A 113,345-nucleotide genomic window follows, 5' to 3' on the forward strand; every position below is an offset into this window, starting at 1 on the left:
CACAGCGGCCAACCGGACGCCATATTGCGCCGGCGCCCTTACCTCGGGTGGAAACGATCCTGTCGTGACCGCGCCACAGCCGCTGCATTTGCAACGATGGAGCTGATGCTCCGTGACGAGCAGCGGCGCCGGCGCCGGCAGATCGAACACCTGACGGCTGCCGACAAGTTCCAGCAGTTCACCCTCCAGCGCCATTCGGCAGCGCCCGCATCTGACAGGGCGATGCATGATCGTATGATCGACCCGTTCGGACCGCTTCAAGTGTTTGCCTGCATGGCCGGGCTGGCCGCCGGGCTTCTTCAACCCTCGCTCACGCAGGCTCTGTGTCCGGCGAGAAGCCTGGCCCGGTCCATCGCTCGAAGGCGGCTTGCTGCTATTGGAGCTATCCAGACCAAGCCGACGCTCCAGATCGGCCACACGCACCGTCAGCAATGCGTTCTGCTGCTCCAACATCAGGTTGCGCTCCTGCAACTCCCCAATCAGGGCCAGCAGGGCATCCACAGACAATGAGGAATTTGGCGGCGTCACCCATACCTTGACTCACAAACACATGTGGTCAGTCAAGAGAATACAAACGGCCACCTGGGCAGTTACGCGCAGCGAAGCAATCCAGACTGTCTCTGCGGAAAAGATTCTGGATTGCTTCGCTTCGCTCGCAATGACGGAAATTATGCTGGCGGTCGGAGCATCACTATCCGGGCCACGGAAAAGTCTACGCCGGCGTCAGCTCGTCATACACCGGATAGTCCGTATACCCCTTCTCCTCGCCGCCATAGAACGTCGCACGGTTATACGGCGTGACGGGGTAATCGTGCCGCAGGCGGCGCGGCAGGTCGGGGTTGGAGATGAAGATGCGACCGAAGGCGATGATGTCGGCATGTCCCTCCGCGATCGCGGCGTTCGCCGTCTCGCCTGTGAAGCCGCCGGCGGTCATCAGCACACCACTGTAGAGCGGACGGAACAGCAGCATCGCCGACGGCACGTTCTGCCAGTTGACTTCGGCTCGCCCCGAACCGCTGGAGCGCGGTTCGATGAAATGCAAATAGGCGAGACCGAGCTTGTCGATCGCCTTCACCACATGCGTGTAGAGCGGCATCGGATCGGGCTCGCCGGAATCATTGGCAATGCCGTGGGGCGACAGCCGCACGCCGACGCGGCCCGCGCCCCAGACGTCGATCGCGGCCTGCGTCACTTCGAGCAGAAGCCGCGCGCGGTTCTCGATCGAACCGCCGTACTGATCGGTGCGCTGGTTGCTGCGCGACTGCAAAAACTGTTCGAGCAGATAGCCGTTGGCGCCATGAATCTCGACGCCGTCGAAGCCCGCAGCCAGCGCGTTCTTCGCGCCCTGCCTGAAGGCCTCGACGATGCCCTTGACCTCATCGGTCTCCAGTGCGCGCGGCGTCTCGTAGTCGGAGATCTTGCCGTCGGCGGTCATCGCCTTCACGCCTTCGGCCTTGATCGGGATCGCCGAGGCCGAGACCGGCAGCTCACCACCGTGAAAAGAGGAATGAGAGACGCGGCCGACATGCCAGAGCTGGAGAAAGATGATGCCGCCCGTGGCATGCACGGCGTCGACCACCTTGCGCCAGCCGGCGATCTGCGTCTCCGAATAGATGCCGGGCGTCGCCGGGTTACCGCGGCCGTGCGAGAGCACGGGCGAGGCCTCGGCGATGAGCAGGCCGCCTCGGGTGGCGCGCTGACCGTAATATTCGGCGTTGAGCGGCCGCGGCGAAAAGCTCTCGCGCTCGGCCCGCATGCGCGTCAACGGCGCCATCGCGACGCGATGCGCGAGCTTGTACGGACCGACCTGCAACGGTTTGAACAACGCCTCGAATTTCATGTGGGCCCCAATGGCTAAGAAAGGATGCGGATCATATAGCGAGGGGCGGCCACCGGAAAAGGCGCCGCCCCTACAAAAACAGATATTCCCTCTCGCGGAACGCAGGAGAGAACGGGTGTTACGCCGTCTTGATCCAGACGGCTTTCACGTTGAGATATTCCTCGACATGCTGCTTGCCAGACTCGCGGCCGTAACCGCTCATCTTGTAGCCGCCGAAGGGCACTGCCGGGTCCATCGCCTGGTAGCAATTCACCCACACCGAGCCGGCGCGGAGCCTCTTCGCAACCGCATGTGCCTTGCTAACGTCGCGCGTCCATAGGCCCGAGCCCAGGCCGAACGTGGTGGTGTTGGCGCGCTTGACCAGCTCGTCCATGTCCTTGAATGCGATGGCGGAGATGACCGGTCCAAAGATCTCCTCCTGCGCGATCCGCATGTTGTCCTGAACGCCCGCGAACACGGTGGGCGAAACGAAGAAGCCCTTTGACAGCGCGCCTTCGGTGACCCGGCCGCCGCCGGCGAGCGCTTTGGCGCCTTCCTTCTGGCCGATGTCGAGATAGCTGGTGACGCGTTCGAGCTGCTGCTCGGAGACCAGCGGCCCGATCTGGGTGTTGGGATCGAGGCCGTTGCCCACTTGCAGCTTCTTGCCGAACTCGGCGACACGTCCGACGAATTCCTCGTAGATCGACTGCTCGACGAACAGCCGCGTGCCTGCACTGCAGATCTGCCCCGAATTGGCGAACACCGCCATCGCCGCACCAGGCACGGCCGCATCGAGATCGGCATCCGCGAACACGATGTCCGGCGACTTGCCGCCGAGTTCGAGCGAGACACGCTTGAGGTTGCCGGCCGAGGCACGGATGATCGACTGGCCCGTGACATGCGAGCCGGTGAAGGCGACCTTGTCGACGTCTTGGTGAGAGGCAAGCGCCGCGCCCGCGGTCTCGCCATAGCCCGGCACGACGTTGATGACGCCGGGCGGCACGCCCGCTTCCATCGCGAGCTCGGCGATGCGCAGCGAGGTCAGCGGCGCTTCTTCGGCGGGCTTGAGCACGACGGTGCAGCCGGTCGCGATCGCCGGACCGATCTTCCAGATCGTTGCGGTCAGCGGGCCGTTCCAGGGAATGATGGCGCCGACGACGCCGATCGGCTCCTTCAGCGTGTAGGAGAATATCTCGCCGGGCAGCGAGTTCTCGATGGTTTCGCCGTGGATCGCGGTGGTCTGGCCGGCATAGTAGCGCAGCATGCCGACGGCGCGCAGGCGATAGGCGCGGGTACGGCTGAGCGGGGCGCCCATGTCGAGCGTGTCGAGCTGCGACAATTCGTCGAAATTCTTCTCGACGAGGTCGGCGAGCTTCAGGAGCAGGTTCTGCCGCTCGAATGGCTTGACCTTGCTCCAGGACCCTTCGAAGGCGCGGCGGGCGGCAGCAACTGCACGGTCGATATCTTCCTTGTCGCCCTCGGCGACGGTTGCGAGCAGTTCGCCGGTGGCGGGGTTGTGGGTCTCGAAGCGCTTGCCGGAGGCAGCATCGACCCACTTCCCGTCGATCAGCATCTGCTTGTAGGACCCGTTGGCGAATGGATGGCGCGTGATCGGAATTGCCTGCGACACAGCCATGGCTGAACTCCCTGTCAAATGATTGATTGGTTCGATCTGGGCGGGATCGTTAGGTCGATAGAATACTGCGATGCCGGATAGGCGTAAAGTCGGTGCGGAACGAAGACCTCCCATGCCGACTTGTGCAGGGTCGCGCGAGCGCCATGTTATAGCCCGACCGAGCCCCTCTCCCGGAGACGATCCATGCCGCACCCCGCCATCGTCAAAGACAATGTTGCCGTGATCACCGGCGGAGCGTCCGGCATCGGATTCGCCGCCGCCGCAGCGTTCGCGCGCGGCGGCATGAAGGTGTGTATCGCCGATGTGGATCAGGCGCGGCTGGCGGAGGCCGCCGCAAAACTGTCATCCATCACTTCTGCCACACATGTGATGACCTTCGCGGTCGATGTCAGCAAGGCCGAGAGCGTGACGCAACTGGAGCGCGCCGTGCACGAGCGCTTCGGCGGCACCGACATTCTCATGAACAACGCGGGCATCCAGCCCGGCAGCACGCTGTTCGGCGAACCCGACAACTGGCAGCGCGTCATCGGCGTCAACATGTGGGGCATCATCAACGGCTCGCGCATCTTCGCGCCCAACATGATCGCGCGCGGCAGGGCCGGCCTCATCATCAACACCGGCTCGAAGCAGGGCATCACCACGCCGCCTGGCGATCCCGCCTACAACGTCTCCAAGGCCGGGGTGAAGGCTTTTACGGAAGCGCTCCAGCACGAACTGCGCAGCACCAGGGATTGCCGCATCACCGCGCATCTGCTGATTCCGGGCTTCGTCTTTACGGGCCTCACCGCGAAGGGCCGCACTGAAAAGCCGGCGGGCGCCTGGACGGCCGAGCAGACCGTGGATTTCATGCTGGCGCGGCTGGAGGCCGGCGATTTCTACATCCTGTGCCCGGACAACGACGTCCCGCGCGTGCTCGACGAAAAGCGCATGCTGTGGGCCGCCGGCGACATCGTGGAGAACCGCCCGCCGCTGTCACGCTGGCACCCGGATTATGCGGATGCGTTCAAGAGATTTGTCGAGGGGGATTAGATGAGCCGTGAGCCCCTCATGGTGAGGAGCGCGGAACGCGCGTCTCGAACCATGCAGGCCCAGCTGGGGCCTCGATCCCTCGAGACGCCCGCTTCCAGCGGGCTCCTCATGATGAGGGTTAGAGCGTCTCTTGCTGATGCCCGCAATTCTTGCAGACGAATTTGATGCGGGACTGGCCCTTTGGCGCCTGCACCCGGTTCGGGGCGCCGCATTTGCCGCAGACGGCCTCGATGCGGGTATCGCCCTGCTTGACGACGACGGTCTTCTTTTCCATCGATTCGCGGATCAGGCGCTCGGCCTCCTCACGCAGGGACTGTTTGGACAAAGCTCGTCTCCGCCATAAATGCGGGCGAGGCTTATCCCACCTGCGGCGAAATCACAATCCGAAACGGCTGCTCAGACTTCGACAATCACGTAGCTGTCCTCGACATGCACCGCAAACGTCTCGGCAACATACGGGCCCTTCTGGAGTTCCTCGCCTCGCTCCACCGCGACGGGATATGACCTTATCTTGACGCGCTTCGGGTCGAACCACGACTGGCCGTTGCGCATGTCGAACTCCCAGCCATGCCAGGGACAGCGCAGCATCTCGCCGACGCGCGAGCGCTGATAGATGCCAGGCTCGGGCGAGGTCAGCCGCGCCACGCACGCCGCTTTCTCCAGCGGCGCGCCTTCGTGCGGGCAGCGGTTCAGCAGCGCGAAGAACTCGCCATTGACGTGGAACACGACGATGTCGCGGCCCTCGACGTCGACGACCTTGTTGCCGCCGGGCGGGATCTCCGAGGTGGACGCAACGATGTGACGGGCCATATTCGCTCACACCGCTCTCAGAATTTATAGACCGCGCGGGCATTGGTGCTGAAGATCTTTGTCCGCTCGGCTTCTGTCAGCGGCGTCTTGAAAGCGAAGCGCGGATCGTCAAAGTCCCAGTGCGGATAGTCCGATGAGAACAATAGACGGTCGATGCCGACCCATTCGATCAGCGAGCGCAGATGCCGGGCTTCGTCAGGCTCGTCGATCGGTTGCGTCGTGAACCAGAAATGCTCGCGCACATATTCCGACGGCTTGCGCTTGAGATGCGGCACCTCGCTGCGGAAGCGCGCAAAGTGCTGGTCCATCCGCCACATCGCAGATGGGATCCAGCCGAAGCCGCCCTCGATGAAGACGAACTTCAATCTTGGAAAGCGCTCCGGCACGCCCTCGATCACGAGACTGGCAAGCTGCGCCGCAATGGTGTGTGCGTTGGACTGGTGCTCCTCGACATAATAGGACGGCCAGCCGCCGCCGGTCGGCGCATGCCCGCCATAGCCGCCGACATGGATGCCGAGCGGCAGATCCAGTTCTTGGGCACGTTCGTAGATCGGCCAGTAGCGGCGGCGGCCCAGCGGCTCGTTGGCGCGCGGCGAGACGTTGATCTGGATGTATTCGCCGATTTTCGCGCAACGTTCGATTTCGGCAATCGCAAGGTCGACGCCATCCTGGCCGACCAGAATCGAAGCCTTCAGGCGCGGGTCGCGATGCGACCAGAACGCCAGTTGCCAGTCGTTGATGGCACGCTGAATCGCGGCGCCAAATTCGAGGTTCTGCTGCGAGAAGATGAAGAGATCGAGCACCTGCAAAATCCCGAACTCGACATCGAGCGGATCGAGATGCTGCTTCTGCATGAAGGCGAGATCAGAGCCGGGTGGCCCCCCGGTCGGCGGCCAGGCGTCGCGCCGGGCGATCAAAGGCGAGGAGCGCGGATATGGCGTGGTGAACAGATAGGGCGTGCGCAGATGGCTGCCATATTCCTTCAGATGCTGCTGCCAGCGCTTGGGCAGGAACTCGTTGAGATCGTCGAACGAATGCAGGCTCGGATGCACGTCGCAATCGACGATGCGCAGCCGGGTCGCCATCGGCTTCTCGTCTTCACGCAGCGGACGGTCGATGACTTCACTCATGCGAACCTCCAAAGTCAGTTGGCGAGCGACAGCCGCGGAAACGTCTCCAGCGGGTTGTCGACGCACATCTTCGAGATGATGCTCTTCGGTAGGTTCGGCGGGATCGGATCGTCGCCGTCGAACTGCCAGTGCGGATAGTCGGACGCGAACAGGAACATCTTTTCGGAGCCGATCTGGTCGATGATCTCCTCGACGCTTTTGGCGTCGGCCGGCGCGTCGAACGGCTGCATGGTGACGCGAAAATTGTCGCGGATGATCGCAGCCGGCTCGCGCTCGACCCAGGGCACCTCGACGCGCACCCCGCGCCAGGTCTTGTTGGCGCGCCACATGAAGGTCGGCAGCCAGCTCACACCGGATTCCATCAGCACGACCTTGAGGTTCGGAAACTTGCCGAACACGCCCTCATAGATCAGGCTCAAGATCTGCGCCTGAAACGCCTGCGCCTCGACGAAGTAATATTCGTAGCGGTGCGACGGCCAGCCGGCTGAGCTCGGCGCCTGCCGATATTGCGTGCCGGCGTGGATCGCGAGCGGCAGCTTGTATTTCTCCGCGAGCCGATAGACCGGCCAAAAATGCCGCCGCCCCAGCAGCGTCTCGCCCTGAGCCAGCACCAGGATGGAGACGAAGCGATTGTCGCCGGCGCGGCGCTCGATCTCCTCGATCGCCAGATCCGGATCCTGCATCGGCACCACGATCGAAGCCCGCAGGCGCGGATCGCGCGACAGCCACTCAGTGGCGATCCAGTCGTTGATCGCCTTGCAGAAATCGGCCCCCATGTAGGGGTCGAACACGGCCTGTGCGCCATAGAGCACGTTGAGGATCGCGTGGCTGGCACCGAGCTGCTCGAACGCGCCCTTCTGCACCATCGCGAGATCGGAACCAGGCTTCGTGCCATTGGCCGGCCGCCAGTCGGCGCGGCCCGCCAGCGGCATGCTCGGTGGATAGGAGGTGAGATCGAGTCCGTCGATGGCGCGGCTCACGACCTGCTCTTTCCAGTGATCGCTGAGATAGGGCAGCAGCGTCGTGCGCGTGCCACCAACAGCCGGGTGGACGTCGCAGTCGATCCGCGTCACCGCCATGAGCTTCCTCGCCGATATCTTGTAAGCACATCTTATTGGCGGCGTGCCGCCCGCGAAGACTGCCCCTGCCCGTACGTTTGCGCAAGGTCGCGCGACCGCGCGATCCGTCATGGCTCGGTTGCATTTCCCAAGCGCGATATGAAGTTTGGCGGAATGTGCTCCGCCGCCGAAGCAGCGGAGCGCATTGGTCCGCCGCCTTCTTGCGTATTGTCTATGCCCATCAAGCCTCGATCAAGAGCGCGGCCCGAAGCGATGGCGCAGCGGCTGCGCGGCTCGATCAGGCTGAAGCCGACCGACGAGGGCGCGGCCTTCGAGCTGCCGTTTCCAATAGCCTAGATCGCGAACACCCAGGCGGCGACGATGGTGCCGATGGTGACCAGACCGGCGATGGTCCAGCCGGCGGCGTATTCCAGCTCAGGATGACCGGTTGCCCGCATGATCTCTGCCGGATCGGCGGTATGCTTCTGTGCCATGACAGCCTCGCACATTACTTCCTGCGTCATATGTAAGTCGCATCAGCAGCCATTAGGTTCCATCACGGAAATGCGAGGAATGACGCAGCTTGGTTTGTTCGCCGATCCGCAAGAAGGCCCCGTCGGCCTTCGCTACACGGACAATTTTATCGAGGCCGCCGCCGAGCAGGCGCTGATCGGCCGCATCGCGGCATTGCCGCTCCAGCGCTTCCAGTTCGGCGCCTTCGAGGGCAACCGCCGGGTGGCGTCCTTCGGCTATCGCTATGACTACGCCCTGCAGCGGCTGGCGGAGGCCGAGCCGATCCCGGACTGGGTGCTGCCCCTCGCGCATCAGGTCGAGAGATGGGCGGGCCTCGTTGGCGGCAGCGTCCAGCAGGTGCTCTGCACCGAATACGACGCGGGCGTCGGGATCGGCTGGCATCGCGACAAGCCGCATTTCAAAGAGATCCTCGGCCTGTCGCTTGGCTCGTCCTGCAAATTCCGCTTCCGCCGCCGTAGCGGCGACAAATGGGAGCGCCACACGCTCGAAGCCCTGCCGCGCTCGCTTTACATGATGGACGGCGAGGCGCGGTCGCAATGGGAGCACAGCATCCCGCCGGTCGAGGCGCGCCGCTACTCCATCACCTTCCGGACGATGAAGCAGGCCTGACGGGCCGGCCAAGACAAAAAACGCGAAAACAACCCCATGCACAGTAGAACGGCGTTCTCGGCGCGAGGCTCGGCCCTGCGGCGTAACCGTTTGACACCTCGATGCAAAACAGCCGCGCCGCGCACAGGCGCAAGGCCTGGCGAACTTGCCTTCCAATTCGCGTTTACATGCTAAACTGGTTCCACGCGCCGCCCAGGAAGGAAGCCGCGATTGCGGGTCCAGGGAGCCACGAATGAGACCCGTTCGATTGATCTTCGCCCTCGCTGTCGCAACCGCGTCCGGCGTCGCCGGTGCCTCCGGCGCGACGCCGGCAAAGGTCTCCGGCTCGACGGCGCTGGCGCTCGCGGGGGTGATCGCGCCGCTGTCACCGGTTCTGTCCGGCGCCGAGAAGAAGGCAATGGCGATGCTGTTCGCCGCCAACAGCGACATTCCCTACAAGAAGCCGATCGTGGTGACGGCCGATAGAATCGTCTGTCGCACCGGCAACGTCGACATCACCGTCCGGAACTGCGCGGTCGCCTTCGGCAAGAAGACCAGGACGGTGAATGGCTCCACGGCCAACGAGATATTCGCCACCGAAGCGCTGGCCGGCATTCCGCCCGACGGCGCGGCGGGATCGAATTTCGAGAGCCTGACGAACCTGAGCTGCACGATCGACCCCAATGCCATCAGGCGGAAGGACGGCGGCGGGGCGGATTGCACGTTCCGGCCGGGGAATTGAACCGGGCCGGGAGGACGAAACCGGGGTGCCGTGAAATCGCCTCAAGGCCAACTAACTAATAAGGCGAATTGAAAAGACAGGCCAAACGCGCGAGCCCATATCGGGCACGCGGGGCCGACACCGACATGAAGAATTATCTCGCATTTTTTCTAATTCTGGGCGTGACGGCAGCCTCCGCGCACGCTCCGTTGCCGATGCTTCCGGCCGCGCCGTCCGATCTCGTCCGGGTGGGCCTCACCGACAACGACACGAGCGCCGGTGGCACCGCGCGGCTGTGCGAGCAGGTCACCTTCTCGCGCGGCCTGCGCTACGGCGAGAGCGAAGCCAATGTGCTCGATATCGCCACCAGCACGGCCAAGGCGGATACCCCGCGGCCGGTGCTGCTGTTCGTGGCCGGCGACACCTTCACCGGCGACCACGCCGCGCCGGAGCTGTCGCGGCAGATCCAGGACCAGGCCATGTGCTTTGCCGCGCGTAACGACATGATCGGCGTGCGCGTCAGCTACCGGCTGGCGCCCTCGGCGACCTGGCCCACCGGGGCGACCGACGTGGCGGCGGCGCTGTCCTGGATCCACGGCAATATCGACCTGTTCAATGGCGATGCCCGCGAAATCGTCGCGGTTGGCTACGGCGCTGGCGCCTTCCATGTCGCCACCCTGCTGGCCCATCCCGAGTTCCAGACCGACCGCGCCGATGTCGCGGCGGTCGTGCTGGTGTCCGGGGTCTATCGCGCGGGCAAAGACGCGAGCGACAGCGAGAAGGCGTATCTCGGCAGCGACGCCCGCCAGTATGACAAGCGCTCGGTCTTCCCCGGCATCCTCAATGTCGAGGTGCCGATCGTGCTGGCCTGGGCCGCGGACGATTCCGCCGGGCTCGTGGCACAGGGCGAGACCCTGAAGAAGACGCTCTGCGGCGCCGGCCATTGTCCGCGCGCCACACTGCTGCGCAGCCGCGACGGCATCGCGAGCGCCTTCGGCCTCGATGGCTCCGGCGACAGCCTCGCCGAGCCGACGCTGCTGCTGGTGCATCAACTCGAGGCGCGCGGGTTGCCGTAGCGGCACCCCGCTATCAGCGTCAGCGAGGCTGCCGTGTGGCTCCGAGCGCGCCGCGCACGGTCGAACGGAGCCATCAGGCCACACGATCGACAAGCGCTTGACCTAGATCAAGCGGCCCTGGTGCAAATTGTGCCGACCTCGATCAGGGCCAACGTCAAGGTATCGAGCATGCGCGTCTCCGGCAGGATGCTGTTCGTGTTGATGGTTGCCCTGGCATCGCTCGGGGCGATGTCCCAGGAGCGCGCCGATCAATCCTCCGTCGACAACGAAATCCGCATCGGCAACGTCATGCCGTATTCAGGACCGCTCTCCGAATTCGGCGCCATCGGCCAGGCGGAAGCCGCCTATTTCGACATGGTCAACGCGCGTGGCGGCATCAACGGCCGCAAGATCCGCTTCATCACCCGCGACGACAATTCCGACCCGGCGACCGCGCTGGAGCTGACCCGCAATCTGGTCGAGACGGACGACGTGCACCTGATGTTCGGCTCGTTCGGCACGCCCGGCAATCTCGCCACGCGCTGGTATCTGAACGAGAAGAAGATCCCGCAGCTGTTCGTCGCATCCGGCGACGAGGAGCTGAGCCAGGCCAAGGCGTTTCCCTGGACCATGGGCTGGCAGCCGCCGTTCCGGTCGGAGGGGCGCATCTACGCCAACTACATCCAAGCCTATTATCCGCGGAAGAAGATCGTAGTGCTCTGGCAGAACGACCAGTTCGGGCGTTCGCTCCTCAAGGGCATCGAGGAAGGTCTTGGCGATCTGAACCGTCTCATCCTCGTCGACATCGCCTTCGACATTGCCGACGAGCATCTCGACGGACACGTCTCGATCCTCAAACGCGCCGGCGCCGATGTTTTCGTCTTTCTCGGTGTGCCGTCGACGGCGTCCAAGGTGATCAAGCTGGCGGCGTCACTGAAATGGCGCCCGGTCTTCATCGTCAACGACGCCTCCGCCTCGATCGCCAACGCGATGGCGCCCGCAGGCCTGGAGAATTCGGCCGGTGTGATCTCGGCAGCCTTTCTGAAAGATCCAAGCGATCCCGCGTGGAAAGACGATCCTGCCATGAAGGACTGGTTCGCCTTTATGGACAAGTACCATCACGTCGAAAGCACCAACAACAGCGCGGCGCTCTATGGCTACGCCGCGGCCGAGACACTGACGCAGGTGCTGAAGCAATGCGGCGGCGACTTCTCGCGCGAGAACATTATGCGTCAGGCAGCTTCGCTCAAGAGTTATCAGCCTTCCGTCGCGCTGCCCAACATCAGGATGAACACCTCGCCGAACAGCTACCTGCCGATCAGGCAGATGCGGCTGGTCCAGTTCGACGGCCGGTCCTGGCAACCCTTCGGCGAGGTGATCGAAACCGCATTCACCGAAGGTGCTGCGCGATAGGCGCAACGTCAGTCTATGGTGGTTGCGGCAAATGCCTTTTCGTTTCATGACGAATGCTTAAAATCGACCCAGATCTGCATTCACTCCGCCGGGAGCTCCTCCAAATGACCGAGACCATCCGCATCAAGCGCTTCAATGCGCGCCCCGTGATCGTGCCGATGAACCTGCCGCTCAAGACCTCGACCGGGGCTGTCGCAAAGGCGCCGCTGGTGCTGATCGACTGCGAGACCGACCAGGGCGTGCGCGGGCACGCCTATCTGTTCTCGATCACGCCCTCGGCCTTGAAGCCGCTGACGGCGATGGTCACGGAAATGTCGGACCTCGTCGCCGGCGACGAGCTGCTGCCGTTCGAGATCGAGCGCAAGCTGACCCAGCGTTTCACGCTGCTGGGGCTCGCCGGCCTGCAGCGGATGGCACAATCCGGCATCGACATGGCCGCATGGGACGCGCTGGCGCGCGCACGCGGCCTGCCGCTGGCGCGGCTGCTCGGCGGGACGCCGAAACCGGTCAGAGCCTACAATTCGAAGGGCCTCGGCATCATGCCGGCGGGTGCCGCGGTGGAGGAAGCTCACAAGCTGCTGGCCGAGGGCTTTCAGGCCGCAAAGATCCGCGTCGGCCGCCCCGATGCGCGGGAAGACCTGAAGGTGGTGCGCGCGGTGCGCAAGGCCGTCGGCGACGACGTGACGCTGATGTGCGACTACAACCAGGCGCTGACGGTGACTGAAGCCATCCGCCGCGGCGAGATGCTCGACGATGAGGGGCTGACCTGGATCGAGGAGCCGATCCGTCACGACGACTATTCCGGCTGCGCCCGTATCGCGGATGCGCTGCGCACCCCGGTCCAGATCGGCGAGAACTTTGACAGCGCGTTCGCGATGCAGTCCGCGCTGTCGGCGGAAGCCTGCGACTACGTGATGCCCGACGTGCAGCGCATCGGCGGCGTCACCGGCTGGCTGCGCGCCGCGGCGCTCGCGCATGCCGCCGGCAGCGAGATGTCGACGCATCTGTTCTCGGAAGTCAGCGCGCATTTGCTTTGCGTGACGCCGACCGCGCATTGGCTGGAATATGTCGACTGGGCCGACGCGGTGCTGGCGACGCGGTTGCAGATCAAGGACGGCTTTGCGCTGCCGTGCGAGGAGCCCGGCAACGGCATTGCGTGGGACGAGGCGGCGGTGAGGAAGTATCTGATTGATTGATCGACACTGTTTCCTTGTGGCCATCCTTCGAGACGCCCGCTTTTAGCGGGCTCCTCAGGATGAGGTCCTGTTGCGCGGCGAGACCGTAGACCCTCCGGCAAGACTGTAGACCCTCATGGTGAGGAGCGCCGCTTACGGCGCGTCTCGAACTATGAAGGCCGAGCACTCTCGCAGCCTCGCCATATGCGTTAGGCCTGCCGGGACCGGGCGAGGGAGCGCCGTCAACGCACCGCCGCGTTCAAATCCATCGTCTCCAGCAGGCTGTTCTGGCGCCAGTCGATAAAAGCATCCTTGAGACGGCTGATGATTCCGGCATGCTCAGGCATACCCCAGAGATTGCGCTGTTCAAGCGGATCGCGCTCGAGATCGAACAACTGCCCGTCCTCGGCGCCGTGGATGAACACGACCTTCCAGCGGTCATCGCGCACCATCGTGATCAGCCGCGCGCCGGTCATGGCGACGTCGCCGGCTTGCTCGCTGAACACGAACTCGCGGCCACTCCATTCCTCGCCCTTCAGCGCCGGCAGCAAGCTGCGGGCCTGGAACGGCTTTGGATGCTGCGCGCCGGCAAGATCGAGGATGGTCGGGCCCAGATCGAACAGCTGGCACTTTTCGCGGATTCGCCGCCCGCCGCTGAACAGTCCTGGTGACCAGAACAGCAGCGGGATGCGGGTGACGGGCTCGTACATCGACCATTTCTGGCTGAGACCGTGTTCGCCGAGATTGTCACCGTGGTCCGACATGAAGACAACGACGCAATTGTCAAGGTAGCCCTTGTTTTCCAGCACCTCGATCAGGCGGCCGATCTGCTCGTCGATCATGGTGACGTTGGCATAGTAATGCGCGCGCAGGCGCCGCATCTCTTCGTGCGTCGGCGCCAGCTTCCATGACACCGCGTCGTGGTCGACCTCGGTGTCATGGCGCCGCTTCTCCTTCAGATACGCCGGAAGCCCCTCGATCTCGGCCTCGGTCGGCTGCGGCACCGGAAGGTCGTTGCGCGCGAGATAATGCTCCAGATATTCCGGCAAGGGGTCATAGGGCGGGTGCGGTCCGGGCAGGCCGATCTGCATGAACAGCGCTTCCGGCTTGGGGCGGGTCTCCAGCCACCACATCGCGGTCTCGGCGACAAAAATGTCCGGATGCAGCGACTTCGGCATCTCCCAGGTGAACGCGCCCATCCGGTCGCCATAATCCGGCAGGCTGCGATAGCCGGCGCGCGACGGCTTTGTCAGCTTGTGCGTGGCGAAGGCCTTGTCGAGCTCGTCGGCGAACCAGCGTCCCTCGAAAAAGCGATCCTTGTTCTCGACCACGAAGCGTTCGTGAAAGCCAGCCTTGGCGTCATAGGGGATCGTGTGCATCTTGCCGACATTGACGCAGTGATAGCCGGCTTCCGCCAGATTGCTGACCCAGGTCCTCTGCCAGTGCTGCCCGTTCTTCAGGACGCCCGAGGCGTGCGGATAGAGACCGGAGAACAATGCCGCGCGCGAGGGAACGCAGCTTGGCGCATTGATGAAGCAATTATCGAAATAGATGCCTTCACGCACCAGACGATCGAGGTTCGGCGTCTTCATGTAGGGATGGCCCGTCGCCGCGATCGTGTCGAAGCGTTGCTGGTCGGTCATGACCAGGACGATGTGGGGCTTTGTCACGATTGTTTTGTCCTACGCGGCATTGGGAGAGGAGAAAATATGTCTGACATAATAATTCTTGTCAAACTGCCATTGGCTGGATTATCGTTCAGAACGGCCGCGTTTATGGCCGGTCATTTCTTCGCAGCCGCAATATATCAGACATTAAACCCAGCAGAGCCGGATCAACGTGGCAAAGGCCGACAGCAAGGACAGTCAGCAATCAAGCGGTCACGTCGCCCGCGAGGTGGCGCGGCTGATCCTCACCGGCGTGTGGCGCGAAGGCGCGACCCTGCCGCGCGAGATCGAGCTTGCGTCACGCTTCGGCGTCAGCCGCGCATCGATGCGCGAATCGCTTTCGCTCCTGAAGGCGAAGGGGCTGATCGCCTCGAAGCAGAAGGCCGGCACGCATGTGCGCGCGCGCTTCGACTGGAACATGCTCGACGCGGAACTGCTGAACTGGACCTTGACGGCGTTGCCGACGCAGGAGTTTGCCAAGCAGATCATGGAGATCCGCAGGATCGTCGAGCCCGAGGCCTGCGCGATTTGCGCGACGCGCGGCACGGACGAAGACTTTGCCAGGATCGAGCGGGCCTATCGCGGCATGGACGCTGCCGGAATGGACCGCGTCGCCTATGCCGAGCCCGACTTGCAGTTTCACCGCGGCATTCTCATCGCCACGGGCAATGATTTTCTGATTGCTTTTGGCGCCACGGTCGCAGCCGCACTGCGGATGTCGTTCAACTTGTCGAGCACCAATCCGGGCGCGCCGCGCAAGAGCCTGCCCTATCATCGCGCGGTGCTTGAGGAAATCTGGGCGCGCAATCCCGACGGCGCGCGCCAGGCCATGCACAAGCTGATGGATCTCACCGAACAGAACATCGTCTCGGCCATGTCGCGCCAGAAGAAAAAGGACACCGAGGACGAGAAGGCCCGCACCAGACGGGCGCGTTGAAACCGGCATACAATATTGAGGGAGATCAAGATGAAGAACGCATCGCGCGCGAGTTCGCTCACCCGCCGTAAACTGCTCAAGGCCAGTGCCGCGACCGCGGCGCTAGCCGCGTTCCCCGCGCCGCTGATCGCGCAGACAAAACCATTTGCCGGCGTGACGCTGCACGGCGCCTCGTTCCAGCACCGCTTCTTCACGCTGCTGCAAAAGTACATTCCCGAGTTCGAGGAACAAACCGGCATAAAGGTCGACCTGCAGCTCTCGGCCTTCCCGGTCTACAACCAGCAGGCCAATCTCGAACTGTCCTCGGGTGGCTCGGCCTACGACTTCGTCAACGTCACCTTCATCCTCGCTGCGCGCTGGGTCGCTGCGGGGCTGCTCGCCGATCTCAATGAATTCACCGGCGATCCCAATTTGACGCCCGCCGAGTGGAATCCCAAGGACTTCGTCGAAGGCGCGCAGGTGCCCTATCGCGACGCCAAGGGCGGCACCTATGGCTATTCCTGGGAAGGCGGCGCGATGCTGATGGGGCTGTCGCGCATGGACCTGATGGAAAAGAAGGGGCTGAAGATCCCCAAGACGTTCGCCGAGCTCCAGCAGGTCTGCGCCGAGATCAACGGCACCGATGGCGTGAGCGGCATCACATCCTTCCAGCTTCATCACTGGAACCTGCCGCCTTACATCCAGGGCTTTGGCGGCGACATCTTCCGCAAGCCGCCGGGCGACATCATGCCGGCGCTGAACACGCCGGAGACCATCCAGGGCATCGAGTTCTACGCGAATCTGTTGAAGAACGCGCCGAAGGGCGTGCTCACCTATACCGAGGACCAGGCGCGGCAGTCGCTGCTCACGGGACGTTCCAACATCTTCATCCATTCCAGCTCCTGGGTGACGCCGATCCTGCTCTCCGACGAGAGCAAGGTGAAGGAGACTTCGCGCGTGGTGCGCTCGCCCGCCGGTCCCGTGCATGATTATCCGGCGTCGAACAGCCAGGGGCTCGGCATTCCCAAGAACGCCAAGAACAAGAAAGCCGCGTGGGAATTCATCAAATGGGCGCTCTCGCCCGACATCTCGATGCGGCTGGTGAAGGAGCACGGTCATTCCTCGGTGTGTCGGCGCTCGATCATCACCAGCGAGGCCTATCGCAAGCTCAACACGGTGAACGGCCAGGACCTCGGCGCGCTCTATCTCGAAGTGCTGGAGCTGCCGGCCAAGGGCGAGAACTACATGGCCTATCGCACCGTGAAGGAATTCCCGATCGTGGGCGACGTCCTCAACAAGGCGTTCGAGCAGGTCGCAACCGGCCAGCTGCCGGCAAAGGACGCGATGAACGCGGCGCAGGACCAGGCTATCGCCGCACTGCGCCGTTCCGGGACGCAGCTTTGAGCGAGAGTGGAATTGACGGAGAGCGCCGCAGGTTCATCGCCTTCGCGCTCACGCCGAGCCTGATCGTGCTGTTCGCGATCGCCGTGCTGCCGGCGATCTATCTCGTCGTGACGAGCCTCACGCCATTCCAGCTGACGATGCCGGGCTCGGCCACCGATTTCAGCGCGCCGCTCCGCAACTACGGCCTGCTACCCGGCGATCCCCGTTTCGTCAATTCGCTGTGGGTGCAGGCCAAGCTGTCTTGCTGGGGCGTGCTGTTCCAGGTGTTGTTCGGCATGCTGCTCGCGCTGCTGCTGAACGTGCCGTCGCGCCTTGTCGAGTTCGCCCGCACCTTCTTCCTGATTCCGATGGTGCTGCCGCCGATCGTGGTCGCGGTGATCTGGAAGCTGATCTACACGCCCGACATCAGCCCGCTCTATTACGCGGCACAAGCCCTGCATTTCACCATGCCGGCACTGACATCGAGCGTCGATTTCGCGCTGACCGCGATCATCATCGCCGACACCTGGGAATGGCTGCCCTTCACCTTCCTGATGGTTCTCGCGGCGCTGCAGACCATCCCGGATGAATATTCGGAAGCAGCCCTCGTCGACGGCGCCAGCACGCTGCAGATCTTCTGGTACGTCACGCTGCCCTTCATCATGCCGATCCTGGTCATATCGGGCATGTTCCGGCTGATCGACAGCGTGAAGGCGTTCCCGCTGATCTTTTTGCTGACCAGCGGCGGCCCCGGCACAGTCACTGAAGTCACCAATTACTATGCATATCTGCTCGCCTTCGACACTAACGAGATCGGCTATTCCAGCGCGGTCACGGTCGTGATGCTGCTGCTGGTCGCCGGCGTCAGCCTTGGCCTGGTCTGGATGGGACGGCGCCGGGAGGCGATGGCATGAACGCGCCCACCTCACGCAAGGCGACGCCCGGCCGGCTGGCCGCGATCATGGTGACCCTGCTCATCCTGCTCTCGCCGTTCCTCTGGTTGTTGCAGATGAGCTTCAAATCGAACGACCAGATCCTGCAATTCCCGCCACCGCTGATCTTCACGCCGACACTGGAGCACTACAGCGCACTCTGGCACAGCGCGTTCTCGGCTTCCTTCGTCAACAGTCTGCTCAGCGCCTCGTTTTCGACCGCACTCGCGCTGCTGCTCGGCGTGCCCGCCGCCTACGCGTTGTCGCGCTGGGCCGGACGCGGCAAGCACGCGCTCTCCTTTGCGATCCTGGTCACGCGCATGGCGCCCCCGATTGCGTTCACGATCCCATTCTTCCTGTTCTACCGCTGGATCGGCCTGCTCGACACTATCACCGGCCTGGTGCTGGTTTATACCAGCTTCAACCTGCCGCTGGTCATCTGGATGATGCAGCCGTTCTTCGACACCATCCCGGTCTCTCTGGAGGAAGCAGCGCTCGTCGACGGCGCAAGGACCCGGACGATTTTCACCAAGATCGTGCTGCCGATGGTGACACCGGGGATCGCGGCGACCGCGATCCTGTGCTTCCTCTACGCTTGGAACGATTTCTTCTTCGCGCTGATCCTGACCCGGACCAATGCGCGCACGGCCCCCGTCGCCGTCGTCAACTTCATGAACTACGAAGGCTGGGAATGGGGCAAGATCGCCGCCGGCGGCTCGCTGGTGATGGCGCCGGTGCTGATCTTCTCGCTTGCCGTGCGCCGCTATCTCGTCAGCGGGCTCACGGCCGGCGCGGTCAAGGGATGAGGTCATGAAGCTTCCGACCGGCGCATCGCGCACCGTCTTCATCTTCGCCCATCCCGCCGGTCATGTTGGCGCGCCGCGCCATTACACGCCCTATTTCGAGCAGCAGGGCCTCGACTGGCACATGATGCCGATGGACGTCGAGCCGAAGCATCTCGCCGAGACGATCCGCGCGCTGGCAAAGTCGCCGAGCACCGCCGGCTTCACTTTGACCATGCCGCACAAGCCGGCCGCGTTCGAGCTCTGCGACGAGGTCGGGCCTGCCGCGACATTCGAGGGCGTGGTCAACACCATCCGGATCGAAGCCGATGGAAAGCTCGTCGGAGAATCCTTCGACGGCGGCGGATTTCTGAACGCCGCGCGCGAGGCCGGCATCTTCGATCCCGACCGCGGCACCGTCGTGATCGGCGCCGGCGGCGCCGGCCGCGCGATCTGCCATGCGCTCGCGGCGGCAGGTGTGAGGCGCCTGCGCATCCTCAACGAGGTGCCCGGCCCGGTCGAGACGCTGGCGGCAAAGCTGCGCGGACAATTCCCTGATCTCGACATCAGTGTCGAGGAGCGCTTCGACGATTTAGGCCTGTGCGTCAATGCCACCTCGCTCGGCCTGCACGCGACCGACGCGTTGCCGATGGATCCGGCCAAGCTGCCGAAGGATTGCGCCGTGTTCGACATCATCGCTGCCCGCCGCACTGGATTCATGGAAGCCTGCGCGGCCCGTGGCCTCAAGGTCATCGACGGTGTCGCCATGATCCGGCATCAGTTGCCGCTGCAAACGGCGTTCTGGCGGGGAGCAACTGCTCCTTCAGCTCCGACATCCTGAGGCGCAAGCAACGGGTAGTGCACCTGCAGATGTCTCTACCAAACCTCCGCGCCGGGGATTTTCTTGCGCACCGCCATGCGCTGGATCCAGATGCAGCGACGGACCGATCTATTGGAGCGGCCGACCGCGGATATTCCTTCGCCGGCCTGCAGCAGTGGCGCCACGTTTTCACGCAACGCCCGGCAGCGCTGGAGCTCGGCCTGCCAGTCGATGATTGCTGCGTCGGCCCGCGACGCAATCAGCGACAGTACCGCCACGGCAAGACAGCTCGCTCGCATGGTCCGCATTCCCTTCACCGAGGTCCGGCCGGATGGCGCCGGTAGCGGAAATCGCAATGAGGCGCGCCTTGCATGATGGTCTGCGTCCGCGTCAGCGCGACGTCGGGACCGAACCCTTCTGCGGTCGCAAAATCGGCGGTGCAGACCAGGAGAAAGCCGAGCTCCGGCTCGTCCAGCGCCTTGTAGAACTCGGCATAGGCGCACCGCGTCACGTCGAACGCGAAGACGTCCTCGGTCTGCTCGATGACGTCATAGGCGAGCGCGTCGTCACGGGCATAGGCCCTGAACGCCGATGATACGGCCTTGCCGAGATCGGTCTCGTTCCTGGCTTTCCAGAATTCCTCGCCGTAGCCGCGATAGAGATTGCCGAGCGTGGTGCGCACCAGCGCGTTGGCGCGCGCCTCGCCGAGTTCGGCCTGGAGCGCCTTCACCAGCGGCACCAGGACTTGCGCCTGAATCTTCGCCTGTTCGATGACGGAAACGCTCATGGGCGGCCTCGTATCTGAGGCCACATCGTAGCCCGGATCGGACGAAGCGTAATCAGGGTTTCGTGCCGGATGACGAGATTTCCGGATCTCGTGAAGCGTAGTCCGGGCTGCGCGGGCCGCACACGTTCGGTTGTTTGGACTTGGCCGATGCCTGCTGGGCTTCGGCAAGGCATCCTTCACTCGGTACCGCGAGCGAAGGATGGTGGGCGCGACAGGGATCGAACCTGTGACCCCTACCATGTCAAGGTAGTGCTCTCCCGCTGAGCTACGCGCCCTAGATGTCGTCTAGATCGGGTCGGGACCCTATAACGGCTCAGGAGAGCCGGTGCAAGGACGGAAGGGGGCCGATTTAGGCCGCCAGCATCTTGTTCACTTCGCTGACCAATTCGCGCAAATGCACGGGCTTGGACAGCACCTTCGCGTTCTTGGGGGCGTCCGAATCCGAGTTCAGGGCGACCGCTGCGAAGCCAGTGATGAACATGATCTTGATGTCGGGGTCGAGTTCCGAAGCCCGGCGGGCGAGCTCGATGCCGTCCATCTCCGGCATCACGATGTCGGTGAGCAGCATCTCGAACGGCTCTTCCCGGAGCCGCTGATAGGCGGCCATGCCGTTGTCGTGGGACGAGACCTGAAAACCGGCGTTTTCCAGCGCCTTGACCAGGAAACGGCGCATGTCGTTGTCGTCTTCGGCGAGCAGGATTTTTGGCATGGCTGGAACGTCGAATCCCCAAGACAATTACAAGGCATCAGCAGAGGTCACTAAGCCCGACAGAGGGTAAATTTCGGGTGAAAATCTTTACCTTGGCCCGACCGGCGCGGCTCCCTTGTGAACCCGAATGCGGCTCGAAGCAATGAAGTCGCGTTGGTCGATCCCCATCTCGATGCCCGCAGGGTTAAGACATGTTCCAGCGCAGATCACATCTTTTCGCTTGGCAGGATGGTTGCGATTCCGGACAATGACGACACATAACAGCCGCTCGATCGGCCGAATCAATTCGATCTGGCCCCTTTTCCGGATCCTGCGGCGCCAAGGGACGAAGCCTGAGAACAAGGGACGAAGCCTAAGAAGATGACCCGGTTTGACGGCGACATGTCGCCAGCGTTCGAGATCGTGGAGCCCGCGCAATGGCGCGCGCCTGTCATCTTCAACTCGCCCCATTCCGGCTCGACCTATCCGGACGAATTCCTCGCGGCATCGCGGATCGACCTGCCGCAGCTGCGGCGGTCCGAAGACTCTTTCATGGACGAGCTGATCGCCCAGCTGAGCGAGCGCGGCTTTCCGACCGTGCGGGTCAACTTTCCGCGCTCCTATGTCGACGTCAATCGCGAGCCCTATGAGCTCGATCCCCGGATGTTCACCGGGCGCCTGCCGAGCTTCGCCAATACCCGCTCGATGCGGGTTGCCGGAGGGCTCGGCACCATTCCGCGCGTGGTCGGCGACGGCCAGGAGATCTATCGCGACCGCATCCTGGTTGAAGATGCGCTGGCGCGGATCGAGACGCTCTACAAGCCCTACCATCGCGCGCTGCGCCGGCTGATCAACAAGGTGCACCAGATGTTCGGCACCGTGGTGCTGGTCGACTGCCACTCGATGCCCTCTGTCGGCGTCTCCCGCGACGAGCCACGTCGGCCCGACATCGTGATCGGCGACCGCTACGGCACGAGCTGCACGCCGCTCCTGCCTGACAGGGTCGAGGAGACCATGACCGGACTCGGCTATTCGATCGGCCGCAACAAGCCCTATGCGGGCGGCTTCATCACCGAGCATTACGGCAACCCGGCCAGCGGCCTCCACGCCGTCCAGCTCGAACTCAACCGTGCGATCTACATGGACGAGCGGCGGCGCGAGCGCAGTCCGCGTTTTGCGCAAGTGGCGTCGGACTTCGGCGTGCTCGCCGACGTGCTGGCGACCACGATCCCGTTCGGCGATCTCGGCCCGTTCCAGGCCGCGGCCGAATAGGCGCGACGTTTTCTTCGAACGATTGTGTTGGGTGCGATCAAGCGCGAACGCGTTTCGCGGCGCGCATTGAAATGAAAGCCAAGGGCTGAAAGAAATTAGAGGCTGAAAGAAAAAAGGGCCGCTTCTGATGAAGAAGCGGCCCAAGTCTAGGGAGGAAACGCCCAAGGAGGGCAGCAGTAACGCGAGAAGCGCTACCGCACCGCAACAATATGCGGCCGCGACGCACAAAGTGCAAGGGCTTTCGAGCGGTTTCCCATGCAATGAGGACATAGCTCGGTTGCTTCTAGAGAAACCCAGATTCAGTTCCTTTGATAAGGAAATTCAATGGGTTGATAGTCATTTGCATACGAACGAGGCAGATCCGGAACTAAGGTTTCAACTCAATGATCGATATTTGCCCAGTGAGTGGTCTTTGACGAGGCGAACGCTTCCGGCATCCAAAATACCAGGGTGCGAAAGCAAGACAGCGCTGCACGATCCCTCCGATTTGAGCTAGGCAGGAGTGAGCTTCACCCGACTTTCGTTTTGAGGATGCGCCGTGACGGTGATCGACTTCTCCGCCTTCATCGAACGGCTCGCCACCGTCTCCGGCGAAACCATCCTGCCGTTCTTCCGCACTTCCCTATCGATCGACGACAAGAGCAAGACCAAGGATTTCGACCCCGTGACAGAGGCCGACCGCGCCGCGGAGGCGGTGATGCGGCGGCTGATCAAGGCCAGCTTCCCCCAGCACGGCATCGTCGGCGAGGAGTTCGGCAACGAGCGCGAGGACTCCGACTATGTCTGGGTGCTCGACCCTATCGACGGCACCAAATCCTTCATTGGCGGCTTTCCGATCTGGGGCACGCTGATCGCGTTGCTGCACAAGGGCACGCCGGTATACGGCATGATGCACCAGCCCTTCATCGGCGAACGCTTTTCCGGCGACAGCGGCTCGGCTCATTACAAGGGCCCCTCCGGCGAGCGCCGGCTCCAGGTCCGGCGCTGTGCTTCGCTGTCGGAAGCGACGACCTACACCACCAGCCCGCTGCTGATGAACGAGCGCGACCGCGCCATCTTCGGCCGCATCGAGAAGGGCGCACGTCTCTCGCGCTATGGCGGTGACTGCTACTCCTATTGCATGCTGGCCGCAGGCCACGTCGATCTCGTGGTCGAAACCGAGTTGAAGCCTTACGATATCGCGGCCCTGATCCCGATCGTGACCGGCGCCGGCGGCGTCGTCACCACCTGGGAAGGCAAGCCGGCGCAGGGCGGCGGCCGCATCATCGCGGCCGGCGACGCCAGGGTTCATGAAGAAGCACTGAAACTGCTCAACGGATAGGCCGCACAAGGAGCCTGCATGACGAACCGGCGTACGCTCCTTCTCGCAACCCTGCTTCTGTTTCCGACGCTCGCCTCCGCGCAGAATTTCCCGGCCAAGCCGATCAAGCTGATCGTGCCGTTCCCGGCCGGCGGCCCCAACGACATCATCGCGCGGGTGATCGGTCAGCGCATGTCGGAGCTGTCGGGCCAGCCGGTGCTGATCGACAATCGCGGCGGCCAGGGCGGCGTGCTCGGCACCGATGCCGTCTCCAAGGCTGCGCCTGACGGTTACACCATCGCGATCTCCAGCGCCGGCGCGCTGGCGATTAGCCCGAGCATGGAGCGGGTCGCATACGATACGCTCCACGACCTCACGCCGGTGACGTTGGTCGCAACCGTTCCGGAAATGCTCGTGGTCGCCACCAATGTAGAGGCCAAAAACATCGGCGAGCTGATCGCGCTCGCCAAGGCGCAGCCCGGAAAGCTCAACTTCGCCTCCTCCGGCCCCGGCAGCCTGCCGCATCTGGCCGGTGAATTGTTCAAGCTGACGGCCAAGATCGACATCGTGCACGTGCCTTATCGCGGCGCGGCGCCGGCCGTGAACGATCTGCTGGGCCAACAGGTGCAGATGACGTTCCTGGATCTCCCCGTGCTGCTGCCGCAGGTCAAGGCCGGCGCCCTGCGGCCGATCGCGGTCGGCTCGGCCGAGCGCTCCGCCACCGCGCCTGACGTCCCGACCACCGCGGAAGCGGGCTTTGCGGACCTGCGTATCGAGAACTGGTACGGCATGGTCGCGCCGAAGGGCACGCCGAAGGAGATCGTCGCAGCACTGCATGGCTTAGCGACAAAGGCGATGGCGGATCCCGCGGTGAAGGAGAAGCTCGCCGCCCAAGGCGCAACGCTGGTCGGCGACGAGCCGGAGCATTTTCGGCAGTTCATCGCGGACGAGACGAAGAAATGGGCGAAGGTGATCAAGGACGCCGGGGTGGAGACGGCAAAGTAGCGCAGAGTTCACACCGCCGCCGTCGCCCTCAAATGCTCCACCAGCATCTTCGCCGGCCGTGACAATGTCTTGAAGCTGCGCGCGCAGATCACGAGCCTTCGGTTGGCGAAGGCGTCGCGCAGGCGGACCATGGCGAGCGGCATCAGTTTTGCGCAGCGGCGGGCGGCGGCTTCGGGCATCAGCGCGACGCCGACATCGGCGGCGACCATCTGGCAGATCGCGTCGAAATCGCGCAGCCGCGCGCGGAAATGCGGACGCATGCCGAGCCGCGCAGCGTGCTTCGAAATATGCACTTGAAGCGCAGTGGCGCCGGTTAGCCCGACGAACTCGCAATCCCCTGCCTCATGAAAATCGATCTGGCGGCGGCCAGCGAACGGGCCGCGCTTGGAAGTCACCAGCGTCAGGCGGTCCTCGCTGAAGACGAAGCGCTCGATATGGTCGGGCAGCGCATGCTCGGCGGCGAAGCCGAGATCGGCGGCACCGGCGGTGATCGCAGCCGCAATGTCGGTGCTCTCGCGCTCCTCGATGTCGATGGCGACGTCGCGATGCTCGCGCAGGAAGCCGGCGAGAGCCTTGGGCAGATGCTCCGACAGACCCGAGGTGTTGGCGAGGAAATGCACGCTCGCCCGGGCGCCGCTGGCAAAGCCGGCGAGATCGCCGCGCATGGCGTCGATCTGGTGCATGACGAGCCTCGCATGATCGAGCAGGCTCTCGCCCGCCGCGGTCAACTCGACACCGCGGCGCCCGCGCTTGAGCAGCGCGACGCCGAGCGCGTCCTCGAGCCTCTTGATGCGCGCGCTGGCCGAGGCCAGCGCCAAATGCGACCGCTCGGCGCCACGGGTGATGCTGCGCTCGTCGGCGACCGCGATGAACAGCTGGAGGTCGATGAGGTCGAAGCGCATGGCAGGTTTCTCCCCTCAGCCTTCGTCATGAACGAAGGCACTCTCCGTAACCTCCAGATTGTGCCCGGGCGCGGCTTCGGTCAATGTGCAGATATGATCGACCCGCTCCTCATTCTCATCGCCGCCGTCTTCCTGATCGCCGGATTCGTCAAGGGCGTGGTCGGGCTCGGACTGCCGACCGTATCCATGGGCCTGCTCGCCGTGAGCATGGCGCCGAGCCGCGCGATCGCCATCGTGATCGTGCCCGCGATCGTCACCAACATCTGGCAGACCTTCGTCGGCCCCCATCTGCGTGACATCCTGAGGCGGCTGTGGCCGCTGATGATCGGCACCGTGATCGGCTGCTGGCTCAATGCCGGCGCGCTGACCGGTCCCCATGCACGCTACGGCACGATCGTGCTCGGTGTCCTCCTGGTCATCTACGCGATCATCGGGCTGAACAAATTCCAGTTCCGGGTCGCGCCGAAGAACGAGAAATGGGTCGGCGGCGTAGTCGGAGTGATCACCGGCGTGATCTCGGCCTCGACGGGCGTGCAGGTGATCCCCTCGATGCCGTTCATGCAGGCGATTGGCATGGAGAAGGACGAGCTGGTGCAGGCGCTCGGCGTGTTCTTCACGACAGCCACTCTGGCGCTCGCCTTCAACCTCACGGCCGGAGGATTGCTGACGCCGGCCAATGCCGTGCCGGGCGCGGTGGGCATGGCCATGGCCTTTGCCGGCATGTACATCGGCCAGTCGGTGCGGGCGCGGATGCCGGCCGAAGCGTTTCGCCGCTGGTTCCTGATCGCGATGATCCTGCTCGGCCTCTATCTCGCCGGCAGCGCGCTGCTGAAAGAGTTCGGGTAGAAAAGTTACCGCGTCTCCAGCATGGCGACGCGGATGCCGAGATAGATGAAGAGGCCGCCGAGCGCGCGGTTGACCCAGGCGATCGCGCCCTCGGAGGTCCGCAAGCGGTGGGCGGCCTTGGCCGCGAACGCCGCCAGCACCAGGCACCACAGCGTTCCCGTGCAGATGAAGATCAGGCCGAGCGTCAGGAAGGCGAGCGGCTTGTGCGGCGCGTCGGCTGCGACGAATTGCGGCAGGAAGGCCAGGAAGAACAGCGCGACCTTGGGATTGAGCGCGTTGGTGAAGACGCCCTGGAGGAAAACCCGCCGCAGCGAGCTCCGCACCGGCTCGTCGATGGCCGATGCCAGTACCGGGCGCGACCACAGCATCTGGAGCCCGGTCACGACGAGATAGGCCGCACCGACCAGCTTCAGGATCGAGAACGCGGTCGACGAGGCCATCAGCAGGGCCGAAAGGCCGATCGCCGCGCCCGCGACATGGAAAAAACAGCCGCAACTGATGCCGAGCGCGGCGGCGCCGCCGCCTCGCCACCCCATCTGCATGCTGCGGCCGATCACATAGACCGTATCAGGCCCCGGCGTGATGTTGAGCAGCACGCCCGACAGGACGAAAAGCCAGATTTCGTGAATGCCCAGCATCTGTGAGGTGCCTCCGCCGCCGAGCCGTCGCCTCAGGGGCCGGCTTAGTCGGTTCGCTCGTCCCCGTCCATCGCCGGGATTGCGGAGCATTTAGCTCGAATTTGCAATGCGGATCATACTTTCGCTCGGCCTCATCTGCTCTATAAAGGCAGGTTCTTGAATGCGGGATTCGAGGCGACTGCCACGGCGTGGCCAGTCCTCGATCTCTTCCAAGTCTCTTGCAAGTCTCTTGGAGCTCCGGAATATGGAAAGACGTCTGGCTGCCATCATCTGCGCCGATGTCGCCGGCTATTCGCGTATGATGGGCAGCGACGAGGCCGGCACCCATGCCGCCTTCAAGGCCCATCGCAGCGCGATCCACCCCATCATCCTCAATCACGGCGGCCGCGTCGTGAAGAACACCGGCGACGGCTTCCTGCTGGAGTTCCCGAGCATCGTCGGCGCCACCGAAGCCGCAATCGCGATGCAGACGCTGATGGCGGAGCGTAACCATCATCTGCCAGCCGATCGTGCGATGCAGTTCCGGCTCGGCATCCATATGGGCGACGTCATCGCCGACGAGGACGAGGTCTTCGGTGACGATGTCAACATTGCCGTCCGCCTCGAGTCCGTGGCCAGCCCCGGCGGCTTCGCGATATCGGCCAAAGCCTACAAGGAGGCAGGCAAGCATCTCGCCGTGCCGATGGCCGATGCCGGCAACCACCGCTTCAAGAACATCAAGGATCCGGTCGGCGTCTGGACCTGGACGCACGAGGGCGCATCGGCGCTTGCGCCCGCGCTGAAGGAGACATCCGCCCTCTCGCAGCAGTACCGGACCGCCATCGTCGGCGTGCTGCCCTTCGCCAATCTCAGCGACGCCCAGGACGAATATTTCTCCGACGGCCTGACCGAGGACTTGATCCACGCGCTGTCGCTGCAATCCTTCTATCGCGTGCTGAGCCGTAACTCGACCTTTGCGTTCAAGGGCAACAATGTCAGCACTCGCCTGATCGCGCGGGAGATCGACGCGACCTATTTGATCCAGGGTTCGGTGCGGCGCGCCGGAGCCAAGATCCGCGTCACCGCAGAGTTGATCGCGCCGGAGACCGGCGAGCAGCTCTGGACCGGCCGCTACGACCGCGACATCGGCGATCTCTTCGCGATGCAGGACGAAATTACGACGAACCTGTCCGCCGCCATCGCCACCGAGATCGTCCGGGCCGAAGCCTCGGCGCCGGCACGGCTCTCGACCGACGTGACCGCCTGGGACCGCTTCCTCAAGGGGCTGTCGCACTACTACCGGCAGACCAAGGAGGATTTGAACCTCGCCGTCGCCCTGTTCAGGGAGGCGATCGCGGTCGATCCGAAGCTGTCGATCGCGCACGCCTATCTCGCCACGATCCAGATCCAGAGCATCCAGTTCGGCTGGGTCAAGGGCACGCGCGAGATGTGGGCCGAGGCGATGAAGCTTGCCGAAACCAGCGTCCGGCTCGATCCACGCTCGTCATTTGCATTCTCGATCCTGTCCTGGGCCCACGCGCTGGAGGGGCATTACGAGGCCGCGATGGACGCCGCCAAGCGCGCGGTCGCGCTCAACCCCTACGACAACGGCGCGCGCGGCGTGCTCGGCATCTGCCATTTCGTCATCGGCGAGCACCGCGAGGCGATCGAACTGTTCTCGATGGCAGCGCAGCGCGACAACAGCGATCCGCGCTACCAATGGGCCGCGCTGAATGCCTTCAGCCACTATCTGCTGGGCCAATATGACGCGACCCTGTCATGGGCCCGCGAACAACTCTACATCAACCCGAACCACATGCAGGCGCTGGCGATCCGCGCCGCGGCGTTGGCGCAATTGGGGCGGGCGGGCGAGGCGAACGAGGCAACCCGCGTGCTCATGGGTAACTACCCGTCTCTGAATGTTGACCGTCATTTGCGCAATTTCCACTGGAAGCGTCCCGAGGACCTCGCCCATTACCGCGACGGACTCTTGAATGCGGGCGTGCCGCTCGGCAAGCTGACCCTGGTCCAGAGCGACCTCAAACGCGTCGCCGAATCCTGAGGGCCAGCCGCGGCCACGCGGCAATTTCCGTCCACCTTGATTGATGCGACAGTGAATTCAACCACACTTCCTTACACGCTGAAGTAGTATAATGTACTGTCGGTTTGTTAGGACTTTCCCCGCTCTATCGCCGCGCCTGTATTTTACGATTCGCTGTTTTCAGGATTCTGGGCCATGCATGATTCCGCTTCGAAGCCCCCCTTCGACCCCTCGATCCAGGTCTCGCCGAACAATCCCTGTCCATTCCTGCGCGGCCTCGTCGGCGAAGGCTTTGTTGACGGCGGGACGGTCCCGCTCGGGACGCTGTCGCAGACGGTTGCAAATGCAACCGGCGAGACCGGGCTGACGAAGGGCTTCGCCCGCATCCAGGTCCGCGGGGTCGCGCTCATCGCAAACGGTCTCGGTCACATCCTGAAGAGCGCATTTTCGGGCGCTCAGCTCGACGCGCTGCGTGGTGGCCCCCTCGACAAGCGCGGTGCCGGCTCGCGCGTCCTCGGCGTCGACGGCAAGGTCGACGAGGACGAGCTCGCGCGATTTGCCAGCTTCGGCCGGAATTACCAGAATCCGAACGGCGGCGGCTCCGAGCCAGGTCTCAACGCCTCGGAAATCGACGTCTTCATGCGCGACAACCTTAAGCGCGCCGGCAGCGCCGCGCGCTGGTACTACCCCCTGCTGATGAAGTTCGAATGGCCGATCCTCCTGAAGATCGTGGGCAAGGGCGAGGGGGAGGACCGCTATCTCAGCGTGGCCGACGTGCGCACGCTGTTCAACGAGCGCCAATTCCCTGCTCGCATCAACCGGCGGCTCGTATCGCAGCCTGCGCTGTCGACCTGCCAGCGCGTGGTGCGGGGCGCCCTCAAGTTTGCGGCCCTGCTCGTCGCCCTCGGCCTCGTCTTGCTCGTTGCCGTCGCCGAATTCCCCGACCAGGTCCGCGCCATGCTGCCGCAAAAGGGGATTTTCGTGAATCTGCTGCCGCCGCCCCTGCCCACGGTCCCCGAGACGAAAGCGGCCTATTGGCTCGAGCAAAACTGGTCGCTGAAGGACAGGCACTGGTTTCACCACGCCAGCCAGGGCACGGCGACCTTTCCGGTACCCTATGAATGGTTCATGGCGCTGGAGCAGCCGCGCCTGCACCTGTTCTCGCGGCCAGGCATGATGACGGACAGCGCCTATCTCGAGCGCTTCGGCTTCATCCCAAGCCCGCAGTCGATCCAGACCGACGCGGCGTCACTGCGCCGCTTCGGCTACGCCAATGTCTACGAGACGACGCAAGCGCCGGACTGGTCGACCAGATGGACGCCGGCGGAGAACGTCGACGGCCTGCCGGTCGGCTTCGCGCGGATGACCGGGGTCAGCGATCCCGCGACCGGCCGACGCGAAGAGGACAAGATCGGGCTGACCTGCGCGGCCTGCCATACCGGCCAGATCCATTACCAGGGCATCGACATCCGGTTCGACGGCGGCCCGGCCATGACCGACCTGAAGAAGCTCGAGCTCTCCACCGGCCTGTCGATCGCCTACACGCTTTACGTGCCGTTCCGCTTCCAGCGCTTCGCCGATCGCGTGCTCGGCCCCGACGCCAGCAAGACGGACCGCGACGCGCTCAAGCAGAAGCTCAGCGCGATCGGCAATTTCCTGATCGACTGGGCGAAAATCCAGCAAAAGACGATTGAAGGCAAGAAGACCTGGAACGGCAGGCAGCAGAGTGACACCGAGGAGGGATTCGGCCGCCTCGACGCTCTCAATCGCATCGGCAATCAGGTCTTTTCGCAGGACCTGGCGCTGAGCGGGATCAAGGGATTCGAGAAGAACCTGCACGCCCAGGACGCGCCGGTCAGCTACCCTCCGATCTGGACGGTGCCCTGGTTCAAGTTCGCCCAGTACGACGCCTCGATCGAGCAGCCGCTGATCCGCAACGCCGGCGAGGCACTCGGCGTGACGGCGCTGCTCAACCTGTCCGACGCCTATCCGGAGGACAGGATTTGGCGGTCCTCCGTTCACATCAACACGCTCGGCTGGATCGAGGACATGCTCAGAGGGCCCGATCCGTTCAAGACGGCTGATCCCTCCACCGGTCCGAAGTTCGGAGGCCTGCTGGCGCCGAAATGGCCGTCGCAGATCCTCGGCGACAATTGGAGGCTTGATCAAAAGAAGGTCGACAATGGTCGCAAGATCTACGCCGAGATGTGTTCCGGATGCCATTTGCCCGCCATCGACACTCCGGCTTTCTGGTCCTCCGGACATTGGGAGCCGAGCGGCGACGGCAAGGTCCTGAACGCGGTGACGATCCCCCTCGACGAGATCAAGACGGACCCCGAACAGTCGCTCGTGCTCAGCAACAGGATTGTCGATGTGCCCGGCTTCCTGAAGGTGAATACGGCCGACCTCCAGAAATGGTGGCAATGCGACGTCTCGACTGCGAGCTCGCCGACCGAGATGGTGTATGCGCTCGGGCTCATGACGGTGGTGGACCTGGTCGCCCGCAAATGGATGGACGACGAGAAGACTCCGGACGCCGAGCGGGCGAAATTGTGGAACCTCGCGCGCAAGAACTGCCTCAATCCGGTGGGGGGAGCACGCTATCGCGCGCGGCCGCTCAACGGCATCTGGGCCACCGCGCCCTATCTGCACAACGGTTCGGTGCCGTCTCTCTACTGGTTGCTGAAGCCTGCAAGCGAGCGTCCGCAAAAATTCTGCATGGGCCGCCGCGACTATGATCCCGTGACCGTCGGCTTTGCGGTCACCGCCGACGAGAAGTGCAAGACGGGTGAAACCGAGTTCTCGGCGGGGTCGGACAAGGATCCGATCCAGGGCAACAGCGTGCTCGGCCATTCGTTCGAGCGCAAACCGGGTGAGGAAAAACGTCCCGGCGTTATCGGCCGCGTGTTCAAGGACGACAACGAGCGCTACGATCTGATCGAGTATCTGAAGACGCTGTAGCCGAGCTCTGTCCCGAGCACGCCGCCCTCATCCTGAGGAGCCCGCACAAAGCGGGCGTCTCGAAGGATGGCCGAGGGCGAGAGCCGGGCCTTCATGTTTCGCCCGGCGATGCGAAGCATCGTCCGGAGACGCGCGTTCCGCGCTCCTCACCATGAGGGTCTTGCGACCAAGCGGGCCGAGGCAGCGCACCGCCGTCGCTCCCCCCTCACTTGAACAGCGGCGTGCCCGGCACGAAGGCGTCGAAGGCTGCCCAGAATTGGGAACGGTAGCGGTCCTGCTCCTGGAGGATCTCGTGCTTGGCGCCGGCGATCACGAGATGGGAGCCGGCGCGCAGATGATAGGCGAACTCCTCGATCGCCGCGGTCGAGACCACGGTGTCGCTGGAAGCCGCCAGCATCAGGATCGGCTGACGGATCTTCGACGGGTAGTTTTTGCCTCTGAAGGTGTTCATCGCGCGGAAGGCGGTATCGGCCCAGGCGACCGTCGGTGAGGCCAACCCCAGCGTCGGATCCTCCTCAAGGATCGCGGCATTGCGCGCGTAGCGCACGGGATCGCTGGTCAGCGGATTGTTGATGAAGGGATTGAGCCCGGTGATGTGGTCGCTACCGCCGGGGACGTAGCGGCCGCCCATCCCCAACACGCGCATCGTCTTCAAAAGCGTCCGCGCCGGAAACGAGGTGGCGCGGCCGGGCAGGTCGATCATCGGCGCCGACAGCACCATGCGGTCGAACCAGCGCTTGCCCGCATGCGCGACCCGCAGCAACACCGTGCCACCCATGGAGTGAGCGAGCGCGAAGAAGGGCGGCGGGCAATCCGGCAGCACCACCTGCTGCACGAAGGTCTCGACGTCGATCTCGAAATCGGCGAAGTCGCGGACATAGCCCTTGCGCGGATCCCGCAGGCGGCGCGAGGAGTGGCCCTGCCCGCGCCAGTCGATCATCGCCACAGCAAAGCCGCGGTCGCGCAGGTCGCGCACGGTCTCGAAATATTTCTCAATCTGCTCGCTGCGTCCGGTGAAGACGCAAACCGTGCCCTTGCGGTTTGCCGGCGGTGCCCAGCGCGCAAAGCGCAGCTCGGCGCCATCAGGGGTCTTGATGGTGCCGCTGACGACGTCTTCGGGAACAGGATTGGACGGAATCGAGACCAGCGTCATGGGCGGAGGTTTTGAAAATCAGGGGGCGGGAGCGCCGAAAAGGCGCAGATAGCCGCCCTCTTGAACGCAGTTTCCCAAAACCCATATCACCATGGTGCAGGCCGCTACCAGTGTTTCGGAACCGGAACATCAGGCTGCACACAGACGAAAGCCCGGCCCGATTGGCGGGCGGGTTTCCAACAGTCGCTCAATGGAGGACTTGACCATGCGTACCTACGATCTGACCCCCTTTTATCGTTCCACCGTCGGCTTTGACCGCCTCTTCAACCTGCTCGACCAGACGAGCTCGGACGGCAGCCCCGGTTATCCCCCCTATAACATCGAGCGCACCGGCGAGAACGACTATCGCATCACCGTTGCGGTTTCGGGCTTTGCCAAGGATGAGCTCTCCATCGTCGCGAAGGAAAACACGCTGACGATCAAGGGCGAGAAAGTCGCCAACGAGAACTCGAAGTCCGAAGTGCTCTACCGCGGCATCGCCGCGCGTGCCTTCGAGCGCGCCTTCCAGCTTGCCGACTTTGTACAGGTGAAGGACGCCTCGCTCGAGAACGGCCTGCTTCACGTCGACCTTGTGCGCGAAATTCCCGAGGCCAAGAAGCCCCGCCAAATCTCGATCAGCAGCAGCACGCCAAAGGCGCAGGTGATCGAAAACTCGGCCGCGCAAGCCGCCGCATAAATCACTCACGCCACTTCCAGGTTGCGAAAACGCCCCGGTGCCCCGGGGCGTTTTTTGCTTGTCCAGTCGTTGGCTCGCGAAAAGCCGCAAGTAGCCCCGTGGCTACTCCTCCATCGATATATTTCATACGGGTCCAACTGTCTCGTCAGCGCGGCAAGATCCAGCGGCAGTCAGCTGGTTTTCGGTTGAGATCGAAATACAGGTTTGGGTCCGTTGTTCTACGTTGCCCCCACACCTCGCGGGCTCGCTTGCGAGTCTCGTACGCGCCCGACACTTGTCACAGGTGAGTGACCACGCGTAACGCCGCCGCTCCGCACACCGTCCTTTGGATATCGAACACAAAATGAGACGGAAAACGATCATGACACTTTGGCGCAGCCTTTTCGTCGCCGCGAGCCTGCTGGCGGCCCCCATCAGCCTTGCTCACGCACAGACCGCGCAGACGGTGAAGCCCAGGAATGTCGTGCTGGTGCACGGCGCCTGGGCCGACGGTTCAAGCTGGTCGGAGGTGATCCCGATCCTCCAGGCCGCAGGCCTCAACGTAACTGCCGTGCAGAATCCGCTATCGTCGCTGTCGGACTCCGTCGAGGCGACCAAGCGCGCGCTGGCCGAACAGGATGGTCCAACCGTGCTGGTTGCGCATTCCTGGGGCGGCACCGTGATCAGCCAGGTCGGCAACGACCCGAAGGTCACCGGCCTCGTCTATGTCGCCGCCCGCGCACCCGATGCCAACGAGGATTTCGTCGCTCTGTCGAAGCAATTCCCCGCGGGACCGGTGCGCGCCGGCGTCGTCGAGCGCGACGGTTACACCAAGCTTTCGGAAGACGCCTTCCTGAAGTACTTCGCCAATGGCGTTAAGCCGGAGCAGGCCAAGGCGCTCTACGCCGTGCAATGGCCAACGGCCGCCTCGATCTTCGCCGGCCGCACCACGGAGGCGGCATGGCATTCCAAGCCGAGCTGGTACGCGGTGTCGAAGAACGACTACACCATCAATCCCGATTTCGAACGCTTCCTCGCCAAGCGCATGAACGCCACCACGGTCGAACTCGACGCCGGCCACCTCTCGCTGGTGTCGCACCCGAAAGAAGTGGCGAACCTGATCCTGGAAGCGGCGGGGTACGGGCGGAGCTGACCGGCGACCGCCTCAATGAGAAAGCGCCCGAGGTTTTCGGGCGCTTTTGTTTTGCTCAGGTCTAATCCAGTCCCTGTGCGGCCGGCATCTCCTGCGTCGGCATGATCGTGGGAGCCGGCTTGGCCTGAACGACGGTTGCTGCCGCGGCTTGCGGTGCGGCTTCGATGGGCTTGGCCTGCACGGCCACCGTCTGCTGAGCAGGCTGCGGCGCCTGGGCCTGCTGCGTCGTGGGTTCGGCCGGCTTGGCGGCGACCGGCGCCTCGCCACGCGGCGGGGCGGCCTTCGGCACCGGTACGGCGCGGCTGGCGACATGCGGAATCGGGGCCGGCGGGCGTGGCGGGCCGCTGCGGACCATGGTCGGTGGCGGCAGCGCGCTTTGCGGGCGGTAGGGCGCAACCGCGGGCTGCTCGTAGGCCGGCGCCATGCCGTAGGCGTCAGCGGCCGGCATGAAGCGCAAAATTCTTCCGTCGCGGGCATCGATCACCAGCCGGCCGTCCTCGCCGCGGCGGTCGATCACCGCGATGGTGTAGACGCTGCCGCGCAGGCGCGGGATGCCCAGCGGCGAGAAGCCGTTATCGCGCAGCACCGCGTAGACCTCGGTCGACGGCAGCAGCACCGGGGCCGGGCCGCGGTCTTCGTAGCCGTAGCCGTAGCCTTGGCCGTAACGCGGCGGCGGTGGCGGCGCGGCGTCCGATGGCGCATAGGGGCCGTCGAAATCCGACACCGCAATAGCGGCCCTGCTCCCGATACCGTTCGCCGGAAATTGCGCAAAAACCTGCGCTTGAGCCGCGGTCGCAGCCAGCACCAGCGTGGCAGCGGCCACACATCCTGTGAAAAACTTCATGGTCGACACGCTCCTGTCAGCCCCCGAACGTCTCGCGCTCTTTCGCTTCTTGCGGCGTGGCGCGCCTTTCGAAGGGTCGATCCGAAGCATCCTTGGGGATTTCGGCGTCGGCAGGGCCGGATAAGGGCGCGTTTGCTTCAAAACCGGGGCCGCACGGCTTGCGGAAAGCGGTGATTGACACCTCGGGAATCGGGACTTGCACGCGCTTGTGTGATAGACAAAAATTTGGCAAGGTGATGGTTAGGACAGGAAGACTGTCTCAATTTTGCTTGCGGTTCCGGCATAGGGATTGCAACGAAAGTCGGTGCTTTCGAGCGCCAGTAAGGCAACAGGCAAAGCCGTTCTCGGGGACGAAGAACGCCTTGGCCTGAATTTAAGAAAATGCGGCTCGCGAGCGGACGAGCGGTGACCCAGAAGCGGGTGCCGCGGGACGCCCAAGGTGCGCCGAAGATGGCGGTGAGGCAGCTTGCCGCATGGAGAGGACGAGGACATGAACGGGTCGCAAGTCGAGCGCGGAAACATCGTGGCAGAACAACTGTCGGCGACGCTCGCCTCGAAAACGAGCGACCCGATTCAGGAACACAACTCACGCCCGCCGGCGGTAGGTCTGTACGATCCGAGCCTGGAAAAGGATTCCTGCGGCGTCGGCTTCATCGCCAACATCAAGGGCCAGAAGTCCCACGAGATCGTCGCGGACGCACTCAGCATCCTCTGCAACCTCGAGCACCGCGGCGCCGTCGGCGCCGATCCGCGCGCTGGCGACGGCGCCGGCATTCTGGTGCAGATCCCGCACGCCTTCTTCACTCGCAAGGCCAAGGAGCTGGGCTTCGCGCTGCCCAATCCGGGCGAATACGCCATCGGCGCGCTGTTCATGCCGCGCGACACCGCCTGGCGCAACGTCATCAAGAGCATCATCGCCGACCAGATCAAGGAAGAGGGCCTGACGCTGCTCGGCTGGCGCGACGTGCCGACCGACAACTCCTCGCTCGGCGTCACCGTGAAGCCGACCGAGCCCGCCTGCATGCAGGTGTTCATCGGCCGCAACGGCACCGCCAAAACCGAGGACGATTTCGAACGCCGGCTCTACATCCTGCGCAAGTCGATCTCGCAGGCGATCTACCAGCGCCGCGACCGCGGCCTCGCCGGCTATTATCCCTGCTCGATGTCGTGCCGCACCGTGATCTACAAGGGCATGTTCCTCGCCGACCAGCTCGGCAAGTACTATCCCGATCTGCACGAAACGGATTTCGAGAGCGCGCTCGCACTCGTTCACCAGCGCTTCTCGACCAACACTTTCCCGGCCTGGTCGCTGGCGCATCCCTACCGCATGATCGCGCATAACGGCGAGATCAACACGCTGCGCGGCAACACCAACTGGATGGCGGCGCGCCAGGCGTCCGTCAGCTCGGACCTTTACGGCAAGGACATCAACCGGCTCTGGCCGATCTCCTACGAAGGACAGTCGGACACCGCCTGCTTCGACAACGCGCTCGAATTCCTGGTACAGGGCGGCTACTCGCTGCCGCACGCCGTCATGATGATGATTCCGGAGGCGTGGGCCGGCAATCCCTTGATGGATGAAAAGCGCCGCGCTTTCTACGAGTATCATGCCGCCCTGATGGAGCCGTGGGACGGCCCGGCCGCGATCGCCTTCACCGACGGCCGCCAGATCGGCGCCACACTCGACCGCAACGGCCTGCGGCCAGCGCGCTATCTCGTCACCAAGGACGACCGCATCGTGATGGCGTCCGAGATGGGCGTGCTGACAATTCCCGAGGACCGGATCATCACCAAGTGGCGCTTGCAGCCCGGCAAGATGCTGCTGGTCGACCTCGAGCAGGGCCGCCTTATCCCCGACGACGAGATCAAGGCCGAGCTCGCGAGGAGCCATCCCTACACGGAGTGGCTGGAGCGGACCCAGATCGTGCTGGAAGAGCTGCCGAAGGCGCCGACCACCGGCGTGCGCTCCAACCTGTCGCTGCTCGATCGCCAGCAGGCGTTTGGCTACAGCCAGGAAGACATCACCATCCTGATGACGCCGATGGCCTCCATTGGCGAGGAAGCCGCGGGCTCGATGGGCAACGACACGCCGATCTCGGCGCTGTCGGACAAGGCCAAGCCGCTGTTCACCTACTTCAAGCAGAACTTTGCGCAGGTCACCAATCCGCCGATCGACCCGATCCGCGAGGAGCTGGTGATGAGCCTCGTCTCCATCATTGGACCGCGGCCGAACCTGTTCGACCTGCAAGGCATGGCCACCACCAAGCGCCTCGAAGCGCGCCAGCCGATCCTGACCGACGCGGACCTCGAAAAGATCCGCTCGATCTCTGACGTCGCCGAGTCGCACTTCAAGTCGCGCACGCTGGACACCACCTTCCACGCCGGCCTCGGCGCGGCCGGCATGGACCAGGTGCTGGACGAGCTCTGCGCGCGCGCCGAAAGCGCGGTGCGCGAGGGCGTCAACATCATCATCCTGTCCGACCGCATGGTCGGCACCGACCGCGTGCCGATCCCGTCGCTGCTGGCTTGTGCGTCCGTGCATCATCATCTGATCCGCACGGGTCTGCGCACGTCGGTCGGCCTCGTCGTCGAATCCGGTGAGCCGCGCGAAGTGCATCACTTCGCCTGTCTCGCGGGCTACGGCGCGGAAGCAATCAATCCTTATCTGGCGTTCGAAACCATCATCGCGATGAAGGACCGCCTGCCCGGCTCGCTCGACGACTACGAGATCGTCAAGCGCTACATCAAGTCGATCGGCAAGGGCCTGCTGAAGGTGATGTCCAAGATGGGCATCTCGACCTACCAGTCCTATTGCGGCGCGCAGATCTTTGACGCTATCGGCCTGAAGGCGGAATTCGTCGGAAAATTCTTCGCCGGTACGCACACCCGCGTCGAGGGCGTCGGTCTCGCCGAGATCGCGGAAGAGGCCGTGCGCCGCCATGCCGACGCGTTCGGCGATGCTCTGGTCTACAAGACCGCGCTCGACGTCGGCGGCGAATATGCCTATCGCAGCCGTGGCGAGGACCATGCCTGGACCGCCGAGTCGGTCGGGCTGCTCCAGCACGCCGCGCGCGGCAATTCGCTGGACCGCTACCGTGCCTTCGCAAAAATCCTCAACGAGCAGTCGGAGCGTCTGTTGACGCTGCGCGGCTTGTTCCGGATCAAGAACGCGGACGAAGAGAAGCGCAAGCCTGTCGCCCTCGACCAGGTCGAGTCGGCCAAGGACATCGTCAAGCGTTTCGCCACCGGCGCGATGAGCTTCGGCTCGATCTCGCGCGAGGCGCACACCACGCTGGCGATTGCCATGAACCGGATCGGCGGCAAGTCGAACACCGGCGAAGGCGGCGAGGAAGCCGACCGCTTCAAGCCGATGCCGAACGGCGACAGCATGCGCTCCGCGATCAAGCAGGTCGCCTCGGGCCGTTTCGGCGTCACCACGGAGTATCTCGTCAACTCCGACATGATGCAGATCAAGATGGCGCAGGGTGCCAAGCCCGGCGAAGGCGGCCAGCTGCCCGGCCACAAGGTCGACGCGACCATCGCCAAGGTTCGCCACTCGACGCCGGGCGTCGGCCTGATCTCGCCGCCGCCGCACCACGACATCTACTCGATCGAGGATCTGGCGCAGCTCATCTACGACCTCAAGAACGTCAACCCGACGGGCGACGTCTCGGTCAAGCTCGTCTCGGAGATCGGCGTCGGCACGGTGGCCGCGGGCGTCGCCAAGGCGCGCGCCGACCACGTCACCATCGCGGGCTTCGAGGGTGGCACCGGCGCTTCGCCGCTGACCTCGATCAAGCACGCCGGCTCGCCGTGGGAGATCGGTCTCGCTGAAACCCACCAGACGCTGGTGCGCGAGCGGCTGCGCAGCCGCATCGTGGTCCAGGTCGACGGCGGCTTCCGCACCGGCCGTGACGTCGTCATCGGCGCGCTTCTCGGCGCCGATGAATTCGGCTTCGCCACTGCGCCCTTGATCGCGGCCGGCTGCATCATGATGCGCAAGTGCCATCTCAACACCTGCCCGGTCGGCGTCGCGACCCAGGACCCGGTCCTGCGCAAGCGCTTCACCGGCCAGCCCGAGCATGTGATCAACTACTTCTTCTTCGTCGCCGAGGAAGTTCGCGAGATCATGGCCTCGCTCGGCTTCCGTACCTTCAACGAGATGATCGGCCAGGTGCAGCTGCTCGACCAGACCAGGCTGGTTGCGCACTGGAAGGCCAAGGGGCTCGATTTTTCGAAGCTGTTCGTCAAGCAGAAGGAAGAGAAGGGCCAGAAGGTCTATCACTCCGAGCGCCAGAACCATCATCTGGAAGCCGTGCTCGACCGCACGCTGATCGAGAAGGCAACGCCTGCGCTCGACCGCGGCGCGCCGGTGAAGATCGAGGCCAGGATCAACAGCACCAACCGTTCCGCCGGCGCGATGCTGTCCGGTATGGTCGCCAAGATCTACGGCAATGCGGGCCTGCCGCATGACACCATCCATGTCAGCCTTAAGGGCACCGCCGGCCAGGCCTTCGGCGCCTGGCTCGCGCATGGCGTCACCTTTGAGCTCGAGGGCGAAGCCAACGACTATGTCGGCAAGGGCCTCTCGGGCGGCAGGATCATCGTCAAGCCGCCGGCCAACAGCGCCATCGTGCCGGAAGAGAGCATCATCGTCGGCAACACCGTGATGTACGGCGCGACCGATGGCGAGTGCTACTTCCGCGGCGTCGCCGGCGAACGCTTTGCCGTGCGCAACTCCGGCGCGGTCGCCGTGGTCGAGGGCGCCGGCGATCATTGCTGCGAATACATGACCGGCGGCATCGTGGTCGTGCTCGGCAAGACCGGGCGCAACTTTGCGGCCGGCATGTCCGGCGGCATCGCCTATGTGCTCGACGAGAGCGGCGACTTCGACAAGCTCTGCAACATGGCGATGGTCGAGCTCGAGCCGGTGCTGTCGGAAGAGCTGATCAACGCCGGCACCTATAACCACTCGGGTGACCTCGAGGCGCACGGCCGGGTCGACGTGTTCAAGAACCTGCTCGCCTCCGACGTCGAGCGGCTGCAGGTCCTGATCAGGCGTCATGCGAAAGCGACCGGCTCCAAGCGCGCCGCCGACATCATTGCCAATTGGAAGGACTGGCTGCCCAAATTCCGCAAGGTGATGCCGGTCGAGTACCGGCGCGCGCTGCGCGAAATGGCCGCCAACGCGGACGCCGAGCCGAAAATCGCGATCGGGGCGTAGCTAAGAAAGCCTCATGGTGAGGAGCGCGAAGCGCGTCTCGAACCATGAGACCATCAGCGGGGCCTTCATCCTTCGAGACGCGGCGCCAAGTGCGCCGCTCCTCAGGATGAGGGGTGAGAGAACAAAACGAATTTAAGCGGCAGGGACTTCGGGTTTAATGGGCAAGATCACGGGTTTTCTCGAAATCGAACGGCATGATCGCAAGTACACCCCGGTCGCCGAGCGCGTGAAGCATTTTGGCGAGTTCGTCGTTCCCTTGACCGAGAAGGAAACGCGCGATCAGGCCGCGCGCTGCATGAATTGCGGCATTCCCTATTGCCACGGCACCGGCTCGGTCGCGCCGGGAACGCCCGGCTGCCCGGTCAACAATCAGATCCCGGACTGGAACGACCTCGTCTACCAGGGCAACTGGGAAGAAGCCTCGCGCAATTTGCACTCGACCAACAATTTCCCGGAGTTCACCGGACGCATCTGCCCGGCGCCGTGCGAGGCCTCCTGCACGCTCAACATCGACGACAACCCCGTCACCATCAAGACCATCGAATGCGCGATCGTCGACCGCGCCTGGGACAATGGCTGGCTGAAGCCGGAGATCGCGGCGGTCAAGACCGGCAAGAAGGTCGCGGTGATCGGCTCGGGTCCGGCCGGCATGGCCTGCGCGCAGCAGCTCGCGCGCGCCGGCCACGACGTACATTTGTTCGAGAAGTTCGCCAAGGCCGGTGGCCTGCTGCGCTACGGCATTCCTGATTTCAAGATGGAAAAGAACGTCATCGACCGCCGCGTAGCGCAGATGGAAGGGGAAGGCGTCACCTTCCACTACAACAGCCATGTCGGCGTCGACGGCAATGTCGATCCGCGCGAGATGCTCAACGAGTACGACGCGGTGGCGCTGACCGGCGGCGCGGAAGCCCCACGCGACCTGCCGATCCCCGGCCGCGAGTTTTCAGGCGTCCACTACGCGATGGATTTCCTGCCGCAACAAAATCGCCGCGTCTCCAGCGAGCCGCTGAATGGCGTCCAGGAGATTTTGGCCGGCGGCAAGCATGTCGTCGTCATCGGCGGCGGCGACACCGGATCTGACTGCATCGGCACCTCGCTGCGCCAGGGCGCGCTCTCGGTGACCCAGCTCGAGATCATGCCCGCTCCGCCCGAGCACGAGAACAAGGGCCTGACCTGGCCGAACTGGCCGCTGAAGATGCGGACATCCTCGAGCCAGGCCGAAGGCGCGGCCCGCGAATTCGCCGTGCTGACGCAGAAGTTTTCCGGCGAGGACGGCCAAGTCAAGAAGCTGCACTGCGTGCGCGTCGACGACAAGTTCAAGCCGATTGCCGGCACCGAGTTCGAGCTCGATGCCGACCTCGTCCTGCTCGCGATGGGCTTCGTCCATCCCGTGCACGAAGGCCTGCTCAAGCAGCTCGCAGTCGAGCTCGACCCGCGTGGCAACGTCAAGGCCAACACGCTCGACTACCAGACCTCGCGCCCGAACGTGTTCACGGCAGGCGACATGCGGCGAGGTCAGTCGCTGGTGGTCTGGGCCATCCGCGAGGGGCGACTGTGCGCGAGGTCGATCGACACGTTTTTGATGGGGAAGACGGATCTGCCGCGGTAGGTTTAGCTCCGCTGCTAGATTTAAATAAAGCTATCTTCGCCCGCGAAAGCAGAAGCGGGCGATCCAGTATTCCAGAGACATCTTACGCGATGTACAGAATGCACCTACGCTCTGGTGCTTCGCTAGCCCATGGCTTTTACATCTGCAACGAGTTTGCCAAGAAAAGCATAATACAACTCACGAATATCTCGCGCGCTGAGGGCATCCCAAACGACCTTCTTTATACGCTGGATCTCCTTTTCGCGAGCATCCTTCCCTATGTTCCCAGCCCGAAGCCATTCGCCGATAGCATGAAGTGCCCCCTGCGGGCCACCCAATTGGCGATCATCGAAGTTTCAGAGACCTAGTCGATCGCGGGCATCTCGCAACGCAGGCCCGAACGCGGCAACCTCTAGAAAATCTTCGCTTGTTACGATGCCTCTTGCTTGGTCGACGTCCAAAACCTCGTCGTATCGCTTCCAAAGGCCGTAACCATTACTGTCTACATGGTCTCGCTGCTTTTCCCGTGCAGGAACATCACTATCGCTAATGATCAAACAGCGACGATTCGCCAACTCCATCATTGGCGTTATATTCTTGATGTCCTTAACACCTTTGGCATGGCAGATGCCGACTTCGGCCAAAACCTTTGCCACTGAGGCATTGGACACAGGCATACGCTTTGTCGCGACTTGAAATAAGCGCTTGTCGCGCCAGCCCTCAAAAATCAAGTTCTTCTTCCTAAGGCTTTCGAAAATAGAATAGCCAACTGCGTTAAACAGAACTTCTTCATCTACAACGTTCGACTCATTCGCTTCGGACAGCCGGGTCCTCTCTTGCTGTTTGGTCACGATTATGTGCCGGCCAACGTTTTCTCGATCAATCATAAAAATCGAATGAGTACTGTACAGCACTGTATTTGTTTTCGATATTTCTATCAGCTCATCGCGAAGAAACCGTGCACCTGACGGATGCAAACTGATATCGGGCTCATCGATAAGCAGGACCGTATCTGAAAGATCACCGCTTTTTACTTTTGCAGAAATAAGCAAGAGAAAGCTTACGAACCTCTTGAAGCCGTCACTCCTCTTCGCGAAGTCGAACCGGTTTTTCTCACGGACACCAGCGATCAAGTCGCTTCCATCTGGCACCAATTCGAATTCAATCGACCTGTGTTCTTTCCAAACACTCCGAAAGTGCGCAGTAGTCTTACTAGCTATGCTAGAAAAGAAGTTGTGCAGAGTGTTTCGCGAACCTGCCCGGGCCTTAGCGACTGCCTCGGGAATATTATCTATGTCGGCAAGAGCGAACATATTCATAAGAGGCAAGCAGGAAGTGGGGTCGGCGACAAATGCGTCGAGATCAATGGATCCGGGCAAGAGATTCTGCTCTGTATATTGCCAGAACAACACCTCAGGAATATTCGCCTTTATCTGATCGGCTACAGTTCCCCCTACAAGGGATTCTAGATCGGCGATTTCCGCAGGCTCAAGCCAGTCAGCGGATTCCAGACAATCGCTCGTCCGAATGAGCCGCAAACTCTTCAAACGGACTTTGGACCCATCCTTTCGCGTAACCAAATGGTCGCTGGGAGTCCCCTTAGAAGGACGGCTCCAGCCTTCTGCTAGTCCAAAATCACTTTCAATCGTCCAGTAATTTGCAGTCTTTTCGCCTTTCAATAAGTCGACTTCATAGACGCCCGTACTTCTCGATTGAACAAATGCCTTCAAGGAAAGCGGCTTGCTCTTGAGTGTGGCGATTGGACTGCGGGCCAAATTGTTAGCGAAGATAAAGCTCGAAGCAACTTCAATGAGTTTTTCAGCTTCTTCTTTTTCCAACGCGAAACAGAATCTGACGAAAGATTCTGCAATTGGATCCTCTCCGGGTGCGGGTTCGCGAACATCGTCCGACCTTGAAGGGGTAAAGCCACCAAGCGACGAAATCGCGCGAAGGATATTCGATTTTCCCGATTCGTTTATACCAACAAGAATGCGGCAACTGGGAGTCAGCTCTAGTTCGACATCTTGGATAGAACGAAAGTTCCTAATCTGAACCTTTTCAAGTCTCATACCCTCTCCACACGAAAATTGATTTAGGCGATCGGCAACATGCTCGTCAAAGTAGCGGAATCTGCAATATAGACCAACTACCAGAAGCTTAGTGGGTCACGAGCATATTCCTGCTTAGGGTGAGCGATGCCGCACTGCAAAAAAGCTTGGAAATAGGGACGACCCTCCCTCTAATTCTGCAACCTCACCCCCACCATCATCACCGTCCCCTGCGAGCTAGATCCCGCCTGGTTCGAGTCCAGGATGTCGTGGCGCAGCGTGCCCTTGATCCAGATGTTGCGGTTGAGCTTGTAGATCAGATTGCCTTCGAGCGAGTAGGTCTTGTCGTTGCGATTTTGGCCCTGGTAATCGTAGGTGCCGTAGGTGAACTTGCCCACTGCCGTAAGCCAACGGCGGAAATCGTGATCGACTTCGGCGGCGTAGGTGTGCACCAGCACGCCGGATGAGCCGGGCACGGTGGTCTCCGCGATCTGCGTGTCGGTGGCGAATTTCACCGTGGTCAGGCCGCTCGCGTTCCAGATCAGCGAGCCCGAGGTGAGGAAGCCCGCGAGCTGGCTCAGCCGCGGATCGACATAGTTGCGCGCGGAATAACCGACCGAGACTTCGCCCGTGAGGATGCGCGAGAACTCGAAGGACGAGCCGACCTTGGCGTACCCGCCGTTCGAATCGCGGAAGTAGCCGTTGCGGTCCGCGGGCTGGTCGTGGACGCGGGTGTCGCCCTGGATTTCGACGAACGGCTTCAGGCCCGGCTTCAGCTCGTAGGAAAAGCGCCCGACGCCGCCATACTGGTTGAAGTCGCGATCGTCGTTGCTGAAGGTCGAGCCATCGGTCAGCTTGGAGTTGGTGTAGGCGGTGCGATCGACGGTGGCGCCGGCAGCGACCTGGAAGCGATTATAGGTCTGGTCGAAGCCGACGGTCGTGCCGTAGGTGGCGTAGACCGGAAATTTTTGCAGGCCGGCCTGCACGTTGGGGCTGCCGGGATTGTCGGTGGCGAGCCGCAGGCGGAGCTGCGTGGTCAGCTTGAGATCGCGATTGACGTCGATGCGGCCGTCGACATGGCCGGTAAAGTCGGGGCGGTCAACCTCGACCGGCGAGGGCGAGGCAAAGCCGTCGATCGTCGCCGGCATGTTGTTGGTGTAGCCTGAGAACGAGCCGCGCAAATCGGCCACCAGCGCGTGGCGCTCCCAGTCGGACACCACGAGAAGGTCGGGCGCGACGACATAAGCCGGCGAGCCGACCGGCTTGTTCAAACGCGCCGGATTGGTGTCGTAGCCGGCGGAGAGCTCGAGCCCGCCCTTGATCAGGAAGCTGCCGGCATAGTCGCCGACCGCGCCGAACGAGTCCTCGTCGAGCTTGAGGCGGCGGCGCAGCGGCTGGCCGGGCACGTTGCCGGCCAGCGCCGGCGGCACCGGCGTCTTGTGCGCGGTCTCGGAGGGTGGCGGCGCGATGCGCGGCGGGCCGAGCGTTCGATCCGGCGTTGCCGGCGGCACCGGCGAGCCGGGACCGACCGGGCGTTTCGGCTTTGGCTGTCCGGGATAGAGCTTTGGCTGCAGCCGCTTGCGGTTGAGCGAATCGTATCCGGAGGCGCTGGCGCCATTGGCAGCGGGCAGGCCGTAGGTCGGGACCTTATTGGTCGGGTTCCGGCTGGTCGGGTTTTGGCCCGCGCGCGCCGGCGCCTGCTGGCGCTTGCGCAAATCGGCATTGGGATCTGGGAGCGCCGGCAGCGCATCCGAGGGTGCCTGCGGCACGCCCGCGGTACGGCGGGTCGGCAGCGTGTCGGGTGAGGCGAAGCCACCGCGGTTGGGACTGAACAGGTCGGGGGTGAGGCTCTGGGCGCCTGCCGGTGCGCTTCCAAGGGCAGTCAGCGCGAGACACGGCAAAGCGGCGCGCAGGAAATGCGCGCGTTTGCTCCGGCTCGTGCCTGGAGACGACCCCACGATGGAAGAACCCCAACGAAATCAAATACTTTCGCGATAGCGTCCGCCGACTGGCGGGAACCATCGTTAATGGACTTAAAACAATTATGGTTAACGACCGGTTGAGGGCTGGGGCGCCCTCGTCGCCTCGAAGGCCATGGCGTGCTAAGCAGGAGCCAACGGGCGAACCGCCCCTCCTCCCTGGACCAGAACATGCCGAGTTCGAAACCGCTGATGACCCAATCATCCGGCCCCATTCCCGACAGCGTCGAATCCGCACTCCGCACGCTGGAAACCGAGAGCGGCGGTATCAACGCACTCGCCGCCGCCCTGCGCGGCCCGCTTGGCGCGAGTTTCGCCAAGGCGGTCGATCTGATCCGCAACGCGAAGGGCCGCGTCATCGTCACCGGACTCGGCAAGTCGGGCCATATGGGCCGCAAGATCGCGGCGACGCTGGCTTCGACAGGCACGCCCGCCTTCTTCGTGCACACCGCCGAAGCCGCCCATGGCGACCTCGGCATGATCACCACCGATGACGTCATCATGGCGCTGTCCTGGTCCGGCGAGCAGCCGGAGATGAAGACACTCGTCAACTATTCCGCGCGGTTCGCGATCCCGATGATCGCGGTGACGTCGAACGCGGCGTCCTCGCTTGGACAAGCAGCCGACATCGTGCTTGAGCTGCCGAAGGCGCGCGAGGCTTGCCCGCACAATCTGGCGCCGACCACCTCGACCATGATGCAGGTCGCGATCGGCGACGCCATCGCGATCGCGCTGCTCGAAGGCCGCGGCTTCACCGCGCTGGAATTCGCGCATTTCCATCCCGGCGGCAAGTTAGGGGCGATGCTGAAATTCGTCCGCGACTACATGCGCACCGGCGCGGAGATCCCGGTCAAGCCGCTCGGCACCAAGATGTCCGACGCGGTAATGGAAATGTCGGCCAAGGGCCTCGGCTGCGTCTGCATCGTCGATGATGTCGGCGGGGTTGCCGGCATCATCACCGACGGCGATCTGCGCCGCCACATGCGGCCCGACCTGCTGACGGCGTCGGTCGACGACGTCATGACCAGGCAGCCGAAAACCGTGCCGCCCTCGATGCTCGCCACCGAGATGATCGAGGTGCTCAACACCCGCAAGATCACGACGCTGGTCGTGACCGAGGCGGACAAGGTGGTGGGCATCGTGCATCTGCACGATCTGTTGCGCGCGGGCGTGGCGTAAGGTTTCTCTCCGTCATTGCGAGCGCAGCGAAGCAATCCAGAATCCCTCCGCGGAGGCAGTCTGGATTGCTTCGTCGCAAGAGCTCCTCGCAATGACGGCGGTTAGAGCTACGCCGGAAACCGCGCCGCCGTCTCCTCCAGCGGCAGCTTTAGTCCGTTCGCCAGATACGACACCGTGCGATAGAAGCCGCACAGCAGCATGATCTCCAGGATCTGCGCCTCGTCGTAATGCGCCGAGAGCGCGGCGAACTCGGCATCGTCAAACGTCGCGCGGTGATGCAGCGCATCGACGGCGGCGATCATCGCCTGTTCGGCCGGCGACCAGCACGACGACGTCGCATCGCCCTGCACGGTCGCACGGACTTCCGCCTCGGTGAGGCGCGCGGGCCCGGCGAAGATCGCGACATGCACGCCCCATTCATATTCGCATTTGTTCAGCGCGCAGGTGCGGTCGATGACGACCTCGCGCTGGCGCAACGACAGCGGGCCAGGATCGAGCAGGCCGCCGGCGCGGAACTTGTCCCAGGCGCGGGCGTGGCCCGCCATCACCCGGAACAGCAGCAACGGCGGCGCACCGCGCATGATGCGATCGAACTGCGCCTGGATCTCCGGGGGATAAGGCGGGGTGAGCGGCGCAATGCGCGGCGGGGCCTGGGACATTGGCTGTCTCCTTTGCTACATTTATTGTAGCATCACGCTACATTATTTGTAGCAATACGCAAGAGGGCGACGATGGCGAAACAGTCCGCTTCCAGATCGCGTAGCGTCCGTGGTTCGCGCACGGGCCGACCGGTCATGGCGCTGCTCGACCTCCTGGGGCGACGCTGGAGCCTGCGTATCCTGTGGGAATTACGCAAAGCCCCCCTCACCTCGCGCGGCTTGCGCACTGCCTGCGACGAGGCCTCGCCGACCGTGGTTCAAGCGCGGCTGAGCGAGCTGCGAGAGGCGGGGTTCGTGGAGCTGGGCGAAGGTGGAGGTTATGGGCTGACGGCGCTGGGACAGGAGCTGTGCGAGACGTTCATACCGCTGCACAGGTTTGCGGAGCGGTGGCGCAGCAAGAGTCGCGCCTAAGTCTGGCGACGCCGTCCTGACAAACTCGTCATTGCGAGCGGAGCGAAGCAATCCAGAATCTTTCCGCGGAGACAGGCTGGATTGCTTCGCTTCGCTCGCAATGACGGGGAGGCAACAGCTACGTCGCCGCCACCGTCAGATTCGCACCGTCCACCTGCACCACTTTCACCCGCGTCCCCGCCGGCGTATCCGGGCCGGCGACGCGCCACACCGTGTCGCCGATACGCATGGTGCCGTTGCCGTCGATGATCGGCTTCTCCAGCGTGAACTCGCGGCCCAGGAGCGCGTCCGCGCGCTTGTTGAGGAAGGGGCTGGCACTCGCATCCGCCCTCGGCCGCGCGAGCCGGCGCCACACCGGCACGGCGGCGGCGGCGAACACAGCGAACATCACGAGCTGGATCTGCCAGGACACGACAATCGCGAACGAGATCAGGCCGACCAAAATCGCGGCGAGCCCGAGCCAGAACAGGAAGATCCCCGGCGCCAGCACCTCCAGCACCATCAGGATGAAGCCGAAGATCAGCCAGTTCCAGGTGCCGAGCGATACGAATATGTCGGTCATGACACGACCTCTTTAATTCAGACGCTTACCCTTATCGGAAAACCGGTGTCCGCGTTTCCGGGGGATGCGCTGTGACTATCCCTGCCGCGGCGGCACCGCCGGCGGCGTGAGGCTGGACGACGGCACCGAACCGCCGCGGCGAACGGCAGCGGCCGCGGACGCCGCGCTTTCGCCGAACGTCGCCTTCGCGATCTCGCCGATGCCGGCGAGCGAACCCAGCATGCTCATCGCTTCGACCGGAAGCATGATGATCTTCTGGTTCGGCGAGTCGGCCAGCTGCCCGAACGCTTTGATATACTTGTCCGCGATAAAATAGTTCAACGCGGAGATATCACCCTTGGCAATGGCTTCCGATACCACAAGCGTCGCCTTGGCCTCGGCCTCCGCGGAACGTTCGCGGGCCTCGGCGTCGCGGAACGCGGCTTCCTTGCGGCCTTCGGCCTGGAGAATCTGGCCCTGCTTGGCGCCCTCTGCACGCAGGATCTCGGACTGGCGCTGGCCTTCGGCCGCGAGAATATCGGCGCGTTTGACGCGCTCGGCCTTCATCTGCCGGCCCATCGCCTCGACGAGATCGGCGGGCGGCACGATGTCCTTGATCTCGATGCGGTTGACCTTGAGACCCCACGGCGAGACCGCGGCGTCGACGACGCGCAGCAGGCGCTCGTTGATCTCATCGCGATGCGACAGCACCTGGTCGAGATCCATGGAGCCCATCACCGAACGGATATTGGTCATGGTCAGCACGATGATCGCCTGCTCCAGATTGGAGACTTCGTAGCTCGCCTTCGCGGCATCGAATACCTGGAAGAAGGCGACGCCGTCGACCGTGACCGTGGCGTTGTCCTTGGTGATCACCTCCTGCTCAGGTATCGAGATCACCTGCTCCATCATGTTGATCTTGCGCCCGACGCGATCGAAATAGGGCACGATCAGATTGAGCCCGGGGCTCAGCGTCTGGGTGTATTTGCCGAACCGCTCGATGGTCCAGTCATAGCCCTGCGGCACCGTTTTCACGCCGGCAACCAGCGTGACGATGACGAGCAAAACCAGAACAATCGCGAAAATGTCGAAACCGCTCATATTTCCTCCGAGGCGGGAAAAGGTCTTTCCCGCGCTGTCATTGGTCGGGAATGCGACCCCACCGGTTCAGCGGTCGCGACTCACGTCGGCATTGGCGCGATTCTGCACAAGACGCAGGGAGAGGGAATGGCCGCGATTATGTATTTGCGAGGCGCTCTTGAAAGCGTGCAGGCGCAGACCTAGCGGCGGACGTTAACGAATTCAGCCATGCCAGCGGTCGCAGCCGAATTCTATTCGATGACCTCGTTCGCGGTTGCGAGCAGGCTTGGCGGAAGCGTGACGCCGATTGCCCTGGCCGTCTTCAAGTTGATCGCCAGCTCGAACTTGGTCGGATTCTGGACCGGGAGGTCGGCCGCTTGCGCACCCTTCAGGATGCGGTCGATGTAGGAGGCGGCGCGGCGGAGCTGCTCGGCACTGTCGGTGCTGTAGGACATCAGCCCGCCCTCGTCGACGAAGGTGCGGCTCCAGAACACTGCCGGCACGCCCGCTTCACCGATCGCCGCCAGGAGGTGCGCGCGGTTGGCCATGGTGAAGAAGTCCGGCAGCACCAGCAGTCCGCCGTCCTTTCGCGAGGCCAGCGCGGCGATCGAGGCGGTGTCGTGCACGGGCGCAGGCTCCACCGTCACATGGAGCGCGCGGCCCGCGTCCTCGATGGTGCGCAGCATCAGCGGCGCGAACGGCGCGGTGGCGGGATTGTAGACGACGAAGACACGGGACAGTTTTGGCGTGACCTGCGTCAGCATCTCCAGCCATTTGCCGGCCAGCGGGCCGTCGTAATCGGTGAAGCCGGTGACGTTGCCGCCGGGATGGGCGAGATTCTGGACGAAGCCCTGGCTGACGGGATCGGTGACGACGGCGAACACGATCGGGATCGTCGTGGTGCGCCGGCGCAGCTCCTCCACCGAGGGCGTTCCGACCGCAAGCAGGATGTCGGGCTTGAGCGCCACGAGTTCGTCGGCGAGTTGCGCGATGCGCGCGCGGTCGCCGCCGCCGTTACGCCAATCGATCTTGAGGCTGGCGTGCTCCTTCCAGCCATGGCCGGCGAGCGCCTCGACCAGGATGGCGCTTCGCGTCTGCCCGATCCCATCGTCGGCCGCAGTGACCGAGAGCACGCCGAGCCGCCGCGTCGCATTCGGCTGCTGCGCCAGCGCTGAAGCCGGCAGCGCTGCGGTCATCCCAAGGAGCGCCAGAATCTCGCGGCGGTTCATGGGGCGCTCCTCAGATCCAGCCCTGAAGCTCGCGCAGCACCAGCGTCCGGATCACATCCATGCCGGGATCGCTGTCGTTGAGGCAGGGGATCGCGGAAAACTGCTCGCCGCCATTGTGCTTGAATATCTCGGCATTTTCCTGCGCGATCTCCTCCAGCGTCTCCAGACAGTCGGCGGAAAAGCCGGGCGTCACGACCGCGATCCGGCGCACGCCCTCTTTCGCCAGACGCTCCATGGTCTTGTCGGTGTAGGGCTGGAGCCACTCGTCGAATCCGAAGCGCGACTGGAACGTCAGCAGCAGTTTCGTCTCGTCCATGCCGAGCCGGCGTCGCAGCGCCTCCGTCGTGGCCACGCATTGGCCCTGATAAGGATCGCCCTTGTCCACGTAGGCCTTCGGCATGCCGTGGAATGAGGCGACGATCAGCTCCGGCTTGAACGGCAGGCTCGCCAGATGCGTCTCGATCGAGGTGGCGAGCGCCTCGATATAGGCTTCGTCCTCATAGTAAGGCGGTGTCACCCGCAGCGTCGGCTGCGCGCGCAGCCGCGCAAGCACGCGAAACACCTCGTCGCAGACGGTGGCCGATGTCGCGGCGGAATATTGCGGATAGAGAGGTACGGCAAGGATGCGATCGCAGCCCTTCGCGATCAGCGCATCAACGCCCGACTTGATCGAGGGATTGCCGTAGCGCATCGCCCACTCCACCGTGACGTGGTCGCGGTCCGACAGCATGGCTCCGAGCTTGTCGCTCTGCGAGCGCGTGATGGTCTTGAGCGGCGACTCGTTCCTCTGGGTGTTCCAGATCTTGAGATAGTCGCGCGCCTTGGCGCGGGGGCGGGTGCGCAGGATGATGCCGTTCAGCACGAGCTGCCAAATCAAGCCCTGATCCTCGATGACGCGGGCGTCCGAAAGGAACTCTTTGAGATAGACCCTCACGCCCGGCGCATCGGCCGTATCAGGCGTGCCGAGATTGACCAGCAGCACGCCGACGCGCGGCAGACCGGACCGGACGGCCTGCTTCGCGGCTGCGATGGTGGCAATTGTCGTCATGTATCGTTGGGTCGCGCGTTGCTCCGAACTTGTCAAGATGAGGCCTGTTTCGCTAGGGTCGCACTCAAGCGGGGGGAGGAAAGATGACGCTCGCGGAATGGTGCGTCTTTGGAGCATTGCTGCTCTATCTGTTAACGATCGGCTCGATCAAATGGATCAGATTTCGCGGCTTCGACAATTCGCGGCCGCGCGATCCCGCCTTCTATCAGGACGCCATCGCGCAGCGCGCGCTCGGCGCGCACCAGAACGGCATCGAGACCTTTCCGTTCTTCGCCTTCGCGGTGCTGCTCGCCGAATACAGGGATTCGCCGCAGCGCCTGATCGACGAGCTCGCGGCGCTGTTCCTGATCGTACGGATTGCCTATGTGCTGACCTATCTCGGCAACCGCCCGACGCTGCGCTCGATCCTCTGGAGCATCGGCTTTGCGATCAATCTCGGGATCTTCTTCATGCCGGTGTTGAAGCGGTTTCTGCCGGTGTGACGCGCCGTGTCCCGGACGCGGTGCTGCGCGCTTGCGCTGCTCCGCAGAGCCGGGACCCAGAAGGCCACCCGCTACCCTATGGAGACATGGGCCCCGACTCTGCAGCGCACCGTCGAAGGGACGCTGCGCTGCGTCCGGGGCACGAGAGTCTTGCTCAGAAACACGTCGTCCGTTCGGCCGCGATGTAACCCAACAACAGACCCGCGCCGAACAGCAGCACGAGGCCGGCGGCGGCGAATTCGATGCCGCGCATGAACAGCGCGCCACCGCCGTCGCGCCCGGCGCTGAGGCGGGCGGCGATGTCCTTGGCGGAGACGGCGACCACCGCGATGGCGGCGACCGTGATCGCGGTGCCGAGCCCCATCAGCAAGGTCGCGGCGATGCCCGCCCAGAACAGACCCTGGGCCAGCGCGAACACCAGCACCAGGATCGCGCCCGAACAGGGACGGATGCCGACGGTCAGGATCGCGCCGAAGCCGCGTCCCCAGCCACCGGGGCCGGCGAGCTCGCTCGGCGTGGGACCGTGGGAATGGCCGCAATGCTCGTCATGGACGTGGTCATGCTCGTGGTGATGATGGGCGTGCGCGTGGTCGTGACTGTGATCATGGGGTCGGTGATCATGCGCGTCGTGATGATGGTGGCCGTGATCATGGTGGTCATGCGGCACGCCCGCGATCGCCGGCACCGGCTGAACCGCCTGGAGGGCACGGATGAAAGTGCGGCCCTTGACCCAGACCAGGCGCAGGCCGAACAGCGCGATCAGGGCATAGCTTGCGATCTCGATCGCGCCTTCCGCCTTGCACATGGTCTTGGCGGTCGCATTCAGCACCCAGGCCGAGACGCCGACGATCAGGATTGCCACCAGCGACTGCATCAGCGCCGAGGCAAACGACAGCACGATGCCGCGCCGGGCGGTCTCACGATTGGCGACGAGATAGGAGGCGATCACCGCCTTGCCGTGGCCGGGGCCGGCTGCGTGGAAGATGCCATAGGCGAACGAGATGAAGAGCAGCGTCCATACGGCCGAGCCGTCGGACTTCGCGGCGCGGATCGTCGCCGACATCTGGCGATAGAATTCCGACTGTTTTGCCAGGAGCCAGCCGATGACGCCGTTGGCCTCGGAGGCTGCTGGCTGGGTGGTGCGCGGCTCGCCGAACGGGTTTTGCGCGAGGAGATCGTGGAGCGCGGCATCGACCACGCCCGCGACCAGCACAACGGCGGCGCAGGCGAGCAGCCCGCGGGCGAGCGGGGGGAGTTGCGGCTTCAAGGGCAATCCACCGTGATCTTGTTGGCGAACATCATGCCGAAATTCGAGTTCTCGCCGTTCATGAAGGTCTGCTCGTTGAGCTTCTGGGCGGTGGCGGAGCCGTCACTGGGCCGATCAAGCTTCATCTGGCAGCCGGCGGGAGCGCCGACCAGCTTGACCGGATTGTCCTTGGCCATCTGGAAGTCGATGAAGAAGGAGCGGTCGAACACTTCGAGCACCAATTGCTTGGGCTTGACCGGATTCTTCAGCGGCAGCGTGAAGTGCAGGGTCAGGACCGTATCCTTGTAGTCGAGGAAGTAGTCGACCGGCTCCTGGAATCGCTCCTTCTTGCCGTCGGCTCGCGCAAAGGTGAAGTAGGCGTATTCCTTCAGCGATTCGACATTGGTCTGCGCCAGCGGCCCGAGCTCCTCGCGCGTATAGGCGCCCTTGGTCTTGCTCTCGAGCCCTTGCACCGCATAGGCCGAGAACATGTCGTCAAACGTCCAGGAGTGGCGGACGCCGGTGATGGTGCCGTCCTCAGCGTAGAGCAGCTCGCTCGTCGCCGTAATCCAGACATGCGGATGCGCGCTCGCCGTTCCTGCCGCAAGCGACAGGGCGATGGCGAGCAGCAGTCCGAACAGGGCACGCATGCCCATCAGGCGACCTTTGCGTCGTCGAGCAGACCGCGGCGGCGCAGCAGCGCGTCCGGCTCCGGCGGGCGACCGCGGAACGCCTCATAGGCAACTTCAGGATCGACCGATCCACCCGAGGAGTAGATGTCGTCGTGCAGGCGCTTGGCGACCTCAGGATCGAAGATGTTGCCGGCCTCCTCGAACGCACCGAAGGCGTCGGCGTCCATCACCTCCGACCACATGTAGCTGTAATAGCCCGCGGCATAATGATCGCCGGTGAAGATGTGACCGAACTGGGTCGGCCGGTGGCGCAGCGAGATCTCCTCGGGCATGCCGATCTTCTCCAGCTCCTTCTTTTCGAAGGCGCGGACATCCTGCGCGGCGGAGGCCGGCTGGGTATGGAATTCGAGATCGACCAGCGCCGAGGAGACGAACTCGACCGTGGCAAAGCCCTGGTTGAATTTTCGCGCGGCAAGGAACCGTTGCAGCAGATCGTCCGGCAGCGGCTCGCCGGTTTGGTAGTGGCGGGCGAATTGCTGCAGCACCTCGGGCCGCTCCTGCCAGTGCTCGTAGAGCTGCGACGGCAGTTCGACGAAGTCGGTGAACACGGAGGTGCCCGACAGCGACGGATAGGTCACGTTGGAGAGCATGCCGTGCAGGGCGTGGCCGAACTCGTGGAACAGCGTGCGGGCATCGTCGGGCGACAGCAGCGAGGGTTCCCCGCCTGCGCCCTTGGAGAAGTTGCAGATGTTGAGGATCAGTGGCGCGACCTCGCCGTCGAGCTTCTGTTGATCGCGCAGCGAGGTCATCCAGGCGCCGGAGCGTTTCGACGTCCGGGCGAAGTAGTCGCCATAGAATAGCGCCTTGTGCTTGCCGTCCTTGCCCTTCACCTCCCAGACCCGAACATCCGGGTGCCAGACCGGAACGTCCTTGCGCTCGGCGAAGGTGATGCCGAACAGGCGCGTGGCGCAGTCGAAGGCGGCGGCGATCATGTGGTCGAGCGCGAGATACGGCTTGATCGCAGCGTCGTCGAAATTGGCCCGCTGAAGCCGCAGCTTTTCGGCGTAGAAGCGCCAATCCCAGGAGGCGAGCTTGAAATTTCCGCCCTCTTCCGTGATCAGCGCCTGCATGTCGTCGCGGTCGGCAAGAGCGCGCGCCCTGGCCGGCTTCCAGACCCGCTCCAGAAGGCCCCGCACCGCTTCCGGCGTCTTGGCCATGGAATCCTCGAGCCGGTAGGCCGCGAAGGTCGGGTAACCCAGGAGATTGGCGCTTTCCTCGCGCAGCTTCAGGACCTCGACGATGGTCGCGTTGTTATCGTTGGAATTGCCGTTGTCGCCCCGCGCGGTGAAAGCCTTGTAGACCTTCTCGCGCAGGTCACGTCGGGCAGAGCTCTTCAGGAACTGTTCGACCGAGGAGCGCGACAGGGTGACGATGGCCTTGCCGGCCATGCCGCGTTCTTCTGCCGCAGCCTTGGCGCTGGCGACAAAACTCTCCGGCAGGCCCTGGCGGTCGGCTTCGCCGAGCTCCATGAACCACTCCTGCTCGTCGCCGAGCAGATGATGGCTGAAGCTGGTGCCGAGTTGTGCGAGCCTCTCGTTGATCTCCGCCATCCGCGTCTTGGCCTCTTCGGAGAGGCCAGCGCCCGAGCGGTGGAAGCGGGTGTAGGTGCGCTCGAGCAGGCGGAGCTGTTCCGGTGTCAGACCGAGATTGGCGCGGTTCTCGTGCAGATGGGCGATGCGGCCAAACAGCACGGCGTTCATCATGATCGGATTCCAGTGCCGCGCCATCCGCAAGGAAACCTCTTTGTCGATCTCCAGGATGGCCGGATTGGAATGCGCCGAGACGAGGTCGTAGAAGACGGAAGCGACCTTGCTGAGCAGTTTGCCCGAGCGCTCCAGCGCCGTGACGGTGTTGGCGAAGTCGGCTGCGGCCGGATCATTGGTGATCGCCGCGATCTCCGCGGAGTGATCGGCGAAGGCCTGCTCGAAGGCCGGGAGGAAGTGCTCCGGCTTGACCTCGTCGAAAGGCGGGGTCGCAAACGGTGTCACCCAGGCCTTCAGCAGCGGGTTGGTCTCGGAGTCCGTAGTTTGGCGGGGTTCTGACATCACACGTCCCGATTTTCGAGCCTGAATTGTTGCGGCCAGCTATAGCACGCGATGGGGCTTTTTTGGGCCATTTGCCCTTGCTCCCGGCCGCCTTTTCGAGGAGATTGCGGCCCTCCAAGCCTAGGGACCCCTGAGCTCATGAACGCGCCTTCCTCGTCTTCCCGTCGGATCGTCTGGCCGAGCGTCATCACTGTCATCAGCGCGGCCATCCTGATCGGCGCCGAAGTGTTCGGCGCGGCGTTTGCCGGCGGATGGGCGCTCGCGATCCTGTTCGGGCTCGGCGACCAGGGCGCACACATCCTTCAGGCCGCGCTGTTCGCGCTCGGCGTGCTCGTGATGACCGCCTTCATCCGCGCGGCTCAGCGCGTCGAGCCCTTCACGAAGCGCAGCTGACGCTTCTCACGCGCGCGAGGGACACGCGCGCGCAGAAAACTTAACGCGCGTTCATCTTTCGCGCTGCTCGCGCAATACTGCGCAAGCAGATGTTAGGCAAATCTGTTCTCAGCCTAAAAAATCTCTTGCGAACCAGAGTCAAAACACCTATTTGCGGATTGCCCAATTTCGCACGTGCCTGTGGTCGTGTGTCAGTCGGTAGGTATCCGGACAAGAGGCCGGACAGCCGCCAAGGGGTGAAGAAGCCGAGGGGCTCTTCGGAAGTGCGGAGGTCGCGAGGCCTGAGCAAACCCGGAGCGTCCAGCATCTCTCTCAAAGAGATGCCTTGTCGAAGGTGACTTCACTTTTTGCAACCGTGACTGGCAGCCGGAGGCGAACCGGCGCACCCCGCTCTCAACGGGGGACGCGACTTAAAGCAACGACGGATCGGGCTTTTTTGGTCTCTACCGGCATTCCAACGCCGGCGCGGGCTACTGAAAAGGCTTGTCCTTCATTGCCAGGTGTGCGGGCGGGAACATTTCCCAACCAATCCACGGCAGCACAGTCTGATGTGAGTCTTTGGCTCGTCGCGCCTCCATCGCGCGATCTGGCCGGAGCGCTCTTATCCGACGTCATTTTTTGAACGGATCCCGTCGCTGGGCCGTTTGGGAGAGTGCTATGACCGATCGTATCCAGGAATTCCTGCGCAACCGCCGCAAGGATGGCCTCGACACCGAGCCGTGCCTCGTCGTCGACCTCGAAGTCGTGCGCGACAATTACCAGACCTTTGCCAAGGCGCTGCCCGACAGCCGCGTGTTCTATGCCGTCAAGGCCAACCCGGCGCCGGAAGTGCTGGCTTTGCTGGCGTCCATGGGCTCCTGCTTCGACACCGCGACGGTCGCCGAGATTGAGATGGCGCTGGCCGCCGGTGCGACGCCCGACCGCATCTCCTTCGGCAACACGATCAAGAAGGAGCGCGACATCGCGCGCGCCTTCGCGTTCGGCATTCGGCTGTTCGCGGTTGATTGCGTCGCCGAGGTCGAGAAGGTCGGCCGTGCCGCGCCCGGCGCGAAAGTGTTCTGCCGCATCCTCTATGACTGCGCCGGCGCCGAATGGCCGCTGTCGCGCAAGTTCGGCTGCGACCCGGAGATGGCCGTCGACGTGCTCGACGTCGCCAAGCGTCTGGGCCTGGAGCCGTGCGGCATCTCCTTCCATGTCGGCTCGCAGCAGCGCAAGGTGAAGGCGTGGGACCGTGCGCTGGCGATGGCCTCGCAGGTGTTTCGCGACTGCGCCGAGCGCGGCATCAACCTGACCATGGTCAACATGGGCGGCGGTTTCCCGACCAAGTACCTGAAGGACGTGCCGCCGGTGGTCACCTACGGCCGCTCGATCTTCCGCGCGCTGCGCAAGCACTTCGGCAACCAGATTCCGGAGACCATCATCGAGCCGGGCCGCGGCATGGTGGGCAACGCCGGCATCATCGAATCCGAGGTCGTGCTCATCTCGAAGAAGAGCGACGAGGACGAGGTGCGCTGGGTCTACCTCGACATCGGTAAGTTCGGCGGTCTCGCCGAGACCATGGACGAGTCGATCCGCTACGCCATCCGCACCCCGCATGACGGTGCGGACATGACGCCGTGCGTGCTCGCTGGGCCAACCTGCGACAGCGCCGACGTGCTGTACGAGAAGAACCCGTATCCGCTTCCCGTCACGCTCGAGATCGGCGACAAGCTGCTGATCGAAGGCACCGGGGCCTATACGTCGACCTACTCGGCGGTGGCGTTCAACGGCATCCCGCCGCTGAAGACCTACCACATCTGATTTGCCACATCTGATCCGCCTCTGATCTGAGGCCTGACGAACCCGGGAGCCGGCTTGCCGGCTCCCTCCCTGACATTTCGATCTGACGACGTCTTGGACAGGCGTGCTTCTCGCACGTCGGTTCAAGCGGGGACTGACGCGCCATGACTGCTCTTCGGAAGACACAGGTTGACCTCTCTTCGAAAGCCGCTCCGTTCGCGATCCGCAGCGAGCGTGCTGCCGACGTTGCGATGCGTGAAGCGCTGCTGGATGCCAGCTTTGGCGAGAACCGCCATGGCCGCACCTGCCAGCGCCTGCGCGACGGACGCGCACCAGCCGCGGGGCTTGCCCTGTCGGCAATGCGCGGAGGGACGCTCGTGGGAACCGTGCGGCTGTGGCACGTCAGCGCTGGAGGCAGGCCCGCTCTGGTCCTCGGACCGCTGGCGGTGGACCCTGCCTGCCGCCAGCTCGGGATCGGCGCCGCGCTGATGCATCAAGCGCTGGCCGCCGCCCGGGCGCGCGGGCATGCCGCTGTGATCCTGCTCGGCGACGCCCCTTATTACGCCCGCTTCGGCTTCTCACCCGCGAAGACTGGCGAGCTGTCGCTGCCCGGCCCGTTCGAGCGCGACCGCCTGCTGGCGATCGAATTCACGACGGGCGCGCTGGACGGCGCTGCCGGGATGATCGTCCCGACCGGCGCGGCCTTGCCCAAACGCCGGGCGGCTCGCGCTCTCCAGGCGCACGCGGCTTAAGGGATTGCCGTCTTGGCGACGACCCAAGCCGCGGTCGTGCCCACGCCCGCGCTGACGCCTGCCCCTTTGGGGTTGCGCGGGCCCGAGAAACGCCCTTTAACCCGCGGAAACGCCCCTTTCAGTCGAGGCTGAACCGATGTCCCGTCGCCTGATTTCCACCGGCTCCCCGTTCGAGAAGACCGCCGGCTACAGCCGCGCCGTGATTGACGGCGAGTTCGCTTTCGTCGCGGGAACCACCGGCTACGACTACACCACGATGACGATGCCGGCCGATGTCACGAGCCAGTCACGCAACTGCTTCAAGACCATCGAAGCTGCCCTGAAGGAGGGCGGATTCGAGATGGCCGACATCGTCCGCGCGATCTACTACATCACCGACATCAAGGACGCAGACGCACACTTCGCCGTCTGCGGCGAAGTCCTCGGCGATATTCGCCCGGCCGCAACGCTTCTCGTCGTCTCGGCACTCTACAAGCCCGAGATGAAGGTCGAGATCGAAGTGACCGCGAAGCGCCGCGGCGCCTGATCCATCCCTCACCCCTTGTCTGCCAGTACTTTCCGGAGAAACCATCCCATGAGTCCCGCCTCGCAGATCTACGCGAAGATTACCGGTCCTGTCGTCATGGTCGGCTTCGGCTCCATCGGCAAAGGCACGTTGCCGATGATCGAGCGGCATCTCGATTACGACAAGTCGCGCATCACCGTGATCGATCCCAAGGACGAGGGCCGCAAGGCACATTGCGAGAAGCACAATGTAAAATTCATCCAGCAGGGCGTGACCAAGGACAATTATCGCGACCTGCTGACCCCGCTTCTCACTGAAGGCGGCGGCCAGGGCTTTTGCGTCAATCTCTCGGTCGATACCGGCTCCACCGACATCATGGAGCTCTGCAACGAACTTGGCGCTCTTTACATCGACACCGTCAACGAGCCCTGGCTCGGCTTCTATTTCGATTCGTCGAAGGGCCCGGAAGCGCGCTCCAACTACGCCCTTCGCGAAGCAACGCTGGCCGCCAAGAAGGCGCGCCGCGCGGGCTCGACGACGGCCGTCTCCTGCTGTGGCGCCAATCCCGGCATGGTCTCCTTTTTCGTCAAGCAGGCGCTGCTCAACGTCGCCGCGGATCTGAAGCTCAATGCTCCCAAGCCGAAGACCAAAGCCGAATGGGCGGATCTGATGCGGCAGGCTGGCATCAAGGGCATCCACATCGCCGAACGCGACACCCAGCGCTCCAAGACGCCGAAAGAGCCTGATGTCTTCGTTAACACCTGGTCGGTGGAAGGCTTCCTGTCGGAAGGCGTGCAGCCGTCCGAGCTCGGCTGGGGCACCCATGAAAAATGGATGCCCGAGAACGCGCACACTCACGAAGCCGGCTGCGGCGCCGCCATCTATCTGATGCAGCCCGGCGCCAACACGCGCGTGCGCACCTGGTGCCCCACCCGCGGCGCGCAGTACGGCTTCCTCGTCACCCACAACGAGTCGATCTCGATCTCCGATTACTTCACGGTGCGTGACGGATCGGGCACGGCAATCTATCGGCCGACCTGCCACTACGCCTATCATCCGGCTGACGACGCCGTGCTGTCGCTGCATGAAATGTTCGGCCGCGCAGCGAAGATGCAGGAAAAGCACCACATCCTCGATGAGAACGAAATCGTCGACGGCATCGACGAACTCGGCGTGCTGCTGTTCGGCCATGACAACAATGCCTACTGGTACGGCTCGCAGCTCTCCATCGAAGAGACCCGCAAGCTTGCGCCGTATCAGAACGCCACCGGCCTGCAAGTGACCTCCGCCGTGCTCGGCGGCATGGTGTGGGCGCTGGAAAACCCGAACGAAGGCATCGTCGAAGCCGACGAGATGGATTTCGATCGTCTGCTGGAGATCCAGATTCCGTATCTCGGCCCGGTAAAGGGTTTCTACACCGACTGGACGCCGCTGACGGATCGTCCGGGACTGTTTCCGGAGGACATCGACACGAGCGATCCGTGGCAGTTCCGGAATGTTCTGGTGCGGTGACAACCCAGCCGTCATGCCCGGGCTTGTCCGGACAAGCCCGGCCATGACGCTGCAACTACGAGTTCGCTATTTCTCTTTGATCGGCGGCGCGATCTTCTCGGCAGGTGCCGGCGGCAACGCTGGCTTAGCCGCGCCCGCCGCGCCTTGCGTCTGAGGATCGGGCCGCGCGGGCTCCGGGGCCGGCGTGGTCGGCCGATTACCGCCGGGCCTGGCTTCCGCAGGCTTGTTCTGATCGTCCGACGGCGCGCCCTGGAGTGGCTGCGTCGCCTGCGCCGTCTGCATGCGGATCTCGGCGCGGATTTGCGCCAGCGACATGCCTGACACCACGACGCCTGCTGCGAACAGCGAGCACGCGATGATCAGGTCGAACTTCAGTCTGCGCTTGTCACTATTGCCGGTCATATCGATCACCGCAGTTGTCCGCGGTATCAACGAACTTGCCCCACCCCGGTTCCGCTGCCGGAAAGGCGGGAACCTGCCGCCCCTGAGCCAAAACGCCGCGCTTACTCCGTGGTGCTGACTTCCCACGTCGCATGCCGCACGCCGGGCAAGTGCTGGAGATCGGTCGCCGCCGTGTTCAGTTCGTTAGGATCGACCGCTGTCGCGACCAGCTTTGCGACGATCTCCAGAATGTCGTCGCCGATCTCGACCACGTGGACGTCGGCTACCGGATATTTTGCGGCCTCGAGTTTCTCGACCAGGCGGTCGCGCATGTCGGGCAAGACGTCGGCCGCGACCGCGAGCTTGAAGTAGTAGGTCGCCTCGGAGGCCTTCTCGTTCAGCGGGATGCGGTTGATGGCGTTGACCAGCGGGCGCAGCATGGTGTTGCCGGCAATCACGAACACCGTCAGCGCCGCGGCCTGCGCGACCATGTCGGCGCCAGCGCAGGAGCCGACCGCGGCCGAAGCCCACAGCGTCGCCGCGGTATTGAGCCCGCGCACATCCATCCCCTGCTTCATGATGACGCCGGCGCCGAGGAAGCCGATGCCGGAGACGACGTAGGAGATCACCCGCACCGCACCGTCAGCGCCGGTCAGGTGCATCGCGAGATCGACGAAGGCGGCGGCGCCGACCGCGACCAGCACATTGGTGCGCAGGCCCGCGGTGCGCTGGCGATACTGCCGCTCGGCACCGATCAGCGTGCCCAGCACGAAAGCCGTGAACAGGCTGACCAGCGTGTCGGCAAAGTCTGCAATCTGGAAGGTCGTTAGAAACCGCATGGCCCCATCTACGGTCAGAACGATGACGGCTTAAAGCTCCAGAAGCCCGCCGTCCCCATTTTCATCCGCGAACGCCAACTGAGTCCCCTTGGCGTTCCAGGCGAGCGCAGCCATGGGCGGGGTGCCATTGCGGCGAACCAGGATTTCCGCGCCGTCCTCCAGCCGCACCATCAGCACGGTGCCGTCGCTGTAGCCGGCGGCCAAGATGTCGTTCTTGGGGTGACAGGCAACCACCGACACGCGGGCCTGCAACGGCGCGAGCATCGCAGGCTCCTTGCCCATCGGGCCGTCCTTGCTGGCGAACGGCCACAGAATCACGGTGTCGGCGCCCGAGGTCGCCAGCGCCTTGCCGCCCGCGCTCCACGACATCGAGCGGACGCGTCCGGGATAGCCGGTCATGCGCATGTGCCTGTTGTCGGCGAGCCGCCAACCGTGCAGCGCTGACTCATGCATCGTGGTGACCAGAAATTTGTTGTCCGGGCTGAAGGTGACGCCGAGATGCGAACCGGCCCAGGGCAGGAATTCGGCCGACGCCGCCATGTTGGGAAACCACAGCGTCGCGCCGTTGTAATGGGCGATCGCGAGCCGCAGGCCCTTCGGTGCGAACGCAAGCCCGCCGACGGTCGAGGGCACATCGATCGACTTCTCTTCTTGCTTGCCGCTCTTGACGAAAGCCGTCTTGCCGGCCGACCAGGCGTAGGCACCGTCCGGATGCAGCGCCACCGCATCGATCCAGCGCCGCTTCGGGTCGGTCGCAAGCAGCGTCACCGCGCCCTTGGCGTCGAGCGACACAACCTTGCCGTCGTCGCCGCCCATCACGAGGCGCTTGCCGTCGGAAGCGGTCGAGAGAATGCCGCCGCTGTGCACGGCGACCGTGCTGATCTCGCCCTGGCCATCCACGAACGCGACGTTCTCCTCGCCGCCGACGAAGGCGGCGCGGTCGCCAAGGAAATGGGCCGCGGTCACGCCCATGCCGAGCGCAACCGGCTTGACGCGGTCGGTGACGGAGACGATCGAGGCGGAATCGGGGGCCGGCGTGAACTCTTTCATCACGAGACGATGCAGCTCTCAAAACCCTGGCGAATGAGATCTTGGGGCAATTCGCGGCCGATGAAGACGAGGCGGCTCTCGCGCGGCTCGCCGTCCTTCCACTTCCGCTGGTGGTTGCCCTCCAGCATCATGTGGACGCCCTGAAAGACGTAGCGGTCGTCATCGTCATGGAAAGCGAGGATGCCCTTGGAGCGCAGGATCTTGCCACCCTCCACCTGCACCAGGTTCTGGAGCCAGGGCATGAACATGTTCGGGTCAAGCGGCTTGTCGGTCTTGAGCGAGAGCGACTGCATGTCCTCGTCGTGATAATGCTTCAGGCCGTGGCCGTGATCATGGTGGTGATGGTCATGCCCGTGATGATCATGGTCATGGTCATCACCATCGGCCTTCAGGAAATCCGGCTCGATGTCGAGGATGCGGTCGAGGTCGAACGCACCGCGATCAAGCACGTCGGCCAAAGCTACCGAGCAGCGCTCGGTGCGATGGAGCTTCGCATAGGGGTTGATGCCGCGGATGCGGGCCTCGACCTCGGCAAGCTCGGGCTTGGTGACGAGATCGGTCTTGTTCAGCACGATGACGTCGGCAAAGGCGATCTGGTTCTTGGCCTCGGGCGCGTCCTTCAGACGGTCGGACAGCCATTTGGCGTCCGCAACCGTCACGACCGCATCGAGCCGCGCGTTCTTCTGCACGTCCTCGTCGACGAAGAAGGTCTGGGCGACGGGCGCCGGATCGGCAAGGCCGGTGGTCTCGACGATGATGGCGTCGAACTTGCCCTTGCGCTTCATCAACCCGTCCAGGATGCGCACGAGGTCGCCGCGCACGGTGCAGCAGATGCAGCCGTTGTTCATCTCGAACACTTCCTCATCGGCGCCGATGATGAGGTCGTTGTCGATACCGATCTCGCCGAATTCGTTGACGATGACCGCGTATTTCTTGCCGTGGTTTTCCGACAGGATGCGGTTCAAAAGCGTGGTCTTGCCGGCACCGAGATAGCCGGTCAGGACGGTCACGGGAATTTTCTGAGAGGTCGCTTCAGACATAACAACTCCGGACTTCGGGCTTTACGCGCGACGCGAGGCGGGGTGGCCCCTGCCCTAGTGGTCAAGCGCGCTGGTCAGGGCCTTTATATTGTGCCTGACCATATCAATGTAAGTGGGTCCAGGCCCCTTTTCGCCGGTCAAACCGTCCGAAATCAGGGTCCCGCCGACTTTTGAGCCGGTCTCCGCCGCGATCCGCCGGATCAGCCGGTCGTCACTGATATTTTCCAGGAACACGGCCGGGATTTTTTGGGCCTTGATCTGGCTGATGATGGTAGCGATGTCCCGCGCACTGGGCTCGGTTTCCGTGGAGACGCCCAGGGGCGCGATGAACTGGACGCCGTATTCGGCGGCGAAATAGCCGAAGGCGTCATGGGTCGAAATCACCTTGCGCCGCTCCGGCGGGATCTTGGCAAGGGCCTCGCGGACCTCGCGGTCGAGCATTTCGAGCTTTTCCAGATAGGCCTTTGCCTGGGCGCGGAAGAATTCCCCGTCGTCGGGGTCGGCCGCAGCCAGCGCATCGGCGATGCCGGTGACGTAGATCTTGGCGTTGGGAACGGACTGCCAGCCATGCGGATCCGCGGCCGAGCCGAGCTTCAGCGGCGCGATGCCGGCGCTTGCGGTGACCACCTCCGCCTTGGCTCCGGAGGATTGCACCAGGCGCGGCAGCCAGCCCTCGAGGCCGAGCCCGTTGACGATGACCAGTTTCGCGTCCGCGATCCGCTTCGCATCACTTGGCGCCGGCGTGTAGACGTGGACGTCGCTGTCGGCGCTGACCAGCGTCGTCAGATTGATCCGGTCGCCGCCGACATTGCGGACGAAATCACCGAGGATAGAGAAGCTCGCGACGACATTGAGCCGCTCCGCGGCGTGCAACGGCGAGGCGATCAGCAGCAACGCAAAGAGCAGAAGGAAGCGCATCGCTGTCACGCTTCCAGATGCCGGCCGGGAAACATCTGCCTGACAACACCGCCGACGCGGCCGAACAGGACGGAGACCATGTAGAGCGCGCTCGCCACCAGAATGATCGCAGGGCCCGACGGCACGCGGGTCTGAAACGACAGCACGAGGCCAGCATAGCCGGAGACGGCGGCAGCGACGACCGCAATGCAGATCATCACCGTGAGATCGCGCGACCAGAACCGCGCGATGCCGGCCGGCAGGATCATCAGGCCGACCGCCAGCAGGGTACCAAGCGCCTGAAAGCCATTGACGAGATTGATGACGACGAGCGCGAGGAAGGCGAGATGCGCAGGTCCGCCGGCACGACTGACGGTGCGCAGAAATAGCGGATCGACACTCTCGATCACCAGCGGCCGGTAGATCACCGCGAGCACCAACAACGTCACTGTGGCGTTGAAGGCGACGACCAGCAGCGTCTGGTCGTCCATCGCGAGAATGTTGCCGAACAGCACGTGCAGCAGGTCGATATTGGTGCCCTTGATCGAGACGATGGTCACGCCCAGCGCCAGCGAGGCCAGATAGAAGGTCGCGAGCGAGGCATCCTCCTTCAGCCCGGTCGAGCGCGCGACGAGGCCTGCGAGGATCGCGACGGCAAATCCCGCAATCAAGCCACCGGCCGTCATCGCGAACAGGTTGAGACCTGACAGCAGGAAGCCGACCGCCGCGCCCGGCAGGATCGCATGCGCCATGGCGTCGCCGACGAGACTCATCCGCCGCAGCATCAGGAACACGCCGATCGGCGCACCCGCGAACGACAGCGCGATGACGGCGGCAAGCGCGCGCCGCATGAACTCGAATTCGGTGAACGGGCCGATCAGCGCGTCATAGATCATCGGATATCAAGCCGCCCGCGAGCGGGCATCATCGGCCGAACAGGCGGCGGCGCTGTCGTCGAAGGCTTCGCACATCCGCATTGCGACGATCAGGTTTTCGGGCGTCAGAACCTCCGCCGTCGGTCCCCACGCCACGGGGCCGCGCGCCAGCACCAGCGTCTCGCTGAAATGGTTACGCACCATCTCCATGTCGTGCAGCGCGGCGAGCACGGCGCGGCCTTCGCCGTGCCAGTGCTTCACCAGCGCCAGCAGATCGACCGTGGTCTTGCTGTCGATGGCGTTGAAGGGCTCGTCCAGCACGATCAGCCGCGCGTCCTGGAGCAGCACGCGCGCGAACAGCACGCGCTGCATCTGGCCGCCCGAGAGTGTGCCGATCGGGCGGTTCTCGAAACCGTTGAGACCAACGGAAGCGATCGCGCGGAGGATCTTTTCGCGCGCGGCCTTGCCGATGCCGCCGAACAGGCCGGTCCCACGCCACAGCCCGGTGCCGACGAAGTCCAGCACCGAGATCGGGAAGCTGCGGTCGATCTCCGCGCTCTGCGGCAGATAGGCGATATCGCGGGAGTCGAGCCCGCCGAGACGGATGCTGCCGTCGAGCGGCCTGAGAATACCGACGATACCGCGCAGCAGCGTCGACTTGCCGGCGCCGTTCGGGCCGATCACGGCCAGCAGCGCGCCCGGCGCGACCTCACCATTGAGGTGGTGCACGGCCGGATGCCGGTCATAACCGAGCGTGACATTGTGGAAATGCAGTCCCGCCATCGTCACCTCATCGCCAGCCACACGATGCCCCACAGCACCGCGCAGACGGCAAGCGCGGCCGCGAGGCGGCTGGCCATGGTCATGCGCAGGATCGACCAGTGCGCCGCCTGGGCCGGATGCGGCACTGCTGCGTCATGGACATGGGCGTGCGTATGGTCATGCCCATGGGAATGGGCGTGGTCATGGGCGTGGCCGTGAGGCTGGGTGTGGGACGCGGCGGGAACCATCCGAGAACGTTATATTATAACATTACCCCTGTCCACGCCCCGGCTCAGGGCTTGCCGATCACCATCGCGATGGCGGCGGCCACGAAGGGGAACGGCACTGAAACCGCGCAGCGGAACCAGACGAAACGGGCCGGCATGAACGGGATTTCCCACAAGATCACGCGCTGGAAGGCGAACAGCGCCCACGCGACGACATAGGCGACCACCTGCGGGACGCCGCCGCCCGACTTCAGCGCCACCGTACCAACGGAGAAACCGATCACCGGGCCGCCGGGCGTCGCGGCCCCGGCAACCACGGCGGTCGCGACCCCGAGCCAGCCGCTATCGGGGCCGAGCCAGCCGCTGATCACCTCCTGCGGGATGATGGCGGCGATGTAGCCGGAGCCGATCACCCCGAGCGCGATTCGCGGCACGATGTTGATGAAGTCCATGGAGCCTTCGCGCAGCGAGGCCTTGAACACCGGAGGCCCGCGGCGGAAGGCGATCAGGCCGACGCCGAAGACCGAGCCCCACAGCAGCATATCGATGAGAGCGCCGCGCTCACGTCTCGTCGTCCTTCATGGCCGGCTTCGGATAGAGCCGGACATAGACAAAGCGGCCGAGCGCGCCGGCGAGCACCGGCAGCGGCAGCGAGATGATGATGCGCCACAGCGTGAAGTCGGTGCCCATGATCGGGATTTCCCAGGCCACCGCCCGGCCATAGCCGATCAAGGTCCAGCTCACGACCATGGCGATGACGGCACCGAAATCGGCGCCCACGGCGAGCAGCGCGCTCGCCACCGGATAGGCGGTGAAGGGACCGCCCGGCAGGATCGCGCCGAAGGCGGTGCCGATCAGAAGGCCCTTCAGGCCGGATTTCGGCCCGAGCGCGCGCGAGACCTTTTCGTGCGGCAGGATTTCCGAGATGAACGCGCCGAGCAGGCAGCCGGCCAGCACCCGCGGCAGGATGCCGCCGAACAGCGAGAGATCGTGGGTGAGAATTTCGAGAACGCCGTCGGTGCCGTCACGCCGCCAGACCAGCGCCGCGCTCACTGCCACCAGCACCGCGATCATGATTGTCGACCAGCCGATCGGCTTGCGCACGCGGCCCGGCCGCGGCTCGGACTCCACGTCGTCGGCGGGCGGCGGGTCTTTCGGGGAAGGTTCTGACAACGGGCTCGTTCGGCTCGAGGGTGATGCCCGTCCTGATTAAGGACGCCGTCCTCGCGATGCAAACATTACCGGCGGCGGGAGCGTTGCGCCCCCTGCGCAGAGCCATGCGAGGCGAACCGCGAATTCCGCAAAGCAAAAAGGCGGCCGCGCATGCGACCGCCTTTTCGATTCCGTCATTCCGGAGCGGCAAAGCCGACCGCGGAATGCGTGAAGCCTCAGGCCTTGTCGAACAGCGACTCGACGTATTCCCAGTTCACGAGGTTCTCGACGAACGCCTTGAGATAATCCGGACGACGGTTGCGATAGTCGATGTAGTAGGAGTGCTCCCAGACGTCCACGCCGAGGATCGGGGTGGCGCCGTGCACCAGCGGATTCTCGCCGTTCGGGGTCTTGGCGATCTCCAGCTTGCCATTCTTGACCTGGAGCCAGGCCCAGCCCGAGCCGAACTGACCGACGCCCGCCGCCTGGAAGTCCGTCTTGAACTTCTCGAAGCCGCCGAGGTCCTCGTTGATCTTCTTCTCGAGCTTGCCCGGCAGCTTGGTGCCGCCGCCATTGGGCTTCATCCAGCTCCAGAAGTGGATGTGGTTGTAATGCTGGCCGGCATTGTTGAACACTGCGGGGTTCTTGCCGAACGAGCCCTTGACGATCTCCTCAAGGGACTTGTCTTCCCATTCGGTGCCCTTGAGCGCGTTATTGCCGTTGGTGACATAGGCCTGATGATGCTTGTCGTGGTGGAATTCGAGCGTTTCCTTCGACATGAATTGCCCGAGGGCGTCATAGGCGTAGGGGAGTGGGGGCAGCGTAAAGGTCATGGGTTGTTGTCCGCGACTGATGGGGGAACGAGACTTAACGGTCAACCTTATAGAAGGTTCCTTTGCCGTTAAATACCGCGAATTTGCCAAAACGGGTGATGCGGACGCTTGGCCCGATTGCATAAAATCGTCGCAAGGATCTGGGGCGTTTCAACCGGGCCTTAAAATGTCATTGCCTTTGAGGTGCTTATGGCAGAACGAACGCACTGACAGGGCGGAGATGCAAAGAGAGAGCCATGAGCATCGAGATCGACATTTTGAACGGCGACGCCTCGTGGTCGATGGCGGAGCCGCTGCACAACGCGGTCTGGCCGCGCCACGCCGTCGAGAAGCAGCCCTGGGCTCACGTCAAATGGGCCAATGCCGACCTGCGCGTGCTGATCGAGACGCCCGAGGATGGTCTCGTCTGCCATGTCGGCATCTACTTCCGGACAGTCAGCTGGAACGGGCAGAAGGTTCACGTCGGCGGCATCGGCGGTGTCTGCACCCGCGAGGACCGCCGCGGCCGCGGCTATGCGACCGTGGCGATCGACGCCGCGGTGCACACCATGCGCGCCAACGAGGCGGTCCGCTTCGCGCTGCTGTTCTGCGAGCCGCATAATTTTGCGTTCTACGAGGCTCGCAAATGGAGGCCCTTCACCGGCGAGGTCTATTGCGAGCAGCCGGAGGGACGGATCCGGTTCACCCACATGGCGCCCTACGTCTTCGACATCGTCAGCGCGCCGACCCTGGGCACCATCGACCTATGCGGCCTGCCGTGGTGAGCCCTGCGTGACGGCAGGTTGGTGCCGGCGCCGCACGCGCTATAATATGTCGAATATCATCTAATATTCCGCGCGGTAACACATGACGATCGACGCCTCCGTAGACGCCGTGCCGCCGCGTGCCCCGGTCGCCTCCTCAATCACCAGTCTTTTGACGGCACCGATCCTGCCGACGCTGCTGCAGCTCGCGATTCCCAACATGATCGCGATGGTCGGCAGCACGCTGGTTGCGATCGCCGAGACCTCCTATATCGGCCGGCTCGGCACCATTCCTTTGGCCGCCATCGCGCTGGTGTTTCCGTTCGCGATGCTGACGCAGATGATGAGCGCGGGCGCGATGGGCGGCGGCGTCTCGTCCGCGATCAGCCGTGCGCTCGGCGCGGGAGATCGCGACCGCGCCGCGACGCTGGCGCTGCATGCCGCCATCATCGGTCTCTGCGGCGGGCTGTTCTTTACGGTAATGATGCTCGCCTTCGGCCGCTCGTTCTTCATGCTGCTCGGTGGGCGCGAGCGCGTGCTCGAGGAAGCCAGCGGCTATTCGCAAATGCTGTTCTCAGGCGCGGTCGCGATCTGGCTCGTCAACACGCTGGCCTCGGTGATCCGTGGCACCGGAGACATGCGCCTGCCCTCGATGACCCTGATCGGGGCGAGCGTGCTCCAGATCGCGCTCGGCGGCACGCTCGGGCTAGGCCTGTTCGGCGCGCCACAATTCGGCATGCCCGGCGTTGCCGCGGGCCAGCTGGTCGCGTTCAGCTGCGCCGCGATCTTCTTGCTCTGGTATCTCCTGTCCGGGCGCAGCCGGCTGCCGCTGAAGGTCCGCGCCTTCCATTTCGAGCGCGCAATGTTCTTCGACATTCTCAAGGTCGGGGCGGTGGCTTGTCTGTCGCCGCTCCAGACCGTGTTCACCATTTTGATCTTCACGAGGATTCTCGCCACCTTCGGCACCGAGATGCTCGCCGGCTACGGCATCGGCTCGCGCCTGGAATTTCTGCTGATCCCGATCACCTTCGCCTTCGGCATCGCCTCGGTCCCGATGGTCGGCTTGGCGATCGGCGCGGGGCAGTTGAAACGCGCGCGGCGCGTGGCCTGGACTGCAGCTGGGGCCTCGGGACTCACAGTCGGCCTGATCGGCCTCGTCATCGCGCTCGAGCCGTCGCTGTGGGTCGCGCTGTTCACGAGGGATCCCGGCGTTACCGCCGCGGCGCACAGCTACTTCCACTGGGCCGGCCCGGCCTTCGTGTTCTTCGGTATCGGCGTGTCGCTGTATTTCTCCTCGCAAGGCGCGGCGCGCGTCGGCGGTCCCGTGCTCGCCTCCACCGCGCGGCTTCTGATCGTCGCGATCGGCGGCGTTGGCCTCATGATGGCGCAGGCCCCGGCCTGGACCCTGTTCGCGCTGATCGGCGGCGCCATGGTCGTGTTCGGGCTTTCGACCGCGGCCTCGGTCGCCTTCGTGCGCTGGGACAAATGAGCGCAGGTGAATAAGCGGCGGCAAGTAAGCGCAGGAATGTGATTCCATCCAGCGTTGCACTATCCCGTCAGGCTGCTATGGAGGCGCTCCACTTCGGGGCTCTCCATGACTTCCAGATTCGCTGCTCTCATCGTCCTCCTGGCTGCGCTACTTGGCGCGACTGCCGCCCGTGCGCAGAGCGCCGACGGGACTTGGCAGACCCAGGCCGGCGACGCCCGCGTCAAGATCAGCAAATGCGGCGGCGGCATCTGCGGCAATGTCGTCTGGCTGCGTGAACCCCACGACACCGCGACCGGCCAGCCCGCCACCGACAGCAAAAATCCCAATCCTGCCCTCGCCAGGCGCCCGATGATCGGCTTGCCATTGTTCAACGGCATGCAGCCTTCAGGGCCGAACAAATGGTCCGGCCAGATCTACAATGCCGATGACGGCGGCACCTATGCCAGCAGCGTCAGCGTGACATCAGCGGATTCGCTGCGCGTCGAAGGCTGCGTCGGCGCGCTCTGCGGCGGCGAAACCTGGACGCGCGCGGGGCGTTAGCTCGCTCCCGCGATCATCGCCTTCAGCGCCGTGGCCGCCGAGGCGTAGCCGCCCCGCGCGCCGTCGATGAAATGGACGTGATCGCTGCGCAGCGCCGACGGCGTGAAGCAGGTCATCATCGCGGCGTCCTGCTGATAGAGACCATAGCGCACGATGCCGTCGCGCGCGGCCGCGGCGAGACGATTGCTGAGGGCGCGTTCGAGTTCCGGCGTACAGTCCAGGATCATGCGCAGGCCATCGTCATATTTGCGGAAGTCGGAGTTCTCCACGACTTGACGTGTATAGCGCTTCGGTACAAAGCCGCCGACGTTGAGATCAAAGCGCATGATCAGATAGACGAACAGCGTGTAGGCCAGCACGCTGGCGCGGCGTGCGAGCAGCGGACCTCCGCGCTTGGTGCGCGCCTCATAGTCAAGCCCCTGCGGCGGCCATGTCAGCGGCGGCCCTTGCGGCGGCACGGGCCGACCGGCATCCGGACTGCGCTCGACGAGCTGGATGACATCCTCGATCACTTTGCGGAAGGCTCGCGGATCGGCGCCCTGGGTCGGTATCACCAGCACCGACAAAATCAGCCCGCGCGCAGCCGGAATCACCTCGAACCGGCAGGACAGGCCGGAGAGATCGGGCTGCGTGCCCGCGGGCGCTTCGGGTATTGCAAAGTCGCCGCGCTTCATCGCGGCGTCGGCCCAGGCAAGCCCGCCGCCCGAGAACATCGCATAGGACAAATTGGCCGACGGACCGAAGCGCGCGACGCGCACGTCGAGGCCCTGCGCTCGGATGGCACTCACCGGCACCAGCGCGACGCGCATCCCCAAATCGAGATCTTCCCGCACCCAGGTTGCGGTCGCAGCCAGAGCCCCGCGGGCCGGCTCGAGATCGTGAGGCGCGACCGCGAAGCTCGCGCCGTCGCCGCCGAACACGAACGGGAATTCGCGTCCCTCCAATGCGTTTGTCACCGCCGCGATCACGGCGGCGCCGGCCATGTTCACCGCCTTGTAGCGCTGCGCCGCGATCGCCTTGGTGGAATCCACGATGTCAGCAACGCCGACACTCCAATCGTCCGGCAGCGGCGAATACAATGCAGGGTCCATCAGGCTGGTGAAGCCGCGAAAGACGGGAATGCTGCCGTAGAAGGAAGCGGCTGACATTGCGGTTGCCGGTCAAGTTTCGAATGAGGGAAGATACGCGGCGGGATCGCTTCGGGTTCGCCGGTCGGCTCGCCCGAAGGTCGCACCATCATTGGTCGAAACGACCTCAACGACAAGGTGCCGGTTCATTTCAGCACAAGACAATCGCGCCATCGGCTGATGCAGCGCCAGCCCGACGGCAGAGTTCTTCCGATGGACGATCTCCGCTAGTGCAGCTTCTCGTCCTCACGCTTGCGCAAGGCTTCGAGCGATGCGTCGTGGCAGCCGACCAGGCGCACGAACTGCTGCGGATACATTTCATAACCGTGACTGCCGGAATTCTGCTGCGTCATCGGCGGGCAATGAACATCGTCCGGCTTGGCGCGAGATGGCTCGGTCCGGTCGGGATTTGAAGCGGTCATGTTTGGCGTGGTCACGGACTGCTCCCCGTCAATTGGGGCAGATCGATTGACATAACCCAATCGATTGCGGGGCATCTTACGACCAAATCCGGCTTGATGTCATTGCGCCGGATCAACGCAATTATGGCGACCGGGTTCCGCTTACGCCGTATTCCCCGCGTCGATCGTAAACACGGTGCCGGTGACGTTGCGGCCGCCCTCGCCGAGCAGATATTCCACCATGCGCGCGACGTCATCCATCTCCGGCAAGCGACGCAGCGCGCTACGGCCGGCGATGCGCTTGCGCCCTTCGCCGGAAAGATTGTGCGTGAGCTCGGTATCGATGAAACCGGGCGCGATCGCGTTCACGGTGATGCCGAGCTTGCCAACCTCGCGCGCGAGCGAGCGGGTGAAGCCGGTCGCGGCGGCCTTGGTCGCACCATAGACCGAGAGACCGTTATAGCCTGTCGTCGCAATGATCGATGAGATGTTGATGATGCGGCCCACACCATCGGCCATCATCTGCCGCGCGACATATTTGGTGAGGATGATCGGCGACAGCACGTTGAGCTGCACCAGCGCCTCGATCTCGGAATTGTGCATGGTCGCGAGCAGGCCTTCGGTGCCGAGGCCGGCATTGTTGACGAGGCCGTAGATCGGGCCGAATTCGTCGCGCACGAGCTTTGCATAGGCCGGGATCGCGTCGATTACGGCGAGGTCGCAGGCACGGAAATGCAGGCGCCCCTCCGACCCGACAATCGCGGCCTTGAGTTCGTCGCTCTCGCGCCGCGCCGCCGCGATCACGTTGTAGCCGGCATCAACAAGCCGCTTGCCGATCGCAAGGCCGATACCGCGGCTAGCGCCGGTGACGAGAACATTATGCATCGGTGCGCGCCAGTTTGCCGGCCGGGGTGACGTCGAGCGCCTCGACGAAGCGGATCACCGCCGGCACCTTGTGGGACGCGAGCTGCGCGCGGCACAGATCCAGGATCTGGTCGCGGATCTCTTTCGCGCGCGCCGGATCGGTGCCGTCGGCAAGGATCAAATCGGCGACGACGATGCCGCCGGTAATCGGGCTCTTGCGCGACTTCGCCCGCGACATACGCACGTCGGGATGACGGTTGATCACCGCCTCGATCTCTTCAGGGTGAACCTTCAGCCCACCGATATTGATGATGCCGCCGCGGCGGCCGACGAAATAGTACCGGTCGCCGCGCAATTCGACGATATCGCCGCTGTCGACAAATCCGTCGTCATCGGTGAGCGCAGCCGCGTTGCGGCCGATATAGACATGCGCCGTGCGCGTCGAGCGGATGCGGAGCGAGCCGTCGACGACCTTCATCTCGACACCATTGCGGCTGCCGAGATAGTCGGCCGGGAAGCCTTCCAGCCCGTCATTGACGGCGAAGCCGACGCCGGCCTCGGTCGAGGCATAGGCATGGCCGACGGATGAATTCGGGAACGCCGCCTTCAGGCCGTCCAGCACCGCCTGGTCGGCGATCTCGCCGGAGAGACGGACGTAGCGCGGCGCAAACTGAGCGGCCGAGCCGCTCATCAACAGCTTGCGCCAGTGCGAGGGCGTGCCTGAGATATGGGAGACGCAGCGCGCCTTCAGCCGCGTGACGTGATCGCCGAGCACCTCATGCGGATCGGACAGCACCAACGAGCCGCCGGAGAGAACGGCGCGGAGGAAGATTTGCAGGCCGCCATAGCGGCGGATGTCGTAGAACGTTGCCCACACTGGCGCGGGCCCCCTCGCAGGGCCTTCGGCGACGATCGCCCCGGTGAGTGCCTCCAACGTATGGCCAACGATCTTCGGCACGCCCGACGTGCCCGACGTGAGCATCAGCCACTCCGTGGCGCGTTCGGTCGTGCCCGGGGCGGTGACCTGAAGCGGCAATTGCGCGGTGACGACCAGCGGCACGCCGGTATCGGCCCAGCGATCCGGCTCGTCGGTGACGACGGCATCGATCCCGGCATCCGCGATCAGCGCATCGAGATGCGCTGGGTTGAGATCGGGCGGGCACAGCAGCATGCGACGGGCGATACCGTCGAGCTCGATCATGGCAAGACCCGACCGGAGCTGATCGGACAATTTCAGCAGCACTGCGCGGCCGGACAATTCGCGCAGGCGGCCACCCAGGACCGTGTGCGACAAAATATCCGTCAGCGACACGATATCGTGCGCGTCCGACAGCGTGCGGCCCGTCAGCTCCGCGCCCAGATGGTCGCGGAGCGCAAAGATCTCACGCGGGGACATTTTCGTAGGCCCGCACAAAATCGCCCACGGTGGCGGGGAACGCTGCGTCCTCGGAGATGGTGAAGGGGTCGACGCCGGTCTCGTCCTCGAGGCGCGCCACCAGGATGGCGAAGGCGAGCGAGTCGAAGCCCGTCTCGTGCAGGGACAGATCGTCCGAGAGCGCGGGAAGCGTGACGTGCTGCTCCTTGGCGATCTGCTGGATCGCTTCAATGACTTTAGACCGTACCGACATGGCTGGCTCGCTTCTGTTGTCGTTCGTATTGCGGCGGCTCTTGATGACCGCCTCCCATGCCCGTTTGTTTACCCGACAGAAGTAAATGGCTTCTTGGACAATTCGGATAAAATTGGACCTATCTGGCGGATTTTCACGCGGTTAAAGCCGGATCGTACCCTCGTTGATTTGCGTATAGGTCTTCGCATCCAGCGCAACATACGCGCCGGTCTTCGGGTCCAGCATGAGCAGTGGATCGGAGATCGCACCCGGATCAAATCCCTCGCGCGCGAGCTCACCCTTCTTCTGCTTGAACGTCTCGGTCGCATCGAGCTCGCGCGAGATGCGCATGAAGACGGGGCGCGCATAAGCCGGCAAACGCTGCGCCAGATGTACGGGCAGCGCCGCGACATCAAAGCCCTCGTTTACCACGATCGCGCTCATGCCGGCGCGGCCATCGGTGCCGGGGATGCCGACGCCGTAAGTGGTGGCGTCGATCACGCCGGTGAAATCGCGCACGGCATCGTTGACCTCCGAGGTCGCCACGTTCTCGCCTTTCCAGCGAAAGGTATCGCCGATGCGATCGACGAAGTGGAAGAAGCCCCTGTCGTCGAGCCGCATCAAATCGCCGGTGCGGAACCAGGCATCGCCCTTGGCAAAGACATCGCGCAGGATCTTCTTCTCGGTCTCGCTCGCCTCGGTGTAGCCCTCGAAGCGACCGCCACCCGCATCCGCCGTGCCGATGCGGCCAATGGCTTCGCCGGCCTCGCCGCGCGCGCAGGCGATACAAAAGCCTTCCGCATTGCGCAGCGGCACGCCGCTATCGGGATCGAGCTTGACGAGGCTGGCGGGGAAACGATGCGCGAGCAGCGGCGGAATGCGGCCGATCGCGCCGGGCTGACCCTCGACGTTGAACAGCGAGAAATTGCCTTCGGTCGCCGCGTAGAATTCGAGGATGCGGGGGATTGCAAAACGGGCCTGGAAATCTTCCCAGATGTCGCCGCGCAGGCCGTTGCCACAGACAAGACGAAGGCGATGCCGGTTCTCGTATTCGGACGGCGGCGCCTTCAGAAGGTAGCGGCAGAGCTCGCCGATATATTGGAATAACGTGCAATCGTGACGCACGATCTCGGGCCAGAAATTCGATGCCGAGAATTTTTCCGCGATTACCACCGAGCCGCCGGCAGCCAGCATGCTGCATGGTGCAACGATGCCGCCGACCGAGTGGAACAGCGGTAGGCAATCGTAAAGCCGATCCTGGGGCGTCGCGCCGGTGAGGCCGGCAAACCAAAAGCCCCAGTTCAGGATGCGGCGGTGGCTGATGCTGGCCGCTTTCGGCAGGCCGGTGGTCCCGGACGTGTAAATCAGCAGGGCCCGGTCGTTGATGGTGACGTCACCACGCTCGTCCGGCGAAAGCGGGCCGTCATCGAGCGCGGCAAGCGCGACGTCGATCGCGCGTCCACTGCGGGCATCGCCGTGGGTCCAGACCTTTGCTTCCGTCTTCAGGTGCGGCGACGCGCTGTCCAGCGCCTCCGTGAGCTCGTGCGCGACGATAATTTGAGCGGGCTTTGCGACATCGATGCAATGCGCGAGCGACTGGCCGACGAGCTTGGTGTTGATCAGCGCGACCACGCCGCCGACGCGACTGATCCCGAGCCAGGCCGCGACATAGTCGATGCCGTTCGGCATGATCAACGCGACAGTGTCGCCCTTGGCTACACCGGCCGAGCGGGCCCACCGCGCATAACGATTGATGCGTTTCGAGAGCCCCTCATAGTCGAGGCTTGCGTCATCGGCGACCAATGCGACGCGATCGGGCTGCCGCTGCGCCCAATCGTCGACGATGTCGGCGAATAGCCGGCCCGGCAGCGTCTCGATCCGCGCGGTGAGCTCGATGGCCTTCAGCCAGATCTTTGAAGCCGAAGGTGCGCGCGCGGCTTTCGGTTGCTCGATGACGCCGATGGTCATGCCGTTCATTCTTTCGGAACGTGTCTGCTGTTTCCGGCAGCTTAGCTCGCACGCCCTGCCCAGATGTTAAGAGACAAGGTAAAACCCGGTTAGTGCGCGATTAACCCTGGTCATCCTTTTACCAAGCCGGTGGGATCGGCGTGCGCGGCTGCGCAATTCTTGCGATAGCAAAGCCAGTTGCCTTGGGACGCGCCGCGCGTGTCCCCTTGTCCTGCTTGCGGGGCGCAGGTGAACTGGAGAGCGTCATGATCACCAAGCGACATTTCCTTCATGCTTGTCGGGGATCAGGAAGGAGTAGCGACCTGTATCAGGGCGCGCGAGGCTAGGCGGCCCCGGGTAAACGGTCTAAGCTTTTCTACCCTGCATTGTCCGGGTTGCAAAAGGGAGACGACCCGTGGCTCTCGACTCGTCAGAGTTTCCTGTCCAGGCCGCGCCGTTCGAGCAACCGCTGACCAATTTTGCCAGCCGCCTGAAGGACGGACAGGTTAAGGTGGTCGCGATCGGCTCGTCGACCACGGCGGGCGAAGGAGGCATCGCGCCCTATCCGCAGCGGCTGCTGGCGGGCCTACGGATAAGATTCCCAAATGTCGCAATCGAGGTGATCAACCGGGGCGTCGGCGGCGAAGAGGCCCGTCTGGAGCTGAAGCGGTTCGACCATGACGTCTTCGATCTGAACCCCGATCTCGTCATCTGGCAGGTCGGCACCAATTCAGTGTGGCAACAGAATCCCCCATCGTTCAGGGACACCACGCAGGCCATCCGTGACGGTGTTGACCGGCTGCTCGGCGCCAAGCGGATCGACGTGATCCTGATGGACCTGCAATATGTGCCGGCGCTGCTGACACCGGCCAAGGCCGACAAGACGAACGCGATGGTCGCGGCGATCAGCGAGATCGCCCATGCAAAGAGGGTCAACGTCTTTCGTCGCTTCGCGCTGATGAAGGCCTGGCACGATGTTGCAAAAATTTCGTTCGACCGCATGGTCGACCCCGGCGATGGCGACAGGTTGCACGCAAGCGACTGGACCACAGACAAGATGACCTCGGAATTGACCAACGCGATCGCCGTCGCGGCCGACAAGGCGCCGCCCTCCGGAGACGCACACAGCACGTAGTTCTTCATGCTCCGTCGGATTGACGACCGAACGAGCGGCGAGTGCTAGCCGCCTCGCTTATGGCGCAAGCGCTGCGGCGGTGCGTTGAACGGATAATACGGATTGAGATCGCAGCTCGCGGAGCGGCCCGAAGCGGTGGCGCGGCACTGCGGCAGCGAGGTGAAGGAGCAATCGTACCACTCCCCGCCACCGCCATTCGCGCCCGAATAGACATGCATGCAGATGGGATAGCGCGGGTCGAAGGTTTGCGCATACGACGGCGCGGCTGCAAGCAATGCACCGACGATCGCGATCAGGCCGAATGAGTGACGCATGAAAAATGTCCCGGAAATCGCAATCGCAGATCGCTAGTGAACCTTCTTGTGACGCCGGCGCGGCGCCGGCGGCGGTTCGTCGAAGGCGTAATAGGGGTTGACGTCGCAGCTCGCCGAGCGGCCCGACGCCGTGGCCCGGCACTGCGGCAGCGAGGTGAAGGAGCAGTCGAAATAGTCGCCACCACCGCCGCCGAAGCCGCCGGGCGTGTAGACGTGCATGCACACGGGATAGCGCGGATCATAGGTCTGGGCGTTGGCATCTGCCGCCACGAACAGCGTGGCAATCGCGGTGAGGGTCAGGATCGGCAGGCGCATCGGACAGTTCCTCGAATCGGTGGCAACGGCACGCGTTATGCCATTTCGATATGGCACAACCGCACGGAAGAAGCGATTGTTCCTATTCCATGGCTCTCTCGCTTGTGACGCGCGGCGAAATGGATGAGAGACAGCGCCGCAAGGATGCGAAAGCGGAAAGCCCCCCCTTTCCGGCCTGCGCGGAACGCATAACTCGCTGCAGCTCTCCTTCGACAAAGGTCGCAAGCATCCGGCGCAGGAATTCGTTCGCTGGCCGGAGCGAACGGACTAGTCTTTCGATCACAACGCCGGCCCCGGACCGACGACGTTCCAGGGCAATCAACAAACAAATGGGCTGAAGGAAACGCGCTTTCGCGCTCGGGCTCTCGGGCGCGGCTCCGCCGTGCGCGGGGAGAAGATGCGCTGGCCAGGCTGGTGGTGTCAGGGCATGCAAGAGAGCTTCTCGTCTCCGTTCATCCGCTATCCGATCGGCACCTCACTGCTGATGGCGGGCATCCTGTTCGTAGGCCTCGTGGCCTATCCTCTGCTGCCTGTTGCCCCGCTGCCCCAGGTCGACTTTCCGACCATTCAGCTCTCGGCTTCGCTTCCCGGCGGCAGCCCAGAGACCATGGCCTCTTCCGTGGCGCAGCCGCTCGAGCGCCAGCTCGCGCAGATCCCTGGCATCACGCAGATGACGTCGACCAGCTCGCTGGGTTCGGCGTCGATCACCATCCAGTTCGACCTCAACCGCAGGATCGACGCCGCCGCCAGTGACGTGCAAGCCGCGATCAATGCGGCGAGCGGCCAACTGCCGAAGAACCTGCCCTCGCCTCCTACCTATCGCAAGGTCAACCCGGCGGATTCGCCGGTCATGATCCTGTCCGCGACGTCGGACACACTGCCGCTGACCGTCGTCAGCGACCGCACCGACGCGCAGCTCGCGCAGCAGATCAGCCAGCTATCCGGCGTCGCGCAAGTGTTCGTCGGCGGGCAGCAGAAGCCCTCGGTCCGCATACAGATCGATCCGGCCAAGCTCGTCGCCAAGGGCCTGTCGCTGGAGGACGTGCGCGCCCAGATCGCGGCTGCGACCACCGACAGCCCGAAGGGCAGCATCGACGGCACCAGGCGTGCCTACACGATCTACGCCAACGACCAGCTCACCCAGGCCCAGCACTGGCAGGACGTCATCGTCGCCTATCGCAACGGCGCGCCGTTGCGGATCCGCGACATCGGCGAGGCAGTGGCAGGGCCGGAGGACATGAAGACGGCGGCCTGGGCCGACGGCAAGCGCGGTGTGTTCCTCGTCATCTTCAAGCAGCCCGGCGCCAACGTCATCGAGACCGTCGATCGGATCAAGGCGCAACTGCCGCGGCTGATCGCGGCGATCCCGCCCGCGATCTCAATCAAGATCATCAGCGACCGCACCATCACCATCCGCGCCGCCGTCGAGGACGTGCAGATCACGCTCATGACTACGATCGCGCTCGTCGTGATGGTGATCTTCATCTTCCTCCGCAGCTTCTGGGCCACGATCATCCCGAGCATCACCGTGCCGCTGGCGCTACTGGGAGCCTGCTCGCTGATGTGGGCCTTCGGCTATTCGCTGGACAACCTCTCCTTGATGGCGCTGACGATCGCGGTCGGCTTCGTGGTGGACGACGCCATCGTGATGCTGGAGAACATCACCCGTTACGTCGAGCAGGGCGAGAGGCCGCTTGCTGCGGCCTACAAGGGTGCGGCCGAAATCGGCTTTACCATCGTCTCGATCAGCATCTCGCTGATCGCGGTGCTGATCCCGTTGCTGCTGATGGGTGGTATCATCGGCCGGTTATTCCGCGAATTCGCGGTCACGCTGGCGATGGCGATCCTCGTCTCTCTCGTGGTGTCGCTGACCCTGACGCCAATGATGGCCTCGCGCTTCCTGCGTGCCAATCACGAGGCCCGGCACGGCCGCTTCTACCAGTGGAGCGAGCGGATGTTCGAAAGCGTGCTCGGCGCCTACGAACGCGGGCTCGATGTCGCGCTACGCCACAGTTTCGTGACCCTTTGCATCTTCTTCGCGACCGTAGCGCTCTCGGTCTACCTCTTCGTCCTGATCCCGAAGGGATTCTTCCCGCAGCAGGACAACGGCTTCCTCACAGCCGTGTCCGAGATGCCCCAGGACATCTCCTTTGCCGAGATGAAACGGCGCCAGGTGGAGCTCAACACTATCGTGCAGGCCGACCCCGCCGTCGATTCGATCGCGATGTTCATCGGCGGCGGCGGTACGGCACTGAACTCAGGGCGCATGTACATCACCTTGAAACCGCGGGAGGAGCGCGACGCCGGCGCACAGCAGATCATCGCGCGGCTGCGGCCCAAGCTCGCCAAGGTCGAGGGCGCCAGGCTCTATATGCAGGCCTCGCAGGACGTTCGTCTCGGCGGCCGCGCCAGCCGCACCCAGTTCGAATTCACGCTCCAGGACGCCAACCTAGCCGAACTGAACGAATGGGCGCCGAAAATCCTCGCCGCGATGAAGACACTGCCGCAACTGCGCGACGTCGCGACCGACCAGCAAACCGAAGGCACGACGGTTCAACTCAGGATCAATCGCGACACCGCCGCACGCTACGGCATCCAGCCGCAGCTGATCGACGATACACTCTATGACGCGTTCGGCCAGCGTCAGGTCGCGCAATACTTCACCCAGACCAACAGCTATCACATCGTCCTGGAGATCACGCCGGATCTGCAAGGCCAGCTCGGTACGCTCGACAAGCTCTATCTCAAATCGCCGCTTACCGGCGACGAGGTGCCGCTCTCGGTGTTCTGCAACTGGACCAATGTGCCCGTGCGCCCGCTCGCGATCTCGCATCAAGGCCAATTCCCCTCGGTGACGATCAGCTTCAATCTCGCCGAGGGCGTTGCGCTGGGAGAGGCGACCGGCGCGGTGCTGCATGCGGTCGGCGAGATGCGGGCGCCGCCGGCGCTGGCGACGAGCTTTCAGGGCACCGCGCAGGCGTTCCAGCAATCGCTCGGCACCGTGCCGTTGCTGATCCTCGCCGCACTGGTCGTGGTCTATTTGATCCTGGGCGTGCTCTACGAGAGCTACATCCACCCTCTGACCATCCTGTCCACGTTGCCCTCGGCCGGCGTCGGCGCCGTCGCGATCCTGATGATCTTCGGCTTCGACTTCAGCCTGATTGCCCTGATCGGAGTCATTCTCCTGATCGGCATCGTCAAGAAGAACGGCATCATGATGGTGGATTTCGCCATCGCGGCCGAACGGGAGCAGCATCTCACCCCGGAGCAATCGATCCGCCAGGCGGCGCTGCTGCGTTTTCGCCCGATCATGATGACGACGATGGCTGCCCTGCTCGGTGGCGTGCCGCTGATGCTCGGAAGCGGCACCGGTTCCGAAATCCGCCAACCGCTCGGTTATGCGATGGTCGGCGGCCTTCTCGTGAGCCAGGCGCTGACGCTGTTCACGACCCCGGTCGTCTACCTCTATCTCGACCGCTTCTCCGACCTGCTCTCGCGCTGGATGGAGAAGAAGCCGCAGGCCGCCGCCGCGCGCGACGAGCAGAAGGATCACGCGGCGGAATGAGCGCAGCGGAGCATATGGCCCGTGGCTGCTATCCGCCGAGCCCCTGCAACACCAGCCGGTTCAACCTCGCCGCAAACGCCGCAGGGTCTTCCGGCAGTTCGCCATCCAGGATCTGCGCCTGTTCGAGCAGGAGCAGGCTAAGGTCATCGACCACCTTCGAGCCGGCTTGAGCCTTGGTGATCGCCGTGACCAGCGCATGGCGCAGATTGATCTCGAGGATCGGCTTGGTGCGCATGCCGCGGTTCTGCTGCGCCAGGATGCGCTCGAGTTCGCGGCTCGGGCCCTGGCTGTCGGCGACGAGGCAGGAGGCGGAGCTGGTGAGGCGCGTCGAGGCCTTGACGTCGCTGACGCGCTCGCCCAGCGCGGCCTTGATCACGGCGATGGTGGCAGCCTCGTCGGCGGCCGGCTCGTTCTTCTTCGCCTCGTCCGCCTCGTCGACGCGCGGAATCAGGTCGAGGTTGAGGTCGCCCTGACTCAGCGACTTCAGCGGTTTGCCCTCGAACTCCGATGGCATCGAGGTCCAGAAGGCGTCGACCGGATCGGAAAGCAGCAGCACTTCGATGCCGCGCGCTGTCGCCGCCTCGAGCCGGGGGCTCGACTTCAGCCGCTCGATGCTGTCGCCGACGAGATAATAGATCTCGGTCTGGTTCGGCTTGAAATCGGCGATGACGTCCTTAAGCGAGCGCTTTTCGCCCGAAGTCGTGGTGAAACGCGACAGCGCGAGCAGCTTTTCACGGCGCTCGAAATCCTCGTAGATACCTTCCTTCAGCACCGCGCCGAAGGCCTCCCAGATCTTCGCAAAGTTCTCCGGGTCCTTGTCGGCAAGGCTTTCGAGTTCGTTTACCACGCGCGTCGCCACCGCTTTGCGGATCTGCACGAGCTGCGGATTGTTCTGCAGCATCTCGCGCGAGATGTTCAGCGGAAGATCCTCGCTGTCGACGACGCCGCGGATGAAGCGCAGATAGCCCGGCAACAGATCGGCGTCATCCGTGATGAAGACGCGGCGGACGTAGAGCTTGACGCGACCTTTACGCGAGGGCTCGAACAGGTCGAACGGTTTCGTCGACGGCGCGAACAACAGCACGGCGTAGGAATAGCGGCCTTCGGCGCGGTAGTGCAGCGTCATCGCGGGATCGTCGAAGGCGGATGCGATCTGCTGATACGCCTTCTTGTAGTCCTCGGCTGTCAGCTCGGACTTGGAGCGCTGCCACAGCGCGCTCGCCGAATTGATCTGGCGCGGCTCGCCCTCTTCCGGCACCAGCTCGATCGGGAACAGGATGTTGTCGGAATAGGCGCCGACGATGCGCTCGATCTCGTAAGTCTCGAGATACTTCTTCGCGTCGTCTTTGAGGTGCAGGACGATCTCGGTGCCGCGTGCTAGGCGCACCGCTTCCTCATCGCTTGCGCGCGCAATCTCGAAGCCGGAGCCGCCGGAGGACGTCCAGGTCCACACGTCGCTCTCGCCGGCACGGCGGCTGACGACGACGATTTTCTCGGCGACCATGAAGGCGGAATAGAAGCCGACGCCGAACTGGCCAATCAGGCCGAGGCCGTCCTTGGCCTCCTTCAGCTTCGAGACGAACGCCTTGGTGCCGGAGCGGGCGATGGTGCCGAGATGGTCGATCAGCTCCTGCCGCTCCATGCCGATGCCATTGTCGGCGATCGTCAACGTCCCCGCGGTCTTGTTCGGAATGATCCGAATCTTGAGAACGTCGCCCTCGCCCAGCAGCGCCGGACCGGCGATGGCTTCATAGCGCAGCTTGTCACAGGCGTCCGATGCGTTGGAGACGAGCTCGCGCAGGAAGATGTCGGTCTCGGAATAGACGGAGTGCACCATCAGGTGCAAAAGCTCGGAAACCTCGGCCTGGAAGGGCTGCGTATGCACAGCCGTGTCTGACGTCGTCATGCGTTCACCCGGTCAATCGAAGGGGAAGAGACCCGGGATATAACGCGATGGGGTAGTGGATCAAGTGGACGTGAACAATCGCCCTCCCTGCGGAGGGCGACTTATCCCGGTCCATGCCGATTAGGTCACACAGCGGCCGGGCTGGAGCAGCTTTGCGACCTCGGTCAGGGAGCTGACCATCGGCTCGCAGGCAATCGTCGGCTTTTTGCGGCTCTGCTTCTGGTTCGGGAGCAGCACCGGCGGCTTGGCATTGCCGGTCTCGATCACCGCGGGGATGCGCAGCAGCACCGACGTGTCAGCCAGGTCGTTCAGCCGCATCGACACAGTGCGGGTCGGGACCCCCGCCTGCTTGATATCGGGCAGCCGGTCGGCTTTGCTGGAACGATTGACGTTATGGCCCGGCTTGTCTGCAACAGCCTGCCAGCGGTCGGCCAGATCATGGCCGGAGGCCAGCTGCACTGCGCCCACCTGGACGGCGCCGAGCGTTGCGGCAATCGCGACGGCGCCCAAAAATACCTTTTGAATCTGTGACATATCTATCGGTCCCTCGCCCCATGGCGATGCGGGAACAACGGAGCAGAGGACCGGGAGTTCTCAATCGTTAAGATCACTTAACCGTGTGCAGGCCGACCCTGGCAAAAAATTTCGCAACCGCCTGGAACGACTCCGGCGGCGGGGAGTCGTTTCAACAGCCGGCTATTCCCCCCTGCCCCATAAGCCGGCGACGTAGGGCGCGACTGTGGTGATGCCAGTCGCGCCTTACTTTTGTCTGGGCTTCACTTCGCCTTTTCCGCCAGCCACTCCCGCCCTTCGCCATAGAGCTTCTCGACCTCAGGTCCGGTGAGGCCGGGCATGTCGCGCTTGACCTTGTAGCCGATCAGCTCCTGCATGTAGGCGAGATGGCGGTAGCCTTCGGGCAGCGCGGCGAGGGCTTTCTGGTCGAGCTGAAGTGTCGCGGCGGGATCGACCGGATCGATCCGGTCCTTCTCGTAGATCGGCTGGCGGCGGACGATGCCCCATTTTCCCTGCCGCTTCTCCAGGAAATCGTAGAAGCGTCCGGTGCAGACGACGTCGCAGGGCACGTCGTGCACCGGCGCGCGCTGCGAGATGGTCATCTTGGTCTGTGCGATGGCGCGCGCACCCTCGAGGTCGATGCTGGTGCCGCCGAGGAAATGCAGGATGCGCACGCCCTTGGCAAACCCCTCCTGACTAACCCGCATGAAATCCCGCGCCGGCCCCTGAAACCAGGTGGCGGACATCCAGCCCTCTTCATGCCAGACGGTGGCAAAACGCTCCCAGTCGCCGGCATCGCGCCACACCGCCCAATTCTCGACGAGATCACGGATGGCGAGGCGGTCGAGGAGTTCTTGGTCCATGAACACGTCTCCGATGGCGCTGCGGCTCCAACGGCCGCTGCACGAGGTATGAGCGGCGAATTCGACGGCCGTCAAGCGCGGCAACCGGTCAACAAAAATCCGGCGCACCTTGCGGCACGCCGGATCAGATGTCGTCAAATGCCGGGCGCAGGCGCCTTCCTTACGCCGCCGGTACTTTCGGCGCGCGGTTGCGGGAGTTGCGCTGGAAGAACAGGGCCTGGCTCGCCACCGCCGACACCATCGCCGGCTGGAACGGTTTTGAGATCAGGAACGCCGGCTCGGGGCGCTCGCCGGTAAGGAAGCGCTCGGGGTACGCGGTGATGAACACCACCGGCACCTCGAAGGTGCGGAGCAGCTCGTTGACGGCGTCGAGGCCCGACGAGCCGTCGGCGAGCTGGATGTCGGCGAGGATCAGGCCGGGCCGCTTGTTCTTGGCCAGCGCGACCGCATCGGCGTGGGTGCGGGCGACACCGACGACATTGTGCCCGAGATTCTTCACCAGGCTCTCGAGGTCCATGGCGATGAAGGTCTCGTCCTCGATGATCAGCACGTCGGTGGCGATCTCGACGGCCATCTCACGCCCTGCGGCATCCGCAAGCCGGCGCGTCTCGCTGACGTCGGTGCCGAGAATGTAGCCGACTTCCTCTTCCGAGAATCCCTCAAGCGAGAGAAGCAGAAAGGCCTGCCGCGGCAGCGGCGTGATGTTCGACAGCCGTCGCTCCGGCGGCATCGGCAGGTTCGTCACCTCGGAATCGTCGTTGACGGAAACGGAATTCCAGATCTGGGTGAACAGCCGGAACAGGCCGGCGCGGGGCCCGTGGCTCTCGTCGAGCACCGACGGATCTCCCAGCATGGCTTCCAACATGGCTGCGACATAGGCGTCACCGGATGACTGGCTGCCCGTCAGGGCGCGCGCGTATCGGCGCAGCAAAGGCAAGTGTTCAGCAACAAGCTGTGAACGGGACATCCCCACTCCATTCATCTTCGGGCCGACCTTGACGTGCAGACGTTACGCGGGGGGCCCGGGGTTCCCCTGCTGGGCTGATTACGCTTCAGACCGAGAAAAGTTCCGCATCGGGGCGGAACTTTTTCTCGCAGCTCGAATTGAGCCTATCCAGGGAACGGCTCCCGGTTGAGAGAACTTCTCGATTTTACAGTCACTTAACTCGGGGAAACGTGGAACAGGTCATGAAAGATCTCAAGTCTCAAGCAAGCAAAAGCACGACCCCCGGCAAAGGAGGGCTCACTCCGGAAATCCAATCCCGGATCGGCCATCAGCTGCGCGCCATGTACGACGACGTGGTGCGGCAGGGCGTTCCGGATCGGTTCGCGGAACTCATCAAGAAGCTTGATGCGCCAGGAGCGACACCCCAAGTAGAAAATGGTGGCGGATCCAACGACAACAATGGGAGGGATTGATGCCTCTCACCGACTCCCTGCGTAACGACATTCTGGCGGCCGTGCCCAGCCTGCGCGCGTTCGCCATCTCGCTCAGCGGCAATGCGGACCGCGCGGACGATCTGGTTCAGGAGACGCTGTTGCGCGCGCTTGCCAACATCGACTCGTTCCAGCCCGGCTCCAACCTGCCGGCCTGGCTGTTCACGATCCTGCGCAACCTGTTCCGCTCCGACTATCGCAAGCGGCGGCGGGAAGTCGAGGATGCCGAAGGCAACTATGCCAAGACGCTGAAGACACAACCCTCGCAGAACGCCCATCTCGAGTTCGAGGAATTCCGTACGGCGCTCGATAAGCTTCCGCAGGACCAGCGTGAAGCGCTGATCCTGGTCGGTGCCTCCGGCTTCTCCTACGAGGATGCGGCTTCGATCTGCGGCTGCGCAGTCGGCACGATCAAGAGCCGCGTCAACCGCGCGCGCTCGAAGCTCGCGGCGCTGCTCTATGTCGACGGTGCCGAGGATTTCGGGCCCGACGAGACCATCCGCGCTGTGATCGGCGGCAGCGGCGGATAGCGGCGGGCGTCAATCGGACTTAAGCAAGACGAAGGCGGCCGCTTCCGCGGCCGTCTTCGCGCGTCTGAAAAACCTGATGCGGGCTTGTGGATGGCGGGTAGCGTGGCGGCGGTCACTCGTCCACGAAGGTTACGGTCTCGGCCACGCTCGCACGCGAGGTGCGATAGCTGTTGACCTTGTGGGCGTTGTCGGCATAGCCGAACGAGATGCCGCAGACGATGCGGCGGTCATCAGGCAGGTTGAAATGGCGGCGGATCAGGCCGGAGTGGCGCGCCAGCGCCGCCTGCGGAATCGTGCCGACCCCGAGCGCCTGCGCGGCCAGCATGAAGTTCGAGACATAAGCGCCGCAATCGATCGCACCGTAGATGCCGAGCGGCTCGTTGGTGTGGATGATGGCCACATGCGGCGCGCCGAAGAAATTGTAGTTCTCCAGCGCCTGCTTCGCATAGGCCGTCTTGTCGCCCCTGACGATGCCGAGCGTGTTGTAGAGCTGAAAACCGCTCTCGCGGCGGCGTTCGAGATAGGCGCCGACATACTCGCGCGGCGGCGTGAAGTCATAATCGTCGCCGAGCCCGCCGGATGCCTCCGCGTAGATCAGCTTGCGGAAGCGCTCCCTGGCCTCGCCGCTGGCGATGATCACCTGCCAGGGCTGGCTGTTGCACCACGACGCCGTGCGCTGCGCGGTGGTCAGCAAATGCTCGATCGTCGCGCGATCGACGTCTTTGGCCAGGAAGGCACGCACCGAATAGCGCTCGTTGAGGAGCTCTTCGAGCACGCCGATGCGGTCGTTTTGTTTCACTTTAGCGTCCATTGCCTAGCTCGCTTTCGTGCCCCGGACGCGACGCAGCACGAAGTGATGCGGCGCTGAGCCAGGGCCCATTGTGGCCTGTCCATCGTGGCTCCTGGGTCCCGGCTCGCGCGTCGCGCGTCCGGGACACGAGATATCAACGCCCCTTCGTCGGGATCTTGTTATACGGCACGTCCTTGTCGACGCGGATGTCGCCCGGCAGTCCCAGCACGCGCTCGGCGATGATGTTGCGCAAGATCTCGTCGGTGCCGCCGGCGATGCGCATCGAGGGCGAGGACAGCAGCATCTGCTGAAACTGGCCCTGCACCGTCTCCTCGTCCACGCCGGTGAGAACGCCGGCCGCGCCCTGGAGGTCCATGGCGTAGGTCGCAATGTCCTGGAGCATCATGCCGGACACCAGCTTGCCGATCGAATTCTCCGGCCCCGGCCTGTCGCCCTTGGACAGCGCCGAGATCGCGCGGTAGCTGGTGTATTTCAGCCCGCTCGACTTCACCGCCCAGCTCGCAAGTTTTGAACGTACGGCGGGATCGTCGATGGCGAGCCCGTCCTCCAGCATCAGGTTGGAGCAGAACTCGAACATCTCGGGAACGCCGGTCGCAAGCCGGGAGCCGATCGACATGCGCTCATTCATCAGCGTGGTCAGCGACACGCTCCAGCCCTCGCCGACGGCGCCGAGGCGCTGGCTGTCCGGAATGACGACGTCGGTGAAATAGACCTCGTTGAACTCCTGCATGCCGTTGGCCTGCTTGATCGGGCGCACCTCGACGCCGGGGCTCTTCATGTCCAGGAAGAACATGGTGAGGCCCTTGTGCTTGGGCACGTTGGGATCGGTGCGCGCGATCAAAAGGCCATAGTCGGAATAATGCGCGCCTGAGGTCCAGATCTTCTGGCCGTTGACGACCCAATTGTCGCCCTTCTTCTCCGCGCGCGTGCGCAAGCCCGCGACGTCAGAGCCGGCCGACGGCTCGGAGAACAGCTGACACCAGATCTCCTCGCCCGCGGCGAGCTTCGGCAAATGGCGGCGCTTGGCGTCCTCGCTGCCGAACGCCATCACGGTCGGGCCGCACATGCCTTCGCCGATCTGGAACGGCTGGGTCAACTTGCCGTAGACGCCTTCCTCCTGCTGCCAGATCACGCGCTCGATCGGCGTGGCGCCGCGGCCGCCATACTCTTTCGGCCAGTGCAGACAGGCCCAGTTGCCCTCCGCCTTCTTCTTCTGCCAGGCCTTGCCGACATCGACGATGTCGTGCTGTGCAAGCCGGATGCGGCCGAGCGAGGATTTTGACAGCTCCGCCAAAAACTCCTTCGGCGCGTTGGCGTCGACCCATTTGCGCGCGGTCTCGCGGAATGCGGCTTCCTGCGGGGTGTCATCGAAATTCATGGCGAACCTCAGTTCTTGCGGTGTTAGTCCCTCATGGTGAGGAGGCGCGTAGCGCCGTCTCGAACCACGAGGCCCCAGTGGGGCCTTCATCCTTCGAGACGCCGCGTTCCGCGGCTCCTCAGGATGAGGGTCAGCCTCTTCCCTTGGTCGGGATCTTGTTGAACGGCACGTCCTTGTCGACACGGATATCGCCGGGCAGGCCCAGCACCCGCTCGGCGATGATGTTGCGCATGATCTCGTCGGTGCCGCCTTCGACACGGGTGCCGGGCGCGCGCAGCAGCATCGCCTGGAAGCGGCCAGCGACTTCGGCATCTTCGGGGCCACTGACCACGCCGGCAGCGCCCTGCAAATCCAGCGCGTAGGTCGCGACATCCTGGATCATGGAGCCCGCCACCAGCTTGCCGATGGAGTTTTCCGGCCCCGGCCGCTCCCCCTTCGATAGCGCCGAGATCGCGCGCATGCTGGTGTAGCGCAGGCCGCTCGCCTTGACCGCCCAGTTCGCCAGCTTCGCGCGCACCGCGCGGTCCTCGATCGCGGGACCGTCGTCGAGCATCAGGCTGGAGCAATAGTCGAACAGTTCCGGAAAGCCGGTCGAGACGCCGGCGCCGATCGACATCCGCTCGTTCATCAGCGTCGTCAGCGAGACGTTCCAGCCGTCATTGACCTCGCCAAGGCGCTGATGATCGGGGATGCGGACCTTGGTGAAATAGACCTCGTTGAAGTCGGAGGCACCGCTGGCCTGCTTGATCGGCCGCACCTCGACACCGGGGCTCTTCATGTCCAGGAAGAACATGGTGAGGCCCTTGTGCTTGGCCACGTTGGGGTCGGTGCGGGTGAGCAAAATGCCGTAGTCGGAATAATGCGCCCCCGAGGTCCAGATCTTCTGGCCGTTGATGAGCCAGTCCTCGCCGTCCTTCTCCGCGCGCGTGCGAAGCCCTGCGACATCGGAGCCGCCGGCCGGCTCGGAGAACAGCTGGCACCAGACTTTTTCGCCGGAGGCGAGCGGCGGCAGATAGCTGCGCTTATGCTCCTCGCGCGCGAATGCCATCATGGTCGGCCCGCACATGCCGTGACCGATGATGAACATGCCGGACAGCTTGCCGAACGGCCCCTCTTCCTGCTGCCAGATCACGCGCTCGATCGGCGACGAACCGCGGCCGCCATAGTCCTTCGGCCAATGCAGGCAGGCCCAGCCGGCGTCGGCCTTTTTCTTCTGCCAGGCCTTTGCGACTTCCAGGATGTTGGCGTTCTTGAGCTGGGTGCGGCCGAGCGAGGATTTGCGCAGCTCGTCCTCGTACTGTTGCGGCGCGTTCGCCGCGATCCAGGCGCGGGCGGTGGCGCGGAATGCGGCCTCCTGCGGGGTGTCTTCGAAGTTCATGATTTCATCTCTCGGTTCGTTCCCCGGACGCTGCGCATCACGAAGTGGTGCGCTGCAGATCCGGGGTCCATTGCGGCCCCTGGGTCCCGGCTCTGCGGCGCTTCGCGCCGCGTCCGGGACACGAGCGGTGGGCTACGCCGCGTTCTTCTTGCGCATGCGGTCGATCAACTGGTCTTCCCAATAGGACAGGCTGCCGAGCCCGAGCGCCATGGCGTTGGCGCGGCGGTAGTACATGTGGCAGTCGAACTCCCAGGTGAAACCCATGCCACCGTGGACCTGGATGTTGTTCTTGGCGCAGTGCTGGAACGCCTGCGTCGCGCTGATGCGCGCGGCGGCGGCGGCTTCCGGCAATTCACCTGCGTTGGTCGAGAGCGCCCAGGCGCCGTAATAGCTGTTGGAGCGTGCCAGCGTCGCCGAGACATACATATCGGCGAGCATGTGCTTGACGGCCTGGAACGAACCGATCTGGCGACCGAAGGCAATGCGGTCGAGCGCGTAGTCGCGGCCCATCTCCAGTGCGCGGTCGGAGCCGCCGACCTGCTCGAAAGCGCACAGCACCGCGGCCCGGTCCAGCACCTGGGTCAGGATGCTCCACCCTTCGCCGGCGGCTCCGAGCGGCTCGGCCTTGCAATCCCTGAAAGTGATCTCGGCCTGCCCGCGGGTCGGATCGAGATTGGTGAGATTCTTCACCTCGACGCCGCCGCCCTTGAGATCGACAATAAACAAGGCAATGTCACCATCGCGTCCGCTCGATCCCGTACGTGCCGCGACCACTGCGAAGTCGGCAATCGCGCCATCCGCAACCGGCTTCTTGACACCGTTGAGCACGCCGTTCGCAGCCGTCAGCTTGATGTTCTTCGGCGACGGATTGCCCTTGCCCTCGAACAGCGCCAGCGTGCCGATCGCCTCGCCGGAGGCAATCGCCGGCAACCATTTTTTCTTCTGCGAATCGCTGCCCGCGATCAGCAGCGCTTCGGCGGCGAGATAGACGGTGGAGGAAAACGGCACCGGCGCATTGGCCCGGCCCATCTCCTCGGCGATCACGCAAAGTTCGAGATGACCGGCGCCCGCACCACCAAAGTCCTCGGGAATCGCGACACCGAGAAAGCCCATCTCGGCGAGGCCCTTCCACAGCTCCTTGTCATACGGCGCCTTGCCGTCGAGAATTGCGCGCACCGCCTTGGGCGAGCATTTCTCGGTGAGGAATTTGCGCGCCTGATCCCGGAGCTGCTTCTGGTCGTCGGAGAAATCGAAGTTCATGGCGCGTACCCGTGTTGATGATGTCGATTACTTGAGAATGATGACGGCCTGGTCGGGCTTGTCGGCATAAAGCCGCTCCACCAGCCCGACGCGGCGCTCCAGGCCGGCGCGCTGGTTGATGTAGCCCTTGTCGGTGAGTTCGTTGCCGTCGATCGATGGCGGTTCGGCCATCAGCATCGCGCGGGCGATGATGCGGCTGCTGGCGCCTTCACACTCGCGGTTGTGCGCTTCCAGCCCGCGCCTGAAGCAGGCAATCACCTCGGGGTGCTTCACCGCGACTTCGAAACTCAGGTCGGGGTTGCCGACGAGCTCGCGGCAGGCATGCAGGTTGGGCCAAGCCAATAGCCCGATGAATGCGCGATCCTGCCCAGCGACCAGCGCATCATGCACGACGGGCGTCGCGGCCGCGATCGCATCCGTGCGGAGCGATCCGACGTGCACGAAGGTGCCGGTGGTGAGCTTGAAGTCCTCGACGACGCGCCCGGCGAAGATGATGCCCTGCACGGGATCGGAATCGTCTACAAAGATGCCGGCATCACCGATACAGTAAAAACCTTCCTCGTCGAACATCTTCTTCGTCAGGTCTGGCTGGCCGAAATAGCCGGGCGTGACGTTGACGCCGCGCAGACGCAGCTCGTATTTCGAGCCGCACGGCACCATCTTCAGTTCGACGCCGGGGAACGGCAGGCCGATCAGGCCGACACGCTCGGTGTCCCAATAGGTGCCGGTCGAGGTCGGCGCGGTCTCGGTCGAGCCCCAACCAGTGTAGAACACGATGCGTTCGCCGGTGGTCTTCACCGCGAGCGCCTGCATCCGGTCATAGAGATCATCCGGCAGCCGCGCGCCGCCATAGGCCATGATCGAGAGGTTCTTGAAGAACGAGCGGCAGAGCGTGTCGTCATTCTCCATCGCTGCGGCCAACGCAGCATAGCCGGCCGGCACGTTGGCGTAATAGGTCGGGGAGATCTCGCGCAGATTCCGGAGCGTCTCCTCGAACTGGCCCGGCATTGGCCGGCCGTCGTCGATATAGAGCGTGCCGCCGTCGACCAGGATCGGGTGGAACGCCGCATTGCCGCCCATGGTGTGGTTCCAGGGCATCCAGTCCAGCATGGTGGAGATCGGACCGCTGGGATCGCGCGGCCGCACCTGCATCATCATCGCCGCATTGGCGCACATCATCGCTTGCGTGTTGATGACGGCCTTGGGCATGCCGGTCGAGCCTGACGTGAACAGCAGCTTGCCGACGGTCTCAGGCGTGATCTTCGCGATCGACGCTTCGACATCGGCGGTCACGGGCGTCGCCACGAGCTCGGCAAAGCTGACGCTCTTGATGCCGTCGCAAGGCCGCAGGACGTGAACAATGGTGACGCCGGTCAGATCGAGCGCTTTCAGCGCCTTCTCGAAAGTCGGGCCATCCTGCACCATCACCACGGCGGGCTTGATCAGATCGAACAGATATTTCAGCTTGACGTGATCATGGCTCATCAAGGAGTAGGCAGGCGACACCGGCGCGGCCGGGACGCGCGCCTGCATCGCGGCCTGCGTCATCAGCGCATGCTCGATCGAATTGCCGGAGAGGATCGTAACCGGGCGGCCATCGAGCGCGAGATTGAGCAAGCCCTGCGTCAGCGCATCCACCGTGCGCTTGGCTTCGCCATAGGACACCTTGCGCCATTCGCGGTTCGGACCGCCGCGCTGCGCGAGCCAGATGCGCTCGGGCGCTTGCTTGGCCCACTTCGCCAGCGAAGCCGGAATATGCGTCTCGTGAGCTTGCAGCGGAATGCGCGACTTCAGCACAACAGTGCCGTCGCCGCGCCGCTCGACGTCGATCTCGCGCTTGAGCCACTCGACCTTGCGAAACGCGGGCTTCGTCATCACCGCCGCCGCATTCCCACTCATTTTGCGTCTCCCGGAATTTCTCGTCCTTTACGGATCTTCATTGTCAGCGCTTGATATAGACAGGCTTTCGCTTCTCAAGGAAGGCCCTGATGCCTTCCGAAAATTCCTCGGAACGGCTGCACAGGACCTGGTTGCGGTCCTCCATCGCGATAACGGCTTCCAGCGATCCGGCATCGACGCTCATGTTGAGGCATTCTTTGGACAGGCGCAGGCCCACGGGCGACGCCGTGATCATCGCGTCGACATAAGGTTCGGCGGCGTCATCGAGCTTGTCCTCGTCGACGACCTCGGAGACCAGCCCGACCGCCAGCGCGCGGTCGGCGCCGATGAAGCGCCCAGTGAGGATCAACTCCGAGGCCACGGAGACACCGACGAGACGCGGCAGGAAATAGCTGGTGCCGATGTCGCAGCCGCCGAGGCCGAGCTTGATGAAGGCGCAGTTCATTCGGGCCGACTTCGTGGCGATGCGGATGTCGGAGGCAAGCGCCAGCGCAAAACCGCCGCCGGCCGCCGCGCCCTGCACCAGAGAAATGATCGGCTGCGGACAACGACGCATCAGCATGACGATGTCGGCGATGCGCCGCTGCGAATCCAGCGACTCGGTGACGCCGGGCGGCTCCTGCTGCCCGGCACGACGCGCCATCGCCGCCTTGAGATCGAGGCCTGCGCAAAAATTCCTGCCGGCACCCTTCAGCACCACGACGCGCGTATCGCGGTTGCGCTGGAGGCCCTGGAAGTAAACGTTGAGTGCGTCGATCAGCGCCGGATCAAGCGCGTTGAGGCTTTCAGGACGATTGAGCGTCACCGTGTCGATGCCGTCATGGTGATCGATCAGCAGCGGTTCGGACATGAGGCGCCTCGTGCTTGCCGCCGATCGCGGTGCCGATTGCTACGCCCTCTCCCCTTGTGGGAGAGGGCATGTACGCTGTGAGTCCAGAGTTCACTTGGGTGAGGGGTTTGTCTCCGTGGACGCAAACCCCTCGTCCGGCGCGCGCAGGAGCGCAATTGCGCTCCAAAGCGCGCCACCTTCTCCCACAAGGGGAGAAGGAAGAAGAGCTACCGCGGCGCCATGCGGATGGCGCCGTCGAGGCGGATGGTCTCGCCGTTGAGCATCGCGTTCTCGACCATGTGCACGGCGAGCGCGCCGTATTCGTTCGCATCGCCAAGACGCGAGGGATGGGGCACCTGGGCGCCCAGGCTCTTGCGGGCCTCTTCGTTCAGGCCCATCAGCAGCGGCGTCATGAACAGGCCGGGCGCGATGGTATTGACGCGAATTTTCTGGCTGGCGAGGTCGCGCGCCGCCGGCAGGGTCAAACCAACGACACCACCCTTCGAAGCAGCATAGGCGATCTGGCCGATCTGGCCTTCATAGGCCGCAACGGAAGCCGTGTTGATGATGACGCCACGCTCTTCACCGACCGGCTCGATCGTCACCAGGCGTTCGGCGAACAGACGCAGGCAGTTGAAAGTGCCTATGAGGTTGACGTTGATGATGCGCGCAAACTTTTCCAGCGGGTAGACGCCATCGCGGCCGACGATGCGCTGCGAGCCGCCGATGCCGGCGCAGTTCATCAGCACGCGCGCGACGCCGTGCGCGGCCTCCGCCTTGGCGATCGCCGCTTTGATCTGCTCTTCGCTGGTGACGTCGGCGTGCAGCGCGACGCCTTTCACCTCGGCGGCGACCTTCTCGGCGTTTTCCTTGCTCTGGTCGATCACACCAATCTTGGCGCCCTTGGCGGCCATGGCGCGGGCGGTCGCGGCACCGAGGCCCGAACCACCGCCGGTGATGAGAACGGCTACGTCTTTCAACTGCATCGCGATTACCTTTCCTTGGGCGTTTCTTCTCTAGGCTTGAAGAGTTCCGGCCGGATCATCCAGCCGCGGCAGCTTCCTCGACTTGCGTGAGGATGCCGCCGCAGATCAGCGTTTCCATGTGCTTGATATATTGCCGGCAGACTTCGTCGGTGACCGGGCCGACGCCGGTCGCGCGAGACATCGCGTGCCGGCCGAAGAACAAATGATCGCAGGCCCCGATCAGGCTGGTGTAGAACAGCACCGGATCGGTGGCGCGGAATTCGCCGTGACTGACGCCTTCGGCGAGCAGGCGGCGATGGAAATCCAGCAGCGGCGCGACGAAGAATTTCGAGACTTCGTCCGCGGAGCCCGCGACGCTCTCGTGCAGCAGATAGTGGATCAGCCGGTTCATGTAGGGAAACCGGTGATAGGCGCGGATGATACCGGCGATATGCAGCTTCAGCTTCGCGGTTGGCGTAATCGGCTGGGCCAGCAGATATTCGAGGTTGGAGAGTTCCGTCCCCGCGTCGCGCTCGAGCAGAGCCAGTAGCAGACCGTCCTTGTTGCCGAAATGATATTTGACCAGCGCAGCGTTGGCGCCCGACTTCTGCGCGATGTCGCTCAGCGAGATCTCGATCGAGGAGCGTTCGATCATCAGCCCGCTCGCGGCCACGAGCAATTTCTCTGCCGTGGAATTCTTTCCGCTGGGAAGCCTGTTCGGTACGCTGGTAGCCACGGAGATCCCTGAATGCGCTTTGAGAGGCGCGCAGATAACCTCAAGCAGCGCCTCCCCACAAGAGTTAATTGATCGATTGACTAAACGATCAGCCGCCCCTTAAATCCGCGCCGACAACCCGTTCGATACAGAACAATCCAGGGAGAAACCGACATGGCCGAGGCTTACATCGTCGCCGCTGCGCGTACCGCCGGCGGGCGCAAGGGGGGCCGCCTCGCCGGCTGGCATCCGGCCGATCTCGCCGCAAAAGTGCTGGACGAGTTGGTCGACCGCACCAAGGTCGATCCGGCCCTGGTCGAGGACGTGATCATGGGCTGCGTCATGCAAGTCGGTGAGCAGTCCAACAACGTCGCGCGCAACGCGATCATGGCCTCGAAGCTGCCGGAGAGCGTGCCGGGCACCTCGATCGACCGCCAGTGCGGCTCCTCGCAGCAGGCGCTGCACTTTGCAGCCCAAGCCGTGATGTCCGGCACGATGGACGTCGTGATCGCCGCCGGCGTGGAATCGATGACGCGCGTGCCGATGGGCCTGTCCTCGCAGCTTCCCGCCAAGAACGGCTTTGGCAATTACAAGAGCGCGGGCATCGAGACCAAGTATCCCAACATCGTGTTCAGCCAGTTCACCGGCGCCGAGATGATGGCCGAGAAGTACGGCCTCTCCAAGAACGAGCTCGACGAGTACTCTTACAACAGCCATCAGCGTGCGATCGCAGCGACGCAAGCCGGCCACTTCAAGACCGAGATCGTGCCGCTCGAGATCACCCGCGCCGACGGCTCCAAGGACACCCACCATATCGACGAAGGGATCCGCTTCGACGCCACCCTCGACGGCATCAAGGGCGTCAAGCTGATCGCCGAGAACGGCAAGCTTTCCGCGGCCAGCGCCAGCCAGATCTGCGACGGCGCCTCCGGCGTCATGGTGGTGAACGAGCGCGGCCTCAAGCAGCTCGGCGTGAAGCCGCTGGCCCGCATCCATCACATGACCATGATGGGCGGCGATCCCGTGATCATGCTCGATGCGCCGCTGCACGCCACCAAGCGCGCGCTGGAGAAGGCGGGCATGACGATCGGCGACATCGACCTGTTCGAGGTCAATGAGGCCTTCGCCTCGGTACCGACCGCGTGGCTCAAGACCACCGGCGCCGATCCGGAGCGCCTCAACGTCAATGGCGGCGCCATCGCGCTCGGCCACCCCCTCGGCGGCTCCGGCACCAAGCTGATGACGACGCTGGTGCACGCGCTGCAACAGCGTGGCAAGCGCTATGGCCTGCAGACCATGTGCGAAGGCGGCGGCATGGCCAATGTGACGATCGTCGAGCGGCTGTAAGCTGCTGCCGCATTAAAGGTGTCGTCCCGGCGAAGGCCGGGACCCATATCCAGAAGAGCCTGTAGTTAGGGCGAGTTAGGGCGACATCTAACTTCAATTACTAAAATTCGTGGTTATGGGTCCCGGCCCCCGTGCGCAATTGCGCACTAGGCCGGGACGACATCTCGTACGCCTTGGGACCGCGCTAATGAACGCACAGACCACTCCCGACAAGATCGCCTACCAGATGGCCGCCACCGGCAAGGCGATCACCTATCGCGAGCTCGACGGGCTCTCGAACCAGGGCGCGCACCTGTTCCGCTCGCTCGGGCTGAAAGCCGGCGACCATATCGCGCTGCTGATGGAGAACCGGCTCGCCTTCATGGAGATCTGCTGGGCCGCGCAGCGCAGCGGGCTCTATTACACCGCGATCAGCCGCTATTTGAAGCAGGACGAGATCGACTACATCATCGCCGATTGCGGCGCGAAGGTCGTGATCACGACGCCGAAATGCGCCGACCAGATCCAGGGCCTGATCAAGGGTGCAGCCGGCGAGCCGGTCTTCTACATGATGGACGAGCCGCAAGCCGGCTTCCGATCCTACGACAGGGAAGCGGCCGCGCAGCCGACAACGCCGATCGCCGACGAGGTCGCCGGCTACGACATGCTGTATTCGTCGGGCACCACCGGCCGGCCCAAGGGTATCAAGAAGGCGTTCGAGGGCAAGCCGATCGACGAGCCGAACGCGTTTCTGCGCGTCCTCTGCGCCAATATGTGCGGCATGAACGCCGAGAGCACTTATCTGTCACCGGCGCCGCTCTATCACGCAGCTCCCTTGCGCTTCAACATGATGGCGACCGTACTCGGCGGCACCTCCATCATCATGGAGCATTTTGACGCCGAAGAATTCTTGAAGCTGATCGAAAAATACAAGGTCACGCAGTCACAGCTCGTGCCGACCATGTTCGTGCGCATGCTGAAGCTGCCGGACGAGGTCCGCAACCGTTACGACGTCTCCACGCTGAAGGGCGCGATCCACGCTGCGGCGCCTTGTCCCGTCGACGTCAAAGCAAAAATGATCGAATGGTGGGGACCGATCCTGATCGAGTATTACGCGGGCTCGGAAGGCAACGGCGTTACCGTCTGCAACTCGAAGGAATGGCTGGAGCACCGCGGCAGCGTCGGCCGCGCCGTGGTCGGCAAGATCAAGATTCTGAACGAGAACGACGAGGAGCAGCCGACAGGCGAGATCGGCACGGTCTATTTCGCCGACGCGCCTGTTTTCACCTATCACAACGATCCCGAAAAGACGAAGAAGGCCTACAACGCAAAGGGCTGGTCGACGCTCGGCGACGTCGGCTATCTCGACAGAGACGGCTTTCTCTTTCTCACCGACCGCAAGTCCTACATGATCATCTCCGGTGGGGTGAACATCTACCCGCAGGAAACCGAGGACGTGCTCATCACCCACCCTGAAGTCGCCGATGTCGCGGTGTTCGGCGTGCCGAACGAGGAGATGGGCGAAGAGGTCAAGGCGGTGGTGCAGCCGCACGATCCGAAGCGCGCCGGCAAGCAGCTCGAGGCCGATTTGATCGCCTACTGCAAGAGTCGCCTCTCCGCGATCAAATGCCCGCGCTCGATCGATTTCGAAGCCGAGCTGCCGCGCACGCCGACCGGCAAGCTGGTGAAGCGGCATTTACGCGACAAATATTGGCCGAAGGCGGCAGCGAAGATTTAGCGGCCCGGAATCGACGCGGAGTTTCAATCAAACAAGCTCGGCGTGTGGTTCACCAGCGCGCCTTCGATCTCCAGCATCTTCAACTTCGTCACCACGCCCCCATTGGCGGAGAAGCCGCCGGGCTTGTTGCCGGCCGCCAGCACGCGGTGGCAGGGCACCACGATCGGGCACGGGTTGCGTCCGAGTGCCTGGCCGACGTCGCGCGACAGCTCGACGCCGCCGAGCTGTTTGGCGATGTCGCCATAGGTGACGGTCTTGCCGGGCGGGATGGCGCGGGCGATCGCATAGACGCCGCGGTTGAACTCGGGCACGCCGTCGAGATCGAGCGGAATGTCGGTGAGGTCATCCGGCTCGCCCGCGAGCAGTTTTGTGATGCGGTCGATCGCCTGCTGCACGTCGGCCGTCGGCTCGGCTTCGCTGGCTTCAGCATGGCGCTGGCTGATGCGGGTGCGGATCTTCGCTTCGCCGCCCATCGGTAGTTGCGTGCCGTTGATGCCGCGCGGACCCCAGGCAATGGCGCACAGGCCGATCTTGCTATCGAACAGGGCAAAATGCTGGTCGGTCATGGTTTGGTCCCTGGCTTGCGTTCCCTCGCATGCCCCCAATGTGAACTGAGCCCAAATCTAGGCTTGGAAATAGTTGCGATCCACCCGGTTTCCGGGAATCTTGCACAGGAGTTCCGCAGCCCGCCGCGAGTCCCCGATGCAAAGCCTTCACGTCAACGGATACGACATGCCCTATCTCGACGTGGGCGAGGCCAGGGCGGGGCCGCCGCTGGTCTGCGTGCACGGCTCCCTTTCCGACTTCCGCACCTGGGGCTGCGTGCTCAGGCCGCTGACGCAGCGGCACCGGGTGATTCCTGTCAGCCTGCGGCATTTCTTCCCGGCGCGATGGGATGGCGTCGGTGACACCTATTCGATCGCGCAGCATGTCGACGACGTCATCGCCTTCATCGAGAAGCTCGATCTCGGCCCGGTCGATTTGATGGGCCATTCCCGCGGCGGGCACATCTGCTTCCGCGTGGCGCAGCGGCGGCCGGAGCTGCTCCGGCGGCTGGTCCTGGCCGAACCCGGCGGCGAGCTCGATGCGAGCCTCGATCCCGACTATGCCGGCGGGCCCTCGCCGCTGCTGGCGCGCTTCACGGCCTCGGCCGCGAAGATCGCGGCCGGCGACGTCGATGGCGGCCTCGCCGTCTTTGTCGACACGCTGGAGGGCGCCGGCACCTGGCCGCGACTGCCGGCGATGGTGAAGCAGAATTTGCGCGACAACGCCTTCACCCTGCTCGGCCAGGTCCGCGACAACCGCCCACCGTTCTCGAAGGCGGATGCGGAATCGATCAAAATGCCGACGCTGTTCATCCTTGGCGGGCGAACCAAGGGCCTGCTGCCAAAAGTGCTGCATGCGCTCGCCGCGCATGTGCCATATGCCAGGACGGCGGTGACCCCGAACGCGACGCACCCGATGTTCGAGCAGGCGCCGCAGAAATACTCCGAAATGGTGCTGGATTTTTTGGCGGGCTGATCATGCAGACATTTCGCGTTAACGGTTACGACATGGCCTATCTCGAAGTCGGAGAAGGCCCGCCGCTGGTCTGCGTGCACGGCACGCTCGGCGATTTCCGCACCTGGTATTCTGTGCTCGGCCCGCTGTCGAAAGCGCATCGCGTGATCTCGGTCAGCCTGCGGCATTTCTTTCCCGAGCATTGGGACGCCGTCGGCGACGATTACAAGATGGCCCAGCACGTCACCGACGTGATCGCCTTCATCGAGCAGATCGAACCCGCACCCGTCGACCTCATGGGCCATTCGCGCGGCGGCCACATCGCCTTTCGCGTGGCGCAGGCGCGGCCCGATCTGCTGCGAAAACTGGTGCTGGCCGAGCCGGGCGGCGATCTCGATGCCAGCCTGCCGTTGCCTGAAGGCACGCCCGCGCATCCGCCGCTGGCCACGCGCACCACGCGCTCGGTCGAGATGATCCGCGCCGGCGACATCGAGGGCGCGCTGCAGAACTTCTACGAAGGCATCGAAGGCGACGGCTCGTGGCGGCGCGTGCCGGCGGCGGCAAAGCAGCAACTCCGCGACAACGCGCTCACCTTCCTCGGCCAGATCAACGAGCAGCGCCGGCCCTACACGCTTGCGGATGCGCAGGCGATCAGGACACCGACGCTGCTGATCGGCGGCGGCGCCACGACAGGGAGCCTGTCGGTGATGTGGCGCGTGCTGGCCGAGCACATCGCTGGGGCGAAGACGGCGGTGATTCCCAATGCCGGACACTGGATGTTCGAGCAGGCGCCGCTGGAGTTCGGCGAGGTGGTGAGCACGTTTTTGGCGGAGTAGCGCCCTCGCACTTCCATTTCCTCGAAAACAACCCCATGCACAGTAGCGGACCCTAGCAATATCAATGGCTTGGTGAAGCGCAAAACGAGCTCAGACGCCGCGTTGGTGGCGCTTGACGCCCTCAAACTGTCGCCATATCTTCGAATACGGAATTCCGTATTCCCTTTCGTCATTCTCGGAGCAGCCGGCGTGATCCCTCTCGACCCGCTTCCGAACCTGATCGACCAGGTCTATGCGCGGATCCTGGAGGCGATCTCCGACCGCACCCTGCAGCCCGGCCAGCGCATCCGGCAGAACGAGCTCGCCGACAAGCTCGGCGTGTCGCGCCAGCCGGTGTCGCATGCGCTGCACCTGTTGCACCGGCAGGGGCTGGTCGCCGAGAGCGGCCGGCGCGGCTTTGAAGTCACCCAGCTCGACCCGTCGCGCATCCGCCAGCTGTACGAGGTACGCGGCGCCATCGACGCCTTGGCGGCACGGCTCGCGGCGGAGCGCGCGGCAAGCGACGCGGCGGGACGCGCGCGGCTGGATGCAGCGCTCGGCGCTGGACGCGGTATCGATCTCAAGACGCCGCTCGCGGAGCTGATCGCGCTCGACGTCGATTTTCACCGCGCGATCTACCAGCTGGCAGGCAATCCTGTGATCGAGGAGACGATCGCGCCGCAGTGGCCGCACATGCGCCGCTCGATGGCGACCGTGCTGTCCGAACTCGATTATCGCGGCAGTGCCTGGACCGAGCATGCTGCGATCGCAGGGCACATTCTTGCGGGCGATGCGAAGGCGGCCGAACGCGCGGCGCTTGCACATGCGCAGACGGCGGGACGGATGACTGAGGAGAGATTGAGGGCGACGGACGAGGCGGCGTAGGCATTCACGCCGGAACGACAATCAAAAACAACGCAAGGAGGACGACTCATGAAACTGTCCCAGGAGCAATTGGAGTTCTTCGACCGCGAGGGCTGGCTGTTCCTGCCCGAACTGTTCAGCCCGGAGGAGGTCGATTTCCTCGCGCGCGAGGCGGTCGGCATCTATGACGCGAACCGGCCCGAAGTCTGGCGCGAGAAGAGCGGCGCGCCGCGCACCGCCTTTGCCGCGCATCTCTACAACGAGGCGTTCGGCATTCTCGGCGCGCATCCGCGCATGATCGACCCGGTCGAGCAATTGTTCGGCGAAAAGGTCTACATGCACCAATTCAAGATCAACGCGAAGTCGGCCTTCACCGGCGACGTCTGGCAATGGCACCAGGATTACGGCACCTGGAAGCGCGACGACGGCATGCCCGAGCCGCGCGCGATGAACATCGCGATCTTTCTGGACGAGGTGATGCCGATCAACGGCCCGCTGATGCTGGTGCCGCGCAGCCAGGACGCCGGTGATCTCCAAGCGTCGCATGACCTCGCCACCACGTCGTATCCGCTGTGGACGCTCGACGAGGACACGGTGACGCGGCTGGTCAAGCAGGGCGGCATCGTGGCGCCGACCGGCAAGCCGGGCGGCATGCTGATGTTCCACGGCAACCTGGTGCACGGCTCGGCCGGCAACATCACGCCCTACCCGCGCAAGATCGTCTACCTGACGCTGAACGCGGTTTCGAACTACATCCGAAACCCGACGCGGCCGGAGTACATCGCGCATCGCGACTTCGCGCCGATCAAGACGGTGGACGACGACGCGCTGGTGCGGCTCGCCCGTGCGCCGCGGCAGGCGGCGGAGTAGACGCTCTCGTGCCCCGGACGCAGCGCAGCACGTCAGTGATGCGCTGCTGAGCCGGGGCCCACGCCGCGCGCAATACTCACTGGGTCCCGACTCTGCGGAGCAGCGTTGGGACGATGCTACGCATCGCCTAGGCTGCACCGCGTCCGGAACACGATCATGATCGGACATTCCCATGAACCTCTTCCGCCTTCTCCAGGCCCGCGTTTCCACCGGCAAGCCCGTCCGTGTCGCGCTGATCGGCGCCGGCAAATTCGGCTCGATGTTTTTGGCGCAGGTGCCGCACACGCCGGGGCTCGTGGTCCCCATCATTGTCGACATCGACCGGGATCGTGCGCGCGAGGCCTGCCGCACGGTCGGGTGGGACGAGGCCCGCATTGCCGCGACCGTCTTCACCGATGACGGCGCGCGCGCGATTGCCGGCGGCGCGATGGACGTGGTGGTGGAGGCGACCGGCAATCCGGCCGTCGGCATCAGGCACGCCCGCGCCGCGATCGCGGCGGGCAAGCATATCGTGATGGTCAATGTCGAGGCCGACGTGCTGGCGGGTCCGCTGCTCGCCGAGGAAGCGCACAAGGCCGGCGTGGTCTATTCGCTCGCCTATGGCGACCAGCCGGCACTGACCGCGGAGATGGTGGATTGGGCCCGCGCCACCGGGTTTCACGTGGTTGCCGCGGGCAAGGGGACAAAGTATCTGCCGGCCTATCACGACGTGACGCCTGACAGCGTCTGGCAGCATTACGGGCTGACCGCGGGAGAGGCGCAATCGGCCGGGATGAATCCGCAGATGTTCAACTCCTTCCTCGACGGCACCAAGTCGGCGATCGAGATGGCCGCGATCGCCAATGCCTGCGGGCTGGACGTACCCGCGGCGGGCCTGCTGTTTCCGCCCTGCGGCGTCGACGACCTGCCGCATATCATGCGCCCTCGCGACAGAGGCGGCGTGCTGGAGCGGTCCGGCGTGGTGGAAGTGGTCTCCTCGCTCGAGCGCGACGGAAGGCCGGTGTTTCGCGATCTGCGCTGGGGGGTCTATGTCGTGCTGGAGGCGCCGAACGACTACGCCGCCGACTGCTTCAGGCAATACGGCCTGAAGACCGACGCCAGCGGCCGCTTTGCTGCGATGTACAAGCCCTATCATTTGATCGGCCTCGAGCTGAACATCTCGGTGCTCTCGGCTGCGCTGCGGGGCGAGCCAACCGGGCAGCCCTACGGCTTCCGCGGCGACGTCGCCTCGGTGGCAAAACGCAATCTGCGCGCCGGCGAGATGCTGGACGGCGAAGGCGGCTACACGGTATGGGGCAAGCTGGTGCCGGCGGCCGCGAGCCTGAAGGCCGGCGCCTTGCCGATCGGCCTGGCGCATCGGCTGAAGCTGAAGCACGACGTTGCCCATGGCGAGATCGTGCGCTGGAGCGACGTCGAATTTGACGCGGGCAACGAGACGATCAGGACGCGGAAGGCAATGGAAGCGGCGTTCGTAAGCGCAGATCAGGTCGCGCACTCATAAATCGAGATTCATTGGTGCGGCCTGAGCGATGTCCGCTGGCCGACGCTTTGCGGACTCAAGCTGAACATTGTCTCAGGTCAGCTATGGGCCAACACCGGAAGTCGCTCGCGACCATCTTTTTCCGTAGCCATGGTCATTTCCCGGGCTGAATATGCACATTGTACTCGGCATTGCCGGCGCGGGGATTGCCAGTGCAATCTTGAGCGCCTCGGTATCAACTTGGATGGATGGGTCCGCTACCTGATTTCCGGCTTCATTGGCGGGTCTCACTATTTGGATTGTTCGTGCCGTACGGCCAACTTGAGGCTTCAGAATACTTTTGGACCACCAGGGCCAGCGGCCTGCACACGAGCAGACTGTCAGTCTCAAAGATCGCGAATACGCTGGCCCATGGAGGGCCGTGCAATAGTCGAGCTATCATTAACGGAACTGCCGAAGGGGGCAGATTATTTCGAATGTCGGCCCGTTAGCGGCGACAGCATTTTAAATTCGCACGATTGCCCGCGTCATTCCTGATCCGATTTCCTGCATCGTGATCGACGCCCTCTTGCGGATCCTCCGTATTTGCCCATCTCCGTATCCGGAAGGCGATCGCGTTGCGGGCCCCCAAAAACCGGGAGACACGTCGATGACATCACAGGGCGACGAGACCGCGCAATCCACGCGCATGGCGAATATTCCGTACGATCAGCGAGCCAAGATCACCATCGAGCGCAAAGGCCAGACAGTGTTGATTGGCATCAACCGGCCCTACATCGACAACCGACTGGACCCGGACGCGACAGAGAGCCTGGCGCGAGCCTACTACAATTACGACCGCGATCCCTCCCTCCGTGCCGCTGTTCTGTTCGGCTATGGCGATCGCTTCTCCAGAGGTATCGATGTCGATGCCTACAAGGCCTTCGCTCAGTCCGGAAAAAAAATGATGGATGGACCCGGCTTTATCGACCCTCTCGGGCGCACCAAGCCAGCGCTCACGAAGCCCCTGGTTGTCGCGGTGCATGGCGACACCTGGAATATGGCGCACGAGCTTTTTCTTGTCGCCGACATCCGCGTGGCGTCGGAAGACACGGAGTTCGGTCAGGACGAGAACACGCACGGCCGTTTTCCCGGCGGCGGTTCAACGGTACGTTTCCCCAGAGAGGCCGGATGGGGCAATGCGATGCGCTTCATTCTAACAGGCGATCATTGGGGAGCGAAGGAAGCTCTCCGGATGGGAATGGTTCAGGAAGTGCCCCCCGACCGGGATGCGGCTCTCGCGAAGGCTGTCGAGATCGCCAGCAAGATCGCCGCATGCGGCCCTCTCGGCATCAAGACGTCGCTGGCCTCCTCGCATATGGCGCTCGACGACTCCGAAACGGCGCTGGGCAAGCTCGACGACCAATATCGTGCGTTGTACGCGACCTGGGATTTCCGGGAAGGCCGCGATGCCGAGGTAGAAAAGCGTCCGCCCGTTTACGAGGGACGTTAGCGGCAAGCTCTCGACGATGGCTTATTTGCTCAGGACGTCTGGATTCTTGGGCGCTGCAAAGGCACGGGTGCGGTGATCCCCGGATTGGGACCATCGCAGGCACGGTTCGCGCCGACCGAAGCAGAGGTTCAGCCGTTCATCATCCCGACGCAGAACAAAACCTCAGTGATTTCCGCAATGGGTCGCAACCCGACAAACTGGCGCTCGGCTGCAAACTTCCGGTCTACCCCTCTGAGCCGACATGTAGCGGCACCGCCCCGACGGTAGCGATGGGCCAAAACTGGACAGACTCCAACCAACAGGCATTCGGCTTGCTCGCGGCAGTCGGCGCCCTATCTCGAATGGATCGCGAAGGGTTCAAAAAATGGAACGTTCCGCACTTGTCGCAGGAGCAACCGGTATAGTGGGCAACAATCTTGCCCAACATCTCCTGGAGCGGGGGTGGTCAGTTTACGGACTGGCACGCAGGCCAGCAATCGATATCCCCGGTATGTTGCCAATCGCTGCTGATCTGTTGGATCCGGCGTCCCTGGGTTCGGCGCTGCGCGAACTGCGTCCCACGCATGTTTTCTTCAGCACGTGGCTTAGGCAGAAAACGGAGGCAGAGAATATCCTGGTCAACTCTGTGATGGTGCGCAACTTGCTGGATGCATTGTCGTCTGCCGGGTCGGTCAGGCACGTCACACTTGTAACTGGCCTCAAGCACTATCTCGGGCCGTTCGAAGCCTATGGTCAAAGCAGCTTGATCGCCACTCCGTTTCGAGAGGACCAACCTCGGCTCGATACCGAGAATTTCTATTATGCCCAGGAAGACGAGGTGTTCGCGGCGGCGAATCGTGACGGCTTCAACTGGAACATTCACCGGCCACATACGATCATAGGCTATGCCGTCGGGAATGCCATGAACATGGGCACGACGCTCGCTGCGTACGCCACGATCTGCCGCGAAATCGGACGCCCGTTTCTGTTTCCAGGCTCTGCAACTCAGTGGAACGCACTAACGGATATGACGGACGCTAGACTGTTGGCCAGACATCTGGAATGGGCGGCCACGACAGATGCTGCCCGCAATCAGGCTTTCAATGTTGTCAACGGGGACGTGTTCCGTTGGAAGTGGATGTGGGGGCGCTTGGCAGCTTGGTTCGGACTGCAGCCAGCAGCGTTTCCGAGCGAAAGCCTTCCGCTTGAGCGACAGATGAGCGACGCCCATCAGATTTGGTCCGACATCGCCCGGAAGCATCGTCTGGCAGAACCGGATCTCAACCGGCTCGCGTCTGCGTGGCACACCGATGGTGACCTCGGTCGGCCGATCGAGGTTGTCACCGACATGAGCAAGAGTCGTCGGCTGGGGTTCCTTGACTATCAGCCGACGGACGAAAGTTTCTTCGACCTGTTCACGACTCTGCGAGAGAAGCGGATCATACCGTGAGCGAGGCGGCTCGCTCGAGGCGTTCGAACCGAGCGCGACTTCGGCTTAGGGTCAAAAGCGTCGGTCTAGCGCTCCACTGCAAACTCCCGGTCTACCCCGCTGAACCGACATGGAACGGCACCGCCTTAACGTAGCGATGGCCAGAAGCGTCGTTCGAACGTGAAAGCAAGGAGCGGCGCGCGCACCACATACAACGGGGGTTGCTGCTTGGAGAAAATGCAATGCGTGTTGTCTTGGGATTATGCCTTGTGATCGCGTCGTGTGCTTCTGCGAACGCCGCCCCAAGGTCGCATCACAACTCGCGACAAGCGATGACGCGTCCTGGCCAGGCTGGCACCCCGAGCTATATCACTCCACGCGGCGTGCACATCTATCGCGACGATTCCGTTCCGGGAGGTCTCCGGACCGATCACGACGATCCTCCTGCCTACGATGATCCATCCAAGTTTGGCGGCGGCTGATTGACGGAATCAGCGCGCGTCTGCTTTGGGTCAGACTGCGAAGAACTCAGGATGAGCAAATGCCGTCCGGATTACCCCTGAATGCGGACACCGCTCGGTGCAATTGGCATGTCGCGAAAGTCACACCAGCAGACGATGCTTGCCAGCTAACTAGCAAGCTACGCGGGCTCATCTGTTGGGCTGCCTGCGTTCCCTATGAGCAACGACCTCGAAGAGCAGGACGAAGGGTCCGATTATCGCAAAGCCGACGGTCCCGGATATGAGGATCATCTGAACCACGGAGTATTACTTCGTTACTTCTCCAGTCTTGATCTTTCCCGAGGCTGGGAATTTTGGTGAGGCTCATAGCTCATCATCGTCGCCATTGTCATCCTGATCGTCTTCGTCCGAATCGACGACCATCGCTTCGATGTACTCACGACGGACAGCCCCCAGCTGTGCGGCCCGATGTCGGATCGGCCAGGAAAAACCACCATCCCCCGGTCTCCTTTCCATGGACGGCAATCGCGCTTCACTTGCGGTCTCAAAAGGCTGACCATCCACTTCCACGCGCGGGTCATTCCAAGTTGCGAGATATCTTTTTCTAAAGCGCCCATTCGCCTACCGTATTAACTGGGGCGGTACGCCCATGTTCGTGCCACGTTTTGAGCTGATGCTTGAAGCACGGCAGAAAAAACAAAAGCGTCGGAGGAAACCGTCATGACAACGAAGTTGGCAAGTGCCGTCTGTATTCTCTCGCTCGTACTCTGGGGCTCGGCCGCAACCGTTCATATTGCATCGGCGCAAGCCCAGTCCATCCCCGCGCCCCCGCTCGCCGGTCCGCCATCGCCGGAGCAAGTGCAGCCGTGGGGTCTGCCACCACCGCCGCCCGGCATCGGACCGGTTACTTTGTTTGCGGATATCCATGATCAACCCCAGGGCAAGTTTCTCGAGGGCGGGGCCTTCGACAAGGCAGGCAACTTCTGGTTTGTCGCGATTGGCAGCGGCTGGGTGTCCTACCTCACTCCAGACGCCAAGCTGGTCCCCGGGTTCAACTGCAACCCGAAAGGAGACCTCGGTCCCGCTTGCGAACCGCAGGGGACGCGCTGGCATGACGGCAAGCTTTACGTCACGACCCGCCACCTCGGCGTCCTGGTCTATGATCCGGAGACGAAGAAACTAAGCTCGCTCGTTTCCACGTTCCATAACGAACTCTTCAAGGGTCCAAATGATCTCGACTTCGACGCCGAGGGCAACCTGTATTTCACCGACCCATGGGGAACAGGACCAGGACCCGATGCGGCTGATCGGACCGGCGCGGTGTATCAATATTCCAAGGACGGGATTCTCCGGCGCATCATCACTACGGGCAGTTTTCCTAACGGCATAGCGGTTTCGCCGGATGACGGCACGCTGGCTGTTGCGGATTATGCGAGCAACCGGATGCTGTATTATTCGTTCCTGCGAGGGCCGAATCCCGCCTGCGCCGACTGCGCCAACGATCCCTCGCACACGACATTCTTCTTCGCCACGGCCGGAAGCTACAATCCCGGCAACGGTGGGCCTGACGGCATCCACTATGACGTGCATGGGAATCTCTGGGCGGCGTGCGGCATCGGCGGAGTCATCGAGTACGATCCGCGTGGCTTCATCATCGGTTACGTACCGTTGCCAAATGGTGATTCCTCGGCCACGAACTTTGCCTTTGGCGGCGAGAATAACCAATATATCTACATGGAAGGTGCCGTCAGCGGAACCGTCTACAAGTTCAAGGCGCCCTACCCCGGACTGATTGGGCCAGATGGCGTGCGGTTGGCGGCGCAACCATGACTTCGCCGCGAGGCTGCTGCGGTGCGCACCGCATCAGCCGCGCATCACCGCATAGCCGCTGATTACCGCGATTTAATCTTCGTCCTCATCGTTCATTCACAGACGAACCTCTACACGTCCTGTGGAGATAACACTCAACGGGAGGAACTAGATGAAACTTAGAATCGCACTTCTCGCACTGGCCGCGTTAGGTGGCGCAGCTCTTTCGACCGGGACCGCTTCAGCAATGCCACTGGCCCCCTTGGGACAGTTCCAGTCTTCGAACGTCGAGAACGTCGCAGTGGTCTGCGGTCCGCGCGGTTGCCTCCGCACAAGGCCCGTGTATCGGCGCGGGGCCTACGTCGTCCGTCGCCCCTATGTACGTCGCAGCTATGGATACCATCGGAGCTATCGTCGGTACTAATTTGAAAGAGGGCTTCGGCCCTCTTTTTTCTTCCTGCTAACGTTTGGCCAAAATCTGCTTATCCATCGAGATCCAGATACTCGACGCATTGCTCGCCAATAAAGGCCTGCTTCTTCGGCGGTAGCCAACATGACTTTCGCCGTGCGCTGGGCATCAACGGGTTGCCATGCGTGCAGACCCCTATCTGTCACTTCCGCAGTCCGCCGTGCCTCACTAAGCGGACCTCAACGAAGTGCGCCGCTACTTCGCTGAAGGGCCACAATCTGACCTGGGCAACCATCCCGGATATATCGGCTTTGGTTCTGCGTCAGGGAAGCAGCCGCTCTTCCTTCGCCTGCCTGAACCACTTCCGGAACATGTCTTCGGTGTCCATCATCTCGGTGAAGCCGGCGCGGTTGATCTTCACGGTCGAGACGATCGAGGGCGAACCCGATTCGGCGTGGCCGTAGCGCAATCTGTAATCGGCGTATTGGAACGAGAGGCCGAC

At 63.7% G+C, this 113,345-nt stretch carries 107 protein-coding genes and 1 tRNA gene (1 of these 108 running past the window's edge); 47 read left to right on the plus strand and 61 right to left on the minus strand.

Annotated elements, in window-relative coordinates; genetic code table 11:
* The 3 genes from IVB27_RS20400 to IVB27_RS20410 form a co-directional block, all read right to left on the minus strand.
* Positions 1-528, minus strand: a 528-nt coding sequence (locus IVB27_RS20400) for a DUF6444 domain-containing protein (RefSeq protein WP_247445063.1), incomplete at its 3' end; no start/stop codon positions are given.
* 184 nt (positions 529-712) lie between these two features.
* Complete coding sequence (locus IVB27_RS20405; protein WP_247445064.1) at positions 713-1,840, minus strand: alkene reductase; 1,128 nt, start codon at positions 1,838-1,840, stop codon at positions 713-715.
* Positions 1,841-1,958: 118 nt separating this feature from the next.
* Positions 1,959-3,455, minus strand: a complete 1,497-nt coding sequence (locus tag IVB27_RS20410; protein WP_247445065.1) for an aldehyde dehydrogenase family protein — start codon at positions 3,453-3,455, stop codon at positions 1,959-1,961.
* Positions 3,456-3,638: 183 nt separating this feature from the next.
* Between IVB27_RS20410 and IVB27_RS20415 the strand changes: the two genes are divergently transcribed.
* Entirely contained in the window at positions 3,639-4,484 is an 846-nt protein-coding gene (locus tag IVB27_RS20415; RefSeq protein WP_247339730.1) for an SDR family NAD(P)-dependent oxidoreductase, read from the plus strand.
* A 118-nt stretch (positions 4,485-4,602) separates the two neighbouring features.
* Here the strand turns inward: IVB27_RS20415 and IVB27_RS20420 are convergent, their stop codons facing one another.
* From IVB27_RS20420 to IVB27_RS20435, 4 genes are all read right to left on the minus strand, one after another.
* The gene (locus IVB27_RS20420; RefSeq protein ID WP_247339728.1) at positions 4,603-4,809 is read right to left on the minus strand and encodes a zinc ribbon domain-containing protein; all 207 of its coding nucleotides are present in this window, start codon (positions 4,807-4,809) and stop codon (positions 4,603-4,605) included.
* Positions 4,810-4,880: 71 nt separating this feature from the next.
* Positions 4,881-5,294, minus strand: a complete 414-nt coding sequence (locus IVB27_RS20425; protein WP_247339726.1) for a Rieske (2Fe-2S) protein — start codon at positions 5,292-5,294, stop codon at positions 4,881-4,883.
* A 17-nt stretch (positions 5,295-5,311) separates the two neighbouring features.
* Complete coding sequence (locus IVB27_RS20430) at positions 5,312-6,424, minus strand: amidohydrolase family protein (protein ID WP_247445067.1); 1,113 nt, start codon at positions 6,422-6,424, stop codon at positions 5,312-5,314.
* Positions 6,425-6,438: 14 nt separating this feature from the next.
* Complete coding sequence (locus IVB27_RS20435) at positions 6,439-7,503, minus strand: amidohydrolase family protein (protein WP_247445068.1); 1,065 nt, start codon at positions 7,501-7,503, stop codon at positions 6,439-6,441.
* A 213-nt stretch (positions 7,504-7,716) separates the two neighbouring features.
* Here IVB27_RS20435 and IVB27_RS43000 point away from each other — a divergent pair, with 213 nt between their 5' ends.
* Positions 7,717-7,839 (plus strand): hypothetical protein, encoded by a 123-nt coding sequence (locus tag IVB27_RS43000; protein WP_256468448.1) that lies wholly within the window; start codon positions 7,717-7,719, stop codon positions 7,837-7,839.
* On the opposite strand, the gene IVB27_RS20440 is transcribed toward IVB27_RS43000, so the two are convergent.
* Entirely contained in the window at positions 7,836-7,976 is a 141-nt protein-coding gene (locus IVB27_RS20440) for a hypothetical protein (protein WP_164718835.1), read from the minus strand. The two genes, IVB27_RS43000 and IVB27_RS20440, sit on opposite strands and share 4 nt — an antisense overlap.
* A 79-nt stretch (positions 7,977-8,055) precedes the next feature.
* Between IVB27_RS20440 and IVB27_RS20445 the strand changes: the two genes are divergently transcribed.
* From IVB27_RS20445 to IVB27_RS20465, 5 genes are all read left to right on the plus strand, one after another.
* Entirely contained in the window at positions 8,056-8,625 is a 570-nt protein-coding gene (locus IVB27_RS20445; protein ID WP_247445069.1) for an alpha-ketoglutarate-dependent dioxygenase AlkB, read from the plus strand.
* 232 nt (positions 8,626-8,857) lie between these two features.
* Positions 8,858-9,346 carry a hypothetical protein gene (locus IVB27_RS20450; protein WP_247445071.1) on the plus strand — a complete coding sequence of 163 codons (489 nt, stop codon included), beginning with the start codon at positions 8,858-8,860 and terminating at the stop codon, positions 9,344-9,346.
* 125 nt (positions 9,347-9,471) lie between these two features.
* Positions 9,472-10,401, plus strand: a complete 930-nt coding sequence (locus IVB27_RS20455; protein ID WP_247445072.1) for an alpha/beta hydrolase — start codon at positions 9,472-9,474, stop codon at positions 10,399-10,401.
* Positions 10,402-10,569: 168 nt separating this feature from the next.
* Positions 10,570-11,793, plus strand: coding sequence for an ABC transporter substrate-binding protein (locus IVB27_RS20460; RefSeq protein ID WP_247445456.1), 1,224 nt, complete (start codon positions 10,570-10,572; stop codon positions 11,791-11,793).
* Between the two features lie 104 nt (positions 11,794-11,897).
* A complete protein-coding gene (locus IVB27_RS20465; RefSeq protein WP_247445073.1) occupies positions 11,898-12,989 on the plus strand; it encodes an enolase C-terminal domain-like protein in 1,092 nt (363 codons plus the stop codon).
* 221 nt (positions 12,990-13,210) lie between these two features.
* On the opposite strand, the gene IVB27_RS20470 is transcribed toward IVB27_RS20465, so the two are convergent.
* The gene (locus IVB27_RS20470; protein ID WP_247445074.1) at positions 13,211-14,638 is read right to left on the minus strand and encodes a sulfatase family protein; all 1,428 of its coding nucleotides are present in this window, start codon (positions 14,636-14,638) and stop codon (positions 13,211-13,213) included.
* A gap of 169 nt (positions 14,639-14,807) precedes the next feature.
* Here IVB27_RS20470 and IVB27_RS43305 point away from each other — a divergent pair, with 169 nt between their 5' ends.
* Genes IVB27_RS43305 through IVB27_RS20495 form a run of 5 tightly spaced genes read left to right on the plus strand, consistent with a single transcriptional unit; the run spans position 14,808 to position 19,489 of the window.
* Positions 14,808-15,572, plus strand: a complete 765-nt coding sequence (locus IVB27_RS43305; protein ID WP_247445075.1) for a FadR/GntR family transcriptional regulator — start codon at positions 14,808-14,810, stop codon at positions 15,570-15,572.
* Positions 15,573-15,602: 30 nt separating this feature from the next.
* Complete coding sequence (locus tag IVB27_RS20480) at positions 15,603-16,955, plus strand: ABC transporter substrate-binding protein (protein WP_247445076.1); 1,353 nt, start codon at positions 15,603-15,605, stop codon at positions 16,953-16,955.
* Positions 16,952-17,848: a carbohydrate ABC transporter permease gene (locus IVB27_RS20485; protein ID WP_247339695.1), complete on the plus strand. Its 897-nt coding sequence runs from the start codon at positions 16,952-16,954 to the stop codon at positions 17,846-17,848. The genes IVB27_RS20480 and IVB27_RS20485 overlap by 4 nt, the downstream gene beginning before the upstream one ends.
* Entirely contained in the window at positions 17,845-18,672 is an 828-nt protein-coding gene (locus tag IVB27_RS20490; protein WP_247339693.1) for a carbohydrate ABC transporter permease, read from the plus strand. Before IVB27_RS20485 ends, IVB27_RS20490 begins: the two co-directional genes overlap by 4 nt.
* 4 nt (positions 18,673-18,676) lie before the next feature.
* Entirely contained in the window at positions 18,677-19,489 is an 813-nt protein-coding gene (locus IVB27_RS20495) for a shikimate dehydrogenase family protein (protein ID WP_247445077.1), read from the plus strand.
* Between the two features lie 35 nt (positions 19,490-19,524).
* Here IVB27_RS20495 and IVB27_RS20500 read toward each other — a convergent pair whose 3' ends face one another.
* From IVB27_RS20500 to cpdR, 4 genes are all read right to left on the minus strand, one after another.
* On the minus strand, positions 19,525-19,767 hold the full coding sequence (locus IVB27_RS20500; RefSeq protein WP_247339815.1) for a hypothetical protein: 243 nt from the start codon (positions 19,765-19,767) through the stop codon (positions 19,525-19,527).
* 14 nt (positions 19,768-19,781) lie between these two features.
* Positions 19,782-20,255, minus strand: coding sequence for an L-2-amino-thiazoline-4-carboxylic acid hydrolase (locus IVB27_RS20505; RefSeq protein WP_247339690.1), 474 nt, complete (start codon positions 20,253-20,255; stop codon positions 19,782-19,784).
* Between the two features lie 200 nt (positions 20,256-20,455).
* Positions 20,456-20,530: transfer RNA gene (locus IVB27_RS20510), tRNA-Val, on the minus strand.
* Positions 20,531-20,604: 74 nt separating this feature from the next.
* Positions 20,605-20,964: a cell cycle two-component system response regulator CpdR gene (cpdR, locus tag IVB27_RS20515; RefSeq protein WP_007597092.1), complete on the minus strand. Its 360-nt coding sequence runs from the start codon at positions 20,962-20,964 to the stop codon at positions 20,605-20,607.
* A gap of 360 nt (positions 20,965-21,324) precedes the next feature.
* On the opposite strand from cpdR, the gene IVB27_RS20520 reads away from it, so the two are divergent.
* From IVB27_RS20520 to IVB27_RS20530, 3 genes are all read left to right on the plus strand, one after another.
* The gene (locus tag IVB27_RS20520; protein WP_247445078.1) at positions 21,325-22,215 is read left to right on the plus strand and encodes an N-formylglutamate amidohydrolase; all 891 of its coding nucleotides are present in this window, start codon (positions 21,325-21,327) and stop codon (positions 22,213-22,215) included.
* A 538-nt stretch (positions 22,216-22,753) separates the two neighbouring features.
* Positions 22,754-23,536 (plus strand): histidinol-phosphatase, encoded by a 783-nt coding sequence (gene hisN / locus IVB27_RS20525; protein WP_247339684.1) that lies wholly within the window; start codon positions 22,754-22,756, stop codon positions 23,534-23,536.
* A gap of 18 nt (positions 23,537-23,554) precedes the next feature.
* Entirely contained in the window at positions 23,555-24,520 is a 966-nt protein-coding gene (locus IVB27_RS20530) for a Bug family tripartite tricarboxylate transporter substrate binding protein (RefSeq protein WP_247445079.1), read from the plus strand.
* A gap of 8 nt (positions 24,521-24,528) precedes the next feature.
* On the opposite strand, the gene IVB27_RS20535 is transcribed toward IVB27_RS20530, so the two are convergent.
* The gene (locus tag IVB27_RS20535) at positions 24,529-25,422 is read right to left on the minus strand and encodes a LysR substrate-binding domain-containing protein (protein ID WP_247445081.1); all 894 of its coding nucleotides are present in this window, start codon (positions 25,420-25,422) and stop codon (positions 24,529-24,531) included.
* A 93-nt stretch (positions 25,423-25,515) separates the two neighbouring features.
* On the opposite strand from IVB27_RS20535, the gene IVB27_RS20540 reads away from it, so the two are divergent.
* Complete coding sequence (locus IVB27_RS20540) at positions 25,516-26,268, plus strand: sulfite exporter TauE/SafE family protein (RefSeq protein WP_247445082.1); 753 nt, start codon at positions 25,516-25,518, stop codon at positions 26,266-26,268.
* Between the two features lie 5 nt (positions 26,269-26,273).
* Here IVB27_RS20540 and IVB27_RS20545 read toward each other — a convergent pair whose 3' ends face one another.
* Positions 26,274-26,906 (minus strand): LysE family translocator, encoded by a 633-nt coding sequence (locus IVB27_RS20545; RefSeq protein ID WP_247445083.1) that lies wholly within the window; start codon positions 26,904-26,906, stop codon positions 26,274-26,276.
* Positions 26,907-27,150: 244 nt separating this feature from the next.
* Here IVB27_RS20545 and IVB27_RS20550 point away from each other — a divergent pair, with 244 nt between their 5' ends.
* The gene (locus IVB27_RS20550; protein WP_247445084.1) at positions 27,151-28,947 is read left to right on the plus strand and encodes an adenylate/guanylate cyclase domain-containing protein; all 1,797 of its coding nucleotides are present in this window, start codon (positions 27,151-27,153) and stop codon (positions 28,945-28,947) included.
* A 174-nt stretch (positions 28,948-29,121) separates the two neighbouring features.
* The gene (locus IVB27_RS20555; protein ID WP_247445085.1) at positions 29,122-31,887 is read left to right on the plus strand and encodes a di-heme-cytochrome C peroxidase; all 2,766 of its coding nucleotides are present in this window, start codon (positions 29,122-29,124) and stop codon (positions 31,885-31,887) included.
* 205 nt (positions 31,888-32,092) lie between these two features.
* On the opposite strand, the gene IVB27_RS20560 is transcribed toward IVB27_RS20555, so the two are convergent.
* Positions 32,093-33,040, minus strand: coding sequence for an alpha/beta fold hydrolase (locus tag IVB27_RS20560; RefSeq protein WP_247339671.1), 948 nt, complete (start codon positions 33,038-33,040; stop codon positions 32,093-32,095).
* Positions 33,041-33,245: 205 nt separating this feature from the next.
* Between IVB27_RS20560 and IVB27_RS20565 the strand changes: the two genes are divergently transcribed.
* Complete coding sequence (locus IVB27_RS20565) at positions 33,246-33,716, plus strand: Hsp20 family protein (RefSeq protein WP_247445457.1); 471 nt, start codon at positions 33,246-33,248, stop codon at positions 33,714-33,716.
* Positions 33,717-34,077: 361 nt separating this feature from the next.
* Positions 34,078-34,848: an alpha/beta fold hydrolase gene (locus IVB27_RS20570; protein ID WP_247445086.1), complete on the plus strand. Its 771-nt coding sequence runs from the start codon at positions 34,078-34,080 to the stop codon at positions 34,846-34,848.
* Positions 34,849-34,909: 61 nt separating this feature from the next.
* Here IVB27_RS20570 and IVB27_RS20575 read toward each other — a convergent pair whose 3' ends face one another.
* A complete protein-coding gene (locus IVB27_RS20575) occupies positions 34,910-35,692 on the minus strand; it encodes a hypothetical protein (RefSeq protein WP_247445087.1) in 783 nt (260 codons plus the stop codon).
* Between the two features lie 490 nt (positions 35,693-36,182).
* Between IVB27_RS20575 and gltB the strand changes: the two genes are divergently transcribed.
* Positions 36,183-40,916 (plus strand): glutamate synthase large subunit, encoded by a 4,734-nt coding sequence (gltB, locus tag IVB27_RS20580; RefSeq protein WP_247445088.1) that lies wholly within the window; start codon positions 36,183-36,185, stop codon positions 40,914-40,916.
* 157 nt (positions 40,917-41,073) lie between these two features.
* Complete coding sequence (gene gltD, locus IVB27_RS20585) at positions 41,074-42,525, plus strand: glutamate synthase subunit beta (RefSeq protein WP_247445089.1); 1,452 nt, start codon at positions 41,074-41,076, stop codon at positions 42,523-42,525.
* Between the two features lie 335 nt (positions 42,526-42,860).
* On the opposite strand, the gene IVB27_RS20590 is transcribed toward gltD, so the two are convergent.
* Positions 42,861-44,573 (minus strand): ATP-dependent nuclease, encoded by a 1,713-nt coding sequence (locus IVB27_RS20590; RefSeq protein ID WP_247445090.1) that lies wholly within the window; start codon positions 44,571-44,573, stop codon positions 42,861-42,863.
* A 170-nt stretch (positions 44,574-44,743) separates the two neighbouring features.
* Positions 44,744-46,510, minus strand: coding sequence for an outer membrane beta-barrel protein (locus IVB27_RS20595; protein WP_247445091.1), 1,767 nt, complete (start codon positions 46,508-46,510; stop codon positions 44,744-44,746).
* 192 nt (positions 46,511-46,702) lie between these two features.
* Here IVB27_RS20595 and IVB27_RS20600 point away from each other — a divergent pair, with 192 nt between their 5' ends.
* Positions 46,703-47,710 carry a KpsF/GutQ family sugar-phosphate isomerase gene (locus tag IVB27_RS20600; RefSeq protein WP_247339662.1) on the plus strand — a complete coding sequence of 336 codons (1,008 nt, stop codon included), beginning with the start codon at positions 46,703-46,705 and terminating at the stop codon, positions 47,708-47,710.
* A gap of 107 nt (positions 47,711-47,817) precedes the next feature.
* Here IVB27_RS20600 and IVB27_RS20605 read toward each other — a convergent pair whose 3' ends face one another.
* On the minus strand, positions 47,818-48,369 hold the full coding sequence (locus IVB27_RS20605; RefSeq protein WP_247445092.1) for a carboxymuconolactone decarboxylase family protein: 552 nt from the start codon (positions 48,367-48,369) through the stop codon (positions 47,818-47,820).
* Positions 48,370-48,441: 72 nt separating this feature from the next.
* Here IVB27_RS20605 and IVB27_RS20610 point away from each other — a divergent pair, with 72 nt between their 5' ends.
* Entirely contained in the window at positions 48,442-48,780 is a 339-nt protein-coding gene (locus IVB27_RS20610; RefSeq protein ID WP_247445093.1) for a winged helix-turn-helix transcriptional regulator, read from the plus strand.
* A gap of 118 nt (positions 48,781-48,898) precedes the next feature.
* Here IVB27_RS20610 and IVB27_RS20615 read toward each other — a convergent pair whose 3' ends face one another.
* The 4 genes from IVB27_RS20615 to hemH form a co-directional block, all read right to left on the minus strand.
* Positions 48,899-49,342 (minus strand): NfeD family protein, encoded by a 444-nt coding sequence (locus IVB27_RS20615; RefSeq protein WP_247445094.1) that lies wholly within the window; start codon positions 49,340-49,342, stop codon positions 48,899-48,901.
* 75 nt (positions 49,343-49,417) lie between these two features.
* Positions 49,418-50,422, minus strand: coding sequence for an SPFH domain-containing protein (locus IVB27_RS20620; protein WP_247445095.1), 1,005 nt, complete (start codon positions 50,420-50,422; stop codon positions 49,418-49,420).
* Positions 50,423-50,652: 230 nt separating this feature from the next.
* Positions 50,653-51,630, minus strand: coding sequence for an ABC transporter substrate-binding protein (locus tag IVB27_RS20625; RefSeq protein ID WP_247339652.1), 978 nt, complete (start codon positions 51,628-51,630; stop codon positions 50,653-50,655).
* A 10-nt stretch (positions 51,631-51,640) separates the two neighbouring features.
* Positions 51,641-52,678 carry a ferrochelatase gene (hemH, locus tag IVB27_RS20630; protein WP_247445096.1) on the minus strand — a complete coding sequence of 346 codons (1,038 nt, stop codon included), beginning with the start codon at positions 52,676-52,678 and terminating at the stop codon, positions 51,641-51,643.
* A gap of 83 nt (positions 52,679-52,761) precedes the next feature.
* Here hemH and IVB27_RS20635 point away from each other — a divergent pair, with 83 nt between their 5' ends.
* Entirely contained in the window at positions 52,762-53,160 is a 399-nt protein-coding gene (locus IVB27_RS20635) for an MAPEG family protein (RefSeq protein WP_247445097.1), read from the plus strand.
* A gap of 154 nt (positions 53,161-53,314) precedes the next feature.
* Here the strand turns inward: IVB27_RS20635 and IVB27_RS20640 are convergent, their stop codons facing one another.
* Genes IVB27_RS20640 through IVB27_RS20650 form a run of 3 tightly spaced genes read right to left on the minus strand, consistent with a single transcriptional unit; the run spans position 53,315 to position 57,143 of the window.
* Complete coding sequence (locus IVB27_RS20640) at positions 53,315-54,427, minus strand: nickel/cobalt transporter (RefSeq protein WP_247445098.1); 1,113 nt, start codon at positions 54,425-54,427, stop codon at positions 53,315-53,317.
* Positions 54,424-55,062 (minus strand): DUF1007 family protein, encoded by a 639-nt coding sequence (locus tag IVB27_RS20645; protein WP_247445099.1) that lies wholly within the window; start codon positions 55,060-55,062, stop codon positions 54,424-54,426. Before IVB27_RS20645 ends, IVB27_RS20640 begins: the two co-directional genes overlap by 4 nt.
* The gene (locus IVB27_RS20650) at positions 55,062-57,143 is read right to left on the minus strand and encodes a M3 family metallopeptidase (RefSeq protein WP_247445100.1); all 2,082 of its coding nucleotides are present in this window, start codon (positions 57,141-57,143) and stop codon (positions 55,062-55,064) included. Before IVB27_RS20650 ends, IVB27_RS20645 begins: the two co-directional genes overlap by 1 nt.
* 138 nt (positions 57,144-57,281) lie before the next feature.
* On the opposite strand from IVB27_RS20650, the gene IVB27_RS20655 reads away from it, so the two are divergent.
* From IVB27_RS20655 to IVB27_RS20675, 5 genes are all read left to right on the plus strand, one after another.
* Positions 57,282-57,536, plus strand: coding sequence for a hypothetical protein (locus IVB27_RS20655; protein ID WP_247445101.1), 255 nt, complete (start codon positions 57,282-57,284; stop codon positions 57,534-57,536).
* Positions 57,537-58,193: 657 nt separating this feature from the next.
* On the plus strand, positions 58,194-59,336 hold the full coding sequence (locus IVB27_RS20660) for a type III PLP-dependent enzyme (RefSeq protein WP_247445102.1): 1,143 nt from the start codon (positions 58,194-58,196) through the stop codon (positions 59,334-59,336).
* A gap of 143 nt (positions 59,337-59,479) precedes the next feature.
* Positions 59,480-60,067 (plus strand): GNAT family N-acetyltransferase, encoded by a 588-nt coding sequence (locus tag IVB27_RS20665; RefSeq protein ID WP_247445103.1) that lies wholly within the window; start codon positions 59,480-59,482, stop codon positions 60,065-60,067.
* Positions 60,068-60,203: 136 nt separating this feature from the next.
* Positions 60,204-60,593, plus strand: a complete 390-nt coding sequence (locus IVB27_RS20670; RefSeq protein WP_247445104.1) for a RidA family protein — start codon at positions 60,204-60,206, stop codon at positions 60,591-60,593.
* 48 nt (positions 60,594-60,641) lie between these two features.
* Positions 60,642-62,084, plus strand: coding sequence for a homospermidine synthase (locus IVB27_RS20675; protein WP_247445105.1), 1,443 nt, complete (start codon positions 60,642-60,644; stop codon positions 62,082-62,084).
* Positions 62,085-62,150: 66 nt separating this feature from the next.
* Here IVB27_RS20675 and IVB27_RS20680 read toward each other — a convergent pair whose 3' ends face one another.
* The 11 genes from IVB27_RS20680 to IVB27_RS20730 all read right to left on the minus strand — a co-directional run bounded on the left by IVB27_RS20680 (position 62,151) and on the right by IVB27_RS20730 (position 70,140).
* Positions 62,151-62,486 carry a hypothetical protein gene (locus IVB27_RS20680; protein ID WP_247445106.1) on the minus strand — a complete coding sequence of 112 codons (336 nt, stop codon included), beginning with the start codon at positions 62,484-62,486 and terminating at the stop codon, positions 62,151-62,153.
* Between the two features lie 101 nt (positions 62,487-62,587).
* Entirely contained in the window at positions 62,588-63,304 is a 717-nt protein-coding gene (locus IVB27_RS20685) for an MgtC/SapB family protein (protein WP_247445107.1), read from the minus strand.
* Between the two features lie 30 nt (positions 63,305-63,334).
* Entirely contained in the window at positions 63,335-64,354 is a 1,020-nt protein-coding gene (locus tag IVB27_RS20690) for a WD40 repeat domain-containing protein (protein ID WP_247445108.1), read from the minus strand.
* Positions 64,354-65,394 carry a CobW family GTP-binding protein gene (locus IVB27_RS20695; RefSeq protein WP_247445109.1) on the minus strand — a complete coding sequence of 347 codons (1,041 nt, stop codon included), beginning with the start codon at positions 65,392-65,394 and terminating at the stop codon, positions 64,354-64,356. Before IVB27_RS20695 ends, IVB27_RS20690 begins: the two co-directional genes overlap by 1 nt.
* Before the next feature lie 54 nt (positions 65,395-65,448).
* Positions 65,449-66,312 (minus strand): metal ABC transporter solute-binding protein, Zn/Mn family, encoded by an 864-nt coding sequence (locus tag IVB27_RS20700; RefSeq protein WP_247445110.1) that lies wholly within the window; start codon positions 66,310-66,312, stop codon positions 65,449-65,451.
* Positions 66,313-66,317: 5 nt separating this feature from the next.
* The gene (locus IVB27_RS20705) at positions 66,318-67,187 is read right to left on the minus strand and encodes a metal ABC transporter permease (protein WP_247445111.1); all 870 of its coding nucleotides are present in this window, start codon (positions 67,185-67,187) and stop codon (positions 66,318-66,320) included.
* Positions 67,188-67,193: 6 nt separating this feature from the next.
* Positions 67,194-67,949, minus strand: coding sequence for a metal ABC transporter ATP-binding protein (locus IVB27_RS20710; RefSeq protein ID WP_247445112.1), 756 nt, complete (start codon positions 67,947-67,949; stop codon positions 67,194-67,196).
* A 2-nt stretch (positions 67,950-67,951) separates the two neighbouring features.
* Positions 67,952-68,176, minus strand: coding sequence for a hypothetical protein (locus IVB27_RS20715; RefSeq protein ID WP_247445113.1), 225 nt, complete (start codon positions 68,174-68,176; stop codon positions 67,952-67,954).
* 44 nt (positions 68,177-68,220) lie between these two features.
* Entirely contained in the window at positions 68,221-68,697 is a 477-nt protein-coding gene (locus IVB27_RS20720) for a hypothetical protein (RefSeq protein WP_247445114.1), read from the minus strand.
* A gap of 19 nt (positions 68,698-68,716) precedes the next feature.
* Positions 68,717-69,328, minus strand: a complete 612-nt coding sequence (locus tag IVB27_RS20725; RefSeq protein WP_247445115.1) for a permease — start codon at positions 69,326-69,328, stop codon at positions 68,717-68,719.
* Positions 69,329-69,543: 215 nt separating this feature from the next.
* Positions 69,544-70,140, minus strand: coding sequence for a superoxide dismutase (locus IVB27_RS20730; RefSeq protein ID WP_247445116.1), 597 nt, complete (start codon positions 70,138-70,140; stop codon positions 69,544-69,546).
* Positions 70,141-70,376: 236 nt separating this feature from the next.
* On the opposite strand from IVB27_RS20730, the gene IVB27_RS20735 reads away from it, so the two are divergent.
* The 3 genes from IVB27_RS20735 to IVB27_RS20745 all read left to right on the plus strand — a co-directional run bounded on the left by IVB27_RS20735 (position 70,377) and on the right by IVB27_RS20745 (position 72,912).
* A complete protein-coding gene (locus tag IVB27_RS20735) occupies positions 70,377-70,904 on the plus strand; it encodes a GNAT family N-acetyltransferase (protein WP_247445117.1) in 528 nt (175 codons plus the stop codon).
* 82 nt (positions 70,905-70,986) lie between these two features.
* Positions 70,987-72,372, plus strand: coding sequence for an MATE family efflux transporter (locus tag IVB27_RS20740; RefSeq protein WP_247445118.1), 1,386 nt, complete (start codon positions 70,987-70,989; stop codon positions 72,370-72,372).
* Positions 72,373-72,477: 105 nt separating this feature from the next.
* Entirely contained in the window at positions 72,478-72,912 is a 435-nt protein-coding gene (locus IVB27_RS20745) for a DUF2147 domain-containing protein (RefSeq protein WP_247445119.1), read from the plus strand.
* Here IVB27_RS20745 and IVB27_RS20750 read toward each other — a convergent pair.
* From IVB27_RS20750 to IVB27_RS20775, 6 genes are all read right to left on the minus strand, one after another.
* A complete protein-coding gene (locus tag IVB27_RS20750; RefSeq protein ID WP_247445120.1) occupies positions 72,909-74,060 on the minus strand; it encodes a DUF3095 domain-containing protein in 1,152 nt (383 codons plus the stop codon). The two genes, IVB27_RS20745 and IVB27_RS20750, sit on opposite strands and share 4 nt — an antisense overlap.
* 206 nt (positions 74,061-74,266) lie before the next feature.
* Positions 74,267-74,476, minus strand: a complete 210-nt coding sequence (locus tag IVB27_RS20755) for a hypothetical protein (RefSeq protein WP_247445121.1) — start codon at positions 74,474-74,476, stop codon at positions 74,267-74,269.
* A 126-nt stretch (positions 74,477-74,602) separates the two neighbouring features.
* Entirely contained in the window at positions 74,603-75,325 is a 723-nt protein-coding gene (locus tag IVB27_RS20760) for an SDR family NAD(P)-dependent oxidoreductase (protein ID WP_247445122.1), read from the minus strand.
* The gene (locus IVB27_RS20765; protein WP_247445123.1) at positions 75,318-76,700 is read right to left on the minus strand and encodes a class I adenylate-forming enzyme family protein; all 1,383 of its coding nucleotides are present in this window, start codon (positions 76,698-76,700) and stop codon (positions 75,318-75,320) included. The genes IVB27_RS20760 and IVB27_RS20765 overlap by 8 nt, the downstream gene beginning before the upstream one ends.
* Positions 76,687-76,932, minus strand: a complete 246-nt coding sequence (locus IVB27_RS20770) for an acyl carrier protein (protein ID WP_015688794.1) — start codon at positions 76,930-76,932, stop codon at positions 76,687-76,689. Before IVB27_RS20770 ends, IVB27_RS20765 begins: the two co-directional genes overlap by 14 nt.
* Positions 76,933-77,073: 141 nt before the next feature.
* A complete protein-coding gene (locus tag IVB27_RS20775; RefSeq protein ID WP_247445125.1) occupies positions 77,074-78,888 on the minus strand; it encodes a long-chain-acyl-CoA synthetase in 1,815 nt (604 codons plus the stop codon).
* Between the two features lie 385 nt (positions 78,889-79,273).
* Between IVB27_RS20775 and IVB27_RS20780 the strand changes: the two genes are divergently transcribed.
* Complete coding sequence (locus IVB27_RS20780) at positions 79,274-79,993, plus strand: SGNH/GDSL hydrolase family protein (RefSeq protein WP_247445126.1); 720 nt, start codon at positions 79,274-79,276, stop codon at positions 79,991-79,993.
* Between the two features lie 44 nt (positions 79,994-80,037).
* Here the strand turns inward: IVB27_RS20780 and IVB27_RS20785 are convergent, their stop codons facing one another.
* Positions 80,038-80,307 carry a DUF3551 domain-containing protein gene (locus IVB27_RS20785; RefSeq protein WP_247445127.1) on the minus strand — a complete coding sequence of 90 codons (270 nt, stop codon included), beginning with the start codon at positions 80,305-80,307 and terminating at the stop codon, positions 80,038-80,040.
* Positions 80,308-80,340: 33 nt separating this feature from the next.
* Positions 80,341-80,622: a DUF3551 domain-containing protein gene (locus IVB27_RS20790; RefSeq protein ID WP_247445128.1), complete on the minus strand. Its 282-nt coding sequence runs from the start codon at positions 80,620-80,622 to the stop codon at positions 80,341-80,343.
* A 427-nt stretch (positions 80,623-81,049) separates the two neighbouring features.
* Between IVB27_RS20790 and IVB27_RS20795 the strand changes: the two genes are divergently transcribed.
* Entirely contained in the window at positions 81,050-84,187 is a 3,138-nt protein-coding gene (locus IVB27_RS20795; protein ID WP_247445129.1) for an efflux RND transporter permease subunit, read from the plus strand.
* A 28-nt stretch (positions 84,188-84,215) separates the two neighbouring features.
* Here IVB27_RS20795 and htpG read toward each other — a convergent pair whose 3' ends face one another.
* The 4 genes from htpG to IVB27_RS20815 all read right to left on the minus strand — a co-directional run bounded on the left by htpG (position 84,216) and on the right by IVB27_RS20815 (position 88,436).
* Positions 84,216-86,093, minus strand: coding sequence for a molecular chaperone HtpG (htpG, locus tag IVB27_RS20800; protein ID WP_247445130.1), 1,878 nt, complete (start codon positions 86,091-86,093; stop codon positions 84,216-84,218).
* Positions 86,094-86,213: 120 nt separating this feature from the next.
* Positions 86,214-86,627 (minus strand): hypothetical protein, encoded by a 414-nt coding sequence (locus IVB27_RS20805; RefSeq protein ID WP_247339564.1) that lies wholly within the window; start codon positions 86,625-86,627, stop codon positions 86,214-86,216.
* A gap of 242 nt (positions 86,628-86,869) precedes the next feature.
* A complete protein-coding gene (locus IVB27_RS20810; protein WP_247445131.1) occupies positions 86,870-87,469 on the minus strand; it encodes a nuclear transport factor 2 family protein in 600 nt (199 codons plus the stop codon).
* Positions 87,470-87,629: 160 nt separating this feature from the next.
* Entirely contained in the window at positions 87,630-88,436 is an 807-nt protein-coding gene (locus IVB27_RS20815) for a response regulator (protein WP_247351040.1), read from the minus strand.
* 221 nt (positions 88,437-88,657) lie between these two features.
* On the opposite strand from IVB27_RS20815, the gene IVB27_RS20820 reads away from it, so the two are divergent.
* Together IVB27_RS20820 and IVB27_RS20825 are read left to right on the plus strand one after the other, a co-directional pair.
* Positions 88,658-88,888 (plus strand): NepR family anti-sigma factor, encoded by a 231-nt coding sequence (locus IVB27_RS20820; RefSeq protein WP_026232505.1) that lies wholly within the window; start codon positions 88,658-88,660, stop codon positions 88,886-88,888.
* A complete protein-coding gene (locus tag IVB27_RS20825) occupies positions 88,888-89,436 on the plus strand; it encodes a sigma-70 family RNA polymerase sigma factor (RefSeq protein WP_007597240.1) in 549 nt (182 codons plus the stop codon). Before IVB27_RS20820 ends, IVB27_RS20825 begins: the two co-directional genes overlap by 1 nt.
* Before the next feature lie 112 nt (positions 89,437-89,548).
* On the opposite strand, the gene IVB27_RS20830 is transcribed toward IVB27_RS20825, so the two are convergent.
* The 8 genes from IVB27_RS20830 to IVB27_RS20865 all read right to left on the minus strand — a co-directional run bounded on the left by IVB27_RS20830 (position 89,549) and on the right by IVB27_RS20865 (position 98,692).
* Entirely contained in the window at positions 89,549-90,247 is a 699-nt protein-coding gene (locus IVB27_RS20830) for a nitroreductase (protein ID WP_247351041.1), read from the minus strand.
* Positions 90,248-90,380: 133 nt separating this feature from the next.
* Complete coding sequence (locus IVB27_RS20835; protein WP_247445132.1) at positions 90,381-91,625, minus strand: acyl-CoA dehydrogenase; 1,245 nt, start codon at positions 91,623-91,625, stop codon at positions 90,381-90,383.
* Between the two features lie 130 nt (positions 91,626-91,755).
* A complete protein-coding gene (locus IVB27_RS20840) occupies positions 91,756-93,003 on the minus strand; it encodes an acyl-CoA dehydrogenase (protein WP_247445133.1) in 1,248 nt (415 codons plus the stop codon).
* Positions 93,004-93,135: 132 nt separating this feature from the next.
* Entirely contained in the window at positions 93,136-94,263 is a 1,128-nt protein-coding gene (locus tag IVB27_RS20845; RefSeq protein WP_247445134.1) for an acyl-CoA dehydrogenase family protein, read from the minus strand.
* 27 nt (positions 94,264-94,290) lie between these two features.
* Positions 94,291-96,162 (minus strand): AMP-binding protein, encoded by a 1,872-nt coding sequence (locus tag IVB27_RS20850; RefSeq protein WP_247445135.1) that lies wholly within the window; start codon positions 96,160-96,162, stop codon positions 94,291-94,293.
* A gap of 43 nt (positions 96,163-96,205) precedes the next feature.
* A complete protein-coding gene (locus IVB27_RS20855) occupies positions 96,206-97,012 on the minus strand; it encodes an enoyl-CoA hydratase/isomerase family protein (RefSeq protein WP_247351047.1) in 807 nt (268 codons plus the stop codon).
* Between the two features lie 206 nt (positions 97,013-97,218).
* Entirely contained in the window at positions 97,219-97,977 is a 759-nt protein-coding gene (locus IVB27_RS20860; protein ID WP_247351049.1) for an SDR family NAD(P)-dependent oxidoreductase, read from the minus strand.
* A 55-nt stretch (positions 97,978-98,032) separates the two neighbouring features.
* Entirely contained in the window at positions 98,033-98,692 is a 660-nt protein-coding gene (locus IVB27_RS20865; protein ID WP_345946904.1) for a TetR family transcriptional regulator, read from the minus strand.
* Between the two features lie 153 nt (positions 98,693-98,845).
* Here IVB27_RS20865 and IVB27_RS20870 point away from each other — a divergent pair, with 153 nt between their 5' ends.
* Both IVB27_RS20870 and IVB27_RS20875 read left to right on the plus strand, forming a co-directional pair.
* Positions 98,846-100,018 (plus strand): acetyl-CoA C-acetyltransferase, encoded by a 1,173-nt coding sequence (locus IVB27_RS20870; protein WP_247351051.1) that lies wholly within the window; start codon positions 98,846-98,848, stop codon positions 100,016-100,018.
* Positions 100,019-100,205: 187 nt separating this feature from the next.
* Positions 100,206-101,735, plus strand: coding sequence for an acyl-CoA synthetase (locus tag IVB27_RS20875; protein WP_247445137.1), 1,530 nt, complete (start codon positions 100,206-100,208; stop codon positions 101,733-101,735).
* 23 nt (positions 101,736-101,758) lie between these two features.
* Here the strand turns inward: IVB27_RS20875 and IVB27_RS20880 are convergent, their stop codons facing one another.
* Positions 101,759-102,301, minus strand: coding sequence for a methylated-DNA--[protein]-cysteine S-methyltransferase (locus IVB27_RS20880; RefSeq protein ID WP_247351055.1), 543 nt, complete (start codon positions 102,299-102,301; stop codon positions 101,759-101,761).
* A 136-nt stretch (positions 102,302-102,437) separates the two neighbouring features.
* Between IVB27_RS20880 and IVB27_RS20885 the strand changes: the two genes are divergently transcribed.
* The 7 genes from IVB27_RS20885 to IVB27_RS20915 all read left to right on the plus strand — a co-directional run bounded on the left by IVB27_RS20885 (position 102,438) and on the right by IVB27_RS20915 (position 110,185).
* A complete protein-coding gene (locus IVB27_RS20885; RefSeq protein WP_247445138.1) occupies positions 102,438-103,256 on the plus strand; it encodes an alpha/beta fold hydrolase in 819 nt (272 codons plus the stop codon).
* Positions 103,257-103,258: 2 nt separating this feature from the next.
* The gene (locus IVB27_RS20890; RefSeq protein WP_247445139.1) at positions 103,259-104,071 is read left to right on the plus strand and encodes an alpha/beta fold hydrolase; all 813 of its coding nucleotides are present in this window, start codon (positions 103,259-103,261) and stop codon (positions 104,069-104,071) included.
* A gap of 189 nt (positions 104,072-104,260) precedes the next feature.
* On the plus strand, positions 104,261-104,935 hold the full coding sequence (locus IVB27_RS20895; protein WP_247445140.1) for a GntR family transcriptional regulator: 675 nt from the start codon (positions 104,261-104,263) through the stop codon (positions 104,933-104,935).
* A gap of 48 nt (positions 104,936-104,983) precedes the next feature.
* Entirely contained in the window at positions 104,984-105,784 is an 801-nt protein-coding gene (locus tag IVB27_RS20900; protein WP_247445141.1) for a phytanoyl-CoA dioxygenase family protein, read from the plus strand.
* A 172-nt stretch (positions 105,785-105,956) separates the two neighbouring features.
* On the plus strand, positions 105,957-107,285 hold the full coding sequence (locus IVB27_RS20905; protein WP_247445142.1) for an NAD(P)H-dependent oxidoreductase: 1,329 nt from the start codon (positions 105,957-105,959) through the stop codon (positions 107,283-107,285).
* A gap of 628 nt (positions 107,286-107,913) precedes the next feature.
* Positions 107,914-108,756 (plus strand): enoyl-CoA hydratase-related protein, encoded by an 843-nt coding sequence (locus tag IVB27_RS20910; protein WP_247445143.1) that lies wholly within the window; start codon positions 107,914-107,916, stop codon positions 108,754-108,756.
* A 364-nt stretch (positions 108,757-109,120) separates the two neighbouring features.
* Positions 109,121-110,185 carry an SDR family oxidoreductase gene (locus IVB27_RS20915; protein ID WP_247445144.1) on the plus strand — a complete coding sequence of 355 codons (1,065 nt, stop codon included), beginning with the start codon at positions 109,121-109,123 and terminating at the stop codon, positions 110,183-110,185.
* An 803-nt stretch (positions 110,186-110,988) separates the two neighbouring features.
* Here IVB27_RS20915 and IVB27_RS20920 read toward each other — a convergent pair.
* Positions 110,989-111,195, minus strand: a complete 207-nt coding sequence (locus IVB27_RS20920; protein WP_247445145.1) for a hypothetical protein — start codon at positions 111,193-111,195, stop codon at positions 110,989-110,991.
* A gap of 150 nt (positions 111,196-111,345) precedes the next feature.
* Here IVB27_RS20920 and IVB27_RS20925 point away from each other — a divergent pair, with 150 nt between their 5' ends.
* On the plus strand, positions 111,346-112,455 hold the full coding sequence (locus tag IVB27_RS20925; RefSeq protein WP_247445146.1) for an SMP-30/gluconolactonase/LRE family protein: 1,110 nt from the start codon (positions 111,346-111,348) through the stop codon (positions 112,453-112,455).
* A gap of 710 nt (positions 112,456-113,165) precedes the next feature.
* Here IVB27_RS20925 and IVB27_RS20930 read toward each other — a convergent pair.
* Positions 113,166-113,345: the 3' end of a Rossmann-fold NAD(P)-binding domain-containing protein gene (locus tag IVB27_RS20930; protein WP_247445147.1), read on the minus strand. 315 nt of this gene lie beyond the right edge of the window; 180 of the gene's 495 nt are visible here — the last part of the coding sequence; the start codon falls outside the window, past its right edge — the gene reads right to left on this strand; the stop codon is at positions 113,166-113,168.

The organism is Bradyrhizobium sp. 197 (genome assembly GCF_023073375.1).
Lineage (GTDB): Bacteria > Pseudomonadota > Alphaproteobacteria > Rhizobiales > Xanthobacteraceae > Bradyrhizobium.

Excerpts from the sequence above, each read along its gene's own strand:
- IVB27_RS20405 (WP_247445064.1), bottom strand. The coding sequence starts at position 1,840 with ATGAAATTCGAGGCGTTGTTCAAACCGTTGCAGGTCGGTCCGTACAAG.
- IVB27_RS20410 (WP_247445065.1), bottom strand. The coding sequence starts at position 3,455 with ATGGCTGTGTCGCAGGCAATTCCGATCACGCGCCATCCATTCGCCAAC.
- IVB27_RS20415 (WP_247339730.1), top strand. The coding sequence starts at position 3,639 with ATGCCGCACCCCGCCATCGTCAAAGACAATGTTGCCGTGATCACCGGC.
- IVB27_RS20425 (WP_247339726.1), bottom strand. The coding sequence starts at position 5,294 with ATGGCCCGTCACATCGTTGCGTCCACCTCGGAGATCCCGCCCGGCGGC.
- IVB27_RS20430 (WP_247445067.1), bottom strand. The coding sequence starts at position 6,424 with ATGAGTGAAGTCATCGACCGTCCGCTGCGTGAAGACGAGAAGCCGATG.
- IVB27_RS20435 (WP_247445068.1), bottom strand. The coding sequence starts at position 7,503 with ATGGCGGTGACGCGGATCGACTGCGACGTCCACCCGGCTGTTGGTGGC.
- IVB27_RS43000 (WP_256468448.1), top strand. The coding sequence starts at position 7,717 with ATGCCCATCAAGCCTCGATCAAGAGCGCGGCCCGAAGCGATGGCGCAG.
- IVB27_RS20440 (WP_164718835.1), bottom strand. The coding sequence starts at position 7,976 with ATGGCACAGAAGCATACCGCCGATCCGGCAGAGATCATGCGGGCAACC.
- IVB27_RS20445 (WP_247445069.1), top strand. The coding sequence starts at position 8,056 with ATGACGCAGCTTGGTTTGTTCGCCGATCCGCAAGAAGGCCCCGTCGGC.
- IVB27_RS20450 (WP_247445071.1), top strand. The coding sequence starts at position 8,858 with ATGAGACCCGTTCGATTGATCTTCGCCCTCGCTGTCGCAACCGCGTCC.
- IVB27_RS20455 (WP_247445072.1), top strand. The coding sequence starts at position 9,472 with ATGAAGAATTATCTCGCATTTTTTCTAATTCTGGGCGTGACGGCAGCC.
- IVB27_RS20460 (WP_247445456.1), top strand. The coding sequence starts at position 10,570 with ATGCGCGTCTCCGGCAGGATGCTGTTCGTGTTGATGGTTGCCCTGGCA.
- IVB27_RS20465 (WP_247445073.1), top strand. The coding sequence starts at position 11,898 with ATGACCGAGACCATCCGCATCAAGCGCTTCAATGCGCGCCCCGTGATC.
- IVB27_RS20480 (WP_247445076.1), top strand. The coding sequence starts at position 15,603 with ATGAAGAACGCATCGCGCGCGAGTTCGCTCACCCGCCGTAAACTGCTC.
- IVB27_RS20490 (WP_247339693.1), top strand. The coding sequence starts at position 17,845 with ATGAACGCGCCCACCTCACGCAAGGCGACGCCCGGCCGGCTGGCCGCG.
- IVB27_RS20495 (WP_247445077.1), top strand. The coding sequence starts at position 18,677 with ATGAAGCTTCCGACCGGCGCATCGCGCACCGTCTTCATCTTCGCCCAT.
- IVB27_RS20500 (WP_247339815.1), bottom strand. The coding sequence starts at position 19,767 with ATGCGAGCGAGCTGTCTTGCCGTGGCGGTACTGTCGCTGATTGCGTCG.
- IVB27_RS20505 (WP_247339690.1), bottom strand. The coding sequence starts at position 20,255 with ATGAGCGTTTCCGTCATCGAACAGGCGAAGATTCAGGCGCAAGTCCTG.
- cpdR (WP_007597092.1), bottom strand. The coding sequence starts at position 20,964 with ATGCCAAAAATCCTGCTCGCCGAAGACGACAACGACATGCGCCGTTTC.
- IVB27_RS20520 (WP_247445078.1), top strand. The coding sequence starts at position 21,325 with ATGACCCGGTTTGACGGCGACATGTCGCCAGCGTTCGAGATCGTGGAG.
- IVB27_RS20530 (WP_247445079.1), top strand. The coding sequence starts at position 23,555 with ATGACGAACCGGCGTACGCTCCTTCTCGCAACCCTGCTTCTGTTTCCG.
- IVB27_RS20535 (WP_247445081.1), bottom strand. The coding sequence starts at position 25,422 with ATGCGCTTCGACCTCATCGACCTCCAGCTGTTCATCGCGGTCGCCGAC.
- IVB27_RS20540 (WP_247445082.1), top strand. The coding sequence starts at position 25,516 with ATGATCGACCCGCTCCTCATTCTCATCGCCGCCGTCTTCCTGATCGCC.
- IVB27_RS20545 (WP_247445083.1), bottom strand. The coding sequence starts at position 26,906 with ATGCTGGGCATTCACGAAATCTGGCTTTTCGTCCTGTCGGGCGTGCTG.
- IVB27_RS20550 (WP_247445084.1), top strand. The coding sequence starts at position 27,151 with ATGGAAAGACGTCTGGCTGCCATCATCTGCGCCGATGTCGCCGGCTAT.
- IVB27_RS20555 (WP_247445085.1), top strand. The coding sequence starts at position 29,122 with ATGCATGATTCCGCTTCGAAGCCCCCCTTCGACCCCTCGATCCAGGTC.
- IVB27_RS20560 (WP_247339671.1), bottom strand. The coding sequence starts at position 33,040 with ATGACGCTGGTCTCGATTCCGTCCAATCCTGTTCCCGAAGACGTCGTC.
- IVB27_RS20565 (WP_247445457.1), top strand. The coding sequence starts at position 33,246 with ATGCGTACCTACGATCTGACCCCCTTTTATCGTTCCACCGTCGGCTTT.
- IVB27_RS20570 (WP_247445086.1), top strand. The coding sequence starts at position 34,078 with ATGACACTTTGGCGCAGCCTTTTCGTCGCCGCGAGCCTGCTGGCGGCC.
- IVB27_RS20575 (WP_247445087.1), bottom strand. The coding sequence starts at position 35,692 with ATGAAGTTTTTCACAGGATGTGTGGCCGCTGCCACGCTGGTGCTGGCT.
- gltB (WP_247445088.1), top strand. The coding sequence starts at position 36,183 with ATGAACGGGTCGCAAGTCGAGCGCGGAAACATCGTGGCAGAACAACTG.
- gltD (WP_247445089.1), top strand. The coding sequence starts at position 41,074 with ATGGGCAAGATCACGGGTTTTCTCGAAATCGAACGGCATGATCGCAAG.
- IVB27_RS20590 (WP_247445090.1), bottom strand. The coding sequence starts at position 44,573 with ATGAGACTTGAAAAGGTTCAGATTAGGAACTTTCGTTCTATCCAAGAT.
- IVB27_RS20600 (WP_247339662.1), top strand. The coding sequence starts at position 46,703 with ATGCCGAGTTCGAAACCGCTGATGACCCAATCATCCGGCCCCATTCCC.
- IVB27_RS20605 (WP_247445092.1), bottom strand. The coding sequence starts at position 48,369 with ATGTCCCAGGCCCCGCCGCGCATTGCGCCGCTCACCCCGCCTTATCCC.
- IVB27_RS20610 (WP_247445093.1), top strand. The coding sequence starts at position 48,442 with ATGGCGAAACAGTCCGCTTCCAGATCGCGTAGCGTCCGTGGTTCGCGC.
- IVB27_RS20615 (WP_247445094.1), bottom strand. The coding sequence starts at position 49,342 with ATGACCGACATATTCGTATCGCTCGGCACCTGGAACTGGCTGATCTTC.
- IVB27_RS20620 (WP_247445095.1), bottom strand. The coding sequence starts at position 50,422 with ATGAGCGGTTTCGACATTTTCGCGATTGTTCTGGTTTTGCTCGTCATC.
- IVB27_RS20625 (WP_247339652.1), bottom strand. The coding sequence starts at position 51,630 with ATGAACCGCCGCGAGATTCTGGCGCTCCTTGGGATGACCGCAGCGCTG.
- hemH (WP_247445096.1), bottom strand. The coding sequence starts at position 52,678 with ATGACGACAATTGCCACCATCGCAGCCGCGAAGCAGGCCGTCCGGTCC.
- IVB27_RS20635 (WP_247445097.1), top strand. The coding sequence starts at position 52,762 with ATGACGCTCGCGGAATGGTGCGTCTTTGGAGCATTGCTGCTCTATCTG.
- IVB27_RS20645 (WP_247445099.1), bottom strand. The coding sequence starts at position 55,062 with ATGGGCATGCGTGCCCTGTTCGGACTGCTGCTCGCCATCGCCCTGTCG.
- IVB27_RS20650 (WP_247445100.1), bottom strand. The coding sequence starts at position 57,143 with ATGTCAGAACCCCGCCAAACTACGGACTCCGAGACCAACCCGCTGCTG.
- IVB27_RS20655 (WP_247445101.1), top strand. The coding sequence starts at position 57,282 with ATGAACGCGCCTTCCTCGTCTTCCCGTCGGATCGTCTGGCCGAGCGTC.
- IVB27_RS20660 (WP_247445102.1), top strand. The coding sequence starts at position 58,194 with ATGACCGATCGTATCCAGGAATTCCTGCGCAACCGCCGCAAGGATGGC.
- IVB27_RS20665 (WP_247445103.1), top strand. The coding sequence starts at position 59,480 with ATGACTGCTCTTCGGAAGACACAGGTTGACCTCTCTTCGAAAGCCGCT.
- IVB27_RS20670 (WP_247445104.1), top strand. The coding sequence starts at position 60,204 with ATGTCCCGTCGCCTGATTTCCACCGGCTCCCCGTTCGAGAAGACCGCC.
- IVB27_RS20675 (WP_247445105.1), top strand. The coding sequence starts at position 60,642 with ATGAGTCCCGCCTCGCAGATCTACGCGAAGATTACCGGTCCTGTCGTC.
- IVB27_RS20680 (WP_247445106.1), bottom strand. The coding sequence starts at position 62,486 with ATGACCGGCAATAGTGACAAGCGCAGACTGAAGTTCGACCTGATCATC.
- IVB27_RS20685 (WP_247445107.1), bottom strand. The coding sequence starts at position 63,304 with ATGCGGTTTCTAACGACCTTCCAGATTGCAGACTTTGCCGACACGCTG.
- IVB27_RS20690 (WP_247445108.1), bottom strand. The coding sequence starts at position 64,354 with ATGAAAGAGTTCACGCCGGCCCCCGATTCCGCCTCGATCGTCTCCGTC.
- IVB27_RS20695 (WP_247445109.1), bottom strand. The coding sequence starts at position 65,394 with ATGTCTGAAGCGACCTCTCAGAAAATTCCCGTGACCGTCCTGACCGGC.
- IVB27_RS20700 (WP_247445110.1), bottom strand. The coding sequence starts at position 66,312 with ATGCGCTTCCTTCTGCTCTTTGCGTTGCTGCTGATCGCCTCGCCGTTG.
- IVB27_RS20705 (WP_247445111.1), bottom strand. The coding sequence starts at position 67,187 with ATGATCTATGACGCGCTGATCGGCCCGTTCACCGAATTCGAGTTCATG.
- IVB27_RS20710 (WP_247445112.1), bottom strand. The coding sequence starts at position 67,949 with ATGGCGGGACTGCATTTCCACAATGTCACGCTCGGTTATGACCGGCAT.
- IVB27_RS20715 (WP_247445113.1), bottom strand. The coding sequence starts at position 68,176 with ATGGTTCCCGCCGCGTCCCACACCCAGCCTCACGGCCACGCCCATGAC.
- IVB27_RS20720 (WP_247445114.1), bottom strand. The coding sequence starts at position 68,697 with ATGCTGCTGTGGGGCTCGGTCTTCGGCGTCGGCCTGATCGCCTTCCGC.
- IVB27_RS20730 (WP_247445116.1), bottom strand. The coding sequence starts at position 70,140 with ATGACCTTTACGCTGCCCCCACTCCCCTACGCCTATGACGCCCTCGGG.
- IVB27_RS20735 (WP_247445117.1), top strand. The coding sequence starts at position 70,377 with ATGAGCATCGAGATCGACATTTTGAACGGCGACGCCTCGTGGTCGATG.
- IVB27_RS20740 (WP_247445118.1), top strand. The coding sequence starts at position 70,987 with ATGACGATCGACGCCTCCGTAGACGCCGTGCCGCCGCGTGCCCCGGTC.
- IVB27_RS20745 (WP_247445119.1), top strand. The coding sequence starts at position 72,478 with ATGACTTCCAGATTCGCTGCTCTCATCGTCCTCCTGGCTGCGCTACTT.
- IVB27_RS20750 (WP_247445120.1), bottom strand. The coding sequence starts at position 74,060 with ATGTCAGCCGCTTCCTTCTACGGCAGCATTCCCGTCTTTCGCGGCTTC.
- IVB27_RS20760 (WP_247445122.1), bottom strand. The coding sequence starts at position 75,325 with ATGCATAATGTTCTCGTCACCGGCGCTAGCCGCGGTATCGGCCTTGCG.
- IVB27_RS20765 (WP_247445123.1), bottom strand. The coding sequence starts at position 76,700 with ATGTCCCCGCGTGAGATCTTTGCGCTCCGCGACCATCTGGGCGCGGAG.
- IVB27_RS20770 (WP_015688794.1), bottom strand. The coding sequence starts at position 76,932 with ATGTCGGTACGGTCTAAAGTCATTGAAGCGATCCAGCAGATCGCCAAG.
- IVB27_RS20775 (WP_247445125.1), bottom strand. The coding sequence starts at position 78,888 with ATGAACGGCATGACCATCGGCGTCATCGAGCAACCGAAAGCCGCGCGC.
- IVB27_RS20785 (WP_247445127.1), bottom strand. The coding sequence starts at position 80,307 with ATGCGTCACTCATTCGGCCTGATCGCGATCGTCGGTGCATTGCTTGCA.
- IVB27_RS20790 (WP_247445128.1), bottom strand. The coding sequence starts at position 80,622 with ATGCGCCTGCCGATCCTGACCCTCACCGCGATTGCCACGCTGTTCGTG.
- IVB27_RS20795 (WP_247445129.1), top strand. The coding sequence starts at position 81,050 with ATGCAAGAGAGCTTCTCGTCTCCGTTCATCCGCTATCCGATCGGCACC.
- htpG (WP_247445130.1), bottom strand. The coding sequence starts at position 86,093 with ATGACGACGTCAGACACGGCTGTGCATACGCAGCCCTTCCAGGCCGAG.
- IVB27_RS20805 (WP_247339564.1), bottom strand. The coding sequence starts at position 86,627 with ATGTCACAGATTCAAAAGGTATTTTTGGGCGCCGTCGCGATTGCCGCA.
- IVB27_RS20810 (WP_247445131.1), bottom strand. The coding sequence starts at position 87,469 with ATGGACCAAGAACTCCTCGACCGCCTCGCCATCCGTGATCTCGTCGAG.
- IVB27_RS20815 (WP_247351040.1), bottom strand. The coding sequence starts at position 88,436 with ATGTCCCGTTCACAGCTTGTTGCTGAACACTTGCCTTTGCTGCGCCGA.
- IVB27_RS20820 (WP_026232505.1), top strand. The coding sequence starts at position 88,658 with ATGAAAGATCTCAAGTCTCAAGCAAGCAAAAGCACGACCCCCGGCAAA.
- IVB27_RS20825 (WP_007597240.1), top strand. The coding sequence starts at position 88,888 with ATGCCTCTCACCGACTCCCTGCGTAACGACATTCTGGCGGCCGTGCCC.
- IVB27_RS20830 (WP_247351041.1), bottom strand. The coding sequence starts at position 90,247 with ATGGACGCTAAAGTGAAACAAAACGACCGCATCGGCGTGCTCGAAGAG.
- IVB27_RS20835 (WP_247445132.1), bottom strand. The coding sequence starts at position 91,625 with ATGAATTTCGATGACACCCCGCAGGAAGCCGCATTCCGCGAGACCGCG.
- IVB27_RS20840 (WP_247445133.1), bottom strand. The coding sequence starts at position 93,003 with ATGAACTTCGAAGACACCCCGCAGGAGGCCGCATTCCGCGCCACCGCC.
- IVB27_RS20845 (WP_247445134.1), bottom strand. The coding sequence starts at position 94,263 with ATGAACTTCGATTTCTCCGACGACCAGAAGCAGCTCCGGGATCAGGCG.
- IVB27_RS20850 (WP_247445135.1), bottom strand. The coding sequence starts at position 96,162 with ATGAGTGGGAATGCGGCGGCGGTGATGACGAAGCCCGCGTTTCGCAAG.
- IVB27_RS20855 (WP_247351047.1), bottom strand. The coding sequence starts at position 97,012 with ATGTCCGAACCGCTGCTGATCGATCACCATGACGGCATCGACACGGTG.
- IVB27_RS20860 (WP_247351049.1), bottom strand. The coding sequence starts at position 97,977 with ATGCAGTTGAAAGACGTAGCCGTTCTCATCACCGGCGGTGGTTCGGGC.
- IVB27_RS20870 (WP_247351051.1), top strand. The coding sequence starts at position 98,846 with ATGGCCGAGGCTTACATCGTCGCCGCTGCGCGTACCGCCGGCGGGCGC.
- IVB27_RS20875 (WP_247445137.1), top strand. The coding sequence starts at position 100,206 with ATGAACGCACAGACCACTCCCGACAAGATCGCCTACCAGATGGCCGCC.
- IVB27_RS20880 (WP_247351055.1), bottom strand. The coding sequence starts at position 102,301 with ATGACCGACCAGCATTTTGCCCTGTTCGATAGCAAGATCGGCCTGTGC.
- IVB27_RS20885 (WP_247445138.1), top strand. The coding sequence starts at position 102,438 with ATGCAAAGCCTTCACGTCAACGGATACGACATGCCCTATCTCGACGTG.
- IVB27_RS20890 (WP_247445139.1), top strand. The coding sequence starts at position 103,259 with ATGCAGACATTTCGCGTTAACGGTTACGACATGGCCTATCTCGAAGTC.
- IVB27_RS20900 (WP_247445141.1), top strand. The coding sequence starts at position 104,984 with ATGAAACTGTCCCAGGAGCAATTGGAGTTCTTCGACCGCGAGGGCTGG.
- IVB27_RS20905 (WP_247445142.1), top strand. The coding sequence starts at position 105,957 with ATGAACCTCTTCCGCCTTCTCCAGGCCCGCGTTTCCACCGGCAAGCCC.
- IVB27_RS20910 (WP_247445143.1), top strand. The coding sequence starts at position 107,914 with ATGACATCACAGGGCGACGAGACCGCGCAATCCACGCGCATGGCGAAT.
- IVB27_RS20915 (WP_247445144.1), top strand. The coding sequence starts at position 109,121 with ATGGAACGTTCCGCACTTGTCGCAGGAGCAACCGGTATAGTGGGCAAC.
- IVB27_RS20925 (WP_247445146.1), top strand. The coding sequence starts at position 111,346 with ATGACAACGAAGTTGGCAAGTGCCGTCTGTATTCTCTCGCTCGTACTC.